Origin of the sequence: Desulfitobacterium dichloroeliminans LMG P-21439, assembly GCF_000243135.2 — a bacterium.
Classification (GTDB): domain Bacteria; phylum Bacillota; class Desulfitobacteriia; order Desulfitobacteriales; family Desulfitobacteriaceae; genus Desulfitobacterium; species Desulfitobacterium dichloroeliminans.
Genome location: NC_019903.1, coordinates 3,327,201 through 3,442,543, shown reverse-complemented (window position 1 = coordinate 3,442,543; position 115,343 = coordinate 3,327,201). Strand labels below are relative to the sequence as shown.

At 44.7% G+C, this 115,343-nt stretch carries 95 protein-coding genes, 1 other RNA gene, 3 pseudogenes, 2 riboswitches and 1 other annotated feature (2 of these 102 cut by a window edge); of the genes and pseudogenes, 83 read left to right on the top strand and 16 right to left on the bottom strand.

The features are described from left to right. The 3 genes from DESDI_RS16265 to DESDI_RS16255 all read left to right on the top strand — a co-directional run. On the top strand, positions 1-939 hold the 3' portion of the coding sequence (locus DESDI_RS16265) for a prenyltransferase/squalene oxidase repeat-containing protein (protein WP_015263706.1). Its footprint begins 657 nt before the window's first position; 939 of the gene's 1,596 nt are visible here — the last part of the coding sequence; the start codon falls outside the window, past its left edge; the stop codon is at positions 937-939. Between the two features lie 150 nt (positions 940-1,089). Next, positions 1,090-2,574 carry a glycerol kinase GlpK gene (gene glpK, locus DESDI_RS16260; RefSeq protein ID WP_015263705.1) on the top strand — a complete coding sequence of 495 codons (1,485 nt, stop codon included), beginning with the start codon at positions 1,090-1,092 and terminating at the stop codon, positions 2,572-2,574. A gap of 66 nt (positions 2,575-2,640) precedes the next feature. After that, positions 2,641-4,218 (top strand): hypothetical protein, encoded by a 1,578-nt coding sequence (locus DESDI_RS16255; protein WP_015263704.1) that lies wholly within the window; start codon positions 2,641-2,643, stop codon positions 4,216-4,218. Positions 4,219-4,345: 127 nt separating this feature from the next. On the opposite strand, the gene DESDI_RS16250 is transcribed toward DESDI_RS16255, so the two are convergent. From DESDI_RS16250 to DESDI_RS16235, 4 genes are read right to left on the bottom strand one after another with little or no spacing between them, the layout of a single operon-like run. Then, positions 4,346-5,686: an efflux RND transporter periplasmic adaptor subunit gene (locus tag DESDI_RS16250; protein ID WP_015263703.1), complete on the bottom strand. Its 1,341-nt coding sequence runs from the start codon at positions 5,684-5,686 to the stop codon at positions 4,346-4,348. A gap of 16 nt (positions 5,687-5,702) precedes the next feature. Beyond that, on the bottom strand, positions 5,703-8,081 hold the full coding sequence (locus tag DESDI_RS16245) for an ABC transporter permease (protein ID WP_015263702.1): 2,379 nt from the start codon (positions 8,079-8,081) through the stop codon (positions 5,703-5,705). After that, the gene (locus DESDI_RS16240; protein WP_015263701.1) at positions 8,075-8,779 is read right to left on the bottom strand and encodes an ABC transporter ATP-binding protein; all 705 of its coding nucleotides are present in this window, start codon (positions 8,777-8,779) and stop codon (positions 8,075-8,077) included. Before DESDI_RS16240 ends, DESDI_RS16245 begins: the two co-directional genes overlap by 7 nt. 42 nt (positions 8,780-8,821) lie before the next feature. Beyond that, a complete protein-coding gene (locus DESDI_RS16235) occupies positions 8,822-9,478 on the bottom strand; it encodes a TetR/AcrR family transcriptional regulator (protein WP_015263700.1) in 657 nt (218 codons plus the stop codon). A gap of 238 nt (positions 9,479-9,716) precedes the next feature. Between DESDI_RS16235 and DESDI_RS16230 the strand changes: the two genes are divergently transcribed. Beyond that, positions 9,717-10,055, top strand: coding sequence for a hypothetical protein (locus tag DESDI_RS16230; protein ID WP_015263699.1), 339 nt, complete (start codon positions 9,717-9,719; stop codon positions 10,053-10,055). A gap of 132 nt (positions 10,056-10,187) precedes the next feature. On the opposite strand, the pseudogene DESDI_RS16225 reads toward DESDI_RS16230, so the two are convergent. After that, positions 10,188-10,622, bottom strand: a pseudogene (locus DESDI_RS16225) (cupin domain-containing protein); the annotation flags it as partial. 353 nt (positions 10,623-10,975) lie between these two features. Between DESDI_RS16225 and DESDI_RS16220 the strand changes: the two are divergent. Further along, positions 10,976-11,791, top strand: a complete 816-nt coding sequence (locus tag DESDI_RS16220) for an EFR1 family ferrodoxin (RefSeq protein ID WP_015263697.1) — start codon at positions 10,976-10,978, stop codon at positions 11,789-11,791. A gap of 71 nt (positions 11,792-11,862) precedes the next feature. On the opposite strand, the gene guaA is transcribed toward DESDI_RS16220, so the two are convergent. Then, positions 11,863-13,170, bottom strand: coding sequence for a glutamine-hydrolyzing GMP synthase (gene guaA, locus DESDI_RS16215; RefSeq protein WP_015263696.1), 1,308 nt, complete (start codon positions 13,168-13,170; stop codon positions 11,863-11,865). 223 nt (positions 13,171-13,393) lie between these two features. Here guaA and ssrA point away from each other — a divergent pair. The 7 genes and pseudogenes from ssrA to DESDI_RS16190 all read left to right on the top strand — a co-directional run bounded on the left by ssrA (position 13,394) and on the right by DESDI_RS16190 (position 24,596). Beyond that, positions 13,394-13,743, top strand: a transfer-messenger RNA (tmRNA) gene (gene ssrA / locus DESDI_RS17720). A 236-nt stretch (positions 13,744-13,979) separates the two neighbouring features. Next, positions 13,980-14,510: pseudogene (locus DESDI_RS18505) on the top strand (recombinase family protein); the annotation flags it as partial. Further along, positions 14,496-15,179, top strand: coding sequence for a recombinase zinc ribbon domain-containing protein (locus tag DESDI_RS18500; protein WP_345787249.1), 684 nt, complete (start codon positions 14,496-14,498; stop codon positions 15,177-15,179). The pseudogene DESDI_RS18505 and the gene DESDI_RS18500, both read left to right, overlap by 15 nt. Before the next feature lie 594 nt (positions 15,180-15,773). Then, on the top strand, positions 15,774-19,826 hold the full coding sequence (locus DESDI_RS16205) for an ATP-binding protein (protein WP_156801148.1): 4,053 nt from the start codon (positions 15,774-15,776) through the stop codon (positions 19,824-19,826). 868 nt (positions 19,827-20,694) lie between these two features. Continuing rightward, positions 20,695-21,528 carry a DNA adenine methylase gene (locus DESDI_RS16200; RefSeq protein ID WP_015263693.1) on the top strand — a complete coding sequence of 278 codons (834 nt, stop codon included), beginning with the start codon at positions 20,695-20,697 and terminating at the stop codon, positions 21,526-21,528. A 1-nt stretch (position 21,529) separates the two neighbouring features. Continuing rightward, positions 21,530-23,836, top strand: a complete 2,307-nt coding sequence (locus tag DESDI_RS16195) for a DGQHR domain-containing protein (RefSeq protein ID WP_015263692.1) — start codon at positions 21,530-21,532, stop codon at positions 23,834-23,836. A gap of 289 nt (positions 23,837-24,125) precedes the next feature. Next, entirely contained in the window at positions 24,126-24,596 is a 471-nt protein-coding gene (locus DESDI_RS16190; RefSeq protein WP_015263691.1) for a hypothetical protein, read from the top strand. A gap of 534 nt (positions 24,597-25,130) precedes the next feature. Here DESDI_RS16190 and istB read toward each other — a convergent pair. Then, positions 25,131-25,898 carry an IS21-like element helper ATPase IstB gene (gene istB, locus DESDI_RS16185; protein WP_015263689.1) on the bottom strand — a complete coding sequence of 256 codons (768 nt, stop codon included), beginning with the start codon at positions 25,896-25,898 and terminating at the stop codon, positions 25,131-25,133. Next, the gene (locus DESDI_RS16180) at positions 25,873-26,061 is read right to left on the bottom strand and encodes a DUF6506 family protein (RefSeq protein WP_015263688.1); all 189 of its coding nucleotides are present in this window, start codon (positions 26,059-26,061) and stop codon (positions 25,873-25,875) included. The genes istB and DESDI_RS16180 overlap by 26 nt, the downstream gene beginning before the upstream one ends. A gap of 213 nt (positions 26,062-26,274) precedes the next feature. Between DESDI_RS16180 and DESDI_RS16175 the strand changes: the two genes are divergently transcribed. Continuing rightward, a complete protein-coding gene (locus DESDI_RS16175) occupies positions 26,275-26,616 on the top strand; it encodes a zinc ribbon domain-containing protein YjdM (RefSeq protein ID WP_015263687.1) in 342 nt (113 codons plus the stop codon). Positions 26,617-26,703: 87 nt separating this feature from the next. Here DESDI_RS16175 and DESDI_RS16170 read toward each other — a convergent pair whose 3' ends face one another. Then, entirely contained in the window at positions 26,704-27,267 is a 564-nt protein-coding gene (locus tag DESDI_RS16170) for a thymidine kinase (protein ID WP_015263686.1), read from the bottom strand. 298 nt (positions 27,268-27,565) lie between these two features. On the opposite strand from DESDI_RS16170, the gene DESDI_RS16165 reads away from it, so the two are divergent. The 7 genes from DESDI_RS16165 to DESDI_RS16135 all read left to right on the top strand — a co-directional run bounded on the left by DESDI_RS16165 (position 27,566) and on the right by DESDI_RS16135 (position 33,260). After that, a complete protein-coding gene (locus DESDI_RS16165) occupies positions 27,566-27,871 on the top strand; it encodes a zinc-ribbon domain containing protein (RefSeq protein ID WP_015263685.1) in 306 nt (101 codons plus the stop codon). A 161-nt stretch (positions 27,872-28,032) separates the two neighbouring features. Next, positions 28,033-28,458 (top strand): universal stress protein, encoded by a 426-nt coding sequence (locus DESDI_RS16160; protein ID WP_015263684.1) that lies wholly within the window; start codon positions 28,033-28,035, stop codon positions 28,456-28,458. 290 nt (positions 28,459-28,748) lie between these two features. Next, a complete protein-coding gene (locus DESDI_RS16155) occupies positions 28,749-29,552 on the top strand; it encodes a methyltetrahydrofolate cobalamin methyltransferase (protein ID WP_015263683.1) in 804 nt (267 codons plus the stop codon). 30 nt (positions 29,553-29,582) lie between these two features. Then, positions 29,583-30,215 (top strand): cobalamin-dependent protein, encoded by a 633-nt coding sequence (locus DESDI_RS16150; protein WP_015263682.1) that lies wholly within the window; start codon positions 29,583-29,585, stop codon positions 30,213-30,215. A 52-nt stretch (positions 30,216-30,267) separates the two neighbouring features. Beyond that, a complete protein-coding gene (locus tag DESDI_RS16145; protein WP_015263681.1) occupies positions 30,268-31,245 on the top strand; it encodes a uroporphyrinogen decarboxylase family protein in 978 nt (325 codons plus the stop codon). A gap of 70 nt (positions 31,246-31,315) precedes the next feature. Beyond that, positions 31,316-31,864, top strand: coding sequence for a DUF2284 domain-containing protein (locus DESDI_RS16140; RefSeq protein ID WP_015263680.1), 549 nt, complete (start codon positions 31,316-31,318; stop codon positions 31,862-31,864). 205 nt (positions 31,865-32,069) lie between these two features. Continuing rightward, positions 32,070-33,260, top strand: coding sequence for a methyl-accepting chemotaxis protein (locus DESDI_RS16135; RefSeq protein WP_015263679.1), 1,191 nt, complete (start codon positions 32,070-32,072; stop codon positions 33,258-33,260). Positions 33,261-33,401: 141 nt separating this feature from the next. Here the strand turns inward: DESDI_RS16135 and DESDI_RS16130 are convergent, their stop codons facing one another. Then, a complete protein-coding gene (locus DESDI_RS16130; RefSeq protein WP_015263678.1) occupies positions 33,402-34,505 on the bottom strand; it encodes an aminotransferase class V-fold PLP-dependent enzyme in 1,104 nt (367 codons plus the stop codon). A 342-nt stretch (positions 34,506-34,847) separates the two neighbouring features. Between DESDI_RS16130 and selD the strand changes: the two genes are divergently transcribed. The 25 genes from selD (at position 34,848) to DESDI_RS16000 (ending at position 63,552) form a co-directional block, all read left to right on the top strand. Next, entirely contained in the window at positions 34,848-35,870 is a 1,023-nt protein-coding gene (selD, locus tag DESDI_RS16125; protein ID WP_015263677.1) for a selenide, water dikinase SelD, read from the top strand. A 57-nt stretch (positions 35,871-35,927) separates the two neighbouring features. Further along, entirely contained in the window at positions 35,928-36,521 is a 594-nt protein-coding gene (yedF, locus tag DESDI_RS16120) for a sulfurtransferase-like selenium metabolism protein YedF (protein WP_015263676.1), read from the top strand. 10 nt (positions 36,522-36,531) lie between these two features. Then, positions 36,532-36,789 (top strand): putative Se/S carrier protein, encoded by a 258-nt coding sequence (locus DESDI_RS16115; protein WP_015263675.1) that lies wholly within the window; start codon positions 36,532-36,534, stop codon positions 36,787-36,789. 107 nt (positions 36,790-36,896) lie between these two features. Then, complete coding sequence (locus DESDI_RS16110; RefSeq protein ID WP_015263674.1) at positions 36,897-38,678, top strand: aminopeptidase P family protein; 1,782 nt, start codon at positions 36,897-36,899, stop codon at positions 38,676-38,678. 19 nt (positions 38,679-38,697) lie between these two features. Further along, entirely contained in the window at positions 38,698-39,450 is a 753-nt protein-coding gene (locus DESDI_RS16105) for an exodeoxyribonuclease III (RefSeq protein ID WP_015263673.1), read from the top strand. A gap of 173 nt (positions 39,451-39,623) precedes the next feature. Then, positions 39,624-39,730: riboswitch (SAM riboswitch) on the top strand. A gap of 88 nt (positions 39,731-39,818) precedes the next feature. Next, on the top strand, positions 39,819-40,736 hold the full coding sequence (metA, locus tag DESDI_RS16100) for a homoserine O-acetyltransferase MetA (RefSeq protein WP_015263672.1): 918 nt from the start codon (positions 39,819-39,821) through the stop codon (positions 40,734-40,736). A gap of 98 nt (positions 40,737-40,834) precedes the next feature. Beyond that, positions 40,835-41,437, top strand: coding sequence for an HDIG domain-containing metalloprotein (locus tag DESDI_RS16095; RefSeq protein ID WP_015263671.1), 603 nt, complete (start codon positions 40,835-40,837; stop codon positions 41,435-41,437). A gap of 624 nt (positions 41,438-42,061) precedes the next feature. After that, complete coding sequence (gene serC / locus DESDI_RS16090; protein WP_015263670.1) at positions 42,062-43,144, top strand: 3-phosphoserine/phosphohydroxythreonine transaminase; 1,083 nt, start codon at positions 42,062-42,064, stop codon at positions 43,142-43,144. A gap of 86 nt (positions 43,145-43,230) precedes the next feature. Continuing rightward, positions 43,231-44,394 (top strand): phosphoglycerate dehydrogenase, encoded by a 1,164-nt coding sequence (locus tag DESDI_RS16085; protein ID WP_015263669.1) that lies wholly within the window; start codon positions 43,231-43,233, stop codon positions 44,392-44,394. A gap of 149 nt (positions 44,395-44,543) precedes the next feature. Continuing rightward, complete coding sequence (locus tag DESDI_RS16080) at positions 44,544-45,782, top strand: DUF1015 domain-containing protein (RefSeq protein WP_015263668.1); 1,239 nt, start codon at positions 44,544-44,546, stop codon at positions 45,780-45,782. Between the two features lie 220 nt (positions 45,783-46,002). Then, positions 46,003-47,319 carry a PucR family transcriptional regulator gene (locus tag DESDI_RS16075; protein WP_015263667.1) on the top strand — a complete coding sequence of 439 codons (1,317 nt, stop codon included), beginning with the start codon at positions 46,003-46,005 and terminating at the stop codon, positions 47,317-47,319. Further along, positions 47,226-49,265, top strand: a complete 2,040-nt coding sequence (locus DESDI_RS16070) for a molybdopterin-dependent oxidoreductase (RefSeq protein ID WP_015263666.1) — start codon at positions 47,226-47,228, stop codon at positions 49,263-49,265. The genes DESDI_RS16075 and DESDI_RS16070 overlap by 94 nt, the downstream gene beginning before the upstream one ends. Next, positions 49,262-49,816: a 4Fe-4S dicluster domain-containing protein gene (locus tag DESDI_RS16065; protein WP_015263665.1), complete on the top strand. Its 555-nt coding sequence runs from the start codon at positions 49,262-49,264 to the stop codon at positions 49,814-49,816. Before DESDI_RS16070 ends, DESDI_RS16065 begins: the two co-directional genes overlap by 4 nt. A gap of 214 nt (positions 49,817-50,030) precedes the next feature. Beyond that, positions 50,031-50,732, top strand: a complete 702-nt coding sequence (locus DESDI_RS16060) for a TorD/DmsD family molecular chaperone (protein WP_015263664.1) — start codon at positions 50,031-50,033, stop codon at positions 50,730-50,732. A 16-nt stretch (positions 50,733-50,748) separates the two neighbouring features. Then, entirely contained in the window at positions 50,749-53,328 is a 2,580-nt protein-coding gene (locus DESDI_RS16055) for a molybdopterin-dependent oxidoreductase (protein ID WP_015263663.1), read from the top strand. Positions 53,329-53,344: 16 nt separating this feature from the next. Then, positions 53,345-53,887, top strand: a complete 543-nt coding sequence (locus tag DESDI_RS16050; RefSeq protein ID WP_015263662.1) for a DMSO/selenate family reductase complex B subunit — start codon at positions 53,345-53,347, stop codon at positions 53,885-53,887. A gap of 2 nt (positions 53,888-53,889) precedes the next feature. Further along, on the top strand, positions 53,890-54,759 hold the full coding sequence (locus tag DESDI_RS16045; RefSeq protein WP_015263661.1) for a dimethyl sulfoxide reductase anchor subunit family protein: 870 nt from the start codon (positions 53,890-53,892) through the stop codon (positions 54,757-54,759). A gap of 234 nt (positions 54,760-54,993) precedes the next feature. After that, positions 54,994-56,148 (top strand): double-cubane-cluster-containing anaerobic reductase, encoded by a 1,155-nt coding sequence (locus DESDI_RS16040; RefSeq protein WP_015263660.1) that lies wholly within the window; start codon positions 54,994-54,996, stop codon positions 56,146-56,148. Continuing rightward, positions 56,145-56,933 (top strand): acyl-CoA dehydratase activase, encoded by a 789-nt coding sequence (locus DESDI_RS16035; RefSeq protein ID WP_015263659.1) that lies wholly within the window; start codon positions 56,145-56,147, stop codon positions 56,931-56,933. The genes DESDI_RS16040 and DESDI_RS16035 overlap by 4 nt, the downstream gene beginning before the upstream one ends. A 6-nt stretch (positions 56,934-56,939) precedes the next feature. After that, a complete protein-coding gene (locus tag DESDI_RS16030; protein ID WP_015263658.1) occupies positions 56,940-58,070 on the top strand; it encodes an aminotransferase class V-fold PLP-dependent enzyme in 1,131 nt (376 codons plus the stop codon). A 2-nt stretch (positions 58,071-58,072) separates the two neighbouring features. After that, entirely contained in the window at positions 58,073-58,333 is a 261-nt protein-coding gene (locus DESDI_RS16025) for a putative Se/S carrier protein (protein ID WP_015263657.1), read from the top strand. Positions 58,334-58,710: 377 nt separating this feature from the next. Continuing rightward, entirely contained in the window at positions 58,711-59,652 is a 942-nt protein-coding gene (locus tag DESDI_RS16020) for a selenium metabolism-associated LysR family transcriptional regulator (RefSeq protein ID WP_015263656.1), read from the top strand. Between the two features lie 207 nt (positions 59,653-59,859). Next, entirely contained in the window at positions 59,860-60,405 is a 546-nt protein-coding gene (locus DESDI_RS16015; protein WP_015263655.1) for an NADH peroxidase, read from the top strand. A gap of 248 nt (positions 60,406-60,653) precedes the next feature. After that, positions 60,654-61,970 (top strand): NAD(P)-dependent oxidoreductase, encoded by a 1,317-nt coding sequence (locus DESDI_RS16010; RefSeq protein ID WP_015263654.1) that lies wholly within the window; start codon positions 60,654-60,656, stop codon positions 61,968-61,970. Positions 61,971-62,316: 346 nt separating this feature from the next. Then, the gene (locus DESDI_RS16000; RefSeq protein WP_015263653.1) at positions 62,317-63,552 is read left to right on the top strand and encodes an LL-diaminopimelate aminotransferase; all 1,236 of its coding nucleotides are present in this window, start codon (positions 62,317-62,319) and stop codon (positions 63,550-63,552) included. 87 nt (positions 63,553-63,639) lie between these two features. Here DESDI_RS16000 and DESDI_RS15995 read toward each other — a convergent pair whose 3' ends face one another. Continuing rightward, positions 63,640-64,662 (bottom strand): substrate-binding domain-containing protein, encoded by a 1,023-nt coding sequence (locus DESDI_RS15995; protein ID WP_015263652.1) that lies wholly within the window; start codon positions 64,660-64,662, stop codon positions 63,640-63,642. Between the two features lie 337 nt (positions 64,663-64,999). Between DESDI_RS15995 and modA the strand changes: the two genes are divergently transcribed. The 29 genes from modA (at position 65,000) to hcp (ending at position 96,791) form a co-directional block, all read left to right on the top strand. Next, a complete protein-coding gene (gene modA / locus DESDI_RS15990) occupies positions 65,000-65,821 on the top strand; it encodes a molybdate ABC transporter substrate-binding protein (RefSeq protein WP_015263651.1) in 822 nt (273 codons plus the stop codon). A gap of 78 nt (positions 65,822-65,899) precedes the next feature. Then, positions 65,900-66,589: a molybdate ABC transporter permease subunit gene (gene modB, locus DESDI_RS15985; protein WP_015263650.1), complete on the top strand. Its 690-nt coding sequence runs from the start codon at positions 65,900-65,902 to the stop codon at positions 66,587-66,589. Continuing rightward, positions 66,589-67,254 (top strand): ATP-binding cassette domain-containing protein, encoded by a 666-nt coding sequence (locus tag DESDI_RS15980; protein WP_015263649.1) that lies wholly within the window; start codon positions 66,589-66,591, stop codon positions 67,252-67,254. Before modB ends, DESDI_RS15980 begins: the two co-directional genes overlap by 1 nt. A gap of 117 nt (positions 67,255-67,371) precedes the next feature. After that, positions 67,372-68,139 carry an ABC transporter ATP-binding protein gene (locus DESDI_RS15975; protein WP_015263648.1) on the top strand — a complete coding sequence of 256 codons (768 nt, stop codon included), beginning with the start codon at positions 67,372-67,374 and terminating at the stop codon, positions 68,137-68,139. Next, positions 68,132-68,935: an ABC transporter permease gene (locus DESDI_RS15970; RefSeq protein ID WP_015263647.1), complete on the top strand. Its 804-nt coding sequence runs from the start codon at positions 68,132-68,134 to the stop codon at positions 68,933-68,935. The genes DESDI_RS15975 and DESDI_RS15970 overlap by 8 nt, the downstream gene beginning before the upstream one ends. An 82-nt stretch (positions 68,936-69,017) precedes the next feature. Next, positions 69,018-70,031 carry an ABC transporter substrate-binding protein gene (locus DESDI_RS15965; protein WP_015263646.1) on the top strand — a complete coding sequence of 338 codons (1,014 nt, stop codon included), beginning with the start codon at positions 69,018-69,020 and terminating at the stop codon, positions 70,029-70,031. A 121-nt stretch (positions 70,032-70,152) separates the two neighbouring features. After that, positions 70,153-70,572 carry a GGDEF domain-containing protein gene (locus tag DESDI_RS15960; protein WP_015263645.1) on the top strand — a complete coding sequence of 140 codons (420 nt, stop codon included), beginning with the start codon at positions 70,153-70,155 and terminating at the stop codon, positions 70,570-70,572. Positions 70,573-70,773: 201 nt separating this feature from the next. Then, complete coding sequence (locus DESDI_RS15955; RefSeq protein ID WP_015263644.1) at positions 70,774-72,240, top strand: ISLre2 family transposase; 1,467 nt, start codon at positions 70,774-70,776, stop codon at positions 72,238-72,240. Positions 72,241-72,541: 301 nt separating this feature from the next. Continuing rightward, positions 72,542-72,793, top strand: a binding site (T-box leader). Between the two features lie 132 nt (positions 72,794-72,925). Beyond that, positions 72,926-73,924, top strand: a complete 999-nt coding sequence (locus DESDI_RS15945; RefSeq protein ID WP_015263643.1) for an ABC transporter substrate-binding protein — start codon at positions 72,926-72,928, stop codon at positions 73,922-73,924. Between the two features lie 408 nt (positions 73,925-74,332). Beyond that, a complete protein-coding gene (locus DESDI_RS15940; RefSeq protein WP_015263642.1) occupies positions 74,333-75,244 on the top strand; it encodes an ABC transporter permease in 912 nt (303 codons plus the stop codon). 18 nt (positions 75,245-75,262) lie between these two features. Then, the gene (locus DESDI_RS15935) at positions 75,263-76,057 is read left to right on the top strand and encodes an ABC transporter ATP-binding protein (protein ID WP_015263641.1); all 795 of its coding nucleotides are present in this window, start codon (positions 75,263-75,265) and stop codon (positions 76,055-76,057) included. Between the two features lie 166 nt (positions 76,058-76,223). Continuing rightward, positions 76,224-77,021, top strand: a complete 798-nt coding sequence (locus DESDI_RS15930; protein WP_015263640.1) for an amino acid ABC transporter substrate-binding protein — start codon at positions 76,224-76,226, stop codon at positions 77,019-77,021. Positions 77,022-77,133: 112 nt separating this feature from the next. After that, positions 77,134-77,793, top strand: coding sequence for an amino acid ABC transporter permease (locus DESDI_RS15925; RefSeq protein ID WP_015263639.1), 660 nt, complete (start codon positions 77,134-77,136; stop codon positions 77,791-77,793). Positions 77,794-77,812: 19 nt separating this feature from the next. After that, positions 77,813-78,577 (top strand): amino acid ABC transporter ATP-binding protein, encoded by a 765-nt coding sequence (locus DESDI_RS15920; protein ID WP_041219550.1) that lies wholly within the window; start codon positions 77,813-77,815, stop codon positions 78,575-78,577. A 397-nt stretch (positions 78,578-78,974) separates the two neighbouring features. Then, the gene (locus DESDI_RS15915; RefSeq protein WP_015263637.1) at positions 78,975-79,721 is read left to right on the top strand and encodes a GGDEF domain-containing protein; all 747 of its coding nucleotides are present in this window, start codon (positions 78,975-78,977) and stop codon (positions 79,719-79,721) included. A gap of 344 nt (positions 79,722-80,065) precedes the next feature. Continuing rightward, positions 80,066-82,054 carry a methyl-accepting chemotaxis protein gene (locus DESDI_RS15910; RefSeq protein WP_015263636.1) on the top strand — a complete coding sequence of 663 codons (1,989 nt, stop codon included), beginning with the start codon at positions 80,066-80,068 and terminating at the stop codon, positions 82,052-82,054. A gap of 303 nt (positions 82,055-82,357) precedes the next feature. Then, positions 82,358-83,002 (top strand): TetR/AcrR family transcriptional regulator, encoded by a 645-nt coding sequence (locus DESDI_RS15905; RefSeq protein ID WP_015263635.1) that lies wholly within the window; start codon positions 82,358-82,360, stop codon positions 83,000-83,002. Position 83,003: 1 nt separating this feature from the next. Further along, positions 83,004-85,358, top strand: coding sequence for a PAS domain S-box protein (locus tag DESDI_RS15900; protein WP_242825414.1), 2,355 nt, complete (start codon positions 83,004-83,006; stop codon positions 85,356-85,358). Beyond that, complete coding sequence (locus DESDI_RS15895; RefSeq protein WP_015263633.1) at positions 85,333-85,728, top strand: response regulator; 396 nt, start codon at positions 85,333-85,335, stop codon at positions 85,726-85,728. Before DESDI_RS15900 ends, DESDI_RS15895 begins: the two co-directional genes overlap by 26 nt. Before the next feature lie 111 nt (positions 85,729-85,839). Then, a riboswitch (purine riboswitch) is annotated at positions 85,840-85,941 on the top strand. A gap of 148 nt (positions 85,942-86,089) precedes the next feature. After that, positions 86,090-87,436 (top strand): nucleobase:cation symporter-2 family protein, encoded by a 1,347-nt coding sequence (locus tag DESDI_RS15890; RefSeq protein WP_015263632.1) that lies wholly within the window; start codon positions 86,090-86,092, stop codon positions 87,434-87,436. A gap of 336 nt (positions 87,437-87,772) precedes the next feature. Beyond that, positions 87,773-88,558 carry a selenium cofactor biosynthesis protein YqeC gene (yqeC, locus tag DESDI_RS15885; protein ID WP_015263631.1) on the top strand — a complete coding sequence of 262 codons (786 nt, stop codon included), beginning with the start codon at positions 87,773-87,775 and terminating at the stop codon, positions 88,556-88,558. Beyond that, positions 88,540-89,184, top strand: coding sequence for a nucleotidyltransferase family protein (locus tag DESDI_RS15880; protein ID WP_015263630.1), 645 nt, complete (start codon positions 88,540-88,542; stop codon positions 89,182-89,184). Before yqeC ends, DESDI_RS15880 begins: the two co-directional genes overlap by 19 nt. A gap of 72 nt (positions 89,185-89,256) precedes the next feature. Further along, positions 89,257-90,066: an XdhC family protein gene (locus tag DESDI_RS15875; RefSeq protein WP_015263629.1), complete on the top strand. Its 810-nt coding sequence runs from the start codon at positions 89,257-89,259 to the stop codon at positions 90,064-90,066. Then, on the top strand, positions 90,030-90,344 hold the full coding sequence (locus tag DESDI_RS15870; RefSeq protein ID WP_015263628.1) for an XdhC family protein: 315 nt from the start codon (positions 90,030-90,032) through the stop codon (positions 90,342-90,344). The genes DESDI_RS15875 and DESDI_RS15870 overlap by 37 nt, the downstream gene beginning before the upstream one ends. Before the next feature lie 106 nt (positions 90,345-90,450). Then, a complete protein-coding gene (gene yqeB, locus DESDI_RS15865) occupies positions 90,451-91,302 on the top strand; it encodes a selenium-dependent molybdenum cofactor biosynthesis protein YqeB (RefSeq protein WP_015263627.1) in 852 nt (283 codons plus the stop codon). A gap of 1 nt (position 91,303) precedes the next feature. Further along, on the top strand, positions 91,304-92,143 hold the full coding sequence (locus DESDI_RS15860; RefSeq protein WP_015263626.1) for an FAD binding domain-containing protein: 840 nt from the start codon (positions 91,304-91,306) through the stop codon (positions 92,141-92,143). Next, positions 92,128-92,577: a (2Fe-2S)-binding protein gene (locus DESDI_RS15855; RefSeq protein ID WP_015263625.1), complete on the top strand. Its 450-nt coding sequence runs from the start codon at positions 92,128-92,130 to the stop codon at positions 92,575-92,577. Before DESDI_RS15860 ends, DESDI_RS15855 begins: the two co-directional genes overlap by 16 nt. Continuing rightward, on the top strand, positions 92,578-94,854 hold the full coding sequence (locus DESDI_RS15850; protein ID WP_015263624.1) for a xanthine dehydrogenase family protein molybdopterin-binding subunit: 2,277 nt from the start codon (positions 92,578-92,580) through the stop codon (positions 94,852-94,854). It abuts the gene before it with no gap. A 287-nt stretch (positions 94,855-95,141) separates the two neighbouring features. Next, positions 95,142-96,791 (top strand): hydroxylamine reductase, encoded by a 1,650-nt coding sequence (gene hcp / locus DESDI_RS15845; protein WP_015263623.1) that lies wholly within the window; start codon positions 95,142-95,144, stop codon positions 96,789-96,791. 87 nt (positions 96,792-96,878) lie between these two features. Here the strand turns inward: hcp and DESDI_RS18495 are convergent. Beyond that, positions 96,879-97,663 (bottom strand): annotated as a pseudogene (locus DESDI_RS18495) (enoyl-CoA hydratase/isomerase family protein). A gap of 28 nt (positions 97,664-97,691) precedes the next feature. Beyond that, the gene (locus tag DESDI_RS15835) at positions 97,692-99,713 is read right to left on the bottom strand and encodes an oxidoreductase (RefSeq protein WP_015263621.1); all 2,022 of its coding nucleotides are present in this window, start codon (positions 99,711-99,713) and stop codon (positions 97,692-97,694) included. Positions 99,714-99,925: 212 nt separating this feature from the next. Between DESDI_RS15835 and DESDI_RS15830 the strand changes: the two genes are divergently transcribed. The 5 genes from DESDI_RS15830 (at position 99,926) to DESDI_RS15810 (ending at position 106,293) form a co-directional block, all read left to right on the top strand. After that, positions 99,926-100,708 carry an electron transfer flavoprotein subunit beta/FixA family protein gene (locus tag DESDI_RS15830; protein WP_041220043.1) on the top strand — a complete coding sequence of 261 codons (783 nt, stop codon included), beginning with the start codon at positions 99,926-99,928 and terminating at the stop codon, positions 100,706-100,708. Positions 100,709-100,758: 50 nt separating this feature from the next. Further along, positions 100,759-101,745, top strand: a complete 987-nt coding sequence (locus DESDI_RS15825) for an electron transfer flavoprotein subunit alpha/FixB family protein (protein WP_015263619.1) — start codon at positions 100,759-100,761, stop codon at positions 101,743-101,745. Positions 101,746-101,814: 69 nt separating this feature from the next. Continuing rightward, complete coding sequence (gene fadR, locus DESDI_RS15820) at positions 101,815-102,435, top strand: fatty acid metabolism transcriptional regulator FadR (RefSeq protein ID WP_015263618.1); 621 nt, start codon at positions 101,815-101,817, stop codon at positions 102,433-102,435. A gap of 302 nt (positions 102,436-102,737) precedes the next feature. Next, positions 102,738-105,125, top strand: coding sequence for a 3-hydroxyacyl-CoA dehydrogenase/enoyl-CoA hydratase family protein (locus tag DESDI_RS15815; protein WP_015263617.1), 2,388 nt, complete (start codon positions 102,738-102,740; stop codon positions 105,123-105,125). A gap of 13 nt (positions 105,126-105,138) precedes the next feature. Next, positions 105,139-106,293 (top strand): thiolase family protein, encoded by a 1,155-nt coding sequence (locus tag DESDI_RS15810; RefSeq protein WP_015263616.1) that lies wholly within the window; start codon positions 105,139-105,141, stop codon positions 106,291-106,293. A gap of 24 nt (positions 106,294-106,317) precedes the next feature. Here DESDI_RS15810 and DESDI_RS17975 read toward each other — a convergent pair whose 3' ends face one another. Continuing rightward, positions 106,318-106,467, bottom strand: a complete 150-nt coding sequence (locus tag DESDI_RS17975; protein WP_156801147.1) for a hypothetical protein — start codon at positions 106,465-106,467, stop codon at positions 106,318-106,320. Between the two features lie 554 nt (positions 106,468-107,021). Between DESDI_RS17975 and DESDI_RS15805 the strand changes: the two genes are divergently transcribed. From DESDI_RS15805 to DESDI_RS15795, 3 genes are all read left to right on the top strand, one after another. Beyond that, positions 107,022-108,797 (top strand): acyl-CoA dehydrogenase family protein, encoded by a 1,776-nt coding sequence (locus DESDI_RS15805; RefSeq protein ID WP_015263615.1) that lies wholly within the window; start codon positions 107,022-107,024, stop codon positions 108,795-108,797. Positions 108,798-108,979: 182 nt separating this feature from the next. Next, positions 108,980-110,320, top strand: a complete 1,341-nt coding sequence (locus DESDI_RS15800; RefSeq protein WP_015263614.1) for an acetyl-CoA hydrolase/transferase family protein — start codon at positions 108,980-108,982, stop codon at positions 110,318-110,320. Positions 110,321-110,371: 51 nt separating this feature from the next. Continuing rightward, on the top strand, positions 110,372-112,432 hold the full coding sequence (locus tag DESDI_RS15795; RefSeq protein WP_015263613.1) for a heterodisulfide reductase-related iron-sulfur binding cluster: 2,061 nt from the start codon (positions 110,372-110,374) through the stop codon (positions 112,430-112,432). A gap of 38 nt (positions 112,433-112,470) precedes the next feature. Here DESDI_RS15795 and DESDI_RS18140 read toward each other — a convergent pair whose 3' ends face one another. Then, positions 112,471-112,647: a hypothetical protein gene (locus tag DESDI_RS18140; RefSeq protein ID WP_015263612.1), complete on the bottom strand. Its 177-nt coding sequence runs from the start codon at positions 112,645-112,647 to the stop codon at positions 112,471-112,473. Positions 112,648-112,943: 296 nt separating this feature from the next. Between DESDI_RS18140 and DESDI_RS15790 the strand changes: the two genes are divergently transcribed. Then, the gene (locus tag DESDI_RS15790) at positions 112,944-113,807 is read left to right on the top strand and encodes an MBL fold metallo-hydrolase (RefSeq protein WP_242825413.1); all 864 of its coding nucleotides are present in this window, start codon (positions 112,944-112,946) and stop codon (positions 113,805-113,807) included. On the opposite strand, the gene DESDI_RS15785 is transcribed toward DESDI_RS15790, so the two are convergent. Then, positions 113,791-115,343, bottom strand: the 3' portion of a protein-coding gene (locus tag DESDI_RS15785) for an efflux RND transporter permease subunit (protein WP_015263610.1). 1,513 nt of this gene lie beyond the right edge of the window; 1,553 of the gene's 3,066 nt are visible here — the last part of the coding sequence; its start codon lies off the right edge, out of view — the gene reads right to left on this strand; it ends in the stop codon at positions 113,791-113,793. The genes DESDI_RS15790 and DESDI_RS15785 overlap by 17 nt on opposite strands.

The following is a 115,343-nucleotide window of genomic DNA, read 5'->3' as shown; positions in this document are numbered from 1 at the left end:
GAGCCCTGTCAAAAAGCTGGTCGCTGGCTTTTGCGTAAGCAGTATGCCAACGGAGGATGGCCTGCCTTTGATCAACTTAAGAACTGGGCCATGGGCTGGGCTATCGGCATCACCGCAGAAACAGCAGAAAGTTTAGAAGAAAATCCCTGGTTAGAACGAGGCGTTGCTTGGCTAAAGAAGGCCCAGAATACAGATGGAAGCTATGGCAGCACCCCTCCCTATACTCATCCAGATTTGGACGACACGGCAGTAGCCTTAATCGGCCTCCATCAAGTAGGGGTAGAAAACCCTTCAGGAATTCAGTTGCTTAAAAAGATGCAAAATGCTGATGGCAGCTGGAGCACCTTTCCTAGCTTTCAAGGGACACCACCTCAGATTACCTCAGATTTTCCTGTGTATATTCCAAGCGCCGATGTAACGATTCATGCTTTAGAGGCTTTATGGCAACGAGCAAGATCTCAAGAGGGAGCCATTTACCGCGGGCTTAGTTGGTTATTATCTCAGCAGGACGTAAAAGGAGCCTTTCCCTCCTCTTGGTATGAAGGGCCAGTCTACTGTACAGCCCAGGCACTCGAACTTTTTGATAAGTGGAAATTTAACTGGCAACAACTCTATCTGACACGGGATATTTGGGGGGCGAGGCAAAAGGCCATCAACTTTATCCTACAATCCCAAGGAGAAGATGGTGGTTGGGGTTCTGCTGCGGAGACAGGGTTAGCTTTGTCCGGCCTCTTGCGCTATGGAAGGGCGGTTCCCAAGGAAGTCCTTGATAAAGGAATCCTCAATCTAATCAACTCTCAAAATCTTATGGGTTCTTTTAAACCTTCATATAAGGCGATCTATGCTAAAGGATGGGACTATGAAGAGCCTATCACCGCTGTACTGACAGCCATACGTGCCTTAAGTCGATATGAACAATTGTTTGCAAAAGTGAAATAGTGAGTCAAGGGGACAGGTCCCTGATTCACCCAAGTAAGGAGGGCTTTGCCCTCCTTACTTGGGCTAAGGAGAGAATGCTCTTTTAAAACACCGCTGCTCATGATATAAAGGAAGAAGAAACTGGAAAACTACCGGCTGTGAGGCGAGAAAATGAAAAAATACATATTGGCTTTAGACCAAGGAACAACCAGTTGCCGAGCTATTCTTTTCGATAGGGAAAGTCATATTGTGGGAGTGGCGCAAAAAGAATTTACCCAGATTTACCCCCAGCCCGGTTGGGTGGAACATGATCCAGAAGAGATTTGGAGTACACAGTATGGTGTCATAGCAGAGCTCTTAGCTCGCTACCACGTAAAGCTTGAAGAGATCTCATGCATTGGAATTACCAATCAACGGGAAACCACTGTAGTTTGGGATAAGTACACGGGAAAGCCTATCGCCAACGCTATTGTTTGGCAGTGTCGAAGAACAGCCCCCCTCTGTGATGAACTAAAAGAAAAAGGGCTGGAACCCCTGTTCAAGGAAAAGACGGGCTTAGTTCTTGATGCGTATTTCTCGGGAACGAAAATACGCTGGATTCTTGATCATGTACCTGGGGCTCAGGAAAAGGCCGAAAAGGGTGACTTGCTCTTTGGCACTATGGATACCTGGTTGGTGTGGAATTTAACCAAGGGTCAGATTCATGTTACTGACTATTCGAATGCATCTCGAACTTTACTCTATAATATAAAGTCTCTAGAGTGGGATGAGGAGCTTCTTCGCTTGTTAAGGATTCCCTTAGCCATGCTTCCGGAAGTAAAGCCCTCCAGTTATATCTATGGCAAAACAGCGGCCGAGGGGTTTTTCGGTTATGAGCTTCCTCTCGCCGGAATCGCCGGGGACCAGCAAGCTGCCTTATTTGGCCAAGCCTGTTTTGAGCCGGGTATGGCGAAAAATACTTATGGTACCGGCTGCTTTATGCTTCTGAATACAGGAGAAGAGGTCTGTGAGTCTCGGCATGGTCTCGTGAGTACCATTGCCTGGGGGATGGATGGAAAAGTTGTTTATGCCTTGGAGGGCAGTGTTTTCATCGCCGGTGCTGTGATTCAGTGGCTGCGGGATGAATTAAAGCTCATCGAAACCGCTGCGGATTCTGAGTATTTTGCAGGAAAAGTTTCCGATAACGGGGGAGTCTATGTAGTGCCTGCTTTTACTGGACTCGGTGCTCCCTACTGGGATATGGATGCTCGGGGGGCGATTGTTGGCCTTACGCGTGGTAGTAATAAAAACCATATTATACGGGCAGCCCTTGAATCCATGGCCTACCAGACGAAGGATATTTTAAAAGCTATGGAAGCTGACTCTGGGTTACTCCTTCAACTTCTAAAGGTCGATGGGGGAGCAGTAAGCAATAATCTCCTCATGCAGTTTCAAGCAGACCTATTGGGTGTAGAAGTAGAGCGTCCTCAGTGTATTGAAACTACAGCATTAGGAGCCGCCTATCTTGCTGGTTTGGCTACGGGTTTTTGGAGTGATCTAGAGGAGTTGAAAGGAAAGTCAAGACATGACCGTTCCTTTGAACCCCGCATGAGCGAAGAGCTTAAAGAGAAATATTATCAAGGCTGGAAAAAGGCCGTCAGACGGGTCATGGATTGAACGACACTATAAAAAGAAACGGATAGGGCTTTTGGGTTCTGGTCCAAAGTAAAGGAGGAAACCTTTATGCAGAGGAGTCGCGAAAAATCTATGATAGTAAAAGACGTTCTTTTGCTTCTTATGGCATGTATCTTAACCCTCTCTTTAGCTGCTTGCGGTCAACAACAGCCTAGTGGAAACGAGCAGAAAGGCGATAAAAATCCGGTAGAAGAGGACAAGATTTATGAAGGGAAAATCCAAGAGACTAAAGACTATCTCCTGAACTACGGAATAATTCCCCTTGAACCGGTGACTCAAGCCGCTGCGGGTGATGAAAGAACGATTACTTGGGATAATCTAGCGAATAGACCTGAAATCCAACTCCTTGACGCGTTCCTTAACGATTCGCTGCAGAAAGCTTCTGAAAAAATAGGTTATGGCTCGGTTGCGCTAAGGGTCGTTACTTTTAATATTGAAAACCAGCAAGTTGCGGAAGTTTATTTCCACGAGGATAAGATTGTGGGGGGAGTAACCTACCCTGCACAGGAAATCGCCCAAGAGAAAAGAAACTATCGAAATTTAGAGGGTAAGACTCTGGCCCAAATACGCCAGATTGATTATCCCTTATGGCAGCCTGGTCAGACTCAACCCAGCGAGCCGTCGCTTTTTTACCTCCAAACTGAACAGGCCCAAAAAGATGGATTTGAGAATGCCATCCAAATCTTGAACTTGGGTCAAGGGAAAAACCTGATTGTTTTTAGAAACGACCTAGAAATCCGTGCCTATGTTCACGACTTGATTACAGGTTCCGATTTTTATACGGGGATTTCCACTAAGGAAGAGTATCTACCGATACGGGTTAAGCTACTTGAAGAGAATCGAATGGCCGTAATGCTTCAAGAGGAAATACTGATTGTCAACCGGGAAGACTTTAAGACCATCAAAGAAATGCCCTACCCAGAGCAAGAATTGACTCCAAATGACATAGATATTACTCCGGATGGGAAGACCATCGTCCTTGCCGGCAAGAAGGGCATCACCGTCTATGATGGCAATTTCGAAAACGGCAAGCTCATTGTTCCTTCCCAGATCGGATCAGATCCTCATGGAATGGATACACAAGCGCCACGTGGTCCAGTATTTTCACCGGATTCTAGTCACATCTTATATAGGATGTTTGGCTATGAGTGGTTAGTAGGGACGGGGACCATAGAGGTGTCCGGTTCTGATCATCGCTTTTTTCTAGCGGATCAAGAAGAGACCAACTATATCAAATGGTTTGATAATACCCATATTTACAGTAATGGCCCCTCTTATGCAGAGTATGACAACCCAGTCATAAGGAATATCCAGACTGCTCAAGAAACCTATCTCGTGAAGGATGCTCCTAAAGACAAGTACATAAGGTACTTCAAAGGGGACGACCGTAAATTATATGCCTTGGAAACAGTTTTGGATGAAAGCTATAACCTAAAAACAGCTAGGCTTAGCTATTATGATCTAGAAAAGGGGACCTGGCACTCGCTGATGGAGAACAACGCTCTTCGCCACTTAGACTGGTATCTTTCAGCTTATGATGCCCAAGAAGATGTTTTTGTCTTTACTCTAAGTAATCATCCGCTATCAGCAAAAGCGACTCTCTTGGCAGGACTAAAAGCAGAATAACTTTTATGATAGATAGCCTGTTGTAGAAAAAAGAAAAAAGCCCGCGGTGTCCCTTCATTAGGAAGAGACTCTGCGGGCGATTTACATAAAGAGGATGATTTTTCAGCTCCTAGTGTGGCTTGATACCTTATAAGGACTTAATTTTCTTTCCTTCCTTAAGGCCAGGTAAGTCATTTTCTAATAGAAGTTGATCACCGGCGATGAGCCCTTCCAGTATAATGACTTCTCGGTTGTTTTCCATACCTTTAACTACGGGCTGAATGTGGGCTACTCCTGCACGAACTACCCAAACCGCCTCTTCCTCACCGTAAGGAAAAAGGACTGTTTTGGGGACTACGATTTGAGCAGACTCTTGATGGGTTGTGAAATTTACATCCAGAGTACTGCCGATAATTAGAGGTGTGTCACTGTGCAGAAGGATGCTCGCCTTTACCCGATTCTCCTTAAGTCCTAAGGGAGAAATGCGTTCTACCGCCGAAGGCTCGATGCTTTCGATCTGTCCCGTCAAGATCAGATCCTCTAGGCTACTATCCTGTATGGTTTCCACAGTGTCTCCCGGCTTGATCGCAGAAGCCTCGCTAGCTAAAACATAGCTCTCTACCTTATAAGAAGAGTTTTGGAAAAGATTCAGCAAAAGCTGCCCAGAGGTAACCCATTCTCCCTGCTTCAGGTTCAAGTCCTTAATCAAGCCATCGGCGGGAGCCGTCACTTGGGCAAGGACAATTTGATTTTCGATCTGGGCGATTTGGGCATCAAGGGCTTCTATTTGACCGCCGTAAAACTGTTCGGTGCCTTGTTGAGGCTGGTGCTGTTCATAGATTAATTCCAAGGCGGTCTTCTGTTGCGTCAGGAAATTCTGGGCCCTTTCCGCTTGCCGCTGGGCGTCTTCATATTGAACAAGGGAAAGAGCTCCAGCTTCATAAAGAGACTTGCTACGGGTAAGATTTTCTTGCTGAGCCAAATGGTCTTTTTCTGCTTGGGTAATCAGAAGATTTTGCTGCTGAATCAAGGCCGGATACGGATTGCTATGGGCTTGGAGGCGTTGTCCTTCCACGCTTTTACGCTGCGCTTTTAAAGCATCCAGCTGATAACGTATATCCTGGGTATTCAGCTCTAGAAGAACCTGCCCTTTCCTTACCTGATCCCCGTTCTGAACCGAGATTAGAGCGACCTTGGCATTCACTGCATTATACAGAGGCCATTCCTTGGCAGCTAAAACTTGTCCCTCCTCCGTAAAACCCTTGATAAATTCTTGGGGCTGAAGGGTCATAACTGCTCCTTCAAGTGGCTTCAAACGCGAAACCACCACAGCGGAAAGAATAAGAAGGGCAATGATTCCATAGATGAGCATCTTCTTTTGCTTCGTTTTCTTGGAACTTGCTTTCGTTGTTCCCTTATCAGCTTTTTTCTTAAAAGGAAAAGAGGGAAACGGTAGTTTTTTTAAGAGGGACGGGCGTTCAACTGACATTGGGATACCTCCTTTTTTACTCCTTCGTCGCTAAAACCTCTACAAAAGGTAACTTTTTAATTTTATTATACGTACGGGTCTGGGCAATCCATACGGAGATAGCAGTACCCATCACCGCCCCGAGGAGAGCCGAAGGAGGGATCTCCGTGGGTATGGAGTAGAGATCGGTGCTCATGGATTGGGCCATAGCTTCTAAAAGACCAAAGGAAAGGGGGATGCCCAAGAGTACGCCAAACAGAGTTAACAACCATTGTTCGGAGGTTATCACTTGGAGGGCCTCTTTGGCAGTCAAACCAAGCACTCGTAAAGAAGCCAGCTCCCTTTGCCGTTCGGAGAGTGAGATAATGCTGGAATTATAGATTAGTGCGAAACCAGCAAAACCAGCAATGACGGCCAGAAAATAGATGGTAAAGCCATAGGAACCCATCAACTCTTCGATTTTGGCAGCGCTTTCTTGGGAGGATTCAATGTTGCCTACTCGCTCGGCATCCCGGTACCTGCTTTTAAGAGCGGAAACCTCCTGAGCATCCATCTGTATGAGCATGGAGGTAGCGATATCTCCTTGTTGCAGAAGATCTGCCAGTGCACCGATCTCCATAAAGGCGTTGAGACCGACGTATTGGGGAATCACCCCACGCACGATCAGTTGTTCTTTTTGATCGCTATTGATCTGGCGGCGCAGTGGGCTTTCGACCTGGATTGCATCCCCGACCTGCACTTGGAGGAGCCGCGCTAAGCGTTCCGAGAGCAGGATCCCGTCTTGAGGGATCGGGACTTTTTCCCCCTTCTGATTGAGCACATTATACAAAGTCGAATCTTGGTTAATGCCAAGCACTGCCACTTCTTTTTTATACCATTGATTTTGCAGGGTGGCGGGAATCTCCAAGAGAGGTTCGAGGTGGGTGACTCCGGGCTCATGAGCTAGTGCATATTGTAGGGAGCGGGAAGACTCGGGCCTGTTGAGGGAAACCTTGACATCATAGGTTTGAACCTGTTGGAATTGAAACGTCGTTAGTTTATCAATCATGTTATCCATGGACCAAGAAACTGCCATCAGGCTAAATATCACCGCCATACCGACTACGGTAAAAATACTTCGCATGGGGGAGCGGAAAACATTGCGAATCCCCATCTGACTCTGGGAAGTTAGATTGTTCCATAACCAAGTGAATCTTTCTATGGGAGTTTTGCCTGAATCCCTGGGAGCGGCTGGGCGCATGGCTTCGGCAGGTTCTAAGCGAAGGATATCCAAGCTGCTCTTTAGACCGCTGAGAAGGCTAAAGACGAGGGAAAGAGCTAATCCTAGAAAAAGATATTTCCACGAGAAATGACTTTCTAGACCCGGTAAGGCAAAAAACTCTTCGTAGAGTGTGATGAGTGGAAAGGAAAGAGCGATGCCGGCTAATCCGCCCAAGAGTCCTCCAACCCCCCCGATAAAAAGTGGATAGGATAAGTAGTGGAGGATGATCTCACGATTCGTAAAGCCGAAGGCCTTTAAGTTGCCGATGTTCATTCTTTGTTGCTCGATGAGTCGTCTCAGCATGGTGTAGAGAATGATACTGGCCACCGCCAGAAAGACTAAAGGCAAGGCTTTAGCCGTACTGCGCAAGGAGCTTAACTCGCTTTCCAGTATAGCGTGGCTAGTCTGGTCTTTGCGAGGAAAGATACTTTGCAACCCATAAGGCTTCAGTGATTTCTCCAACAGCAACTTACTATCCTCGAAGCTTGCCCCCGGTTCTAAGGTAAAGGCAATATCATTAACCTGTCCGGCCTCTTTGACTATAGCACTCAGTGAGCTTTGGGGGACATAGGCAATACCAAAGGTTGCGGGGTCAGGGTAGAGTTCTTGAGCGGAACGCATGGCATAGATAAACTCCGGGCTCTGGGCAGTTCCGACCACGGTAAAGCTGGAACGCTTCCCTTCAAGAATCAAGGTTAAGGTGTCACCTAAGGCTAGGGAATTGGCGGCGATAAACTTAGGATCGACGAGGATTTCCATTTTTCCTTCTTCCGGCCATTGACCACTAAAGAGCTGAGCCTGGTTCAGATCCGGACCATTCGTAAAATTCATGGAGACCAGACGTAAATAACGATTGCCTTCCGTCTCTTCGCTAAAAAGCCTAGCATCCTTGACAATCCGACCTTCAACCCTGTCGATCCCCTCTAGATTCGCCAGATTCGTTACTTTGCCCTCTGGGTAACCATTGACCTTTATAAAACCATCGGCGAAGTGGGTTTCGGCATAGAAATGGTTCTGGGCTCGCTCAAGATTCTCTACAGCGATAGACATCGAGGTATAGGTGAGTAAGCCGATCATAATAACAACGATGCAGGCAAGATAAACCCCTAGGTTCGCTTTAATTTCCCGAATAAGCTTTTTGCGCAGCACTACCATTGCAACTCCTCCGGTGGCAGGGGGTGGTCATTGACATGGATACTGTCAAGTCTGCCATCCTTAAGATAGAATACCCGGTGAGCCATTTTTGAGATCTCAGAATTATGGGTAATAATAAGAATAGTTTTATGGTATTCTTGATTGAGTCTAAGCAAGGCTTTTAGGACTTGGATCCCCGTCTCGATGTCGAGGGCCCCAGTCGGCTCATCACAAAGGAGCAAAGCAGGGTTTTTGACGATAGCCCTGGCAATAGCCACCCGTTGCTGCTGTCCACCGGAAAGTTGGGATGGGAAATGTTCCGACCAGGCCACCAAACCCACATCCCGCAATACCTCTTCCACAGTCAGAGGATCTTCGGCAATTTCAGCGGCAAGCTTCACATTTTCCGCAGCTGTTAGGTTGGGCATAAGATTATAATGTTGAAAAACAAAGCCAACTGCATTGCGACGATAAAGGGTTAATCCCTTATCATTCATCTCATGGAGAGGCTGATCTTGGTAGTACAGCTCACCGGAAGTAGGAGGGGTCATGCCACCAATGATATTGAGAAGGGTTGTTTTACCTGATCCGCTCTGCCCAAGGATAACAATGAATTCTCCGGCCATGATTTGAAAATTAAGCCCTTTCAGGACTTCTAGCTCGATCTCCCCGGTTTGGTAAACCTTACGGATTTCTTTACCTTCCAGCAGTACTGCCATAAAGCTTCCTCCTCAATGATGCTGATTCAAAACAATCATCCACTACTCATTGCTAATGACTCGCTTTTCTAAACCATGAGCTAAAAGGTAGAGCATCTTATCGATCAGATCTTGGTAACGGCTATCTTCTAAAATCGATCCTTGGCTGTTTAGGCTAAGGGAAAGATAGGCATCAGTAAAAGCTATGTTTAAGGCTTGCATCATTAGCAGGGCAGCCGTGAAATCCATAGCTGGGTCAAGCTGTCCCAGCTCATAGCCTTTACGCAGCATTTCGCCATAAATATTAAGGGATTTGGAATTTTGCTCAGCCAGCACTTCCTCCCGCAGCTGTAGATTGATATCCTTGATAAATCGATCGCCCAGAGCTAAAAGCTCAGGATGTTCTTGGGCAAACTCGATGCCCACCACAAAAAGTTTGCGCAGGGTCTTGAAAAAGTCGAAGGAATCACCATGCAGTTCAGGAATCTTATCCTCAAAATACCGAAGTTTTTTTTCTATCGCCAGTTTAAAAATATACTTATACAAATCCTTAAGGTTTTTAAAGTATTGATAAAAGCTACCACGTGGAATCCCCGCCTGTTCAATAATCCGAGCGATGCTCACTTGAGCAAAAGGATATGCCGAAAACTCACGGATGGCAGCCTCAGTGATCCGCTCCCTTTTCTCTTCAGGGAGGTTGAAGAAGGTCTGATTAGGCAAGATTAGACCTCTCCTTTCCTTCTGAATTCATAGCCTATATCCAATCCTTATACTTTGTATGACGTATGGTTTAAAATATGACACTCTTGTCACCTCAATAATATGACAGGTGTGTCACATGGTCAAGCATTAAATTTTTTTGTTCTTTGTTACTTTAATAACTCATGCTATAATTGAGAAAAGATGGAATATATATAAGTAATTTAATAAGATAACATAGAAAGCGAGTGGATTAAGCATGGATAACCTAAAAAGCAATCTAAATAAAGCAATGGATACAGCCAAGGGAACTATCAATGAGACTGTCCGCAAAGCTGAAGAATTTCTCGAAAGTGATAAGGTTAAATCAAAAGTAAATGAAGTAAGAGATTTAGTAGAAGATAAAGCGGAAGGTATCGCCGCCCGAACTGATGGGATTAAGGATTCCCTGGAAAACAAGCTGGAAAATATCGCGGACCGTGCAGAGGAATGGAAAGATGTTGCCGAAGCGAAAGCTGAGAAAATTGCTGATAGAATCGAAGATAAAGCAGAAGAATATAAAGATAAGATAGAGGGTTTATTCCGTAAAAATCAATAGTCCTCTCATAGCCTCATCCAAGCAAAAAAGATCACTGCAGAAGCTTCTGCAGTGATCTTTTTTGCTTGGAAAGAACGTTGTTCTAGTGGTAAGTTAATTAGTTAATAGTTAGTTGGTTGGGTGGTTAGTTAGTTAGTACGTGTGATGCTCATCAGCATCCCTTTTTGTTGTATGAACAGTGCCGTGCGGATGTTGAGGTGGTGCATAAATAGAGTACAATTTAAGAGGTACACGACCCGTATTGATCACATTGTGCCATTTACCCGCCGGTATAACTATAGCATAATCGTCGCCCACTCTTTGCTGGTAATAAAGTCTATCTGCACTGTCTCCCATCATAACAAGGCCTTGACCTTGTTCGATGCGAAGAAATTGATCAACAGCAGGATGAATTTCCAAGCCTATGCTATCCCCCACATTGATACTCATCAAGGTAAGCTGCAGGTGAGATCCGGTCCACAAGGCAGTGCGGAACGTGTTATTTTGCAACGTGGCTTGTTCAATATTCACAACAAATGGATGTGGTCCGCAGTCCCTTGAAGGAGGAAAAAGAGGGCCGTTGGGGTTATAACCATTATACATTTAACTCAACCCTTTCAGAAATCATAATTGATTGATGTACCGATATACCAATATAACAATGAAGCAATTCTTTTTAAGCGTCATAATCATGCCTTTAAGTGTTTGCCGCAAACTCCATATAGCATTGTATTCTGTCACATCGCCCTGAGTGTATGTCTAGACCCTTTTCCTGTTTATTGATGAACGATACATTTAACAATGGCATTATTAAGACCAGCAGTTGAGGGCATATAAGAATGTGTTAATTATTTTCGGAATATTTAATAAAAGGTCCAATAGAGGACCAGATAAGTAGTATAATGTGGTTATAGATAAAGGAGATAATGAGGGGGATGGGGATGAAAAAAAGAATTACGGCAATGTTTTTCAGCGGAACCGGCACCACCCGAAAAATTGTCAGGGGAATTGCTGAAGAGCTGGCGAAGCTGGACGGGGAGATTTCGCTTAATGAAAAGGATTTTACCTTCCCCGAAGCGAGAAAACAGGCAGTTTCCTACACTAAAGACGATCTCGTCATCGTGGGGGTTCCGGTTATCGCTGGGAGGGTACCTAACGTCTTGTTAAAATATCTGAATACGGTGACCGGCCAGGGAGCCTTGGGAATTTCGGTGGTTGTCTACGGCAATAGAAACTATGATGATGCTTTGATCGAGCTTAAGGATATCATGGAGGCTAACGACTTTGTTGTGATTTCTGCAGGAGCCTTTGTCGGCGAACATTCCTTCTCTAAGGAACTCGCCCAAGGCCGTCCTGATGACAAGGATATGGCTGTGGTTAGCGAATTTGCCCGCCAGATCTATAGCAAAATGAATGCTGAACTATCCTTCGTAGATCTCCAGGTAAAAGGGATGAAGCCCTACCGCCCTTATTATGTAGCAAAGGACAAAGAGGGCAATCCCTTTGATTTTCGTAAAATTACCCCACAAACCAGCAGCTCCTGTATCGACTGCAAGCTTTGCGCCCAACTGTGTCCGATGGGATCCATCGACCTTGAGGATGTCTCCCGCATAACCGGACCCTGTATCAAATGCTGCGCATGTGTGAAGAAGTGCCCGGTAGAGGCTAAGTATTTTGATGATGCGGGTTATCTAAACCATAAGCATGAGTTGGAAGCAGCCTGTACTCTCCGCAGGGAACCGGAGCTGTTTAGTTAAGAGATCATTGAAAAAACAGGAGCGGATCACACCCACCTCTGGGGTATGGCCGCTCCTGTTTGATTCCCTTATTACTCCCACTCGATGGTGGCGCAAGGTTTCGGACTTAAATCATAGCAAACTCGATTAATATAGGGAACTTCTTTTAAAATGCGATCCGTAATTTTTAGAAGAATAGGCCAGTCAATCGGTTCGATGCTGGCAGTCATGGCATCAATGGTATTGATGGCTCGAATAATAACAGGATATTCATAACTTCGCGCATGATCCTTGACACCCACTGACTTAAAGTCGGGAACGATAGTAAAGTATTGCCAGACCTTTTTGTCTAAACCGGCAATCTCAAATTCTTCTCTTAAAATCGCATCGGATTCTCTTACTGCCTCTAGACGTATTTTATTGATAGCACCGAGACAACGTACGCCGAGGCCAGGTCCAGGGAAAGGTTGCCTATAGACCATGGTTGCGGGCAGGCCCAGCTCAATACCGCAGGCTCTGACTTCATCCTTAAAGAGATGATATAAAGGCTCTACTAAGGAAAACTGAAGATCATCAGGTAATCCACCGACATTATGATGGGATTTTACAACGCTGGCGGTTTTTGTACCACTTTCTACTATATCCGGATAAATGGTACCTTGAGCAAGGAATTCAATGCCTTCCAACTTCCGTGCTTCCTCTTCAAAGACGCGAATAAATTCAGCACCAATGATTTTGCGTTTTTCCTCCGGATCGGCAACGCCTGCTAACTTGTTCAAGAAGCGTTCGCTAGCATCAACATAGACGAGGTTGGCATCCATTTGATTCTTAAATACTTCAAGGACACCTTCTGATTCACCCTTGCGCATCAGCCCGTGGTTGACGTGCACGCACACTAACTTTTTGCCAATAGCTTTAAGTAGCAAAGCGGCCACCACTGAGCTATCTACGCCACCGGATAAGGCGAGTAAAACCTTTTTGTCACCCACCTGTCTTTTTATTAGCTCTACTTGATCTTCTATGAAGTTTTTCATATTCCAATTGGGTACTGCTTCGCAGGTATTAAAGACAAAGGAACGCAAAACTTTACTTATTTCTTGGTCATTTTCCGGCCAATTTGCGATGATGTGTTCGCCTTCTGCCGGCTCATGATTAACCACCATAATAGGTAAACCAGATTTATAGATTCTATGATCAACGTCGATCTTTACCCCATCGATGTGATTATTGGTCCCTCCATTAATAATAATACCTTTAATGTTTGGCAGTCGGGAAAGTTGCTCCAGTGTAATATCGTGTGGGTGAATCTCACTATATACACCAAGATCACGAATCCCCCTAGCAATAGCGGAATTATTTCGGCTACCTAGATCTAATAATATAATCATATCCTGCTTCATTTCAGCCTCCAAAGTTTATTTAGAGTTTTTTAATAAGGGGACTGTTCACCTGTTTTGCCAACAGTAGAACTCTTCAAAATCATCCTAACACAGGAGTGGACAATGGTCTATAATTTACAATGGAATTAATATCAATAAAGCCTAATTAAAAACTAGAATTTGAAAGATGTACCGCTTTATTTTATATTAAAAACTGATATACTATGTATGTAACATTAAACAAGGGGGCGTTTTAGACTCGCTCGGGGAAGCGGTGGCAAGAGTTGCGCGTCGAGATTCCACCTGGTCTCGTTAAACGGTGGACCTTAATAGTTAACAACAATAATTACGCTCTAGCAGCCTAAGTGCTCTAGCATCCTGCCTTCAAGGCCTACGATGAAGGGTCAGGGTGTCAAATTAGTAGGACTGCTCTAATGACAATTCTCGGAGTCATTAGCTAAGATTATCGAGATAGCCTTGGAAGGATCCTGCCTTCTGGAGACCAAGAGGCGAAGTTTAAAGAGAAGGATACACGCGTAGACGCTTTTGTGGCAGCTCTTCGATACAGGGGTGCAATTCCCCTCGCCTCCACCAAATAAAAACTCAACAATTGATACAATTAAGGAGCCCAGCAATGCTGGGCTTTTCGGCATTTTTAGGAGAGAGAAGGCATCGTTTGAGAGGTGCTTTTTGGGTTTTAGCACCCTTTTCGTTAAAAGATGCACCCCCTTGAGGGCGAATTCTACCTTTCGTTAAAAAGTATAGGCATCGTTAAAAGGTATAAAGTAGCTTCAAAAAACTCCCATACGACGGCTTAGAAAAAAGGTGTTAGGGTATATTTTGAAAAGGAAAACATTTATACCTTAGACAGTAAGGGTGAACTGCTGATCACCATTATGTCGAGCTTAGCCCAGGAAGAGAGTCGCAGTATTTCTGAAAATATTACTTGGGGACAAAGGAAACGATTTTCTGATGGTAAGGTCAGCTTGCCCTACCGACAATTCCTAGGTTATGAAAAGGGGGAGGATGGGCTACCCAGAATTGTGGAGTCGGAGGCTGTGACGGTCCGATTGATTTATAAGCTATTTCTTGAAGGGAAAACCCCATCAGGAATTGCTAAACACCTCACGGAAAGTGATATTCCCACGCCATCAGGGAGAGCAAAATGGCCGGTTAGTACGGTAGAAAGTATCCTCACCAACGAAAAGTATAAGGGCGACGCGGTGCTTCAAAAAACTTTCACTGTTGACTTCCTTACCAAGAAGAAGAAGGTTAATGAAGGGGAGATTCCTCAGTATTATGTGGAAAATAGTCACCCGGCAATTATCCAGCCAGATGCATTTGATATGGTTCAGTTTGAGATGAAACGCCGAAAAGAAGGTGGTAAGTGCCACAGCGGAGCTAACTGCTTCTCAAGCAAAATCATCTGCGGTGATTGCGGCAATTTTTATGGCTCCAAGGTGTGGCATTCCACGAGCAAATACCGTCGCACCATCTGGCGATGCAACCACAAATTTAAAGGCTCTGATAAATGTAAAACACCGCATATTGATGAAGCTAATTTAAAGCAATTATTCCTGAGTGCCTTTAACCAACTGATAACAAACAAAGAGGAGATTGGGGAAAATTGTAAAATGCTGAAGAAGGTACTGACCGATACTGCTGCTTTAGAAGCTGAAGCCGTGGAACTGCAACGGGAGATTGAAGTGGTTACCGGGTTAATTCGGCAGTGTGTGGAGGAAAACGCTCAGAGAGGTCAAGACCAAGTCGAATACCTGCAAAGGTATAAGGAGCTGGTGGCACGCTATGAGAAAGTCAGAGGTAGGCTTGAGAAGAACGAAGAATTGAGCTGTGCCCGTAAGGTAAAAAGGGAGCAGTTGGATGCCTTTCTTGATATGGTGCTACGGCAGGATTCTATTTTGACAGAATTTGATGAAGGACTTTGGTATGCGGTGATTGAGAAAGTAACAGTAGATGCTTCTGGAGGTATTAAGTATACCTTCCGGGATGGGACAGTGATAACAGCATAAGATAGTGAACGAAATTAACCCACAGGGTGGCAAAAATGCTGCTCTGTGGGTTTTCTTTTGTTACACATGGTAATCATAACTGGCTGACGTAGGTCAGAAGTATATGTCTAGCAAAACTAAGTTTTGCTTGGGTGGGGGTTCTTATCAGCAAAACCATATAAATCCCTTGCTGAAGCGCTCGTTTAGAGTGATAAAAGTCACTTACATAAACACAGCCTGAGGAAGAGCGAAGAATTAAGCCGTGCCCTAAGGTAAAAAGAGAGCAGATGGACCCCTTTCTTGATAAAAAGCTATGGAAAGATTAGATTTACTAGACTTTGATGAAAGACTTTGGTATGGTGCAGTCGATTTGTTATCATACAATCCGGGTCGATGTCATTTTAGGTGGAAGGACGGGACGGAGTAGCGTGCAAGGTATAATTAAGACAAAAGGTCGATAGTGAAGTGGTAAGGTAGAAGTCCTACTAGGTGTCTTAATCTTAATATAGGTAGAATTATCCATCAGTATGTGGTATCTTTATTTTAATAGCTAGTGCAAAATCTTATAAAGAAAAGGGGTACTGCATGGGGAGATCGACTTTGAACAGCAACTACATGGATAAAAATAAAATCGTATTCTATTATAACCAAAGTGTAGAATTATTTAATGCTTACAGCAGAAGAGATTCAGAAGATGCTTCCTACAAGACATTATCTCTTCTCAACCAAGCAGGTACCTCATTGTATCAAGTTTTCGAAGCTGCATTGAAACGCTACCTTGTGTTAATTAATAAGGAAGCTTATAATAACGGGCAGATAAATTGGTCAGAGTTTCAAAACAATAAGAAGAGCATCGAAAACATGCAAAGACCTGATCTAATTGAGATGCTAGGTAAACAAGATCCCCATTTACATAATATTTCTATTGATTATGAGATTATAAATAGAAACGCTTTTAGCATAACTAATAGACATAAACACGAACTTAGTAACACTCAAGAAAACTCATTTCGCTTGGTACTTCCAGAAGTGAAAAGGTTTATTCTTGCGTATGTCGATCCTGACGCACAACTTGAATTGGATTCTTCAGAAGGGTCTGCTTTTTCTATGGAAGTCAATAATCTATTTGAGGAAACGGATTTTTTTCAGGGAAATGGGCGTTGGAATTATGTGCTTGTTACTGATGCGTTATCAGATTTGACAGATTCGCAAAAAAGGGCAATTACACATATTAAGTGGGCCCAAGTTTTGGACTTTGATAGAGCCTCTGAACAAAATGGGCTGGCGGCGGCTTATCATCACGAACATAAGCTTCAAGCATTAAAGTTTGATCCACATAATCCTGAACGGACGGAATTCAATTGTTTTAGCCCTACCCCATATTGGTTTTATCTTAATGGTTTGGTGGATTTGCCCGCGACAGTGGTTGGTGAAGAGGATTTTCGGAAATGGGGGCAAAGGTATGGCTCTAAGTTGTATCTAGCCTTTCAAAGATATCATGCGGTTTTTGAGAAGCCAATCAAGGTGGTTATTCTTAGTTCTTCGATTAGAAAAGTAAAGAAGGTCATAGAGGCGTTAGATCAAGTGTATGAAGAAAACGTTCAATTTTTAATACTTTCTTCACCAGCCAGCTATTCTGAGTTTGGGGAGCCATATGTCATTAAGCCACTTCAGCTTTCTGCAGCCGAACTTGCCAACAGCATTTTAGCAAATTCAAGTATTTTTAAAATTCTAAACTCGACTTATTCGTGCATGATGCCTGCTAAAAACGGCACGCTGGTATCGGTTGTCCCTGGTCTGTTCAACCATTTTGACCTTGTACATAACGACGTGGCTGAAAACAATGGGGATTTTGAAGGCGATGAATATTCCGAGCTATTCTATCAAGGTAGGGTCCCCCTAAGTTGGTACGGCGCAAAATTTGGTTTTGCAATTTCCCGAAATGAAACCGCCACAAAATTGAAGAAGCTTATATATGGATTAGATGACTCGTACGGTATTTTCCATGTCATACATGAACCAGGAATTGGTGGAAGCACTTTTGCGAGGACTATGGCATATAGTATGCGTCTTGACTATCCCATCTGCATGCTGAAGCAATATACAAAAGAAACTACGGCTAAACAGGTGAATAACTTATATAATTTGCTAAGAACGACAATTATTGTAGTTATTGATTCTAGTATGCTTACGCAGGATCAAGTTAACGCATTTGCTAATGAATTAAAACCACTGGCCTTTCCTTTTGTAATAGTTTATATACGTAGAAGAAGATCCAATGATAGAAATGCCTATCAAAGCGTTTTTTTAAGTAGCCTCAACGATTATGAGTGCTTGGAAATGAAAAAACGATTAGAACCTTTTGCCTCGCAGGAAACGTTAGCCATAATCGACGATATATGCCATTCGCCCTCGAGAATATCAGAAAGATCTCCGTTTTTTATGGCACTTTATACCTTCGAAGAAAATTTTGTAGGTATTAAACCTTATATTCGCACGTTCTTGAAAAGTATGAATAATGAACAGAAAAAGATACTAATTTATCTATCGATAGCAGACAAATATGCTAATCGCCCTATAAACGAATCCTTTTTTCCGAGACATCTGATAACTTTTGATGAAGAGGAAGATAAGGATACTTTCTTTAAAAAAGACAGCCCATTCAACGACTTATTGATACTCAAGTCAACCGACAGTAGCAGAAGTTATTGCCTTAGACATCCATTATTTGCGGACGAAATCATTGAACAAACTGTTTATGAGGGACCCGACGGCAGTGTTTTGCATCAAGCAGCTAAGGCGAATAATTTAATACGCTATCTTATCGAGTTTATTCAAATTTCGAAGACTAATTCAGTAGTGGATTATGACACAACGCTTGATGTAATGAAAAATCTTTTTATTTTAAAGGATAAAACAGAGATTATTCAAGATAAGTTTTCCCCGTTAATTTCTATTGTTAAAAGTATGATGCCGAGCACTCAAGATGGAGAGAATGGGGTAGGGATAATATTTAAAACTCTTGTTGACACATATCCTGATGAACCCCATTTTGTTGCTCACCTTGCTCGTTTTTATACACTGGTCGAGAAAAATTATCTAGAGGGAATTCGTCTTGCTAAAGATGCCATTAGTCTTTCAGAAAGCCTTAATTGTACAGATCCTTTGCTATATCATATTTGCGGCGTGAATATAAGCAGACAAATCAAGGACGAGTATAAACGAAAAATATTTGAGTGCCACGAATATGACGAAACTAAGAATGCACAAATATGGGTAGAGCGAATTAAAAATGCGGCAAATGAAGCGCTCGATATGTTCAAAACGACGCGCTTATTAAATAATCAGGTCCCAGGATACGTTTCAGCTATTGACCTATGCATTGACATTGTTGATATTGGGAAGTCAATCTCTAAAGATGATGATTCTGTCGAATTCATTCGGAACAATCAGGGCGAATGGTATATGTGGTACCTTGATGAAGCGTTATCTCTTATGGATGCATTGAGATCTGTCGAGGATGATAGCGATTTTTCTCGTAGCACACTACAGGCGAAATTAGATAACCTAGTAGGAGAACTGGATAAAACCGTATTAATGTGGGAGAAATTTTTACAACAAGCAAAAACTTCGGAAATTACCCAAGTAAGGCGTTTTTTAGCACGTGCTAAACAATCTCAATTGCGAAAAAGAGGTTACGATGTGGCATCATCAAAGGATATTGATGATATTATGGCACTGATGGTAGAAAACATCAGAGAAGATCCAAATAATGCCGCCAATATACGTATTTGGTTTGATACTGTAAGGTATTGCTCGTCAAAGGATCCAGAATTACTGTTAGATGAAGCTATTAGCAATCTTTCTGTGTGGAAAGCGACGACGGGTAGTGTTGAAGCCTACTATTATTATTTTATTTTAATCTGTATTAAAGCAATTGAGGGGGCATCTCGTGCTGAGGCAGACATTCCCTTTCTGCAAACCGAATTAAAACAAAAGGCTGAACACCGCTACAATAACAGACAAGTATTCGAATGGCTAGGAGAGGGAAAAGGGTTGGGACGTTTGCGGAAGTATTCAGCTAAGCAGATTCGTGAGGACAATGCAGTTAACCTTGAAAGACTAACTGGGAGGATTATAAACTACAAGAATCCCGGGAATGCAACATTGAGTTCTCACAACATGGAGGTGTTTTTCAATCCTTCTAGAGCAAAACAACGCTTTGATTCTGAGGACATCGGCAAATTAGTTTCTTTTGGAGTGGGCTTTAGCTATGATGGATTACGTGCTTATGATCAAAGTGTTGTTGAAAGTGGTTATAATGTTGAATCTGAAACAACGAATAGTCCTGTAGAACTTCAAGTTGGGATGCGCGTAAAATGCCGGGTTATTCGTAATGTTGATTTCTATACCCAAGTTAAGCTTGTGGATTATCATAATCAAGATGGTAGCATTCATGTTAATGAATTGGGAGATGATTATTCAGCGGAGAATCGGCCTGTTGAAGGTGCAATTTTGTTTGCAACAGTGAAGGAGCAAAGAGAAACTGGTTCCAGGCAACAGAAGTTTCGGCGTTTATCCTTGGTAGCAGATGAGCAAGAAAATGTTGAAAATATGCCCGCTTGGAAACGCAAGTTGCTTGAGTATGGGAAGAATCAGCCTGTATAAATCCTTTTCTGGGTTGAACACCACCAACACACGCACCCCTTGGATTTTGCACCCCCTTTAAAGCAGATGCACCCCCCTTCTTAGAGCGGAGATGCATCGTAAAATTGTATCAATAGTTGATTCATTAGACAATCAAACCCTCGAATATTAGGTGGAGATACATAATGAAAGCCTTGAGGTACCATATATTTGCTATGCTCACCTTAGGTGAACTGCACCCATTAGTGTCAGTTCACTATTCCATTATCATGCATGGCTGTGGCTTAGAGAGTAAACACAGAGGCAAAAAAGGTTCTAGCTAGCTGAAAGCATGTAAAAGTAAATTACAAATCGAATTGAGTACGTTTTAATTAGCAGGCTTGGATAACTTAATACATTTTAACGAAGGGGCTTTGCAGTACGCTTGGCTCCTTGAACTTTGTAATGTTCTTAGCTATTTTTGGTGGGTTTAGATTCCTACGGTAATGACCAATTTCCACCAAGAGGATAATACTTATACCACCGCTTATTATAAGCGGTGGTATTTATTTAGGGGTTTCAGCCAGTAGAGCACACGTAGTGTGCGAAACATCCACTCGCTATGTGGCTAGAGGACAAAAGCTCACTTAATTGATTTAGAAAACTTGTGGGGCTGGATAGGTATGTCTCGCCCCCGCCAAACAAACCGACTGGTTTTCCTTAATAAGTTTTATAATAAATAGAAGTATAAATTTGTCATTTTAGCGAATTATTATTCTTTCGTTTTTTGTTTATTAAAAGACTAGATAGCATTATCCTTTTGAATTGGAGGAAAATATAATCTTTTGTAGAAATATATAACATTTGCTATTTCGACATTATTTATCTAATTCAATAAGGAGATATCAAAATGGCTGATTCTAAAAAAATCCAGTCAGGCCCTTTTTTAAGGTGGGCTGGTGGTAAGAAGTGGTTGCTGGAGTATTTAAGACAAATATTAAGCAATAGTGTCTTTAATAATTATCATGAGCCATTTCTTGGTGGTGGGGCATTGTTTTTTTCATACCAACCTAAGAATAAGTCCTTTCTATGCGATATCAATAATGAGCTAATTGAAACATATTTAGCGGTAAAAGAAGATCCTTATTCTGTTATTGATTTGTTGTTAAAATACCAGAACACAGAGCAGTTTTATTATCAATTGCGTGCTAGCGAGCCAGAGAATGCTTTTGAGAAGGCTGCAAGATTTATATTTCTTAATCAGACATCTTATAACGGATTATACAGGGTAAATAAAAAAGGTAAATATAACGTTCCATATGGATTTAGGGAAAAACTTAAAATCAATACAGACAAACTAATTACAGCTAGTTATGCATTACAAAATGCTAATATAGCCGCTGGAGATTTTACTCACTATGTAGATATGATAAAAAGCGGAGATCTGGTTTTTCTAGACCCCCCCTATACAGTATCGCATAATAATAATGGATTTATTGAGTATAACAAAACGCTCTTCTCAATAGATGACCAAAAGCGATTGAGCGACTTTATTGATGTTATAAAAGATAAAAACGCATTTTATATACTAACAAATGCAGCCCATAAAACAGTATTTGAAATCTTTAATAAAGGCGATCAGCTTTTTAAGCTTGAACGGAACAGCCTAATTGGAGGTATCAATTCTAAACGTGGTTTGGTCACAGAGTATATATTTACTAATATAACAGAAGGGGTGCGATAATATGACAGACTGGGGGAAAATTGTCAGTGGAAAAGAGCTTTTGACTGCGAAACAGGAAAGGTGTAAGACTTATATAACAAGAAAAGAACGTCAAATTGCGCTCCCAGAACTCATAGAAGAAGGATGGACTGAATTTAAGTCCTATAAAGATCCAAAATACGTAGGTGTTAAGAAGGATAAACGCTTTGACGAGGTATTTGAAGATAGGGTATGGATGCTTTTTGCGAATCTAGGATTCACAGATATGAACAGAGACCGTTCATTTAAAATGCAATATGACTTTCAAAATCCAGATATCACTCAGCAAATTGATATTTTTGCAGCTGATGAAGAAACGGTAATTATTATAGAATGCAAAGCGTCCGAAACAGTAAAAGATGGAGCGTTTAAAAAGCCTATAGAGGCTTTTTATGGTCAAATGGATGGCTTGCGTAAGGAGGTTCTAAAGGAATTTCCGGGCAGAAAAGTTAAATTCATTTGGGCTACGCACAATTATATAATGAGTAGAGCGGATTTGAACAAGCTTAATGAGTGGAATATTGCTTATTTCAGCAACGCTGTTGTGGATTATTATATCGAACTTGTTAAACATATTGGCACTAGTGCAAGATATCAATTGCTTGGGAACTTGTTTGCAAATCAAGAGATTAAGAATATGGAGAACAAGATTCCAGCCATTCAGGGAAAAATGGGTGGTTATACATATTATTCATTCTCTATTGAACCAGAAAAACTTCTGAAGATTAGTTATGTGCTACATAGGAATGAAGCAAACAAGAATATGATGCCTACATATCAGCGTTTAATAAAGAAAAAAAGGCTAAAAGATATAAAAAACTTCGTGGATAGTGAAGGGTATTTCCCCAATTCGTTAATTATTAGTATCGATACTGGTGGAAAAGATGTGCAATTTGATATCTCACCAACAAGAGTTGAGGGATCATTATCTAAGTTGGGAATATTACATTTGCCCAAAAAGTATCGTTCTGCCTATATTATTGACGGTCAGCATCGTCTATATGGGTATTCAGATTCTCGATACGCATCCACAAATTCAATTCCGGTGGTAGCATTTGTTGACCTTGACCGCAAAGAACAGATAAAGCTCTTCATGGATATTAACGAGAATCAGAAAGCGGTATCTAAATCACTAAGAGTTACATTAAATAGTGATATGTTTTGGGATTCTACTGATTATAATGAGCAGAGGCAAGCTTTAAGATCAAAAATCGCACAGATGCTTGGAGAGGAAGAAACCTCTCCTCTCCTTGGGCGAGTTGCAATAGGTGAAGATGAAAAAGCATCTATAAAATGTATAACTGTGCAAGCTATTCAAGCAGCACTGAAAAAGTGCCAGTTTTTTTCAACCTTTGGTAAAAAGAATATTATTATAAAGGATGGCACATTCGATGTTGGTACAAATCAGGACACTCTAGATATCTTTTATCCTTTTCTTGAAGAGTGTTTGAAGTACGTAAAATCTCTCCTTGAAAATGAGTGGGAAAAAGGAGAAAGCAACAGTGGTATTCTTACAATCAATAGAGGTATCCAAGGTGTTATAAGAGTAATTAATGATATTGTAAATCATTTGGTTGAAGCACATCAAATGTTTCCTAAAATAGACAAAACCTCTAAGCTTGTTGATGAGGTAAGATATTACCTAGACCCACTAGTTGACTTTTTCATAAACCTCAGCATAGAACAGAGGAAGGAACTTAAGAGCGTATTTGGTGGAGGTGCAGATACAAAGTTTTGGCGTACATTTCAAAAAGCAATATCTGATCAGCGAGCAGACTTTAACCCAGAGGGACTTAAAAGATACTGGGAGGATGAGGCTAAAACATATAATGAATCTTCTCGAAAGTATTTAATAGAAATAGAAAAGATAGTAAAAGACATAGTTGCTCATCACCTCGAAAAGGCCCGAGGTGAGAAATGGCTTATAGTTGGTCTGCCTAAATTGGTTTATCTTAAAGCTAAGAAAGAAGCTGATGAACAAACATATGAGAATATTGCTTCTGGTCTAAGTTCTGAAGCAATAAGCATTTGGGATTGCGTAAATCTAAATGATTGTCGGGAGATAGTAATAAACGGGAGAAACTGGTCTGAGATTTTCGACAATATCATCACTCGACCAGAAGAAGTTAAAGTTCATGGCGGTAAAGAAGCCAAAACCGAATGGATTAATCGCCTATTTACTATTAGTAATAAGCTTATAAAAGCAAATTATAGTGTAACAAAAGATGAGTATGATTTTATTAACGGTATCTACAAATGGCTCTTAACTAATAGTCAAGGGGATACCTAATAGCTCAAAGGTGTAATAAGTTAAAAGATATGGATTGTTTGCCTGGGAATTCCGATCTCAATAAAGTAGTAATTTTTGGCGATGACTGCCCTAAGGGAGAGTGACGATGTGTCGAACTATCCTGAAAGTTTGCTTCGCTCGTCCATTTATATTCGTTTGTGCGTATAATCCAAAACATGGGTTCGAAATAGTATAGAAAGTCTCCTTCACTCTATAATTCACACTTTTTTTACTCCATGTCAAGTTGTTAGCTTAAAGTTTATTTCTAACAAAAAAGGGGATATGAAGTATGGATTACTTTGAATTAAACCATGTTAAAGCAAAGGTAAAGTTTAAAGAAGCAATTGAAGAGGTTCTTAATGAGCTAAATAATGTGGTAGATGGAGTGATGTTTGTAAAGGCTAGACCCGGACAGGATGGACATGCAGAAGTATGGATAGACGAAAGAACTTCAAAGTGCTTGGCTTGTGTTGATATACGAGAAATAATTAAATTCGAGGATCTATATTTATTTTTCCATGAGTCAGGTCACGTTATAAATAAGCATTTCAGTGATCCTTTTACTCGAATTACAATCCAACAAGATGAAATCATTAACAGGGAAAAGGAAGCTGATATTTACGCTTTGAAGAAAATGGAGGAATTACTACTTAAGCTCATAGGAAAGAGAAGGGATCATAAAAAAGTTGAAGAGATTATAGAGGTAACTAAATACAGACTTGATTCGGGTTATGAGGATTATTTAATAAAGAAAAAATAAACTTGGTACTAGTAAGATTCGGTATGGTTTTTTTACAGTCATAAACAATAATTCCTATTTGCGCCCTTAGTTGATGAATATTACGGTTCACGAGAGCCGCTATTCCGGAGGTAGTTGAGCCACTTTGAACAGTGGCTCATTCTAGCCCGGATTATTCAGTTGAGGGTTTGGATGGGTACGTTTCGCCTACACCAAATAAACCCACTAGTTTAAAACATAATGAAATCGAAAGTCTTGAGGTGCATAAATAAGTATACCTCAAGGCTTTAAATATTTTTAGAACGCCTAAGTGATAAACCTTAATGAGTATTCTTGCGGCATCTGACCAATAATCCTGTGACATATGGCCAGGGCTCCTATCACATCCGGCCACTGTTCTTGCAACATCCGGCCAAAACCGGCATCTCAATAATTAAATCCTGTACAATGTAGTCACTACGTGTACGGGATAGTAGTGTCAAGCGAAAAGTTGACCACCATGACTGCCAAAAAATTGACCACCCTCCAGGCGGTTAACTTTGGTTAATATTATCGTTAGTTCCCTTTTTTCTTGCTCTGCTTGAACCTATAGGACTCACCAATGAAAGGGATAACATGGGCATGGTGAGTTATCCGGTCAAGTAAAGCTATGGTTAGGGCATTGTCACCAAATACCTCCCCCCAACGGCCAAATTCTAGGTTTGTGGTTATGATCAGGCTACCACTCTCATAGCGTTCAGAGCAGAATTGGAAGAGCAAAGGACTGTCCGCGCCAAGGTTTATGTAGCCTAGTTCATCGAGGATAACAAGGTCAAATTTGTTCCAGGTCTTGAGATAACGAGGTAATCTATACTCACTCTCAGCTTTCAATAGTTCCTGAAGGAGATCGCTCACTTTAACAAATCGCACCCTGTAGCCCTGCTGAATTGCAGAAATACCAATGGCAGTGGCAATATGGGATTTTCCTGTGCCCGATTGTCCTACACATATGACGTTTTCTCGCTCTTGGATGAATTTGCATTCGGACAGGGAAACAATCTTATGTTTGGGGACTTTAGGAATACTAGTAAAGTCAAACCCTTCAATGGTCTTTACCTCTTGAATTCGAGATTGCTTTAAACGTGTGGATAATCGTTTCTGTGCACGAACCTCAACTTCTTTAGCTAAGGCTGCGGCTAAAAAGGAAGTAGGTGTTTGGTTTTGAGCCATGGCATCCCGGGCTAAATCCCTAAAATGGGCCTTAAGGCCAGGAAGTTTAAGCTGCTTACAGTAGATATCGACTACGGCTTCCTTTGCGTCAGCCCGGACAGAGGACAAAGGCATTGATGCCTTCTTGCTCTACTAGACTCTTACATTCAGCGAGAGCCTGATCAATATTCTGGACAAGAACTGTATGAGCGGTATAGGATTCAGTGCCAATCGTGCTTTTATTATGGGTAGGATCAGAATCGGGTACGAGAACGATGAAAGCTTCTTTATACTTCACAATATGTACCTTCAAAATAGTATTTAGTATAAGATTAATTAACTTTACATTAATATAACATGCTCATTATGATACGACAACGTAGTAGAATGAAGGTTCAGATAAATAGTACGGTATTTTTTGGGGATTTGTATCATGGTGCTACCGTGGCTGGCATTTTTGCAATTAGGTTAATTTTCGTTTAGACTGTACCCAAAGAGGAGGCGTGGCTTAATGGTTGATTTTCCAAATTGTCCAAAATGTAACTCGGCTTATACTTACGCAGATGGAAGTGGTTTTGTTTGCCCGGAATGTGCTTATGAGTGGACCTCAGAATCCAGCGCCGAGAGTCTTGAAGATAACAAGAGTGTTAAAGATGCCTATGGCAATGTCTTAAATGACGGTGACACGGTCGCGATAATTAAGGATCTTAAGGTAAAAGGAAGTTCATCATCCATAAAGATCGGTACAAAAGTAAGGAACATACGCTTGATTGATGGGGACCATGATATTGATTGCAAAATCGATGGGTTTGGAGCCATGCAGTTGAAATCTGAATTTGTTAAGAAGGTATAAAATGGGCAGTGCGATAAGCAATACAATAGGAGGCGCCGCAAATTACTTGAAAAAGCTGTTTTGCCACGCCCCTTTTGTGTCTATGGATTACGGCTTTCTAACCAGGCCTTGCTGATGATGTTTACGGCATAAGGATATATATTTCTCATCGGCCCCTAAATCAATTTGGTCTCCCTCTCGTATGATTCCATATTCGTTATAGCGGGCATTATGGGTTGCCTTTCGTCCGCACCAACAGACTGTCTTAATTTCAATGATTTTATCGGCGAGTTCAAACATGCGTCGGCTTCCTTCAAATAAAAATCCTCGGAAATCGGTTCGCAAGCCATAACACATGACTGGAATGTGCAGGGTATCAACGATATCGGCGAGAAATTCAATCTGCTGCTCCTTAGCAAACTGGATTTCATCTATAATAATACAGTCATATTCTTTTAAAGCCTCAAAAGGCATTTCAATCAGTGCTTCTAAGGTGATACAGGGTCCGGCTAAACCACTACGGGATTTTATGAGATCTCCATCCCGTGTTTCAATGACAGGCTTAGCAATCAATGCCTTTTGGCCTTTGTCAATATAATTATGGTACACCAACAAAGCATTGGCAGTTTTGGAACTTCCCATGGCCCCAAAATGGAAATAGAGTTTAGCCACCTTAATCTCTCCTTTAAGTGTCTTTTGTTACCTTAATATTACTAAAAGAAGGCGGGTTTTGCACCTGTCCATATCCATGCTTTCCTATTCCCTATTGTTTCTGTTGGAAAGCCCTCTCATCAATCTGTGCATGGCCTTATTATCTAAAGAAAAGTTTGACAAATTTGTGAATTGAAGTTACAATTAGGTAACTCGTTAATATTGTGGAATTACGAAAAACCTTCCCTGTTGCCTAAAGCTCCAGGAAGACTGAAGACTTCCCCAGGTGGCGGGTAATACGATTTTGGAGGTTTTTTTAATGTTTGAAGACAAAGTTTTATCCTGTAAAGACTGTGGAGTAGATTTCGTTTTCTCCGCTTCCGAGCAAGAATTCTATGCAGAAAAAGGTTTCACCAACGAACCCGGACGTTGCCCATCTTGCCGTGCAGCTAGAAAGCAACAATCTAGAGGTAACGGCGGATATTCTTCACGTCCACAACGTGAAATGTTCCCTGCTGTTTGTGCTAGTTGTGGAAAAGATACCACAGTACCTTTCCAACCTTCTGGTGACAAGCCTGTATATTGCCGTGATTGTTTCCAACCACGCACACGTAACAATTGGTAATTGTTTAACAGAAGCCTTCCTGGAGTTAGTTCCGGGAAGGCTTTTTATATTTAAGGGTAACTTTTGTTTTTTATATTTTGATTAATGAAAATATATGGTATATTCAAACGAGAGCCCAGCTTGACCAAAGACTCTTAGATATAAAAAAAGGGGGTGACAAGTTGCTTAAGAAGATTTTACTCGCTTTCGACGGTTCGGAAAACGCTTTGAAAGCAGCTGACTACGCCATAGCGATGGCAAAAAGCAACAATGGCTCGGTAAAGATTCTTCATGTGCGGGAAACGGTCACATCCTATCCAAGCAGAGTTGTTTTTGATGCAGCCGAAATGGAGAAGGAGCTAAGTTCAGAAGCGGAAGCGATTATCGCTCAAGGAATCGCCAAATTCGCAGATTCCGGTGTTGAGGTTAAAGCCGAGATAAAAACAGGTGACCCGGCAGAGGTCATTTGTGAAGAAGCGGAGAAAATGGGAGCTACTGAAATTATTATTGGAAGTCGTGGCATGAATGCCGTATCTCGGTTCTTTATTGGCAGTGTTAGCCAGAAAGTCCTGACACATGCCCATTGTACCGCTCTAGTCGTAAGGTAATTAGAGTCAGAATTACATATAAGTTACCAATAAAGGCATATTAGAGAAAAGCAGCTTCGTAATTTACTGAGGCTGCTTTTCTCTAACTGGGCTTTGTTGTCAATTATTCTCGAAGGTAAAAGAGGGGCGATAGTAAAATTGTCGAATTATAGAGAAATATAGTTATAAAATACTACTAAATTCGTAAAATTTGAAAAGGGTTATTTGAGTGAGACGGCGAATATATAGGGTGAAGTTGTATAGACAACCAAGCATATGTAGTCAAGAATGAGATTAGGAGGTTGATACGCATGATACTTATAGGCGAGAAAATCAATGGAGCGATTCCATCCGTAGCAAAGGCTATTGCTGCCAAAGATGCGGATTTTATTCGCAATCTAGCCAAAGTGCAGACTGAAGCAGGTGTTGACTATCTTGATGTTTGCGCCTCGGTAGATAACGATATCGAACTTGAAACTATGAAGTGGCTGATCGATCTGGTCCAAGAGGTGTCGGATGTCGCCATTTCCATAGACAGCCCCAACGCTCATATCATCGCCGAAGCCATAAAGTATTGTAACAAGCCGGGATTGATTAATTCCGTGTCCATGGAGGGCAATAAGATTGAATTGATTTTCCCATTAATTGCGGATACGAAATGGGAATGTGTAGCACTACTGAATGATGATACGGGAATTCCTCAAGATGCCGCTAAGCGCTTGGAGGTTTTTGCAGCTATTATGGATAAAGCAAAGCAATACGCTATTGCTCCTGATCGCTTGCATATCGATCCTTTGGTGCAAATGCTCTGTACTTCAGAAGACGGTATCTTAGCTATTATGGAGGTCTTGAAAGAAATCAAGAAACAGTATCCCCAAATCCATATCACTGGGGGAGCTAGCAATATTTCCTTCAATCTCCCTGTGCGGAGATTAGTGAATCAGGCTTTTATCGTCATGGCCATGACTGCAGGAATGGATAGTGCCATTGTTGATCCGACTAAAGAGGATTTAATGGGCATGATTTTTGCGACCGAAGCTCTTCTCGGTCAAGATGAATACTGCATGGAATACATTGGAGCCTATCGGGAAGGTAAATTTGGCGTAAAAAAATAACATAAGGATTAAAAACAAGGAGGAATTAATATGTCAAAAATCGCAGAAGTCAAAGCTATGGTAGAAGCGGGTAAAGCGAAACTCGTACCGGGTCTGGTTCAAGAAGCTCTAGATGAAGGTAATGCAGCTGGAGATATTCTTGAAGGTATGATTGAATCCATGGGCGTCGTAGGAGATAAATTCTCCTCCGGAGAACTGTTCGTGCCGGAAATGCTCATGGCAGCCAAGTCGATGTCGAAGGGTGTGGATGTCCTTAGACCACTTCTCACGGGCGAAAGCGCTAGATCTTTAGGTACATGTGTTATTGGAACTGTCGCCGGAGACCTCCACGATATCGGTAAGAATCTAGTGGCTATGATGTTGGAAAGCGTGGGCTTTACTGTTGTGGATCTCGGTGTGGATGTATCTGCCGAGAAGTTTGTCAATGCCGCCAAAGAAAATGACAATGTTAAACTTGTAGCTTGCTCCGGTCTCTTGACCACCACGATGCCTGCAATGAAGGAAACAGTCAATCTGCTCAAAAGCAGTGGCCTTTCCGGCATCAAGGTAATAGTTGGCGGTGCGCCCGTTAGCCAAGAGATGGCCGAGACAATCGGCGCCGATGGCTTCGCTGCCGATGCAGGTGGAGCCGCTGTAAAAGCGAAAGAATTAGTAAGCGCATAATAGCGTAAATGAATTTATAATCGGGACAAAAAGAATAGGGAGGCGGATTTTCATGTTAACCAAAAAGCAAAACCTATTAGAAACCATTCGCGGCGGCAATCCGGATCGTTTTGTCAATCAGTATGAGTTTATGGACATCATCTTGGAAAACCCAGTTGATTTCATGGCTCCTCCCGGAGGCGAAATCAAGACGGGTTGGGGTATCACCTTTAGATGGCCCGAAGGCCAAATCGGTCAGTTCCCTGTCCATGATGAAGAGCATAAAGTTCTTAAAGATATCACGAAGTGGAGAGAACAAGTTAAGGCTCCCGAGGTTCTAGACACAGATGAGGCATGGGCAGCTGCCGTTGAACACGCCAACAGAATCGACCGCAATGAGCAATTCGTTACCGCCTTTGTTGCGCCTGGCGTTTTTGAAATGTGCCACCACTTGATGAGCATGGAAGATGCTTTGATGGCCTTATATGAAGAGCCGGAATACATGCATGAGCTGATTGACTATCTTACAGAATATGAATTAAAGCTAGCAGAAGTCATTTGCCGTCGTCTCAAACCTGATGCCCTCTTCCACCATGATGATTGGGGCAGCCAAAAGAGCACCTTCATTTCCCCGGCGATGTTTGAAGAATTCTATCTTCCGGCTTACAAGAAAATCTATAGCTATTACAAGCAACATGGGGTTGAACTGCTGGTTCATCACAGCGATTGCTATGCCGCAACCTTCGTACCGTTCATGATTGAAATGGGCGTTGATATTTGGCAAGGGGTCATGACTACTAACAACACTCCTGAGCTTATCAAAAAATATGGCGGGAAGATCAGCTTTATGGGCGATATCGACAGTGGTGTCGTTGACTTCCCTACCTGGACACGGGAAATTGCTGCCAGAGAAGTGGAAAGAGCCTGCACCAATTGTGGGAAGCACTATTTTATCCCCTGCCTAACCCAAGGTCTGGGATTTAGCTCCTTCCCCGGCGTTTATGATTGCGTAAGTGAAGAGATCGATAAACTTAGTAAAAAAGTGTTCTAGAATTAAAATTAACAAAGCCTTCGGAGCTAGCCTTCGGAGGCCCTGTTTTTCTGGGAAGAGGGATGAAAATATGAATCCAGAGATCATGGACTTAATATCCTTCATAAAAGGCCTCGGGGTAGATCATTGCGCACCTATTGACACCCAAGATATTCCCTTTAATGTCGACTTCAGAAAGCAATGTGAGCAAAATGTCTGCGGCAACTATAAGAAAAACTGGATGTGCCCCCCCGCTGTGGGGGATTTTGGAGAACTCCGAGAGAAGGCCCTCCACTATCAACAGGGTATAGTGTTCCAGAAGGTGTTCCAGCTGGAGGATTCCTTCGATTTTGAAGGAATGCAAGCCGGGATGGCTGAGCATACCAAACTATTGCAGGCTGTTATAACTCAGCTTAGGGAAGTAGGTCTTTTTAAAGACTTCCTGCCGCTCAATGTAGGTCCGTGTACTGTCTGTGAACGATGCTCTATGCTGGATGACGAAGAATGTCGCTCCCCGGATGCTGCTATTGCCTCGATCGAGTCCTATGGAATCGATGTAACGACTTTACTAAAGGGATGCGGAATACCTTATAATAACGGTAAGAACACCATGTCTTGCGTAAGTCTCATCTTGATTTAGAGATAAACAGTTTCTGTCCTTTGACCGGGCAGAAACTGTTTATCTTTACAGATGGATGAGTTGGCGAAGTTGTTTATCCTGCAATATCCTTAATGATGACATTAAGAATTCGGATGGTTAAAAATAGAGGAATTGTGCAAAAGATGTCAAATTGTGATAACTATAACATATGTAGGCACTTTCACATAAAGGAGCTATGATCATCATGAATACAACCTTAATGAAAATCTCAACCATCGGAAGCTCCCAAGCGGTCGCTGATGAATTACATCGGGTAGTGTCAATTTATTTTGGGCATAAGGTCGAAATGAAACAGCGGTATTCGATTAAGGAAATGCCCACCGTCTTAAACGACGATCTCTATATCGCTCTTCCCACGAGAGTAGAGGAAGCCTCAAAGTACGTGAAGAGGGAGAAGATTTTTCCTCTGGAACTCATCCCGGAAGAAATGCTTTACATCAGACTTGCTCGAGTTCCCGAAGGCTCCAATGTAGTAATTTTCAATAATAATTCTTCCCAAGGTAAGGTGATAGAGAAATATCTTCTAGAACATGAAGTCAATCATGTTCGATATCAAATAGCACCCTATGCTGAAATGGATGATACCCAGATTAGGGGAATCTTACAAGCTGCCGATTACATCGTTGGGATGCATGGCTTTGTAGGGAATCGGGATATCCTTTGGACCAAATATGGGGGATATTTTGACAGAAATAAGGTCTCTGTCATTGAATTCAATCGAACTATAAAACCCGAAGATATTCTGCACCTAACAGAGAAGGTAGTCGAATTTAACTTTAACCAGATTCTTTTCAATACTCAAAGTATAAGCTTTGACTTAAATGCACATATAGAAGAGGTTACGAGTTCGATGGAGGGTATCGTTGATTTTCTGGCAGAGACGAATGTGGGGATTTTGGAAGCGGACAACCAAGTAAAAAAACAAGTGAATCGTATTGATGAGACCATGGAAATCACGAAAGAACTCAATATAAATGCCCAAAAAATTGAAGAACTTATCGATACCATAAAGATGATATCTGACCAAACCAATTTGCTGGCCCTCAATGCAGCTATTGAGGCGGCTCGTGCCGGAGATGCCGGGAGAGGATTTGCTGTAGTCGCCGACGAAGTTAAAAAGTTAGCTGATAAAAGTAAACAGTCCATTCAATTTATCCAGCAGCAGGTAACGAATATTAAACAGACCAATAACCGCACCGTGCCGTTGCTGAAATTCCTAGCTAGCGAAATTACGCAAATGGATGAGATTATTAACAAGATCCTGGCAAGTTCCACAATCAATCAGACGGAGGCCAAGTCCATTTCTGAGGCGCTTACCCGTGTGACACGAATCAGTGAACAGCTTACCAGTGAGTTTGTTGCCTTTAGCTTTTAGGAAACGAGTTATAAGTTGACAACAGTAGAAATGCGGCCCTTCAGATTAAATCTGAAGGGCCGCATTTCTACTGTATCCTATTCCACTTCTGCGGCCATCATCATGTTTGTATTGATGGCCCAATAGATAATCGGTATTTTCTTACTTCGCTAACTCCCGGACAGCCTCAATAGCGAGCTCGGTCTCTTTCAGGGTGTTAAAATGTGAAAAGGAGAAACGAATTGATCCATCAAGGTCAAATTTCTTGTGAATGAGTGGGGAGCAGTGAGCGCCGGCTCGAACACAGATCCTATAGTTTTCGTAAAGAAGACTGGCTACTTGGGCACAGTCATGACCTTCAATGTTGAGAGAGACAATAGGCACACGGACCGGTGCTTCTAAATCTCCATAGACGGTGACCTTAGGCAAGTTGACCACTGCTTGGGCAAAGGTGCGGGCCAACGCATCTGCCTGCTGATGAATAGCCATGAGACCTGTGGAACGGATGTATCGTACCCCGGCTAGAAGCCCGGCAATCCCATGAACATTTTGTGTGCCGGCCTCTAAGGCATCGGGTAGCTCTTCCGGATGACGGGGGTCGAAGGTATGGTGCCCGCTTCCTCCAACCAACAAGGAGGAGGGTTGAAAACCTTCCCCAAGACAAAGTCCACCCGTACCTTGGGGCCCGTAAAGAGATTTATGGCCGGTGAAGCACAGAGCTGAGATTGTTTTATGCATTCGGACGGGCAAAAGCCCTGCACTTTGCGAGGCATCGACGATAAAACGAACGCCACGATCAGCACATAACTCGCCGATGGCTTCGATATCAAAAACATTTCCGGTCACATTGGAGGCATGGGTCATAACAACTGCTTCTGTATCCGGGCGGAGGGCAGCGGCTATCTGATCCACAGGGATGCGCCCTCTCTCATCACTGGGGACCACAGTATAGTTCCCCTGCCGATAAACAGGTCGTAACACGGAATTGTGATCTGCTGCCGAAGTCACAATATGTCCCTGGATGCTGCCGATGGCGAGGTTTAAAGCAGCAGTGGCATTGGCAGTAAAGATAACCCTCAAGGGGTCTTGAAGACCGAAAAAGTCGGCAAGCTCCATCCTGGCCTCCATTAAGGTGCGCAGAGCATTTAAGGCAGGAGGATGAGCTCCCCTGGAAGCATTGCCTAAAGTATTCATAGCTTGTATAACCGCCTCTTTGACTTCGGCAGGTTTTATTAATGTTGTGGCAGCGTTATCGAGATAAATCATAATTTCCTCCACTATATGAAATGCTAAAATTAGTGGGTAATAGTACCGACAAAGGTAGTCGTTATTTCTAAACAGTAAGAATCACTTGTCTACGGAGTTGAAAAGTGCAACAATTAATACAATTATAGTATAACTTAAGAAAAAGCGTTATGATAGAATCGTTATTCTTTTAGCTACGAAGGAATCCCCAAATAGCTTGTGGAATATTTGTAGAATGAGTACAGAATATCAACGTCATAGCATGTAAATGGCAATAGCATATATAATAGAAAAATAAAGAATAACAACATAAAGAATAGCAAATTTCTTATAGGTCAGTTGTTGAAAGGGGAACCAAAAAAGATGAAATCGTTTTTATCAAGCTGTACTACGGGTGGCTGCGGAGCAAAGATAGGCCCCGGTGAGCTATCGAAAGTTCTATCGGCGTTACCTACCTTTCATAATCCAAATCTCCTAGTGGGGTTTGATGCCTCTGACGATGCTGCAGTTTATCAAATGAGTGAAGATACAGCTATTGTTTCTACGGTGGATTTCTTTACACCCATGGTGGAGGATCCGCGAACTTTTGGCAGGATTGCAGCGGCTAATGCGTTAAGCGACGTTTATGCTATGGGAGGGTCCCCTCTTTTTGCCCTCAATATTGTCTGTTATCCGGAAAGGGAGGAGCTTCAAGCTTTAGGAGAGATTCTAGCAGGTGGAGCAGAAAAACTTCAAGAGGCCGGAGTGGTCCTTTGCGGAGGACATTCCATTTACGATCGAGAGCCGAAATACGGCTTAGCAGTCACCGGGCGTCTCAATCCGCACGAGATATGGAAGAACAATACTCCCCAACCAGGGGATCAACTGATACTCACCAAACCTATAGGAGTTGGCATCATCATGGCTGCCTTGCGGGGGGAAATGGCAGAACCTGAGGCTATCGAAGCTGCCCTTACCTCCATGCAACGACTTAACAAATATGCGGCTGAAAAAATGCATCATTTCCCTGTTCACGCCTGTACGGATATTACCGGGTTTGGCTTGCTTGCCCATGCCCAGGAAATGGCAGGAAAAGAAACATCAGTCGTCCTCTATCCCTCTCAGCTACCTTATATACCCCAAGCCTTTACTTACGCAGAAGGTTTTCTACTAACTGCCGCCGGTCAGCGCAATCGTAATTTTATGGAGGGTGCTGTGGACTTTGGCAAGACATCTTTTCCTTTACAGGAATTAATGCTTGATCCTCAGACTTCCGGTGGTTTACTGTTCAGTGTACCGAAAGCCTGTGGGGGAGATGCCTTAAGTGCTATTAAGGAGGTAGAACCTCAAGCCAGGATCATTGGAGAAGTTTTACCGCGCCACGATTTGCCCATCATCCTCAGGTGAGAAAATCAGCAGACATATCAAGATAAGGGAAAACCCAAGTGATAGGAGGAAATAATAATGGCAACCATTGATGCTTTAGGACAAGTATGCCCTATTCCCGTAATCCGTGCCAAAAAGGCTATCGAAGGATTAGGTGAAGAGGGGGGAGTTATCGAAATACTCGTCGATAACGATATAGCGCGCCAAAACCTTCAAAAGATGGCCTCAGAAATGGGTCTGCAAAGTGAATTCGCTCAAAAAGAAAATGGCGTCATTGAGGTGACGATTGTAGCTGGTGAAGGCTGTGTGCTGGAGAATGACCTCGCAACAGAGGACTCTGGATTAGTCGTCGCCATCGGGCGGGATACTATGGGAGAGGGCAGCGAGGAGCTCGGGCGAATCCTCCTGAAAAGTTTTATTTTTTCTTTGAGAGAACTGACTCCGCCACCCACTCATCTACTTTTCTTTAATTCGGGAGCCCATCTGACCAGTAGTGTCTCGAATAGCTTGGAAGACCTGATGGCTATGGCTGAACAAGGTACCAACATTCAAACTTGCGGTACCTGCACCAACTATTATGGCATCTCCGATAAGCTAGGGGTTGGTGAAATTGCCAATATGTACAGCATCGTGACTATCATGGCCGGAGCGAAGCGGTTGATTAATATTTAGGGGGTATTATGTGCTCTATATCGTAACATTCCCCAACACTCATATGGCTATTTTGGCTGAGAAATCCCTGCAACAAGGAGGTTTCTCAGTGGGTATCATGCCGATACCCTCAAGCATCAAGGCCGGTTGTGGTATTGCTTTAAGGGTAACTGATGCCCAAGCCGCTCAGGGTCATTTGTTAGAAAATGAAATCCATTATGGGGAGATATACCTGGCGATAACCACTGAGAAGGGAACAACCTATCAGCAAATCAATAGTGACTCTTGATAATAACTTGACAATTAATTTATTTTCAATTCAATTACTTGATTAGGTATTAGCTTAACTATGCTCAAGAATAAACCAGAAATAACAATTGAAAATGAGGGAATATAATGATAGTGCAAGAACGTATCGCAAAACTAAGAAAACTTATGCAAGATAATCAGATGGACGCCTATATTGTGCCGAGCGCCGACTCTCATCTCAGTGAATATGTAGCGGAGCATTTCAAATGCCGCCAGTGGATCTCGGGCTTTACCGGTTCCGCAGGCACAGTAGTGGTTACCTTAAAGGATGCAGGTCTTTGGACAGATGGCCGTTATTACATTCAAGCCGAAAAACAACTCCAAAATTCCGGAATCCGTTTGTTCCGTGGGGCAGATCCTCGGGTCCCTAGTTATTCAGAATGGTTAAAGGATCTTTTGCCGGCGGGAGCCTCCGTGGGCTTTGATGGACATGTCTTTTCCGCTAAACAGGTTCAAGATCTGGAAAAGGAATACCAAGGACAAATTTCCTTAAAGTTCAATCGCGATTTAATCGGGGAATTATGGCAGGATCGCCCGACATTACCTACCACAGATGCATTTATCTATGACCTAAAATATGCAGGTCGTTCCCGTGGGGAAAAGCTAGATAACCTTCGTGAACAGATGAAGGATAAGGGCGCCAATGTTCATGTGCTCACCGCTTTAGATGACATCGCCTGGCTTCTAAATATCCGGGGTGATGATGTGCCGAATAACCCAGTGACAATCGCTCATGTCTTAGTCACTCAAGATGCTTGTTATTTATGTATTGATGAAACCAAAGTTTCCAGCACCATGAAAGCAGAGCTGGAGGGGGAAGGGATCCGGATTACAAAGTATACAGCCATTGTTGAGCTCCTGGAAGGGTTGCAAGCTGAAGATTCCGTCCTCTTTGATCCTGAGTCGCTCAACGCTGTCCTTTATCATGCTATCCCTTCCGCAACGAAAAAGGTGGAAGGAACAAATCCTACCACCCTACTCAAAGCAATTAAAAATAAAACTGAACTGAAGAATCTACGGACGAGCTCTATCCAAGATGGAGTTGCCATGGTTAAATTCATCAAATGGCTCAAAACCAACTTGGGTAAAGAAAACATGACCGAGTTTACAGCTGGAGATTACCTAGATAATCTGCGAAGAGAGAACAAAGAATGTGTCGGGCTCAGCTTCGATACTATCGCCGGACACAAGGATCACGGGGCTATGATGCATTATAAAGCCACTCCTGATAGCGCCTATACCTTGAACCAAGAAGGATTTCTTCTCGTGGATTCAGGTGGTCAATACTTGGGCGGGACCACAGATATCACCCGTACCCTTGTTTTAGGACCCCTGACGGAGGAAGAGAAAAGGGATTATACCCTGGTGTTAAAGGGGCATATTGCCTTAGCTGCTGTGAAATTCCTCCATGGCGCCACAGGCTCGAATCTCGATGTTTTGGCCAGACAACCTATCTGGAAATATGGTCTTGATTATAAATGCGGTACTGGTCATGGAGTGGGGATGTTCTTAAATGTCCATGAAGGTCCTCAAAGACTGAGCCAAACGCCCAACACCGTAAAGCTTGAAGAAGGCATGATTTTAACCAATGAACCCGGTATTTACAAGGAAGGAAAATTCGGCATTCGCACCGAGAATATGATGGTGGTCGTTAAGGATGAAGAGACCGAATCTGGTCAATTTATGCGGTTCGAGGCCCTGACCTATTGCCCTATTGACATTGCGGGTGTGGATCAAGAATTGCTTACTGCTGAGGAAAAAATGTGGCTCGCTGACTATAATAAAATGGTTTATGCCAAACTGGAACCGTATTTAAATGATGAAGAAAAGGCTTGGTTAGCTCAAGAGATTGGGACTAAGCAGCACTAATATAGAGGAGAGAAGTGGGATGAAACTAATTTCATGGAATGTCAATGGCATCCGAGCTTGCCTGAACAAGGGCTTCATGGACTTCTTTGAAAAAGAACAGGCGGATATTTTTTGCCTTCAAGAAACAAAGATTCAAGCAGACCAGATTCCTTTTCAGCTGGAGGGGTATCATCAGTACTGGAATTATGCTCAGAAGAAAGGCTACTCAGGTACTGCCGTGTTTACAAAACAGGAGCCCTTGAAGGTCACTTATGGAATAGGCAAAGAAGAGCATGATCAAGAGGGCAGAGTGATTACCCTAGAATTCGAAGGTTTCTATCTGGTCACGGTGTATACGCCCAACTCTCAAAGGGGGCTGGCTCGTCTGGAGTACCGAATGACCTGGGAGGAGGAATTCCTCAGTTTCCTCAAGAATTTGGAGCAGGCGAAGCCTGTCATCTTTTGTGGAGACCTTAATATGGCCCATACGGAGATCGATCTCAAGAACCCCAAAACCAACCGCAAAAACGCTGGTTTCTCTGATGAAGAACGTGCCAAATTTGGCGAGCTTCTGAAGAAGGGTTTTATCGATACTTTCCGTTATTTCTACCCAGATAAGACTGAGGCGTATACCTGGTGGTCCTACATGTTTAATGCGCGGGCCAATAATGCAGGGTGGCGTATTGACTATTTTTGCGTTTCGGAAAGTCTCAAGGACCAACTTAGGGATGCTGTGATTTACTCAGAAATCTTGGGTTCCGATCATTGCCCCGTGGGTTTAGAGATTTTCTAAAAAATGGGATCAGGTCCCATTTTTTAAGCCATACCGTTATGCTCCATGGGGTCGACACCTTGTACTGTTTACTGAAAACTAAGGATATTGTTATATATCAGTTGACATAAACAATGAGATGTAATAATATAATTTCTATAGCGTTGACTGCCTCGAATTAAATACAATCCAAGATCTTATCAAGAGTGGTGGAGGGACTGGCCCAATGAAGCCCAGCAACCGGTATTCCCTAGAATACAGCGGTGCTAATTCCTGCGATGGAGCCATTGATAGATGAGAGAGGAACTGGAAACCCGCACCCTCTTTCTTGTAAAGAGGGTCTTTAGTTATAGGACTTATGTGTTGAAACGCTTGAAGGAGAGAATGACATGCCAATTAATGTGCCCGATGGCCTACCTGCTGCTGAAATACTTACCAAAGAAGATGTTTTTATTATGGAAGAGGGTCGCGCCGAACACCAAGATATTCGCCCTCTGAGTATTGTGATTCTTAACCTCATGCCTAATAAGATTGTCACAGAAACTCAGATTCTTCGCTTGCTGGGGAATTCTCCGTTACAAGTGGATATTACTCTACTCTATCCGGAGACCCACCTAACTAAGAATACACCAGAGGAATATTTGATTAAGTATTATCAGACCTTCGATGGGATTAAGGACAAAAAATTTGACGGGATGATTATTACTGGGGCGCCCATCGAGCAAATGTCTTTTGAAGAAGTAGATTTCTGGCCGGAGCTCCAAAAGATAATGGATTGGAGTAGACACAATGTGTTTTCGACACTATTTATATGCTGGGGAGCGCAGGCTGGGCTTTACCACTTTTTTGGGGTGCCCAAATATCCTTTACAGGGGAAAATGTTCGGGGTATTCCCTCACACCCTCAATCGTCGGGATGTCCGTTTGCTCAGAGGCTTTGACGATCTGTTTTATGTGCCCCATTCCCGGCATACGGAAGTCAGAAAAGAAGATATCTTAAAGATACCCGAGCTGGAAATCCTTTCAGAGTCTGAGGAATCAGGGGTGTATTTAGTTGGGACCAAGGGCGGACGGCAGATTTTTGCAACTGGTCATTCTGAATATGACCCCCACACCTTGAAATCTGAGTATGACCGTGATGTGGCCCAGGGACTAACCATCAATGTCCCTTTTAATTATTATCCTGGAGATGACCCAACCAAGCAGCCCACCGTCAAGTGGCGAGGCCACTCCAATTTACTCTTCGCCAATTGGCTGAACTATTATGTCTACCAAGAAACTCCCTTTAACTTGGACGAAATAAAGTAAAGGAAAAAAAGATAGTATAATCGGGGCAAGGGTCAAAAATTCCCTTATTAAATAAAAAAATTTACTAGGTAAATTAAACAAGAAAGAAGGATGCAAAAATGTCTAACTACGCGCAGGACCGGGAGGCCGCTTGGCAGCTTCTTAATGAATATGTGAAAAGTGAAACCCTATTGCGTCACTCACTGACGGTAGAAGCAGTGATGCGTCATTTTGCTACCCTCTATCTAGAGGATCCGAATATTTGGGGTAATATTGGCCTCCTCCACGATATTGATTATGAGATGTACCCCGATCAACACTGTCGCAAAACGAGAGAAATACTCACCCCCAAAGAATTAAGCGATGAATTCATCCGAGCCATCGAAAGCCATGGCTATGGCCTAGTCCATCATGTGGAACCCCGGGAAAATGTTGAGAAGGTTCTCTTCACCATTGACGAACTGACCGGTCTGATCTCGGCAACAGCCTTGCTTCGCCCCAGCAAAAGTATCCATGATTTAACCACCAAATCCGTAAAAAAGAAATGGAAGCAAAAGAGCTTTGCGGAGAATGTCAATCGGGAAGTCATCGAGGAGGGAGCCAATCGCCTCGGTAAAGATCTCGAGGAGATTATCGAAGAGACCATCAAAGGAATGCGCAACATCGCGGTGGCAATCGGTTTAGAAGGCAATGTAGAGGCAGCACAAGAAGCTGGGAAATAAGTACGCTGGCCCTGGAGCGCCTGAGCACGTGATTCTCCGATAAAGAAACCATCCGGTGAATGGTTTCAGGAGATCACGCCCGAAGGTCGCGGATGTATGTAAGCTACTCCACCCAGACTAGTTTTTTGCAAAAACTTTGCGAAATAAGTCTTGACAGCCGAAGTGTAATAGATTAGAATCATAACAACGTTAATCTATAGTTGAACACGATGAACGGACGTCCTACGCTGATTAGGTGAAGAGAGCTGACGGGTGGTGCAAGTCAGTCTATGAAGCCAGTGGATTCCATCCCGGAGTGGCCAATGATGAATTGTGACGGGTTCCGCCCGATATCGCGGACATAAGTTGGCCGTATACGGCAACATGGGTGGCAACGCGGGAGTAACCTCTCGTCCCTAATTAGGGACGAGAGGTTTTATTTATTTTCCGCAATGCACTACCATAGCTTCTTCTTATTTTGGAAGAAGAAGGTGGTTGAGATAATTCCTATGTATCGTGATCGGCTAGAACTTGGGTGGCACCGCGGAAAACCCGCCCCAATGCTGGGGTGGGTTTTGTTTATTTCTGATTACCCAATATATGTTAACTGTTATAATTATTTATATTTAAGGGGGATATTTCAAAATGAAAAAAGTTTACAATTTTTCCGCAGGCCCTGCTGTTCTGCCCCAAGAGGTGCTTCAAGAAGCAGCCACAGAAATGTTAAATTACCAGGGAACAGGTATGTCCGTTATGGAAATGAGCCATCGTTCTAAGACCATCGAGGGAATGATGCAGGAAGCAGAACAGGATTTGAGGGATCTACTCCAGGTTCCCAATAATTATAAGATCCTCTTTCTTCAAGGGGGAGCATCCCAGCAGTTTGCTATGATCCCCATGAATCTTATGAAAAATCGAGTTGCCGATCATCTCAATACCGGGCAATGGGCCAAGAAAGCCATCGGCGAAGGCAAGCTCTATGGCAAGATCAAGGTTGTCGCTTCTTCTGAAGATCAAAACTATAGCTATATCCCCGATCTTAAAAATCTAGAGTTTTCTGAGGATGCCGATTATGTCTATATCTGCCACAACAATACCATCTTTGGCACCAAGTTCAACGAGCTCCCCGAGGTGGGAGGCAAACCCTTAGTAACCGATATGTCCTCGGATTTTCTATCCGAACCCATCGATGTTACGAAATATGGCCTGATTTTTGCTGGGGCCCAAAAGAACGTAGGACCAGCTGGGGTCGTGATTGTAATTATCCGAGAGGATTTAATCACCGAGGATGTTTTAGCCGGAACCCCCACTATGCTGAAGTACAAAGTGCATGTAGACAATAACTCGGCCTACAACACTCCACCGGTTTATGGTATCTATATTTGCGGCAAAGTGTTCAAGTGGCTCAAAAAGCTCGGCGGACTGGAAGCCATGAAAAAGATCAACGAGGAAAAGGCAGCCATCCTTTACGACTACCTGGATACCAGTACTATGTTTAAGGGCACAGTAGTCAAGAAGGACCGCTCCTTAATGAATGTTCCTTTCGTGACCGGCTCTGAGGAATTGGACGCTAAATTCATCAAGGAAGCGAAGGCCGCAGGCTTAGAAAACCTTAAGGGTTACCGCACAGTCGGAGGAATGAGAGCCAGTATCTATAACGCCATGCCTATCGCAGGAGTCCAAACTCTGGTCGACTTTATGAAAAGATTCGAAGCAGAAAACAAGTAAAGAATGTCCCCTGTGTCGTTCTGAAAAACAAGTGATAATTTATGTAGGGAACGACCCCGTCGTTCCGAAAGAAGAGGAGTGTTCATATGTATAAAATCAATTGCTTAAATAAAATTTCGGAAACCGGCTTAGGCCTTTTTACCGATCATTACGTGAATGTCGATCGTCACGAGGATGCTAATGGAATTATTGTGCGCAGTGCTAAAATGCATGACATGGATCTACCCAACACCATCGAAGCCATTGCGAGGGCAGGGGCTGGAGTCAATAATATTCCCCTAGAGAAATGTGCCGAAAAAGGGATCGTCGTATTTAATACCCCAGGCGCCAACGCTAATGGTGTAAAAGAGATGGTTTTAGCCACCATGATTATGGCGGCCCGTAATCTTATCGGTGGAGTAAACTGGGTAACCTCCTGTCAGGCGGATCCCGATGTGGCCAACCTCGTGGAAAAGAACAAGGCCAAGTTTGTCGGCAGCGAAATCAAGGGCAAGAAGCTGGGGGTCATTGGCCTAGGCGCTGTCGGAATTCTCGTCGCCAATGCTGCTAATAAACTGGAGATGGAAGTCTATGGCTATGATCCCTTTATTTCTGTGGAACATGCTTGGAAGCTCTCTAAGTTTATTAAACCCATCAAATCTGTAGATGATATCTTCAGGGAATGTGATTTTATCACTGTCCATGTTCCTTTATCGGATTCCACGAAGGGTATGTTCAATAAAAACGCCTTCGAACAAATGAAGGATGGAGTTGTCCTCCTGAATTTCTCCCGGGATACTTTGGTTGAAGAGGATATGTTGATAGAAGCCCTCAAGACAGGTAAAGTCGCCAAATATGTTACGGACTTCCCCAATCCCAAGGTCTGCGGGACAGAAGGCGTCATTGCCATCCCTCACCTAGGAGCATCCACAGCAGAATCAGAAGAGAATTGTGCTGTGATGGCCGTAGAGCAAATGATGAACTATCTTGAGAAAGGAAATATCAAAAACTCTGTTAACTATCCTAACTGTGATATGGGGATCTGCAACCAAGCAGCCCGGATTGCCATCAATCACAAAAACATTCCCAATATGTTGGGCCAATTTACCTCAACCTTAGCGAAGGAAAATGTCAACATCTCCGATCTCATGAACAAGAGTAAAGGCGGCTATGCCTACACCCTCATCGATATTGAAAGCCCAGCTAGTCCAGAGATGATTACGAAGCTCAGAGAAATAGAAGGAGTACTTAGAGTTCGCGTCATCGAGTAAGTCATCAACTAAGCAAGTTATTCATTGTCATCGTGAACAAGGTGAAGAATCTTTCTGTAGCAGTAAGATTCTTCACCAGCGCTCAGAATGACAGGTTAATATTCAAGGGGCCAAGGAGTGAACTCCTGTCCCTAGAGGAGGGAAATAATGTGGCAAGGATTAGACCCTTTCAAGCTCTAAGACCAAGGGAAGATGTAGCGAGCAAAGTAGCCGCCCTCCCTTATGATGTTTACAATCGAGAGGAAGCTCTCGAGGAAGTAAAGAAGGAACCGCTCTCCTTTTTGAAGGTGGACAGAGCTGAGACACAATTCCCTGAGGATTTTAATCCTTATGATCCTCAGGTGTATCAGAAAGCCAAAGATATCCTGCAGGCAATGACTGAAGAGGGGATCCTCATCAGAGAAGAAAAACCCTGCTACTATATTTATGAGCTGACCATGAATGGGAGGGCTCAGACTGGGCTAGTAGGGTGTGCAGCTATTGATGATTATCTTAATGATGTTATCAAAAAGCATGAATTAACCCGTGAAGATAAAGAACAGGATCGGATTAATCATGTGGATGTTTGTAATGCACAGACTGGGCCAATCTTTTTGGCTTACCGTTCTCAGGCAAGAATCAATGAAGTGACGGAGAGGGTGAAAAAAGAAAAGCCTCTCTACGATTTCACAGCAGTAGATGGAGTCAAGCATATCGTCTGGATTATCTCAGAGGAGCGGGATATAGAGATTATCGCTACCAGCTTTGCTGGGATCGAAAGCATCTATATTGCGGATGGTCATCATCGGACCGCTTCAGCAGTCAAGGTCGGCCTTAAACGTCGTGCTGAAAATCCCGCCTATACCGGTGAAGAGGAATTTAATTTCTTCCTTTCAGTACTCTTTCCTCATGATCAGCTGATGATTTTAGACTACAATCGAGTGGTCAAAGACCTTAACGGTTTGACTAAGGCTGAGTTTTTAGAAAGGCTTAGCAAGCCCTTTTTGCTGGAAGAGCTAGGGGACACTCCTTATAAGCCCAACGTAAAAGGGAACTTTGGACTGTATTTAGAGGGAACCTGGTATAAACTGACGGCTCGAGAAGAGATCCGGTCGGCGGATCCTGTAGAAGCGCTCGACGTATCTTTCCTGCAAAATCATCTATTAAAGCCGATTCTTCAGATTATAGACATACGAACAGATAAACGCATTGACTTCGTGGGTGGAATCCGAGGATTGAAAGAACTTGAGAAAAGAGCGAACAGTGATATGAAGTGTGCCTTTTCCTTATATCCGACTTCCATCCAAGAGCTTTTTACTATCTCGGATGCAGGTTTATTGATGCCCCCCAAATCCACCTGGTTTGAACCAAAGTTGAGAAGTGGACTATTTATCCACGAACTAGAGTAGAGAACAACCACAAAAGTCCCCTTAGGGTGAGTGATTTAAAACACATATTAAAGATACAAAGTGGTGTATCCTAAAAGGAGAGGCGCAACCGCTCATAGAGTAGTTGTAACCCCTCCTTTTTTCATGATGAACTAAAGGTGTGTATGTTTTGAATCCTGTCCATAGAAAGGTATAATATATGACAATAGACCAAATTACCGGGAAGGAGGAGGATAAGACGATGTATATTGAAGAATCCTTACAGCTGCAAAATAAGCTTCTAACCACACTGGTTACTGGCGGTGGACTTAAAGAACTAGTGGAAAGTCTCTCGAACTTCATTGAAAAAGGGGTAATCATCACTAACCCTTCCTATCGTGTTCTCCATTCCACTTTATCCAATGAAAGCTTGAAGCCAGGGGATAGCTTAGATGTCTTAGCACTTAATCCTCCCGTACCTGGACGAGTTCTGATCCTGGCAGGTGAGGAAGGGCTAGAGGCTCTTGCCCTCGAACTAAGCCATGACTCTAAACGCTTGGGTTTTCTGTTTATTTGCAATCCGGGCACGGATGACGATCATCGGTTAAAAGTCCTTACTCATCAGGCTCGGAACCTCTATGTTATCGAGATGCAAAAGCAAGAAGAACTACTGGAAACCGGTCGTCATTACCAAGATGCTTTTCTCTTCGATCTGTTTTATGGAAATATGGAGGATAATGAAGATATTATCTCAAGAGCAAGACTATGGGGTTGGGATTTTGCCCAGCCCTATGTGGTCACGGTTTTCGAACTAGAGGATTATGAGGCCTATTCCGAAGATCATTATTTGGTATCGAGCCTTTATGATATCATCCAGTCTATCGTTCAACCCTTAGATCGATCAGTTATTCTAATGAAGAAAAACGAAGAAGTTATTTTAGCCCTGCCTATTGAAGAAAAAAAGCGCCGCGATGACAAGGCGTTTATCAATATGATTATTAACCAAGTGTTGGCTCAGGTTGACGAGCGTATTGTATCACGCAGAGTTCGAGTCGGCACAGGGAGGAAATACGATCAGCCCACCGAGTTGTTTCGAAGCTATCAAGAGGCTAAGGTAGCCGTGAAGCTCAGTGTCTTGCTCAAGGGCAAAGGAAATATGACGTATTTCCGTGATCTGGGCGTCGAAAGAATTCTTTACAACCACGACAAGCAGGAACTTCTAGAATTTTATCGGGAGATCTTAGCGGACTTGGAAGCTCAGGATAAGCAAAAAAACGAATTAGTAGAAACCCTAGAAAATTATCTATCTCATCATTGCGACTTAAAAGCCACGGCCACTGCCCTTTTTCTCCATCCTAACTCCCTGCGCTATCGACTAAAGCGCATCGAGGAGATTTTAGACGTTAATCTTGAGGATTTTGACATCATCGTAGCCTTGATTATTGCTTTCAAAATCAAGCATCTGATTGGTTTTAAGGAGAAATTATCAGCGACGATTTACAGATCTTCCAAAATGTCTGCCCTCGCAATTGTTATGAGACCTGTGGGATACTATCCACTGTGGAGAATGGAAAGCTGATAAAAGTTGAGGGGAATCCCATGCACGGTTATACCCAAGGGCGACTTTGCGCCAAAGGGTATGCTTATACCGAATACGTCTATAGTCCACAGCGTTTAAAATATCCCTTGAGACAGTTTCCCAGAGGATCAGGGAACTGGCAACGGATAAGCTGGAGTGAAGCCCTGGAGATGATTGCTTCGAAAATGATCGATCTCCATGATTTATACGGTTCCAATTTAGCTTGTGGTTATAATAAATTTACTGGAAACATTGGGATCCTCCACCAAGCGACAGAAGGCATGTTTAGAGGACTGGGATCCCATACGAAGACCCATGGTGATTTTTGCCTGGCAGCTGGAGAAGATGGTCTTCATTATAATCGTGGCAAAACCCAACTCCGTGATCCTGAGGAGATGGTCAATGCAAAAGCTATTGTTCTATGGGGTGTAAACCCTGCCCGGACGGCCGTTCATCAATGGAATTTCATTAATCGTGCTCGGGATAAAGGGGCGAAACTCTTAGTGATTGACCCCCTATTTACCCCGACGGCAGCTCAAGGAGACATCTATCTTCAGATTCGCCCGGGTACAGATGGACTTCTAGCCATGGCAGTTTTGAAATATCTCCAGGAACAGGGACAGCTGGATCAGGATTATATTGAAGAAAATCTTCATGGTTGGGAGGCTTTTCAAAGCTATCTCAAGGAAGAGGTTTCCCTTGAAGAAGCTAGCCTTGTTACTGGGGTGCCTCTAGAAGGAATTCGGGACCTAGCTGAACTTTATCTACAGTCTCCTTGTGCTACTTGGGTGGGGTATGGCCTACAGCGCTATTCCAACGGCGGACAAACGGTCAGAGGAATTGATGCCTTAGTAGCCTTGACCAAAAACCAGCATCATGAGGGTGGAGGACTCTATTATTCTAACTTCCCGAAGCTATTCCCGGAGACCATAAAGAATTTTACAAGACCGCAAGGGGAAAAGGATATTGTAGAACGAAGTCTTGATATTAATCACTTTGCGCAAGAGGCCTTAGCCTTAAAAGACCCACCCCTTAAACTTCTTTGGATTGCTAGCCATAATCCTCTCAGCCAAGCACAAAATCTGCAACACTGGCAGAAGCTTTTTAAACAGTTAGAGCTTATTGTGGTAGTTGACTTGTTTATGAATGAGACCACGGCAGAAGCGGATCTTGTCTTGCCGGCAGCGACTCCTTTTGAGGAGTATGACCTGCAGAGTAGTTACTGGCACCAATGGATTGCCCTGAACCAAAAGGCCATATCCCCTTATTATGAAGCTCGAAGCGATTTGGAAATTGCCCGTAACCTCACCCAGGTCCTCAATGATCACAGGCCAAACTTCTCTAGCTTTCCTTATCTGCTCACAGCCCTAGATTGGATTAAGGGGGAGTTAACACCGGAAGCACTTAACCAGTTAGAGATCGACAGCTGGGAGGATTTGCTTCAAGGACCGCGCAAACTCAAACTGGATAAAACCACTGACAACAAACAAAGCTACTCAACGGAATCGGGTAAATTCCAACTCATGTCTGGGGATGCCAAGAAAAGCCAATTACCGGCTTTGGTGCGTTTTCAAGAACAGAAGATTACATCCCCTTATCCTTTGCGTTTACTTACCCCTCAGAGTTTACTCAGACTTCATTCTCAATATCGAGTGCTTACCTGGTTGGATATTGGACAAAAGACGACTAGGGTGGAGCTCAACCCTCAGGATGCTGAACAGCGAGAGCTCAAGGAAAAGGATCATGTGATTGTCTTCAATGACCGTGGTTCCTGCTTTAGGAAAGTGAAGATCAATCCCTACCTCCCTACGGGACTTGTGGTGATGACCCAAGGGGATTCGACGAACCAACTATTAGCCGGACAAAGCACAGATATGGGGATTCGTACGGCTGGCGCACGAGGGGCAGCCTTTTACGATTCTTGGGTAGAGGTGAAAAAGAAATGACCCAAATTAGTGCCAAAGGCTTTCTCTTTAACGTGGATCGTTGCATCGGTTGTCATTCCTGTGTACTGGCTTGTAAGAATGAAAACAAAACAGCCAGTGGAGTATCTTGGCGCCGAGTCAGCGAAAATGGAGAGGGGTCAGGATCGTATCTTTCCATTTCCTGCAATCACTGCTCCAGCCCCGAGTGTTTTCGTGTCTGCCCGGAGAATGCCTATGTTAAAAGAAGAGACGGCATCGTTCTGATCGACTCCAACCGCTGTGCAGGCTGTCAGACCTGCGTAGCAGCGTGTCCGTATGATGCTCCGCAATTTGACCCTGTAGCCAATCGAACCAGTAAATGCAATTACTGTATCGATCGGCAAAAACAAGGTCTACATCCCGCCTGTGTGACAGCATGCCCCACAGGTGCCTTGCAAATGTTAGATGTAAGTAATAGCCTAGGTAAAAAGACAGTTTCTACTGTTGAAGGTTTTCCGGACATTCGATTGACGAAGCCCTCCATTCGTTTTTATCCTCCCAAAGAAAAGAAAAGGTATTGGCTCAAGAACTAGAACCGATTGTGCAGCAGCTATTTAAAGTGTAAACACTGAAATAGCTGCTGTTTTTATTTTACTGTCACAAAGTATAGCTTTGGTGCCTGTTTCCTCCACTACAGTTAAAATCATTCTAAATAGAGTCTCCAATATACAAATATACACCTGCATTTTTTGTAACACTGTACAAAAGGGTTTGTGAAATAATGAGTTTGTAAAGGCGGTGTAAAAAATGATTAAAGAAAACTCAATAACACAGATTGAACCTTTACTCGATACGCGAATCTTCCTCTATGATTTTCTAAGAAGGGCTTTTCTCCAAGAACCGAACCCTGAATTTCTTTCTTTTCTCAAGGAGGGTGGTCATTTTGAGAGCTTTCCATTCCAAGAGGATCATGAAGAGATTGCTCAGGGAGTGAACCAACTTCTAGCCTTTATGCAAGAGAAGGACTTAACAAGTTCAGAGGTTCTTGATTCCTTACACGGGGACTATACCCGTATGTTTATCGGTCCAGATCGATTGCCGGCTCCCTTATGGGAATCTGCCTATCTGCACAAGGAGCGGCTGCTTTTTCAAGAGCAAACCCTCCAGGTCAGACGAGACTATCTGAAGTATCATCTTCTACCCAAGCATTTTATGCAGGAAGCAGACGACCATCTTGGCTTGGAACTGGATTTTATGTATCAGCTGACGGTACGCTCAAAGGGTGTTATGGCTGAGGAAAAGCTGGATGAGTTAGAAGAGATTTTTTCAGATCAAAAGGACTTTTTAGAAAACCATCTATTGAAGTGGGTTCCAGAGTTGACCTTAAGAATAAATGAAAGTGCCAAGTTCAGTTTTTATCCTGGAATCGCCAAGATTCTAAAAGGATATCTCGCCTTGGATCTAGAGGCTCTGGGGGAGCTTTTGGATATAACTCGATGTGTTAAATAATTTGGAGGTGAAAAAGGTGGCTAATCTCATTGAAAAAGCAAAAAATTACACCATGAACAGAAGAAAGTTTTTGGGATTGACAGCAACTGTGACAGCTGGAGCAGCAGTTACTTTGACTGGGTGCGGACTGACGTCTGTAGATTCCACCACAGCTTCGGCTCATTTGGCTGGAAAAGAAGGGGAATGGGTACCTGTCGCCTGCTGGCATAACTGTGGAGGTCGTTGCTCAAACAAGGCCTATGTGGTAGAGGGCGTCGTGGTTCGTCAAAAGACAGATGATACTCACCAGGATACACCGGATTATCCTCAGCAAAGAGGATGTAACCGTGGCCGTTCCCAGCGTATGCAAGTCTTTGGTGCTGATCGCCTTAAATATCCCATGAAGCGGAAGAATTGGGAGCCAGGCGGCGGCAAAAAGGAACTGCGTGGTAAAGATGAGTGGGTTCGTATTTCTTGGGATGAGGCCTATGAAATCGTCGCCAGTGAAATTAACCGCATTAAGGATCAATATGGAAACCGCAGTATCTTTGCCTCTAATGCAGGGGACTTCGGTCGAGTGCTCAACTTAGCGGGTGGTTATATCGGTTCTTGGGGAACCAGTTCTTGGGGTTCCTGGCGTTGGGGTCCTGAAAAGTTCGGTATGGCCGAAGGCTTCTTTGAGCAAAGCATCAATGACCGAATGGATCTGCGTAATTCACAGCTGGTCGTGATCGTCGGAGGTAACTCTTCCTGGAGTGCTGCTGGTAATCCAACCTACCATTATCTCCAAGCGAAAAAGGCGGGAGCGGAATTCGTTTTCCTCGATCCCATTTATTCCGATACAGTGGAATTACTGGATGCCGACTGGCTTCCCATTATGCCCACTACAGACCACGCCCTGTTCTTAGGAATGGCCCATACTCTCCTCGTAGAAGATAATCCTACCACGAATCCTCTGATTGACTGGGATTTCTTGAATAAATATACTGTTGGCTTTGACACTGATCATATGCCTGAAGGTGCCGACCCTAAGGAGAACTTCAAGGATTATGTTCTCGGTACCTATGACAATATTCCTAAAACAGCCGAATGGGCGGCAGAACTTTGTGGTATATCAGCTGATAAGATTCGTGAATTGGCTCTAAGGATTGCTAAGACTGAGCGTGTGGCCCTATTAACTGCTTGGGGTCCTGCTCGTACTCATAACTCCGACTCTTGGCCGCACATGTTTATGACCTTTGGAGCTATGACAGGTAACATCGGTAAATCCGGAGCGATGACCGGAGTAAGCTGCCACTATTCTACCGCTAATGGTGGAACTTGGCTGGTTACAGCTGGAGGCAATGGATTACCCCCTGTTCCCAACCCCATTAAAGAAACCATCAACGATAATGAAATGTGGCTGGCTATCCTCGATGGTAAGTATGTCGCTGGAAAAAATGATGTCCGTGATGTCAATATCCAAATGATATACCATGGTCCAGAAGCCCATCTCCAAACTCGTTCTGGACAAACCAAAGGAATCGAAGCCCATCGTCATGTGGAGTTTGTTCTTTCCACCAGTCATTTCTTAACCACGAATAGTAAGTTCGCTGACGTGGTGCTCCCTGTAACTACAGAATGGGAAAAGATCGGTGGATTCGGAGGCTTCTCTAATCGAGAGACCTTGATTTTCTGGCGTCAAATGACAGACCCCCTGTATGAAGCTAAGAGTGATATTCGTATCGCCTATGAATTAGCTGAAAAGATGGGATTGGATGCTAACAAGATTCTACCCATCGACGAAAAGCAAATGTTCTATAACCAAGTATCGGGAGCAAAGGTCGTCGCTGCTGATGGCAAGACCATGGAGCCTTTAGTCACCTTGACTGAGGCAGATATTCAGGAAATCGGCGCGAAGGGAACTCCTCAACAAGGTCGAATATCTTACCAAGAACTGAAGACCAAGGGAATGTACCAAGTTGAGCGTAAACCAGGGGATAACCTAGGATTTATCGCCTATGAGAGCTTTGTTAAGGATCCTGTAGCGAATCCGCTAAAAACAGCCAGCGGCAAGTTAGAGATCCACTGCCAAGCGTTAGTAGACTTCGTTAACGGTAAAGGATTCACTGAAATCCGCCCCATTCCCACCTATAATCCGGCTCAAGAAGGCTATGAAGCAACCTTTAAGGATTTCAAAAATAAAACTAAAGGTGATTTCCCACTCCAAGTCATCAATCCTCACTATTTGAGACGCTCTCACAGTATTTTCGATAACGTTACCTGGCTGAGAGAAGCCTGGCCAAATCCAGTATTCTTGGCTGCTAAGGATGCAGAAGAGAGAGGCATCAAAGAAGGAGATACTGTGCTGATTTCCAGCAAGCATGGAAAGACCCTGCGTCCTGCCCATGTGGTTGAATGGATTGCCCCAGGGGTTGTTGGTTTGCCTCATGGAGCATGGGTGGAGATCGATGAGAAGACCCAAGTGGATAAAGCAGGCTCTGACAATATTCTGACCGGTCCTATTCCTACTGGACAAGGGATTGGTGCTTGGAACTCCACCATCTGCCAAGTGGAAAAATGGGATGGAGAGCCCTTAACAGAAGACGTCAAATGGCCACAACGGATCGTTTTATAGAAAGGAGTGAGTGACCTTGGCACAAAAAGGATTTTACTATGACCAAACCACCTGCATCGGATGCAAAGGCTGTCAAGTAGCCTGTAAAGATAAGAATGATCTAGAAATCGGTGTTCTCTACCGGAAGGTCTATGATGTAGAGACGGGCAAGTACCCGAACCCCCGTCGTCTCCATATCTCCATGAGCTGTAATCATTGTGATGAACCGAAGTGCGTCGCTAACTGCCCTACCGGTGCTCTTGAGAAACGTAAAGAGGATGGCCTCGTTATTCATCACTATGATAAGTGTATCGGCTGCCGCCTTTGCACCTGGTCCTGCCCTTACGGCGCTCCTCAATACAAGGAGGAGGTCGGCAAGATTGGTAAATGCGACATGTGTGCTGACCTATTGGCTAAAGGGGAAAACCCTGCCTGTGTGGATTCTTGTGTTATGAGATGCTTAGATTATGGTGATATTGACGAGCTCCGTCAGAAATATGGTCAGAATGCCGATGCCCCCGCGCTTCCTAGTTCCAATGCAACTATGCCAAATATCGTAATTAAGGTTAAGGAGGCGTAACTATGCACATCTTTGCTGAAGAATGGCCCTTAATGACCTTTACCTTACTCTGTCAGCTAGCTATCGGTATGTTTATCGTCCTTATGCTGGTTAAAGCCAGCGTGGGCAGCCGCGATTCCCAGGTCTCTAAAGCCATCAACGGTGGATTTACTATAGTAGGTCCCCTCACAGTACTCGCGCTACTCTTCTCCGTGTTCCACTTAGGGGACCCCCTAGGAGCTCCACGCTCCATCTTCAACCTCGGATCCTCCTGGCTGAGCCGGGAGATCCTGACGGCCGGTGGATTCCTCGTGCTCTGGTTCGCCTTTTGGTGGTTATCTCGCAAGGGTAAGGAAAGCAATGCTCTAGGATGGATTGCTGTCCTTGCTGGTTTAGCGGCAGTGTTCAGCATGGCAAGTATATACAGTTCCTCCATTCGCCCTGCTTGGGATGATGCGAACACCTATATTGCCTTCTTTGGTGCTACCTTAGCCATGGGTGTGTTAGGTGCGACTGGTGTTATCGTTTACGGATTTAAAGGATCCTCAGGGGATCTCTTAAAAAGCTTAAAGAACATGTCATACCTCGCTGCAGCTGCAATAGTTTTACCACTAGCTTATCTTCCCGTCTTTATCTCTGGTTTAAAGGGAGGGGGAAGTACAGCAGAAGCTTCTGCTCAAATCTTAACCGGAAGCATGGGTGTGCTTGCAGGTCGAGGAATCCTTTCTGTAGTGGGCGCAGTGTTATTGGTAGTAGCCCTCAATAAAGGATCTCAAGGTAAACCTCTTGCTGCGGGTACTGTTTATCTAGCGTTAGCCTTAGTGATCGCTGGAGAACTCCTCGGACGCTATCTCTTCTATGCTATGGGTGTATCTCCGATGATTGGAACCTAAAAAACTAAATCTTTTATTACCCCCTTAAGATGGACTTTTGAGCTGTGAGGCTCGGAAGTCCATCTTTTTTGGGATTTAAATAGAGTTGATAAGAGTCCATACGGGGTATTGATAAGCATTTGATATAGATACCACGACGTCTATCAATAATCCCTATTTGTGTAAAAAAAGTTACCGCCCTATTATAAAGTAGTGAAGAAAAAAATAAATTATTTATTGAAAGGCGGTCCGAAAATGAGTGAGATTCAGCTACCAAGCCAATTTGATAGCTTTGGGGATGCGCGGAAGCAGGGCTTTATTGCGGTCAAGAATTTAAAAGAGCAGGGCAAAAAAGTGGCAGGAGTATTCTGCACCTATGCCCCGTTGGAGCTCATTCTAGCTGCGGGAGCTGTGCCCATCGGACTTTGTGCCTTTAGTGACGAAACTATACCTGAAGCAGAAAAAGTACTGCCTCGGAATCTTTGTCCCTTAGTCAAATCCAGTTATGGCTTTGCCATCACCGATAAATGTCCTTACATGTATTTTTCCGATCTGATGATTGGTGAAACCACTTGTGATGGCAAGAAGAAAATGTACGAGCTTTTAGAGGAAATCAAAAACCTCCATGTTATGCAGCTTCCTCAGACTCAAAATGATGAAGCTTCCAAAGAACTATGGTATAAGGAAGTTCTGCGCCTCAAGGAAAGAATCGAGCAGGATTTCGGAGTGACCATCACCGATGAGAATATCAAAAAGGCAATTAAGATAAAAAATGAGGAACGTAAAGTTTTAAAAGAATTCTATGAGCTCAGCAAAGCTTGCCCACCTCCGATTACGGGTGCGGAGCAGCTTAAAGTCCTCTACGGCTCTCAGTTTAAATTTGACCAGGAGGCCAAGATCCAGGAGATCAGAGACATCATTGATAAAATAAAGGCGGATCAGGCCAATGGAGTCGAGAATGTCTCTGGGTCCGCCAAGAGAATCTTGATTACTGGCTGTCCTCTGGCTGGAGTCACCGAGAAGATCGTCAAAGCTATCGAGGAATCTGGTGGCGTGGTCGTGGCTTATGAAAACTGTATCGGAATCAAGCCTATCGAGCGTCTGGTGGACGAAACTATCGATCCATACCGAGCTATTGCCGACCGGTATCTGCAGATCGGCTGCTCTGTTATGACCCCGAATAATAACCGCCTGGAGCTGCTGTCCCGTCTTGTCAAGGAATTCAAGGTGGATGGGGTTGTGGAAATGACTCTCCAAGCCTGCCATACCTACAATCTGGAGACAACCATAATTAGAAAGCACCTGAAGAAGGAAGATATGCCCTTTATCAGCATGGAGACCGATTACTCTACTTCAGACGTTGCTCAGCTCAAAACCAGGCTAGCTGCGTTTATCGAAATGCTTTCATGAAAAGATTCTTTATCGGTATAGATTCAGGTTCAACAACCTGTAAATCCGTGCTGATGTCCGAGGGCAGGATTATTGATGCTCTGGTCATAAGAACCGGGTGGAATCCCCAGGCTTCTGCAGAGGAAAGCATGGGGATTTTGAAGGGAAGAAATGACCTAGACAGCGCAGAACTCAGTATTGCAGCCACGGGATACGGTCGGGAAGCCATTGATTTTGCGGATCATACGATAACGGAGATTACCTGTCATGCTTTAGGCGGAGTGCATCTGATGCCCGATATTCAAGGAATTATTGATATTGGCGGGCAGGATAGTAAGGTGATCCAGATTCATAAGGGTAAGCCCATTAACTTCCTGATGAACGATAAATGCGCCGCTGGAACAGGACGTTTTTTGAAAATGGCTTGCGATATCCTCGAGGTCCCTATGGATAAAATCGATGATTTTACAGATCGAAACGAGGCAGTTTCTATCAATAGTATGTGCACGGTTTTTGCTGAATCAGAGATCATTGGGCTATTAGCCATGCAAAAGGACCGGGCTCAAATCATGGCCGGGGTTCTGCAGTCCATTGCGCGGAAAATACAGCAACAGGCAGGAAGAATCGAATTTGCAGCAGACAAATCTATCTTGATGACCGGTGGACTGTCTAGATCAGGGTTGATTATCGAGACTATAGCCCAATTTATCGGCTATGAGGTTAAATCCTGTGACTATGCCTTATATGCTGGTGCCATTGGAGCCTGTGTCTTTGCCGCTAAAAAAGAAAATGGATGCGGAGGGTGATGAGCTTTGATTTATTTTGACAACAGCGCGACTACCCTTATAAAGCCGCCAGAGGTTAGTGAAGCAGTAGCATACGCCATCAATCATTTTGGCAATGCTAGCCGTTCGTTTTATGAAGCCGCTATGATGGCAAGTCGGGAAATATATAATACCAGAGCAGAAATAGCAGAGTTAGTCTGCTCGGATAATCCTCTGAATGTAGCCTTTACGTCTTCCTCCACCGAGAGTCTTAATTTAGTGATTGGCGGCCTCGTGAAACCTGATGATGTCGTTCTGACCACCGTGACGGAGCACAATTCGGTGTTAAGGCCTCTATACCTCAAAGGGTGCCAGTTGGACTTTATCGACTGCGATGATCATGGCGTTTTGTTACTTAATGAGTTAGAGAGTCTGATCAAACCTGAAACACGGTACTTAGTTTGTACTCATGGGTCAAATGTCACTGGCAATATTACGGATGTCAAAAGGCTGTATACCCTATGTAAAGAGAATAACATAATCATGATTTTGGATGTTTCCCAGACCTTGGGGTTAATTCCGGTCACAGCGGACATGGCCGATGTTTTATGCTTTACGGGTCACAAAGGGCTATTTGGGCCCCAGGGTACGGGAGGCGTCATTGTCAACGACAGTCTGCCTTTTGATATTGTCAAAACAGGCGGAGCGGGTGTTCACAGCTTCGAGATGTTCCAACAAAATGTCATGCCCGACATTTTTGAGGCCGGTACACTCAATGGCCATGGAATTTACGGGCTGCAGAAAGGTGTTCAGTTTATAAATTATACGGGTATAGAAGAAATCCACAGAAGAGAAAGGCAATTGACTCAGTTATTTCTGGATGGACTAAAGCAAATACAAGACGTAAGACTTTATGGGGAATTTTCCAGTTCTTACAGGCTGCCGGTCGTAGCTTTAAATATTGGAGAGATGCCGGCTTCGGATCTGTCAGGGCTTCTTTGGGAGAAATACGGTATTGCAACACGGGCCGGAAGCCATTGCGCTCCCCTTCTTCACAAAAGGTTCAGAACGGTCGAAACAGGAATCGTCAGGTTCTCATTCTCTTATTTTAATACCGAGGAGGAAATTGAAGAAGGGATAGCAGCGCTTCAAAACATAGCGAGAGCTTGCGGCAATTAAAAATGGAATATGTCATTACATTTAAGAGCACAAACCTGGCTATACAATCGGAGCGCCATCTGCTTGGTGAAAAGCTGCATGTGAAAGTCATGCCCCTTCCGTCGCAGATTAGGGCCGGCTGCGGTATCGCTCTTCGCATACCCTCGGAGGAACTCGGAGCGGCTCTGCAAATTCTATCGGATAAGAGAGTTGAAGAATTTGACCTTTATTCAAGAGCTGAGAAGGATAGAGGATATGTTTACAGTGAAATCTTCGACAGGTAGAGTCGCGAACTCCTTGAGAACTTGGGAAAAGTTCGAGAACATGAACACATAAAATAGAGAGCGTTATATAAGCAGGAACCTAGAGATACGATGGTATCGCTAGATTCCTGCTTTTTAGTTTGTCGCATCGGCTTAGTTATTAGGGCGCGTACAAGATGGGCGTTGGAATCGTCGGGTATTGGTAAACAGCTGAAATGAAATGTATAGATGTACACTAAAAAGGAATTTGTCGATAGTGGATATGATAAAATAAAAAGGGACTTGCGCGGTAGGTGGAGAATGGAAAGCTAGAGATTCGTCATGAAGCTAGATGCTCGTGGGTCAATTGAAGGCATTGCGATTAGAAGTGGAAAATAATCAGAATAAGAGGGGAAATCATGGATTTTCGGCAAATCGAGGTTTTCATTCAAGTTTACCGCTTGCGGAATTTCTCCCGAGCGGGAGAGGCGTTATATCTATCTCAACCTACAATCAGCAACCATATCAGCTGCTTGGAAGATGAGCTGGGAATCAAATTATTTGATCGTTCCAGTCGTCAGATCATCCCTACAGAAACAGCAGAAATTTTCTACAGCTACGCGCTCAAAATGCTGGAGATCAGAGAAAGTGCAATTTTTTCAATAAATAAAAATAAAGAAATCGGAGGAAGGCTGGAAATAGCTACTTCTTCTATCCCAAGCCAATATCTACTACCTAGCCCTATGAAAAGTTTTCAAAAAAAATATCCAGGTGTTAGCTTTATTATCCACAAAAGTGATACCCAGGAAGTCACCAATGCACTTCTGGAAATGAAATATCAAATCGGCATTGTTGGAGCACGCTTAGATGAGAATAATCTAGTTTATCAAAAATTGACCGGAGATAAACTGGTCTTAATAGCTCAAAATGTTGACGGAGAGACTACGAAAGAACAAATAATATCACTTGAAAGCCTGATGGGTATGAAATTTATTGTTCGGGAGCAAGGTTCAGGGACAAGGACGACATTTGAGACGGCACTGAAAGAAAAAGGTATCAACCCCGATCACCTCCCAAAAGTAGCTGAGATGAACACTATGGAGTCCATTAAACAGGCTGTTCGAGAGGGAATGGGTGTGTCTGTCATGTCTTCCCTGAGTGTAAAGGATTATTTAAAATTCGGATGGGTAAAGGCATACGCCGTAGAGGGATTAAAAATGAAAAGAAATTTTTATTTGGCCACGCACAAAAATAGAACCTTGTCACCTTGTGCGGCAGCGTTTCAAAGGCATATTATCCAATTCTATCAGAATAAAGAAACCGTTTTACTCGGCAACAAAAAGACTGACCAATCAATATGAATTTGTAGAAAAGCCTACCAAGACGGTAGGCTTCAGATGGGAAACGTAGTTTCACCGCGCATAAATCTATACCTTAAAATAATATAAGAAAAGCAAAGTAAAAGGTATTGACATTTAGAATAATTCTAATATAATAATAAACATAGAGAGCGACGCAACGTAGCTCACCATTTTAAAAAATGTAATATAAAAGGAGAGAATCGAAAGATGAAAAAGTTTGTATGTGCGGTTTGTGGTTATATTTATGAGGGAAATGAAGCTCCTGATCAATGTCCACAATGTAAAGTAGGTAAAGAAAAGTTCATTGAAAAAACCGAAGGAAATCTTCAATGGGCTGATGAGCATAGAATCGGTATCGCTGAAGGGGTTGATCCTGAAGTTATCGAAGGCCTAAGAGCAAACTTCATGGGTGAATGTACAGAAGTAGGTATGTACTTGGCTATGAGCCGTCAAGCTGACCGCGAAGGCTTCCCTGAAGTTGCAGAAGCTTACAAGCGCATTGCTTTCGAAGAAGCTGAGCATGCAGCGAAATTCGCTGAGCTCTTAGGTGAAGTCGTGGTAGCAGATACCAAGAAAAACCTCGAGATGAGAGTTGAAGCTGAATATGGTGCAACTCAAGGCAAGAAAGATCTCGCAACCTTGGCTAAGAAGCTTAACTTAGACGCTATCCATGATACCGTTCATGAGATGTGCAAAGATGAAGCACGCCACGGCAAGGCTTTCTTAGGACTTCTCAACCGTTACTTTAAATAAGATCTTTTTCCATCACGTACTCCCTGATTTCGTAGGAGACAAGGTAATGACTAGAGCATTTGCCTTGTCTCCCTTTTTTTATCTTTCCTCCTCACGTGAATTTCCAATAATTTACTGACCTCTGCTATGCATGTATACACACTCTAGTCAAGATTTCTATGCTATAATCAGAGTTAAATTTTACTGATGTTTCAATCAGTAAAACACAAAAAGAACAAACTCTATCGAGAGTGTGAGGGGGAATAAAGGTGAGTAACATGATGAAATTTGAGTCTGAGTTTAGTAAAGAAGAAGCTCTCGCTGAGGCTTCGCGTTGTCTTCAGTGCAAAAAGCCTTTATGCCGTCAAGGCTGCCCTGTGTATAATGCTATACCGCAATTTATAAAAGCCTTAAAAGAGGGAGACTATGCCCAAGGTCTTGAGGCAATTTATCGTCATAGCTATTTGCCGGCTGTTTGTGGTCGCGTATGCCCGCAGGAGAAGCAGTGTGAGGCTAGCTGTATCTTAGCTCGTAAAGGAAAAGCCATTCGCATTGGGAAGCTGGAGCAGTTTGTAGCCGATAACGCTAAAGAGGTGGAATTTCCTAAAGTTACTGCGACCATGGGTGCTATTGCCGTCATTGGCTCAGGGCCGGCAGGATTGGCAGCTGCTGTTCAACTTGCCCAGTTGGGATATTCGGTGGCCGTATTTGAGGGTGAAGCTGAGCCTGGCGGAGTTCTTCTTCATGGCATTCCGGAATATCGCTTGCCCAAAGATGTCGTTCGCCGTGATATCGAAAAGATTAAAAATTTGGGTGTAGAATTCAAGCTCAATACTTTAGTTGGGGAACATCTACTCCTAGATGATCTTTTGGCGAGTGGTTATCAAGCTGTTTTTATCGGCACTGGAGCGGGATTGCCTCGTACCTTAGATATTCCAGGGGATGACTTAGAAGGTGTTATATCTGCACTTTATGTCCTTCAAACCACGAATTTGTTTAACCTAGGGCAATTACCGGAAAGCGAACTGCCTATCGAGAAAGGCGAAAGGGTCGTAGTAATCGGCGCAGGTAATGTGGCCATGGATGCTGCTCGTTCTTCCAGTCGCATGGGAGCTGACGTCACTGTTCTTGCCCGCAGAGGCCTCAATAAGATGGCGGCCCGTGATATTGAACGGGATGAGGCCATAGCTGATGGAGTTAAGATTCGCACCTATGCTGCCCCGCAAGAGATTCTTGGGGAGGGCAATGTGACAGGCATAGCCTGTGCTCAAACAATGGTGACTGACGAGGGCAAGGTGGCCATAAAACCCGAAGAAGGCTTTGTCTTACCAGCGGATAAAGTCATTTTTGCCATTGGTCAAAGACCCTATGCCCGGATTGTAACGACTTCAGAAGGCTTTCAGATTGATAAGCAGGGTTTGCTCCTTTGCAATGATCACGGCATGACAACTCGTGAAGGCGTTTTTGCGGCCGGTGATGTGGTCCACGGCCCAGCCACAGTGGTAAAGGCTATGGGTGAGGGAAGGCGTATTGCCATCGAAATGCATGCTTATCTTTTAAGGAAGAGGGTCATGACGGCGAAATAGAGGTTGACCCGTAGGTAAAAGCCAATTCAATAAAATGCTTGAGAAGAGTGCAACCCATTCGATATCAAGCATTTTTCCCCTTTGGCAACAGGGCCAGTTGTCTTTGCCTAAGGATTTGGCTTGAGCCAGGTTATGAAACATTAAAAAAGACGCTAATCAAAGTTGCAAAAGGGTGGAGAGAAATACTATAATTTAAAGCAATACATAATTAACGCAGAGATAGGTAATTTACTTTGTATAGGCAACCAACGTCTTAGTCTTATGATGCAGAATGAAGTGAAGGTCGGCGGAGCAACAAGTGCGGAGGCATACCTTCGGGGTTTACTTTGGAAGGGGGACTAGAATCATGGCACATATTAATGAAAACTACTTAAAACTACCGGGAAGTTATCTTTTTTCAGAAATTGCACGTAGGGTCAATGAATTTAAGAGTCAGAGCCCTGATGCAGATATCATTCGCTTAGGAATCGGCGACGTCACCAAGCCACTAGCTCCGGCCGTCGTGGAAGCGATGAAAAAGGCTGTGGATGAGATGGGTAATGCAGGGACCTTCAGAGGATATGGTCCTGAGCAAGGCTACGATTTCCTTATAGAAAAAATCATCTCCAATGACTATGCTCCACGAGGAATCGAACTCGGTATGGATGAAGTATTCGTCAGCGATGGTGCTAAAAGCGATACAGCTAATTTTCAAGAGATATTTGGCATGGATAATATCATGGCGGTAACGGATCCTGTCTATCCTGTGTATGTGGACAGCAATGTCATGGCCGGACGAACCGGTATGTACGATACGGAGAAAGGGCAGTATGGTAAAATCGTCTATCTTCCTTGTATCGAGGAAAAAGATATGAAACCCGCTCTGCCAACCACTCACGTGGATATGATCTATCTTTGTTTTCCCAACAACCCAACAGGGATGACCTTGACTAAAGAAGAATTGAAGGTCTGGGTAGATTATGCACGAGAGAATAAAGCAATCATTCTCTTCGACTCAGCCTATGAAGCCTTTATTCGTGAGGAAGATGTTCCACGCAGTATTTACGAAGTCGAAGGCGCTCGCCAAGTCGCCGTAGAATTTCGTAGCTTTTCCAAGACTGCAGGCTTTACTGGAACACGTTGTGCCTATACTGTGGTGCCCAAAGATATCCTCGTCTATGATTCCCAAGGCCAAGGGCATAGCCTCAACAAGCTCTGGTTGAGAAGACAGACTACTAAATTCAATGGGGTATCCTATCCCGTCCAAGCCGCCGCCGCCGCAGTGTATTCTGAAGAAGGGAAGAAGCAGATCCGAGCAACCATAGATTACTACATGGAAAATGCCCGCATCATCCGTGAAGGGCTGAAGGAAGCTGGATTTAAAGTCTTTGGCGGCGTCAATGCACCCTATATTTGGATGAAAACTCCCCGCAATATGGGTTCATGGGAATTCTTCGATAAGCTTATGACTGAAGCTCACGTGGTAGGTACCCCAGGCGCAGGCTTTGGGGCCAATGGCGAAGGATACTTCCGCCTTACCGCCTTCGGCACTCGCGAAAATACCGAAAAAGCCATTGAGCGGATTAAGACTCGGATGAAGTAAGATTGAGTTAGCCTTTGTATAGCCCGGTAATATGTTAAAGCCAGTCCTCTTAAGTGTTTAGAGGACTGGCTTTGTTTCGAGCAGAGTCTAAACCTCCCCCATGACCCGCCCCATATCGGAAATATCATATCCGCCGATTCCCGCCACCTCGTTGCGGAAGCTCTCGGACTTTAAAATGCTCAATAAAGCCTGAAAGTGAGGCTTCACAAGATCTTCCTTAAGGATGACCATATCATAACGTTCTTTATGTAAAGGAACAAAATCAAGGGAGCTGACTTGCATAGCGGCCTTCTCAATTCCCAGACCTACATCCGCTTCCCCGCGGGCCACACGGCTGGCCACGGCCATGTGGGACATCTCCTCATCGGCATAACCTTGAACTCTTTGGTGTAGGATATCGGCCAAGCGAAGCTGTTCATCCAGAAGGACCCGTGCCCCGGAGCCCCGTTCGCGGTTGACAAAGCGGATATCCGGTCTGGCCAAATCCTTCCAGGTGAGAATTTTCTTCGGATTGCCTTTGGCGACATAGAATCCTTCCATACGATAGACAATATTCACAACGCTGGCAGGATACCCGGGCAAAAGATAGCGAACATAGGGGAGATTGTACTCGTTTGTATGGCTGTCCCATAAGTGAGTCGTCACTACATTAGCTTGTCCATGGTAAAGAGCTATCAGTCCGTCGAGGCTACCGCTATATTCGCGGAGAAAACTAATATGCGGAAATTGTTTTTGTAAATGGCGAGTTAAAATATCCAAGAGGATATCCTGGCCACAGATGACTAGGCTTTCATCTTGAAGGTCTGAGCGGCGGGCGTTATTAGAGTGTGTCGGTGTTATAGGGAGTCCGTTAGGAGTAGATGCCGTGGATGAAACGGTTCTACCCTGAGGATTACTTGGAGATTGCGCTGAAGTCATTGTAGCTGGCTGTGCTAAATAACCTCCTTTAGATTTACGAATGTAATCGTCCAAATCGGAATTTTGGATGCGAAACTTGCGACCAATCCGATAGGCACTTAGGTCCCCGCGTTTAATCATTTCGTAGACAGTGAACTTCGAAATTTTAAGGATATTCGCGACTTCCTCCGGAGTGTATGTGACATTGGACAAGGGAAGCTCCCCTCTCATTACTGCATTAACATGCAGTAGTATTTACAGATTATTGATAAAAGCCTAAGTAGCATTTAGATGTGTGCAGTTAAGCGAATTTGCTTTGATCAGTTTATTGTCGAACAGTTTATTATTGATATTTATTATAACATACCATATAATGTGGGTGAAGTTCAGTTATGTGCCGTTTAGTTAGTTGGGAATTGCTGCAATTGTCTTTAGCGAGTAGAATATCGGTTAATTCAATTGAGTTTTGTTGTGTTTTGTTTATTTCGAATGTGATTTAAATCGGTTGCTAGGCTCAGTGTTTTTTTGATAACCGTAGGAGGTAAAAAAGATGAAGCGATTCTTCAAAACTATGGTTATAGGTAGTTTGATTTTGCCACTTCTCTTAGTTGGTTGTGGTGCCAGTGGTAGTGGAACCAGCGATTCTAATGGAGCGGCTAATGCCCCTCGAGAAAAACCAACAGAGCTTACTATTTCCGTAGCAGCTAGTTTGAAGGACTCCATGGGAGACCTACAAACTCTCTACGAAGGGAAAAATACTCAGATTAAGCTTATTATTAATTACGCCGGATCCGGTACCCTCCAGAAACAAATTGAGGAAGGCGCACCGGCCGATCTCTTTATTTCAGCTGGCAAATCCCAAGTGGATGCACTGATAGAAAAGAACTTGATGATTAAAGAAAGTGTTGTAAATTTGCTGGGCAATGAATTGGTTCTTGTGGTAGGAGCAGATAATACAGAGGTTAAATCCATCCAAGGCTTAAGTAAAGACAGCGTTGTCCAGATCGGAATTGGCACACCGGAATCTGTTCCGGCCGGAAAATATGCCAAAGAGGCCTTCACTTCTTTGGAGCTTTGGGGTAGCTTGCAACCCAAATTTGTTATGGCCAAAGATGTGAGCCAAGTGTTAAACTACGTCGAGACCGGTAATGCGGAAGCTGGTGTGGTCTACAAATCCGATGCTCAAAGATCAACAAAAGCCAAAGTTGTAGAGTCCTTTCCTGCCGATAGTCATAAGCCCATTATTTATCCTGCAGGAATCGTTTCTGCTACTAAGCATAAAGCAGAAGCCGAAGCATTCTTGACCTATTTGCAAAGCACCGAAGCCCAGGATATATTTTTTAAATATGGATTTAAGATCGCTGGAAAATAGATGAGCATTGAGCATCAGTTATAACAAATAACTCTTGAGATCATGTGTCAACTATCAAATCAATTGAAGGAATAAGAGATGGATTTTGATTTTTCGCCTATAATTTTATCTGTGAAGGTTGCAGCAGCTGCGGTTTTAATCGTAGTCTGCTTTGCTATTCCCATTGCCACGCTCATGGCTAAGCGCCAGTTTACGGGGAAGACCATTGTGGAATCACTGCTGACGCTACCTTTAGTGTTGCCCCCTTCGGTGGTTGGCTTTGTTCTACTTTACATGTTTGGTAAGAATGCCCCCATCGGCAAGCTATTAGCTGAGCTTTTTCAGGTGACAGTCGTTTTCAGCATCTGGGGAGCTGTCATTGCAGCGGCGGTTGTCTCTTTTCCTATGATGTATCAATCTGTGAAAGCGGCCATTGAAAGTGTGGACCCACAGTTGGAAAGGGCTGCCCGGACCCTTGGCGCCGGGGAGTTGAGGGTCTTCCTTACGATTACGATTCCCTTAGCTTGGAACGGTGTAGTGGCGGGCTTTGTTCTGGCTTTTGCCCGCTCCCTCGGCGAATTTGGCGCCACCCTCATGCTAGCCGGAAATATTCCTGGGAAGACCTCGACCATGCCCCTAGCCATTTACTTCGCCAGCGAAAGTGGCAACACGCGGGAAGCTTGGATTCTGGTTTCCATTATGGTGCTGTTCAGTTTTCTGGTTATCTTTGGGCTCAATCATTGGGGCAAAGGAAAAGAGAACGCCAAGTCCGATGGGAGGGTGGGGTAATGGTCAAAGTACAATTGCAAAGAAAGCTTCCTTCCTTTACCCTAGAAGTTGATTTTACAGTAGACAATCATATCCTTGCCATCGTCGGTCCTTCCGGAGCGGGGAAGACCACGGTGCTTCAGTGCTTAGCCGGACTGCAAACCCCTTCTCAGGGTGAAATCATAATTAATGACAAGACCATCTTTTCATCGGAGCGCAACATTAATCTCCCTGTGCGCAAACGGCGAATTGGCTATGTATTTCAGGATTACGCTCTATTTCCCCATATGACCATCGAAAAGAACGTTCTCTACGGAAAACCAAGGCAAACTCTAGCTTCTCACCAGTCCATGGGCGTCACGGAAATACTTGAGATTCTTCAGATTGCTCATCTACGACAACGGTTCCCCCGCCAGATATCTGGGGGAGAAAAGCAACGGGTGGCCTTAGCCCGGGCGTTGATGACAGAACCGGAGCTTTTGCTTCTCGATGAATCCCTCTCCGCCCTGGATCCCGATACCCGAGCCTTGCTGCAGCAAGAACTGCTTAAAGTTCAGCAACAGTGGCAGATTCCCTTCATTATGGTCACCCACGATCCCCGTGAAGCGGAGATCCTCGGCAGCCAGATTTTGCGGATTGACAAGGGAGTCCAGGAGGTTCTTAAACCGTTTTACTTATCTTTTTAATGCATCAATGCCTCTTCTCCATCTTGGAGAAGGGGCATTTTTTATTGTTAAACACTCACCCATCCCCGAAGGCTTCAATACACTATTACAGATATGAAAGGAAAGGGGGAAGGGACATTGAGGAAGGTTGTGGAGTTACATAACCTTGGCATGACATATCAATCCCTCAACGGCGAAATCCCTGCGCTGGAAGATATTAATCTTGATGTTCAAGAAGGGGAATTTGTCAGCATTGTTGGCCCAAGTGGATGTGGCAAATCTACTCTTTTATCTATTATTAGCGGACTGATTCCCCCCACAGAGGGCAGAGTGCTTGTCGATGGGGAGGTCGTCAAGGGAACTTCTCCCAAGATAGGGTACATGCTGCAGAAGGACCATCTCTTTGAATGGCGAACCATCATGCAAAATATCCGGCTTGGGTTAGAAATTCAAAAAAGTCTAACGCCTGAAACAAAAGCTCACACAGAGCACCTCTTAAAGACCTATGGTCTTTCCGAGTTTCGCGACAAATACCCGAGCCAGCTTTCAGGTGGGATGAGGCAGCGGGCAGCCCTCATTCGCACCCTCGTCACCAAACCCCAAATTCTCCTTCTGGATGAAGCCTTCTCCGCTTTAGATTATCAAACGCGTTTAGCCGTCAATGAGGATATTTACACCATTCTCAAGCAGGAAAACAAAACTGCCCTCATCGTCACTCACGATATCTCTGAGGCGATTAGCATGGCAGATCGTGTAGTAGTACTTACCCGTAGACCCGGAACCATCAAAAAAATCTATTCTATTAATCTGAACTGTGAAAAGCGTTCCCCTTTAAAATCACGAGATATACCAGCGTTCCAGACCTACTTTCAAGCGATATGGAAGGAGCTGGATGTCCATGTCTAACATTTCGCCTGAGCATAAAGCCTATCTTCGCAAAGTGCGACAGGAGCGGATTAAGGTCAGGCTAACGCAGGTCTTGATTCTGGTGCTTGCCTTCGGGTTATGGGAACTCTGTGCCCAGCTAAAAATTGTGGATCCCTTTATTACTAGCCAGCCTTCTAGAGTGCTCAAGACCATAATTAATCTCCATCAAGAAGGGGTGCTCATCCACCATATTACGGTCACCTGCATCGAAACCATTGTTGGCTTTTTACTGGGGACCATCCTAGGAACGATAATTGCCATCATCCTCTGGTGGTCAGAATTTATCTCTAAAGTCTCTGAACCCTATCTTGTCATCCTCAATAGCTTACCTAAGATTGCTCTCGGACCGATTTTTATCGTTTGGATTGGAGCAGGTCCGGCGGCCATCATCGTTATGACCCTAGCTATTTCCCTTATCGTTACCATTCTCGAAGTTCTCAATGGCTTTATAGCTATTGACCAAGAGAAGATCAAACTGGTTCAGACCTTCGGGGGAACAAAAACTCAGGTACTCACCAAGGTACTTCTCCCAGCCTCTTACCCAACGATTATCAATGCCTTAAAAATTAACGTGGGACTATCTTGGGTCGGCGTAATTGTCGGGGAGTTTCTCGTCTCCAAGGCTGGGTTGGGCTACCTGATTGTCTATGGCGGTCAGATATTCAAGCTGGATCTGGTCATGACGAGTGTCTTCATCTTAGGAGTTGCTGCAGCACTAATGTATCAGGGGGTGGTGTTATTCGAAAAACTCATGGTTAAGCATCCTGAAGAATAATAGTCCGAAGGAATCTCTAGGTACCTATCCATGTAAGAAGTAGTGACTAAAATCTGGAGAGCATCATTAAGGGAGGGTTTTTATGAAACGCCGAATAGGCTTACTTATGGTGATAGCATTAACGGTAGCCCTAATTCTCACCGGCTGTGGGGATAATAGTAGCAAAGAGAATCAGCTCACCAAAATCAGAGTATCCGAGGTGACCCATTCTATCTTTTATGCACCTCAGTATGTCGCCTTGACCCAAGGCTTCTTCAAAGAAGAGGGACTGGATATCGAACTCACCAACGGTGGGGGAGCGGATAAGGTCATGACCGCTGTCTTAACCGGTCAAGTGGAGATTGGTTTTGCCGGCCCGGAAGCATCTATTTATGTCTATAATGAAGGCAAAGAAGATAACGCCATTGTTTTTGCGCAATTAACCAATGGTGATGGCACTTTCCTCATTGGCCGTGAGCAGGACCCCGATTTCCAGTGGAGTGACTTGCAAGGCAAGACCATCATCGGAGGCAGAAAAGGTGGAATGCCGGAAGTTATCCTCCAATACGTTTTGCGCAATAATGGTTTAACCCCAGGCAAAGATGTTTTTATCGATACCACTATGCAGTTTAATGCCATGCCCGGAGCTTTTCTAGGTGGTCAAGGAGATTATGTTATTCTCTTTGAACCTACAGGTTCAGCCATGGAAAAAGAGGGCAAAGCATATATTGTCGCTTCTCTAGGCAAAGAAAGTGGCGAAGTACCTTACACTGCCTATTTCGCCAAGAAAAGCTATATAGAGAAGAACCCCAATATTATTCAGAAGTTCACGAATGCCGTCTATAAAGGACAGCGTTGGGTAGAATCCCATTCGCCTGAGGAAATTGCCCAGGCTATCAAACCCCATTTTCCCGATGCGGATGCAGAGATTCTCACCACAGTTGTCAAACGCTATAAAGAACAGAACAGCTGGAAAAAGGATCCCGTCCTCTTAGAAAAGGATCTCCAGGTCTTACAGCAAGCCTTACAGGATTCTGGTGAATTAAGCAAGACGGCCCCTTATGCTAAAATAATTACTCCAGTATTTGGGGAGACGGCCTTGAAAAGTGTAAAGTAATTTGTCGTAAAAATAGCGATGAGAGAATTATTTGGAAGAATTCCAATAGTTCTCTCATCTTTTATGCTTATACCAAACTTATTGCGATAATTAGAATTTCTTTGGGTTTTTTTAGTGTAATATGGAGGTCAAGGGAAGCAGCATTGCCATGATTATCGTAGATGTTGATCTCTTTAAGAGAGTGAACGATTGCTATGGACATCTCGCAGGAGACTATGTTCTACAGAAATTTGCCGAGTGTTTAGGAACTATGGTCAGACCCTATGATTTCATTGGTCGCTATGGCGGAGAAGAATTCGCTATTTGCTTACCTGGTACCGATATTGAACAGGCTACAGTTGTAGCAGAACGGATGAGAGAGAATGTCGCAGCCCTCGAGGTAGAATATATGAATTATCGGATTCGAGTCACGGGTAGCTTTGGGGTAACGGTTTACGATCAGGAATCCCCTGAAGACGTAGATATATTGATTGAGAGGGCAGACTCTGCTATGTATGTAGCCAAGAGTCATAAAAATACCGTCTATCAGTGTGTTTCCTAGGCTGATAAAAATTGGGGACAGGTCTCAGTTTTTATCTCTGCTTTCAAAATTTTACATTCTAAAATAAGTGATAACTTAGAGTAAAATTATCGTAGGCAAAAGAGCAAAAAAATAGGGGAAGAGCTAAAAAAACTCTTCCCAAAATCACGAACTTCTTGTAGTTTGTAGTTACCACACAAACAAAATACAGGGGTGCGTGACATGAATAGTTTAACCAAAGAAAAGATAACATTCAAGGATATTGAGAAAGATTTTTATAAAATAGGTTGTGAGGTTGCCAAACTGCTCCTCCAAAATTTTCTGGAAGAAATGGATGCCGAGCTTGCAGAGAGCAGGGATAAAGCAGTTCTAAGGCATAGAGGTAAAAAGTCAACCTCAATAAAGACCCTGATGGGAGAAGTGCCAGTCGATCGAGCAATATATAGGAAAGCCAAAGACGATGGCAGTCAGGAGTATGTTTATCTTTTGGATGAAGCTTTGGGAATGGAAACAATAGGATTTATGTCTCCCAATCTCGTAGAGAAAATCCTGGAATACAGTTGTGAAATGTCCTACCGAGAGGTAGCACAAGCAGTTTCAACCTTAACGAATCAAACCATAAGTCACCAGGGAGTTTGGAACATCGTTCAAGCCGTGGGAGAAAAACAAATTGAAGCAGAAAAGGTACGGGTGGACTCCTTTAAGAAAAACGAATTAAGCGGGAGCAAAGAAGTTCCCATTCTCTTTGAGGAAGCAGATGGCTTGTGGTTATCCATGCAAGGAAAGAGCAGAGAAAAGGGAAGTTCCAGAGGGAGAAAAGAGCTTAAGATCAGCGTCACATATGAAGGCTGGAAGCCAAGATATCCATCATCCAAAGAGTATGAAACCGTGGGTAAAATGGCTTTTGCAGGTTACATGAAAGCTGAAGAGATGAAAGAACTAAGAGATGCGACACTATCTCAGAATTACAATGTCGATGAAATTGTTTATCGGGTCCTAAATGGAGATGGAGCATCTTGGATAAGACGAGATCATGACCAAGAAACGGATAAATTTCAACTCGACCCCTTTCATCTTGCCCAAGCAGTCACCCGAAATGTATCGGACAAAAAGGCCAGAAGAACCCTCCTTAAATGGCTTAAGAAAGGAGAATTTGAAAAGGTATTCGAGAAGCTTGAAGAGCTCAAATATGAAAGCGGCGGAGTAACTAAAGAGGTAGAAAAACTGAGTAGACTAGAAAGCTACATAAGAAATAATATTGACGGGATAGTACCCTATAAGGACAGAGAAGATATTACGTTACCCAAAGCCCCTGAGGGCTTAGAATACAGGAATTTAGGCACGATGGAAAGGCAAGTGAGGGTCTTCGCTTCCCGCATGAAAGGAGCAAAAAGCTGGAGCGAACAAGGAGCAACCCATCTCTCCAAAATAATCGCTTTAAAAATGGGAGAAGGCTTCAAGGAAAAGATAGCAGCCCTAGTGTCAGGAAAGCTCCCGGACCGGTTCGCTGAGCGCTTTGTAGAAACAATAACGAATAGCAAAAGCGGACTGAAGAAGGCTGTTAAGAAGTCAATATACACGCTACATAGAGGAGAACTGCCCTACACAAACTGTTCAGTAACAAACGGAAGAAAAGTCATTCGCAATATGTTCAATCTCAAAACATTTAGCGAGATGATCTACCGGTAAGGTTTAACCAAAAGACCCCAGATCAAGACTTGACATGGGGGCGGTTGATGCTACCCTAAATCAGGGGGATGGGGCCTACCCCAAAGGAATACATCTTGTGAGCCCCATGCCTTGACCCATGGAAGCATCCGCCGTGGGGTCCCATGTCAAGTCTACCCCAGAGTTGGACTGCATTCTGAAAATAAAGGGATTTTATTACGTATCTACACAACTACGAGGAATAGAATTTTTGCCCACGTCTACTTGACACCAACAAGTGATAATTACCTGTTGATTTGGGAAAAATTATGTGTTAAGATATTCTAAACTGTTGACGGGGAAGTAAAACCGCAAGACCAACCTTAAAGAGAGCCGGGATAGGTGGAAGCCTGGTAGGTAACGGAGCGAGTAAATGGACCCCTGAGGGCGGAGTGAAAAGCAATGAGTAGCTTACGACGCACAGCCAGCGTTATTGGGCTAAGGGTGTGATGGCACCCTGCAAGAGAGGATGTATGGGCATCGGTTTTCATACATCAATTAAGGTGGTACCGCAGGTTAAGCGCCTGTCCTTAAGGTTAGACTTAAGGATAGGCGTTTTTTGTTTTGGTACGAACCGTCCCATGCATCGAGGCGGATGGATGGGAATTGCAGGGAAGAACCCTCGAATCTTAATCAAAAAAATTGAAAAAGAGTGGAGGATCTTCAAATGAAAAAGAAATTTGCGGGAATCTTAAGTGGAGTATTAGCACTATCCTTATTCGTCACGGGTTGTGGCTCAAGTAACACGGATCAAGGGAAATCAGCCAATGAAGGCAAGAAAAAGATCGGGATTGTTCAAATCGTCGAACATCCCTCTCTGAATACTATTCGTGAAGCAACGATTGCCGAATTAGCTGCCCAAGGCTTTAAAGATGGCGAAAATATCACCATCGACTATCAAAATGCCCAAGGTGATCAAACCAATCTCAAAACGATTGCCCAAAAGTTTGTTGCCAATAAATACGACCTGATTATTGCAATTGCCACCCCATCGGCTCAAGCGGTAGTCAATGAAACTAAAGATATTCCTATTGTTTTCTCAGCGGCCACAGACCCCGTCGGGTCAGGACTTGTCAGCTCAATGGAAAAACCCGGTGCTAACGTCACAGGCACCTCTGACCGAGTATCCGCCGAAAAGATCATGGAACTAGCTGCGCAAATTACCCCAGGGATAAAAACCGTCGGCGCCCTCTACAATACCAGTGAGACCAACTCCGTGTCCGTTATCGAAAACCTCAGGGAGTATGCGGCTCAGAAGAACATCAAAGTTGAAGTAGCTACGGTTACCAATAGCTCTGAGGTACTACAAGCAGTTAACGCCCTCACCGGAGATGTAGATGCTATCTTCATCCCCATCGATAATGCTGTCGCCAGTGCCATGGCTGCTGTGGCCCAAGCTGCTAATAAAGCAAAAATTCCCGTCTACGTGGGAGCCGATTCCATGGTCAAAGACGGCGGCCTAGCAACCTATGGCATCAACTACACCATCCTCGGTCAAGAAACGGCAAAAATGGCCTCCGAAATCCTCAACGGCAAAAACCCCGGCGATATCCCCGTAAAATCCATGACCGATATGGATATCTATCTTAACCAAAATACAGCAGACGCCATCGGCGTCACCTTCTCCACTGATGTCATCAATAAAGCCGCAGAAGTATTTAAGTAAGAAAGCGGACTAGCAGGATTTCAGGCACGGACCCCATAGTTTGCAGGGTTTGGACAGGGAACCTGTCCCCCTGTCACACTTTCCGTGGCTCATATATTATTGTTACCTTAAAAGAAAACCCAAGGATTTTGCTATACGGAAGAGAGCGACTTCAAAGCGAGCGGCTACTCGTTCTTCGCGAAAAGCCGCAGCGGAGTCGGGTTGGAAACAGGACGTTTCCAACTGACTAGAGAGCCAAACAAGTGCGAAAAGCTCGCTCGCTTTTCGGGATGGCGATTTAGTCAGGTAACCCGACGTAGCGCAGAGCTTGAGCGTTAGAACGGGTGCGCGCAGCTTTCTGAGCGAACGTGTATAGCAAAATCCTGGAGACCCCTAAAAAGCTAAGACGTAAAGGAGCGACCACCACCTATGAATTTCGCCTTTCAAGGCTCTATCGAACTCGGAATTATATATGCAATCATGGCCCTAGGCGTATTCATATCCTTCCGCACCCTGAATATGCCGGATATGTCGGTTGACGGAAGCTTTGTTACCGGCGCTGCGATTTCTGTCGTCATGAGTATGAGTGGCCATCCTTTTTTAGGAGTGCTTCTATCCTTCGTTGTCGGCTGCGGAACCGGCTGTATCGCCGCCTTTCTCCATACGAAATTGAAGATACAGGCTCTTTTGGCGGGGATTCTCGCCATGCTTGCGCTGTATTCCCTTAACCTGAAAATAATGAGCGGACGGGCCAATATTGCTCTTATGAATAAAGCCACCGTGTTCAGCGAATTCGAAAAGCTGGTGGGTGGAGACTATAGTCGACTCATTTTTGCTACTATTACTGTGGCCTTTTGTCTTGTCGTCCTCTTCCTATTCTTGAATACCCGCTTGGGGTTTCTGGTGCGGGCAACAGGAGATAATGACCAGATGGTGAGAGCACTCGGGGTAAACACCGACCTGACCATTTTTGTTGGCCTTGCGATAGCCAATGGTTTTGTGGCTGTTTCGGGAGCCATGATTGCTCAGTATCAATCCTTTGTCGATGTAGCTATGGGCGTTGGTATGGTGGTCATCGGGCTGGCTTCGGTTATCATCGGGGAAGTTGTTTTTGGGGCAAAATCCTTAATGCGGCGGTTGATCGCTGTGATATTAGGGTCGATACTCTATCGTTTAATTATTGCCATTGCCTTCGAGTTGGGCATGCCGGCCACCGATCTAAAGCTCGTCTCTGCTGTAATTGTTGCCTTAGCTATGTCCACTCCCATCCTTAAAAAGCAATTTGCCACCATGAAAAGAAGACACTTTCCCCAGCAAGGTACCAAAAAGAGGTTGCAGTGAAAGGGGTGAACGATTCAAATGCTCAAGCTAAAAGAAGTCAGCAAAACCTTCGGTATCGGCAGTAGCAACGAAAAGCGGGCACTGGATCAGGTGAATCTTGTCCTGCAGCCGGGTGAATTTGTGACGGTCATTGGTGGGAATGGAGCAGGGAAATCCACCCTCTTTAACTGCATCTCAGGCATGTATGAAATAGAAGAAGGGCGGATTCTCCTTGACGACCTAGATATCACCTACTTCCCTGAATACAAGCGTTCCCAATCTATAGGCAGGGTATTTCAAGACCCCCTCAAAGGGACGGCCTTTGATATGACCATTGAACAAAATCTGGCGATTGCCTTAGCCAAAGGTCAACCCATCAGCCTCCGCCCCGGCATCACGAAAAAAGAGCTGGATTTCCTCAGAGAACGGATTGCACTCTTAGATCTAGGTCTAGAGAACCGCATGAAACACAAGGTAGGGCTCTTGTCCGGAGGACAGCGCCAAGCCTTGACACTGCTTATGGCCACCTTAGTAAAGCCCAAAATTCTTCTCCTCGACGAGCATACGGCAGCACTTGACCCGGCCATCGCCAAGAAGGTCATGAGTATAACCCGGCAAATAGTTGATGAAGAAAAGCTATGTACCCTGATGATCACCCACAACATGAAGGCATCTTTAGAGTTCGGTACACGAACCATCATGATGCATGAAGGAAGAATTATCATGGATATTCAAGGTCAGGAACGAAAACAAATGACAGTGGATCGCCTCATCGAGCAGTTCGAATCCCGCAGCGGCACCGCCCTAGACAACGATCGTATGCTGCTCGGGTAGAAATTGCGAAAAAAGTTAAATACTATAAAAAAAAGAGCCTGGGCAAGCTTGACGAAGATAGATGAGTATATCCTGCAATAATGTGCCAGTTCACTCTTTTACCTCTTTAGCGTATTAAAGTAAAATAGCATCATGATTATCCCTAGAGAGAGAAGGAGTTGTTCATATGAAGAAGTTAATTGCCTTGGCAATGACTGTCGTTATGTCAGGATTAGTATTAGTCGGTTGTGGTAGCGCTAGCACCGGAACCCCAAATGGAGAAAAGGCAGCAACCCCACAAAAGATCGTGGTCGGTTTGGATGATACCTTTGCCCCCATGGGCTTTCGCGATGATAAGGGCGAATTAGTCGGCTTTGATGTCGAGATGGCAAAAGAAGCTGCTTCCCGCTTGGATATGGAAGTAGAATTCAAGCCCATTGATTGGAATAGTAAAGAAGTTGAACTCAACAGCAAAAAGATCGATATGATCTGGAACGGTTTAACCATCACCGAGGATAGAAAGAAAAACATCCTCTTTACACAACCTTACATGGCCAATCATCAAATCATCGTCGTTCTCCCCGATTCGGATATTAAAACCAAAGCAGACCTCAGCGGTAAAGTGATCGGGACCCAAGAAGGTAGCTCCAGTCTCGATGCTATCAATTCAGAGCCTGAAGTGGCTAAGACCTTTAAGGAAATCAGAACCTATGCCGATTATGTGGCGGCTCTTAATGAATTAAAAATTGGCCGGGTCGATGCCGTGGTGGCTGATGAAGTCGTATCTCGCTATTACATGAGCAAAAAACCGGGCGAATATGCGGTTATTGAAGATAACTTCGGCGAAGAAGAATATGGTGTTGGACTCCGCAAAGACGATACCGAACTCTTAGGCAAGCTACAAGGCGCCTTAGATGCTATGAAGGCCGAAGGAGTATCTGCTGAAATCGCTAAGAAGTGGTTTGGTGAAGATATCATTAAGTAATTAAGAAACAATCCGTTCTTATAAGATTAGGCTGATGGGTTATCCATTGGCCTTTTCTGTGGTACTATAGGTTTGTCCAAGTTACCCAGAGAATGATTTGAGGAGAGACAAGATGGACTATATTCTACAGATTCTCGGCCCCATGCTTGACGGCACGGTGGTCACCTTGCAAATATTTTTTGTGACCATTATAATGTCCTTGCCCTTAGGATTGATGCTGGCTTTAGGACGTATTTCTCGTTTTAAGCTACTGAACTCAGGAATCAGTATATATATATGGATTTTCCGCGGCACCCCTTTGATGCTTCAGCTCTTATTTGTCTATTTTGGTTTGCCTTTTATTCCTGTGGTCGGGGAAGTACTCGTTCTCACCGATTTTCAAGCGGCTATCTTGGCTTTTGTCTTGAATTATGCAGCCTACTTTGCGGAGATCTTCCGGGCGGGCATTCAGTCCATCGACCGGGGTCAATATGAAGGGGCTAAAGCTTTAGGCATGACCTATAGTCAGCTCATGCGCCGTATTGTTCTTCCTCAAGTGATTAAACGGGTCTTGCCACCTCTAAGCAATGAGACTATTACCCTTGTCAAAGATACCTCATTGATTTATGTCTTAGCCATGAATGATTTGCTACGCACCACGAAGGCTTTAGTGCAGCGGGATTTTACTATGACCCCCTTCATCGTTGCCGGGATATTCTACTTAATTATGACTTTGGTTTTGACTTATGGCTTTCAAAAGCTGGAGAAGCGTTATGCGATCTACGATGATTAGGGATTTGGGGTGATATGGGATGAAAATGATTAGTGCCTTAAATATCGAAAAGAAGTTCGATAAGTTGGAAGTTCTGAAGGGTGTCACTCTGGAAGTGCATAAAGGCGAAGTGGTCGCTATTATCGGTCCCTCTGGTTCGGGGAAAAGCACCTTCCTTCGCTGTCTCAATCGGCTAGAAAACATTGATGGCGGAAGCATTGTCATTGAAGGCGATGAATTAGTGACCACAACTTCTGATGGGAAAGTAATGTACGCCGAAGAAACACAGGCACGCATGATCTGTCGTAAGATGGGGATGGTCTTTCAACAGTTTAATCTGTTCCCGCATCTGACCGTTCTCGATAATGTCATCGAAGCACCCATAACCGTGAAAGGGGTCAAGAAGGAAGAGATTGTCCCGGAAGCTGAGGAACTGCTGTATAAGGTAGGCTTGCAAGATAAGCTGAACAGCTATCCGTCACGACTGTCCGGGGGCCAAAAGCAACGTGTAGCTATTGCCCGTGCCTTAGCCATGAAGCCTGATATCATGCTCTTTGACGAACCCACCTCTGCTCTGGATCCTGAATTAACCGGCGAAGTGCTGAAAGCTATGCGACAGCTTGCAGAAGAGCATATGACCATGATTGTAGTGACCCATGAAATGGGCTTTGCTCGTGAAGTGGCAAATCGCGTTATATTTATGGACAATGGTGAGATTATCGAGCAAGGTGATCCGGAAGAGGTGTTTGGCAATCCTCAACACATGCGTACCCAAGCCTTTTTGAATCATATGAGTTCAAAGTGAGCTTACAAACCAGAGAAAGTAGCAATGACTTGACATTGCTACTTTTTTATTGTTGACCATTAAAATTATTATTTTCTATTTAATAGAGGATTATGGTACTGTATAGCGAATAATAAAATTCAATTGGAAATGTAAATATTTACTAATGATTATTAAATAATTTATACTATTTTATATTTATAACATTTTTATTTTTGTTTTTATTACATGCCGTTTATCATTTATTATGTTGTTATGACTATATTTTGACTGTAATCGTAGAAATATCACTGATAATTATAGTAATTGTCAGTGATATTTATCACTAACATACCTCATGGACTAGTAAAATAGGCACGGGCACTTGTGCAGGAAATTACAATCTATTGAATGATAATCGTCGAAAGGTGTGGATGGAATGGATATAATTAAAAATGGCCTTAAGAAGCTGTTTTTAGCGTATCCAAGTTTAATCCTCGCACTTGCAGGCGTAGGCCTCTGGATTTTTGTCTATTTAATTTATTGGGTTTTGCCTCTGGAACAAGCGCGTTGGGTTTGGTTTTTCGCTGTAGCGGTCCTCATCTATAATGGAATCATATTAGGAAGATTCGTAGAGACCCTTGCGATTAAAGGCTATACAGATGCTCTAACAGGTCTGCCCAATAAAGGCTTCATGTATCTACGCCTTAATATTGATATTGAAAAGTACGCTCGCAGACAAAAAGAATATTCATTAGCCATGATTGATATTGATCGTTTTAAGATAATTAATGACACCTATGGACATCTCGCCGGTGATAAAGTCATCAAAGAAGTAGCCAACATAATAAGTCACAGCGTGAGAGCCAGCGACTCAGTGATTCGCTGGGGTGGTGAGGAGTTTGCAGTATTAATACCGGAGACTAGTGAAGAAGGGGCTGCCAGTCTAGTCGATCGAATCCGCACAGTGATCGAAGCTCATGATTTTGGCCCTGCCGTGGAATCTCACCAAGTGACGATTAGTGCGGGAGTGGTTTCTTTTAAAAACCTTCAAGAAGTCAGACGAAGAGAGAAACATCTTACGAATCCAACAGATCTCATTGTCAATTTTTCGGACAGGGCCTTGTACCAGGCCAAGCAAACACGTAATACGGTCTGTTGTTTTAACCAAGGGATTATAACTTAACCCATAATCATCATAAATCATTATCGAACACAAGTCGGAGGTGAAGAGCCTTCGACTTTTTTTTCTACAGATGTCAAAGATACATGTCGAATATTATCGTAAAAAGAGTTTTAAGCAACTTAAATATTGTATTGACATATTTCTTGTTGTATTTGATAATAAATCAAGAAGAATAAGGAAAGTGAGTAATTACCTACCTTTGTTTTATCAGCAAAATAAATTAATTACTCAGCAGGAGCTTGCAAAAATTTTGTTCAAAGAACATTTTCGCCGAGCTTACTATATATGTTAGTACTCAAAAGGGAAAAGAGGAAAAGAACTAAAAAGAAATGAGGAGTATTAAGTTGAAAAGTATTCGCACACGATTGGTGGTCTATTTCACCATTTTAGTATTGATATCATCAATGGCCTTGGGCGCCGTCTCCGTGCTAACAGCCAGTGATGCACTTACGAAAGAAGCTGAAAAAACTCTCGGCTCACTTGCCAGCGAAGCGGCTAAACTAACGGAAAGCCGGTTGGAAACCCAAAAGATTGCTTTAGAAATGATTGCCTTAAGAAATGATATCGTAAGCATGGACTGGCAAGTCCAGCAGCCCATATTGCAAAGGCAAGTGGATAGAACAAGCTTTTTGGATATCGGTGTGGTGCAGTTGGATGGCTCAGTCAACTATTCAGATGGTTCAACCAGTAATTTAGGTGATCGGGAGTATGTTAAGAAAGCTTTAAATGGAGAATCGAATGTATCGGACGTAATCATCAGTAAAGTGACAAATTCCCTGGTCCTCATGTATGCTGCCCCAATCGAGAAAGATGGTCAAGTGGTAGGAGCTCTGGTGGGGCGCCGAGATGGCGACGCCTTAAGTCTGATCACCGATGACACGGGGTATGGGGAAAATGGCTATGGCTATATGATTAACAGTCAAGGGACTATTGTTGCCCATCCCGACAGAGATAAAGTGTTTAGTCAATTCAACCCCATCGAAGCAGTTAAGGAAGATCAGTCTATGGCATCTGTGGCCGCATTATTTGAAAAATTGCTGGCAGATAAGCAAGGGGTCAGTGATTATTCCATGGACGGGGAAGATTTGTATGCGGGTTATGCACCTATCCCAGGTAGCGAGTGGATCTTTGTCATAACCGCAAATGAAGACGAAGTTTTAGCAGCCATTCCCGCACTGCGCACGAGTATTTTAATCGTGGGAACGATTATTTTGCTCGTGAGCATCGGCCTAGTTCTTATCATAGGAAATTCTATCGCCAAGCCAATTGTTAAGGTTGCAAACCATTCCGAGTACATCGCTGATCTGGATGTTTCCCAAAATGTGCCTGAAGATTTGCTTAAACGGAAAGATGAAATTGGCGACTTAGCCAAAGGATTTCAAGTGGTTACAACAAGCCTTAGAGAGTTTATCAGCGATGTGAAAGCATCCTCTGAGCAAGTAGCCGCTGTCTCAGTGCAGTTGACTTCCGCGACCCAACAAAGCTCTATCGTCGCTGAAGAAGTAGCCAAGGCTGTTGTTGAAATCGCCAGAGGGGCCACGGAACAAGCCAGCAATACGGAAGAAGGCTCGACGAAAGCGGCACACCTTGGTCAAGCTATTGAGAATGACATGTCACATACTAAAGCCTTAAACGGCGCCGCTCAAAAAGTGACTGTTGTTGTCGATGAAGGCCTCAAGGAAATTGAAGAGTTGTCTCGAATTTCTGAAGAAAGTGATGGGGCTACTCAAGAAATCTACACTGTCATCATCAAAACGAATGAGAGTTCTCAGAAGATTGAGCAAGCTAGTAACGTCATCGCTTCTATAGCAGATCAGACCAATCTACTCGCTCTCAATGCAGCTATCGAAGCAGCCAGAGCAGGAGAAGCTGGAAGAGGATTTTCGGTAGTTGCTGAAGAGATTAGAAAGCTTGCCGAGCAATCCTCAACCTCGACCAAGTCCATCGATAGTGTAGTCAAGGAATTGCAGCATAACACCCAAGATGCTGTCAAGACTATGGAGAGAGTATCCACTATTTCGAAGCAACAAGCAGAGAAGGTTATTAGTAGTAAAGATAAGTATCGCTTGATTGCGGAAGCCATGGATGGAGCTATCAAGGCTGTGGAAGAGTTGAATGTATCTGGCGCTGAAATGGAAAAAATGAAAAATGAGATTCTTCTTTCCTTGCAGAATCTCTCGGCAATCGCTGAGGAAAATTCCGCTGCCACAGAGGAAGTTACGGCCTCCATGGAAGAACAGACAGCATCCATTGAAGAAATCGCTGCTTCGGCTGAAGGTATGTCCGATTTAGCTAAAAACCTAAATACGATTATTACGAGATTTAAAGTATAAATACAAGAAGTGAGGGCAAGGTACGGGTAATGTAACCTTGCCCTCAGTTTGATCCGGGTAGGGTAGATATTCTAGTAAAATTACTGGAATCATGACACCAAAGGGTGTATGAAAGCACTGCAAGAGGGAAACGTCTAAAACCGCGAGATTTTAGACGTTTTTCACGCATTATAGGAAAATATGGTATAATCGTGGTAGCGAAACTAAATAATGGACTTTAAGCTGTTGGGTAACCGTGTAAGTCCTAATAGAAGTATGGAAGGATGAGTAAGAAATCATTACTTGCTTGCTTAAGGTGAATATATGAATACAAAAATGATCAACCGCAAAGAGACCTTAGTTATAACCGCGGTAACCATAATCCATGAGAAGGGCTTACAGGGTCTTTCTACACGGGAGGTTGCCCAGCGTGAGGGAGTTTCGGAGGCCGCGATTTTCAAACACTATCATACTAAAAATGCTTTAATTATAGCTGTGCTTGAACATTTTTCGCAGTTTGATGAGGTCCTGGCGGTGGCGGCTTGTCGCAAAGAAATTACTCCCAGAGACAAGATGCTGCATATTATTCAAGGGATTCTAAGTTATTATGAAAACTACCCGGCCATCACTTCGGTGCTGGAATCCTATGGTGCATTAATCCATGAAACAGAGCTTAGGGAAAAGGTATTGGCAGTTTTTTCCGATCGAACAATGGTTATGAAGAACATAATTGATCAAGCAAAGAAAGTGGGCGAGGTCGCCCCTAGCATAGACAGTGAGATGCTTGTCGATATCATCTTAGGTACATTTGATCGAATGATTTTGAAGTGGCGAACCGAAAACTATCGATTTTCCCTTAAAGAAAATACTCTAGCAGCAATTAACTACATCCTAGCTTCGGTGGCCCCTGTTGGTCAAAAGCTCGTCGAATCGTCTAGACCATCTTGTGAAAAAAGTAGTATAGATTGAGGTGAAAAGGGTGCTTAGTGAGGCTGAAGAACGGATTTCTCGGCAATTGTGGGTGGAAGAAAACTGTATGAGGTATCAAGTGTTTTTTGAAAATGCTCAGGATATCATTTTCTTTTTCGACGAAAGCGGCTTGATTTTGGATGCTAATACCTCGGCAATCCAAGCCTATGGGTATACCCGAGAAGAACTATTGGCTCTAACTGTTTTTCAGCTGCGGGTGGAGCCGGTTTTAGCCTGGGAACAGATGTTTAAGGCCCGCACAGAGGGAATTTTTTTTAAGACAGTACATATGCGCAAAGACGGAACCCGTTTTCCCGCAGAAGTAAATTCAAAAAGTGTAATTATAGGGGATAAACGGGTTCTCATCAGCATAATTCGTGATATCTCGGACAGGAAGAATACAGCGGTAGCTCTCCTAGAGAGTGAAGAGAAGTTCCGAGGGATTTTTGATAAAATCTCGGATTGTATCTTTATCCATGAAGTTAAGAAGAATGGCGAGATTGGCCGTGTCAAAGAAATCAATGCCATGGCCATTCAACTTATCGGACTAACAAAGGAAGAGATCATTCATCAGGGCAGAGAAGTTATTGTAGTCAAGAGTCCGGTCAATTTTGCCGATGAACATTCTCAAACCCAATTAGAAGAAAGCTATCTTCCCTTCGAAGGAGCAATTTTGACGGAGAAGGGCTTAGAAATCCCCGTGGAAGTTAAAGCACAATACATGTTACGAAGCGGGCAAAAGATGTTACTTTCTATTGCTAGAGATATTACCGAGCGCAGAGAGATCGAAGTGAAGAGGAAGCAGGTTGAGCAAGAGCTGCATTCGGCTAAAGAAAAGGCGGAAGCAGCCAACCGAGCCAAAAGTGAATTTCTAGCGAATATGAGTCACGAGATTCGCACACCCATTAACGGCATCATTGGCATGATTGATTTAACCCTTTTGACCGCCTTAGATGAGAGCCAGAGAGAGAATCTAAGGGTCGTTAAGAGCTCGGCCTATTCTCTTTTTAAGATCATTAATGACATTCTTGATTTTTCTAAAATTGAGGCGGGAAAATTAGCAATAGATGAGATGTGCTTTAACCTAAAGAAAGTTATCGAAGACACGATCAAGACCCATGCTCCGGAAGCTGAACGGAGGGGACTGGACCTCAATACTATTTTACCAGCCAATATTCCAAACAATCTGATAGGGGATCCCGGTCGGATCAAGCAAGTGCTCAATAACCTGCTGAATAATGCTATCAAATTTACTGAGCAAGGTGAAGTTTCTCTTTCCCTTAAATGCATACAATCGGATAAGGACTTCTGGGAATTCAAATTCACTATCATGGATACTGGAATTGGAATATCTAAAGCGGACCAAGCCAAACTCTTTAAGCAATTTAATCAAGTAGATGGCTCCATTACACGCAAGTACGGAGGAACCGGCTTAGGTTTAGCAATATCTAAGAAACTTGTTGAAATGATGGGGGGGAGGATTTGGCTAGAGAGTCAAAAAGGAAAAGGAAGCTCCTTTTGCTTTATCTTAAGGTTTAAACATTTTGGAAAGCCCTCTCTCATTCCGACTTTGGAGCAAACGAACGAAAATTTAAAGGAACGGGACTTAGGACCCTATCGGATTTTGCTTGCGGAAGATCATCTTGTAAACTCTCTAGTGATTACAGAAATGCTCAAAAAACATGGGCATGATGTGGATGTTGCCATGGATGGGGAAGCAGCCCTAGCTCTTTATCAAAGGAATCCCTATGATGTTATTCTTTTGGATATTCAGTTGCCTAAGCTAGACGGGATGGAGGTTACAAAAAGAATCAGGCACATGGAGGGTGCTAAAAATCATACCCCTATCATTGCCTTGACGGCCTATGCCTTAAAAGCAGACCGAGAGAGATTCCTTAGTTCGGGCATGGATGAGTATATTCCCAAGCCCGTCATGATGGAGGAATTGGTCATGACCCTGAATAAGGTAGTTGCCCAGAACACAGGGCCAGAAAGCCAAAATCTTGAGGTGGATATTTGCATCACCGATGAGGGGGTAAGCACCCAAAAAAGCACTCCATCTTGGTCGCGGTTGAACCGAGACCGAGAGCTTATGGAAATGGCCTTTGATCTAAATAAATTGCAGATTGCCATGACTAGTGGTGATGTGGTGGCGCTAGAACATATTGCCCATCGTATCAAGGAGCGCTGTTCAGTGCTAGATGCTGATCGAATGAAAACTTTGGCCTTCAAAATGGAACTAGCAGCTCGACGGGGGAATCCTGACGAAGCAAAGGATTATGTATGCAGTTTAGAGCTGGAATACAAGTATTTGAGTGGGGGGAAGCGGAATGAAACTACTCGTGGCAGAAGATGATACAGCAAGCAATCTATTTTTGGCCCAATTTCTATCTCAATACGGTGAAGTCGATCGGGTGGTCGATGGTTTAGAAACGTTAGAAGCATATTCTCTGGCCATGCAAGAGAATAAACCTTACGACATTATTTTTCTTGATATCATGATGCCTAAACTGGACGGGGTTAAGGCTTTAAAAGCGATTCGGGATTATGAAGCTAAGAAGAAAGTCAAAGGTAATCAACGTGTTAAAGTCATTTTAACTACGGCCCTAGATGAAACAGACTACACCAAAAGAGCGTTTGACATCGGCTGTGAGGGCTGCCTTGGCAAGCCCATCGACACCCAAGCAATAAATAAACTATTGCTCCAATTGGGGGTCATCCAATGAATTTGAAGTTACCCGAGGGGTGAAGGTAGATATCGAACTTTTTATGATATTTTGCCGATAATGTTCGAAAAAAGCTATTGACCTTCGCAGAAGTCTTAGTTACAATAAGGACTGTACTAATTTCATACTGTTCATATATCCGCAGAGATAGGGTCTGCAAGTTTCTACCAGGCTGCCGTAAATGGCCTGACTATGAGCAAAAACTGTGCCGTACTGCGCATCATTATAGCCAGGCGGAGTGTTTTACTCATTTTTTGAGTTAAACACTCTTCCTGGTTTTTGTTTGCTTTCAGGGTAAGCTAAGTTTTATTAAGCTCAAAATGTAAAGAAAGAACTGCATCAGAAAGAGGAGGAAATTCCTGTGGCCAATCAAGCAAAGCATCCAGTCGACGAAGTATTACCTTTTGGGCAACTTTTCCTTTACGGACTACAGCACGTACTCGCCATGTACGCCGGAGCAGTAGCTGTTCCTTTGATCATCGCGGGGGCAGCAGGATTAACCAAAGAACAAACAGCTTTTCTTATTAATGCGGACTTATTCACTTGTGGTATTGCAACTTTAATCCAAACTATCGGTTTCTGGAAATTCGGCATCCGTATTCCCGTTATTCAAGGGGTTACTTTTGCTGCCGTAACACCTATGGTCATGATTGCTCAGAATCAAGGTATGACAGGAATCTTTGGCGCAGTCATTATTGCTGGATTATTTACCCTCTTAATTGCACCCTTTTTTAGTAAACTGATTCGCTTCTTTCCACCGGTCGTCACGGGAAGTGTCATTACCATTATCGGCATTTCACTCCTACAAGTGGGTGTCAACTGGGCTGCCGGAGGGGTAGGCAACCCGAATTATGGTTCTCTGACCTTTTTAGGAGTAGCAGGTATCGTACTCTTGACCATTCTGCTCGTCAATAAATATTGTACAGGTTTTCTTGCCAATGTGAGTGTACTCATTGGTTTGGTTGTTGGAATGATTGTGGCTGTTCCCTTAGGGCTTGTAAACTTCACTGGGGTAGGCAACGCCGCTTGGATCGGCATCGATACACCTTTTTACTTTGGACTACCCACCTTTGAGTTGGGAGCAATCATTGCCATGATTCTCGTGATGCTCGTCGTAATGGTCGAATCGACCGGGGATTTTCTCGCCATCGGTGAAATTGTCGGTAAAGATATAAGTGAAGATGACTTAACCCGCGGCTTAAGAGCGGACGGCTTATCCACTATGCTCGGTGGAATCTTCAACGCCTTCCCTTATACCGCTTTTGCACAAAACGTGGGTCTGGTAGGACTCACCGGGATCAAAAGCCGTTTCGTGGTCGCTGGCTCCGGTGTGATATTAGTTGTGCTCGGACTGTTCCCTAAAGTGGCTACGGTCGTCGCCTCTGTCCCCAGTGCAGTCCTTGGTGGCGCTGGTATTGCTATGTTTGGTATCGTAGCAGCCAATGGGATCAAGACTTTAAGTAAAGTGGATTTTAGCAATAATCATAATTTGTTTATCGTTGCTATTAGCATTGGCATTGGGCTCATTCCTTTGGTTTCGCCAAACTTTTTCTCCCTCTTCCCAGCTTGGACCCAAACTATCCTCCACAGCGGAATTACCTTAGGCTCCATTACAGCAATTTTGCTTAATGCATTCTTCAATGGACCTACTTCCGGAGCAAAGAAGGAAGAACAGTCCCCCGAAGTTGCGGCGAGTACAGCAAAATAGAAAACCACTGAATTAAAATTACTAAATTGAAATCACTATGTGGGACACCGGACACTGAAAAAATGCCTTAAAACGTGCATTGATGCGTTTATTTATTATGGATATTCCTGCTATGAATAGCAGGAAAGCGTGGGTGGGGAGAAATCTCCACCCATTTCGTGAGAATTATGGAAATATGGGTTGCATCGATAGGGCGATTCTGCCATGATAAAAATGAATACTGGGGTTTGCTTCGATTGAAAAGAACCCCATTATCTATCGCTGAGAAACTTATCCCTAGTGGTTAATGAAAGATAGATACGGTTAATAAATTAGGCGGGTCGAGGTGAAGATAAAATGCTCAGACAAAAAACAGTCACCCTATGGGAGATGACAGGTTATGCTGAGGTGATTGTCTTTATCGGCGCAGGGGGAAAAACCACCGCCTTGCAAGCCTTAGCTCAAGAAATTTACTCCCAAGGGCGACGAGTCATTGGCACAACGACGACCAAGGTTTATCCTATGTCCAGCTCCTTTTGGCAGAGCTGGGAGCATCCTGATGCTCCACCTCCGCAAGACACCGAGACACCTTGCTTTTGGTACAAAAGGAACGGTGAAGAGAATAAATGGCTGGGACCTAGGGTGCAGGTCGTGGATCAAGCTCTGAATGGGCAAACGAAGGACAGTGGGGTTTGGCTCATTGAAGGAGATGGAGCGCGGGGGAGAAAACTAAAATGCTGGAATCAGCATGAGCCTCAGATACCCTTAAGAAGTCAAGTAGCCATCCTTCTAATCTCCGGAGGACTTTGGGGGGGAACACTCACCGAAGAGGAAATCCACCGATCGGAGCTATGTCCCGAACTTCTCGGCGGACTATGGACTATTGAAAATGCTGCAGATTATATCTTAAATTCCCCAGCATTTTATTCTGAGTACCAAGAACTGTCTTGGATTGTGTTGTTTAATATCTTCGAAGACCAAAAATCTGCCCACTCTTCTATCGAAGGAACCGGCCAGGCCTTACTTAAGAAGCTAGAAGGGGAAATGCTAAACCCTCGTCCTAGTCGGACCCGGCCTCGGCACCTTCGCCTAGCGGAGGGAGATGTCAAGAAAGGGAGCCTAACATGTTGCGATTTGTGGTAATGGCTGCCGGAAAGGCCTCGCGTATGGGACAGGATAAGCTGTCTTTGCCCTGGGGAAATACAACCCTTCTTGGCCATGTGCTCTGGACCCTTCAATTGGCAATTCGAGAACATTCTGTAGGAGCCACCCATCAGGAAGAGTGTTGTGAGATTCTTGTGATTGCTCCCCAAACTTGCTCAGCCTATCGCCTTGGGGAAGAGAGCAACTTCTGGATTCAATCGTACGCAGGGCAACCCTTGTCTGAGACAATCCGTTGCGGTTTAAAAGATAACTCCGAGGTCGAGCCCGGTGTTTGCTTTATTCCCGGAGACCAAGTGGGAATGGATGAACAGACCCTAGCTCGGATGATTCGCTTTTTTATTGAAGAAGAACCGGATTTCTTGGTCCCTAAAGCATTAGAAGTCACTGGCTCTCCCGTATTTTTTCACTCGCGTTATATCTCTGAATTAATGAATCTCCAAGGCGAACAGGGCGGAAAGCAGGTCCTGAATCGCTATCGGGAACGCTGGACAACCTTTCCTGTGCTAAAAGACTTTCTTCTCGACATCGATACCATGAACGAATACCTAGAGCATCGCCCTAAGCTAAGTCAGGAAAGCAACTTATTTGTTAAAGAGGATGGCTAGGAAAAATGTTTTACCAAGGCCCGAAGAGGGGGCTAAACTTATCTTTGATGAGAGCCTGAAGGTGGTGTGATAATGAATCCAGACCTAATACAAAAAATGAATACTCTCACCCAAACGAAGGAAAGTGGTGTTCTGGGGACCGTTATCACACGCGGGACAAAGGATTTACCCTGTGGGAGTAAATTTCTAGTCAATAGCAAGGGAGAGCTTCTTGCCGGAGAGCTGCCGGAGGGCTTGCTTTCCTTGCTACATGAACCGATCCAGAAGGTCCTTCGCCAGAGAGAAGCAGAGCGACTGCTCATCGGGAGTGACCCTTCCTTGGAACGAGGCGATTCTCCTCTTGAACTATTTTTAGATCCGATTACCCCTACCCATCGGCTGATCATTCTGGGGGGAGGCCATATCGCCCTACCCTTAGTCCAGATGGGAAAGCTTCTGCATTATGAAGTGACCGTCATCGATGATCGTCCCTCCTTCGCCAATAAGGGACGTTTTCCTGAGGCGGATCAGGTGATTTGTCAAGATTTCCGCAGTGCTCTTCAGGAATTAACCTTCGATAAAAGTACCTATGTCATCGTCGTGACCCGCGGACATCGCTACGATCAAACCTGCCTAGAAGAAGCGCTCAAGCAGCCTCAAGCAGCCTATTTGGGGATGATCGGCAGCCGCCGCAAAGTAGCAACGATTGTGAGCAATCTAAGAGAAAATGGCTATAGTCAAGTGGTCCTCGATCGGGTCTATACCCCGATTGGCTTAGATATAGGTGCACAAACTCCAGAAGAAATAGCAATTAGCATCATGGCCGAGATGATTATGGTCGACCGCTATGGAAGGATGGATGCCACTTGGACCATAAAGTCATTGTCGCAATCAGTCAATTAAAGGGAGAGAAAGCTGTATTAGCCACGATAGTGAGCACGAAAGGTTCCACCCCGAGGAAAGCAGGAGCTCAAGTCCTCTTTTTCCAAGATGGAAGGACTATCGGTACTATTGGTGGGGGTTGCGGGGAAGCTGAGGCCCGTGGTCACGCCTTAAACGCTCTACAAAGGAAAGAACCGCTTCTGATCCAAGTGGACTTAACTCATGAAATTGCTGAACAGGAGGGCATGGTTTGCGGAGGAAAGATGGATATCTTTCTTGAACCACTCATAGGTTCCTGATCGTGTTGATGCATTAGATGAAGCAGATGAAGTGGATGAATTAGATGAAGCATGAAGCATGAAGCAGAATAAGCGTGTTAAGCAATAAAGGAGTTGAGTAAATGATATGATGACTCCTAGAAATGTAGCCGATTCACCCATTGTCCTCATTCGCGGAGCGGGGGAGCAAGCCAGTGGAGTGGGATGGGCTTTGCATAAAGCAGGCTTCCGAGTGGTCATGACCGAGATAGCGCAACCCTTAATGGTACGCTGGCCCGTGTGCTTTGGCACGGCTATCCTCGAAGGATCTTGGGAGGTCGAAGGAATCCAAGGAATTCACCTCGATTCTCCTCTAGAATGTCCGAGGGTCTGGCAACAAGGGAAAATTCCGATCCTTGTTGATCCGGACTTAAAGCACCTTCCGCAGATTCGCCCCGATGTTTTAGTGGATGCTATTATGGCCAAACGCAATCTAGGAACAACGATTGACTGGGCACCGCTAACCATCGGCATGGGACCGGGTTTCTGTGCCGGCAAAGATGTACACAAGGTGCTGGAAACCATGCGCGGTCATAACTTAGGGCGCCTGCTCAATTCCGGTTACGGCGAACCAAATACAGGTATTCCCGAAGCGGTCATGGGTTATACCAAGGAAAGAGTTCTTTATGCACCGGTGGCGGGCATCTTCGAAGCCAAGCGCAGAATTGGGGAAGAGGTCCGAGCGGGAGATATCTTGGGACTGATTCATCAAGGAGAGCAAGCGACCCCGGTTCAAGGGAATCTGAGTGGTGTCGTACGAGGATTACTACGCTCGGGAACCACCATCGTAATGGATGAAAGTAGTGATGTTCGCATCAAAGTCGGGGATATAGATCCCCGTTTTATAGAAGAATACTGTTGGACAGTTTCCGATAAAGCTCGAACCCTAGGAACTTCTGTTTTATTGGGCATTATAGAGTGGATGAATGGGGGCAAATAAAGTGTTAACTATACGAGATATCGCACAACCTGAGACCTTGACAGAAGCGTATCAAATACTTACCAAGCAAAGGACCAACACTGTCCTAGGTGGTTGCGCTTTTTTACGTCTGGGTTCCAAACGAATCGGGATCGGCATTGATTTAGCCAAATTAAATCTCGACCAAATCACGGAAGAAGATGACACCATTAGGCTAGGGGCGATGACGACCCTGCGTCAGATCGAAACCCATCCTTTATTGAAAGAATCTTTCTGTGGAGTTTTGCCCAAGGCCGTGAGCAATATCATCGGCGTTCAGTTCCGCAATGGCGTGACTATCGGCGGCACCGTGTTTTCTAAGTACGGTTTTTCTGATCCAATCACTGCACTTTTAGCCTTGAATGCTGAAGTGGATTTAGTCAAGGTGGGACGCTTGCCCCTAGAGGAATTCCTAGCAAGACCCCGCGAAAAAGACATTTTAACCCATGTGATCATTCCTAAGCAAGCGCAGATCGCCTCTTATCAGAACCTGCGTATTTCAGCCAGTGATTATCCCGTGCTCACCGCGTCTGTAGCTAAAAAAGGAGAAGATTGGCGTATCATCGTCGGCGCACGACCCCAAGTGGCAAAGCTAGCGAGCAAAGCCTCTGCGCAGCTTACTCAAGCCTATGCCCAAGCAAAGCTCGATCTCCTTACGGTTGCAGGAGAGAAAAATGAAGTTCTTGAGGGTATCCTCGATCAAATGAGTCAAGAATTAAGCTTTGGCTCCAATGCCCGCGGATCAGCGACCTACCGCCAAGGGATAGCTAAAGTCTTAGTTAAGCAGGGGATTCAGGAGGTGTTAGCATGGACATTGAAGTAACCCTTAATGGTAAGAAAATAATCCTACAAGGGAAAAAAGACGAGTTTCTCGCCGATACCCTCCGTGCCCATGGCCAGCTAAGCATTCGCAAAGGGTGTAATACCACCTGTTGCGGATTGTGCACGGTCTGGATTGACGGGAAACCTACTCTATCCTGTGCATACCTCACCTTGAGAGCCGAAGGGAAGAATATTACCACTATTGAAGGAGTAAAGGAAGAGGCAGAAGCCTTTGCCAAGGTCTTAGTGGAAGAAGGAGCGGAGCAATGCGGCTTCTGCAGTCCTGGCTTTATTATGACCGTCTTGGCTATGAAGAATGAGCTGTCAAACCCAACCGAGGATGAGATTATCCACTATTTAACCGGTAATCTCTGCCGATGTACCGGCTATATGGGCCAATTGCGTGCCATCAAAAAATACCTGGGGGTGGCCTAAATGAAGATAGTAGGAAAGGGTAGTCCCAAAATCGATGGCATGGCCATCGCCACAGGACGTCCCGTATATACAGAGGATTTAGCACCTAAGGATGCCCTTGTGATTAAGATTCTTCGCAGTCCTTATGCCTTTGCCCGCATCAAATCCATCGATACCAGCCGTGCAGAGGCCCTCGAAGGGGTAGAATGTGTCTTTACCTATCAAGATGTGCCTGGGATTCGTTTTACCTTAGCGGGTCAATCCTATCCGGAACCCTCCCCCTATGATCGCTTGATTTTGGATGAAATCGTTCGTTACGTGGGGGATGAAGTGGCGATTGTGGCTGCCGTCGACGAGAGAACGGCTCTCAACGCCCTGAAGCGCATCAAGGTCCAATATGAAGTCTTGGAACCAGTGTTAGATCCGGAAAAAGCGATCGATCATCCTTCCATCATTCATCCTGAAGACAATTTACACTTGAATTTTGATATCGGCATGACCAAAGAACGCAACATCATCTCCTATCAAAAAGTCGAAGCGGGAGAAGAGATGGAAGAAGCCTTAAGGCAGTGTGACGTGGTAGTTGAGGAAACGGTCTATACTCAAGCCCAATCTCAAGCCATGATGGAAACCTTTCGTGCCTCCAGTTACCTAGATCATGCCAATCGCCTAGTGATTACCTCCTCCACCCAGGTACCCTTTCATATTCGCCGGCAAATAGCTCGGGCGTTTAGCATACCGGCCAGTCGTGTGCGTGTGATAAAGCCCCGGATTGGCGGAGGCTTCGGAGCGAAACAAACCGGTTGCTGCGAAGTGTTTTCGGCGCTTGTCACCCTGAAAACCGGCAAGCCCTCCATCATCGTCTATGATCGTACAGAAGTCTTTAACAGCTCGACCAGTCGTCACGCCATGAAAATGAAGCTGCGTCTGGGTGCGGACAAGGACGGCATGATTCGTGCTTACGATCTGGAGGTTCTTTCCGATGGCGGAGCGTATGGTGAGCACTCCTCCACTACCCTAGGTTGTGTGGGCGAAAAGACCATGTCCCTTTACAACAAGACCAAGGCTGTTCGCTTCACCGGAACCGCGGTCTATACGAATAAGCAGCCAGGTGGAGCTTTTCGTGGTTATGGCGCAACCCAAGGGACCATGGCCTTGGAAACAGCGGTCAATAAGCTGGCCGCCGAGCTTCAGATGGATCCAGCAGAACTTCGTTTGAAGAACGTGATCCAAGAGGGAGAAACCTCTCTCGTCTATAATGGCAAGGTCATCAAGAGTACAACCCTCAAGGATTGCATACGTAAAGGGAAGGAACTTATCGGTTGGGATCAAAAATACCCACGCCAGGTTCTCAGCAATGGGAAAATTCGCGCCGTCGGCATGGCGGTGACTCAACAAGGCTCAGGAATCGCCGGGATCGATACCGCTTCAGCCCAAATACGTTTAAATGACGAGGGAAGCTATAACCTCCTAATAGGTTCTACGGACATGGGGACAGGCAGCGATACCATCCTCAGTCAAATGGCAGCCGAAATTTTGGAGACAACCATGGATCAAATCGCTGTCTATGCCGGAGATACGGATACATCCCCTTATGATCCCGGTTCCTATGCTTCCAGCACCACTTATGTGACCGGCATGGCAGTGGTGCAAGCTGCCGAAGAGTTAAAGGAGAAAATCCTCACCCAGGGTGCCCGGTATATGGATAGGAATTCCGCTGAAGTGGAATTTAACGGGCAAGAAGTGGTCACTTTGGACGGCAAGACAAGCATCACCCTTGAGAAAATTGCTGAGCTCAATGTACTTGGCTCAGGTCGCCATCAGTTGGTGGGTCACGCGACTTATGGCAGCCCCGTCTCGCCACCCCCTTATATGGTAGGGTTTGCGGAGATAGAAGTGGATCCTCTGACGGGCAAAGTGGAACCCATAGATTTTGTCGCCGTCATCGACTGCGGTACGGTCATCAACCCCAAGCTGGCTCGCATCCAAGCCGAAGGGGGCTTAGTCCAAGGTATTGGCATGGCACTCTATGAAGAAGTCCGCTATGACAGCAAGGGAAAAATGCACACGAATGATTTTATGCAATATAAAATCCCCACCCGCAAAGACGTAGGTAATATTCGCGTTCACTTTGTCGAAAGCTACGAACCCACCGGACCCTTCGGAGCCAAATCCATCGGTGAAGTCGTCGCCAACACCCCACCCCCAGCCATCGCCCACGCTGTATTTAATGCAACCGGCTTCAGAGTTGCAGAACTACCCATCACACCCGAAAAAGTATTTCTCGGACAGGGATAGTTACAGCTTTGTAGCAGCTCTGTAGCGTTATAAAAGCAAAGTAATTTAACTAATAAAAAGTACATCTCAAATAGTTTGGGAAACCAGACTTGAGATGTACTTTTATTTCTTTGCACAAAGCTTTGAGTGTGAGTTTTATCACAGTAAGAACTAGCTGAGGTCACAGCATTAGGGTTGTCTTTGCGATAAGATAATTTCAGATGGTGCGCGGACAACAATCTCCGACACCAGAAATTGATCGCCGACAACATAATTAATAAAAAATAGGATAGGGAGGATTTTAAAGAATGAGTATGTTCTGTTTTCAATGTCAAGAGACCGCTAAAGGTACAGGCTGTACAATCAAAGGGGTATGTGGCAAGACTGCTGATGTTTCCAATTTACAAGACCTTCTGATTTATGTCTTAAGGGGAATTGCTATTCACAGTCTGCAAGCTCGTGAATTGGGAATTGTTCGTCAGGACGTAGACAAGTTTGTCATGGAAAGCTTATTCGCTACTATTACCAACGCTAACTTTGATAACGCTAGTTTCGTAGCTCGGGTTCGTGAAGGGCTAGCCCTTAGAGAAAGCTTAAAGCAAGATATTCTCGAAGCAGGCGGCGTGTTGCCTGCAAACCTTCATGATTCAGCTACTTGGACTTCTGATTCTGCAGTAGAATTCGATCAAAAAGCTGCCCAAGTCGGTATTTTAGCCACTGAAAACGAAGATGTTCGTTCCCTCCGTGAATTGATTATCTACGGGCTCAAAGGAATGGCAGCCTATGCTGAACATGCTTTTGCACTCGGATATGATGATAACAGTATCTTTGCCTTCATGATGAAAGGCTTAGCTGCAACCACTGACGACACACTCTCAGCAGATCAATTGGTGGCCCTGGTCCTCGAGACAGGCAAATATGGGGTGGATGTCATGGCTCTTCTCGACAAAGCCAACACCACAACCTACGGTCACCCTGAACTTACCAAAGTCAATATCGGAGTCCGTAACAACCCAGCAATCCTCATCAGTGGTCACGACCTCAAAGACTTAGAAGAGCTCTTGATTCAAACAGAGGGTACCGGGGTGGATGTTTACACTCATGGCGAAATGCTTCCTGCTCACTATTATCCTGCTTTCAAGAAGTATGATCACTTCGTAGGTAACTACGGCAATGCTTGGTGGAAACAAGATAAAGAATTTGATTCCTTCAATGGTGCAATCTTGCTCACTACCAACTGTTTAGTACCTCCTAAGGATTCTTATAAAAACCGTCTCTTCACCACCAGTGTTGTGGGTTACGAAGGAGTAAAACACATTCCTGCACGTGAAGAAGGTAAAACAAAAGACTTCTCTGCAATCGTTGAATTGGCTAAGACACTACCTGCTCCTACAGAAATTGAAACAGGAGAAATCGTCGGTGGATTTGCTCATAATCAAATCTTTGCCGTCGCTGATAAAGTAGTCGAAGCTGTAAAATCCGGAGCCCTCAAGCGTTTCTTCGTTATGGCCGGCTGTGATGGACGGATGAAGAGCCGTGATTACTATACAGAATTTGCTAAAGCTATTCCTAAAGATACCGTAATCCTTACCGCCGGTTGTGCAAAATACAAATACAATAAGCTTGACCTAGGAGATATCGGTGGTATTCCTAGAGTCTTAGACGCTGGACAATGTAACGACTCTTATTCCTTAGCTGTAGTAGCCCTCAAGCTCAAAGAGATCTTTGGTCTTGACGATGTTAATAAGCTTCCTATCTCCTACAATATTGCTTGGCATGAGCAAAAGGCAGTTATTGTACTCCTAGCCCTGCTCTATCTAGGTGTGAAGGATATCCACTTAGGACCCACCTTGCCTGGATTCCTCTCACCTAATGTAGTAAAAGTACTCGTTGAAAACTTCGGTATCGCCGGTATCAATACCGTCGAAGACGACATCAAACTCTTCATGGGTGCCTAATATTCCCTATCGCAACTCTCCCTCATCTCATATACAATCCCGCATTTTAAGCAGGAAGCCAAGGCTTCCTGCTCTTTTTCATTCCATCTATCGCCCGTGAAATTCTGGTTCACGCTTTTCAAGAATTGAGGCTACGGCCTCTTTTTTATCTTCAGTACCCATGCAGAAGATAGAGCCGGCTTCTTCATACATCAGACCCACTTCTAAAGGAGCATCAACGGCTAAGTTAATGGCTTTTTTAGCAAAACGAATAGCATAGGGTGGCATGCGGGCAATTTTCACAGCCATCTTCATGGCTTCAGCCATTAAGTCCTCGGGAGGGGTGACGATATCCACGAGTCCAATGCGAGCTGCCTCTTGAGCATTAATCTTTTCGGCAGTAAAAATGAGACGTTTAGCCTGACTGGGTCCAACAGTCCGTGTCAAGCGCTGAGTTCCGCCCATATCCGGATTAAGGCCGATTCTCACTTCATTGATAGAAAAGCTCGAAGAACTTGAGGCAATGCGAATATCACCACATAAGGCGAGCTCCAGGCCACTTCCACGGTTATCCCATTGATCGCCATGATCACAGGCTTAATAAAACGATCCCAACGTGTGTTTATTCCTTGGTAACGATAGATATCTCGAGAAATAAAGTGAGAGTCAAGCATGGCTAGTAGAGCTAGGTCAGCACCTGCACAGAAAAATTTATCCCCTGCTCCGGTGAAGATGACGACCCGCACATCCTCATCATAGTGCAGCTCTTCTTGGATTTTCTCCATCTCCTGATAAGTTGCCAAGGTCCAGGAGTTCCCCTTGTCCGGTCGGTTTAAGGTGACTATGGCGAGGGCACCTTGTTTCTCGACTATGAAATCAATATATGGACCCATAATGATCTACCCCCCATCTTCTAATGATTTACAGCTTCCGAGCCACATCATAGGCAGATTGGACGGCATCCAGCACTTTAGCTGGCTTAATCACATCGCCGATTGGATATAAGGTCACTTGAGCTGGGAGCTTATCTCGGAGATCCATCAAAAGCTTTTGATTAGCGACCGAGCCAATAGCGGAGACCACCATATCAGCGGGGATCAGACTTTCTCCCTCGGGGCTCTTGACCCTGATGCCATCAGGACCAACGGCTTTGACCATTGTATGGGTCAATACCTTAACCTGGTAACGCTTCAGATCGGCCAGCATCGCCCAGCGGGTGCTCGAGCCCAGGTCACGTCCGACGCCCTTGGTCATTTCCACTAAAGTGACCCGCTTATTTCCTTGGCAAAGAAGCTTAGTCAAAGTCCCTATGCTTTCTGCTTGATTGATGATAAGAAAACGGAGGGTTTCCGCATCCAAGGTCCCTTGGTTAGCCAGGTAAAGAGCGGTTTCCACCCCTACCGAGCCACCGCCGATGATAACGACGTTCTGACCCGTCTCTTTTCCGGCTAGTACATCCCAAGCTTGGGTAATGACTGCATCTTCCATCACGGGGAAGGGAGGATCCATCGGCAGAGCACCGGTGGCAATAGCAATGTCGGTCCAGCCTTCCTTTTCAATGCCCGCCAAAAGGTTCTCCGCAGTGGCTTCTTGGCCCCTACAGATTTTGACACCTTGAGCCTCGCAGACTTGAATCAGATAATCCGTAAAGCGATGGAAGTCCCGACGATCGGGCGGCGCACCGGCGAGATTGATCTGGCCTCCGAGCTGATTGGATTTTTCCCAAACAGTTACATCATGACCCCGTAGACTGGCCACCCGAGCAAATTCTAATCCTGCAGGGCCGGCCCCAACTACAAGGACCTTCTTAGGTGAAGAGGCAGGTTTTTCATTAGGCTCTGTCTCTCGTCCGGCTTCTGCATTCACTAAGCAGGCTACCGGTGTTCCTCGAAAGACATGATCCAAACAACCCTGATTGCATCCCACACAGGGGCGAATGGGTGAGGGATCGAACCCTTGCGCTTTTAATGGTAAAAAGGGATCCGCCAATAGTGGCCTTGCCATCCCAACCAGATCTGCATCCCCAGAAGTAAGAATATCTCGAGCTAACTGAGGTGAGGTTATACGATTAGAGGCTATAACCGGCACAGAAACAGCCTCTTTAATGCCCCGAGCCAAATAGCGGAAGGCTGCTGGGGGGACATTCATGGTAATTTGAGGAACCAAGGTCTCATGCCAGCCTCCCGTCACATTGATAGCGTCCACCCCAGCCTCCTCTAAGGCCTTAGCAAAAAGACGTGCCTCTGTGTTGGTATGTCCACCTGGCACAAAGTCATGACCTGCGATTCGAGCGAGCAAAGGGAAGTCAGGGCCTACGGCTTTTCGAATCGCTGCCACAACTTCTAAAGCAAAGCGCATGCGGTTGGGTAGGTCGCCACCGTATTCATCCGTCCTCTTGTTCGTCAAAGGAGAGAGAAATTCAGAGATTAAATAACCGGTCCCAGCAAGAATCTCCACTCCATCAAAGCCCGCCTGCTGGGTACGGGCAGCAGCTTGGGCGAAACTTTGAATCATTTCTTTAATTTCTTCCCCGGTCAATTCGTGAGGAATCTCTTGCGTTAGTTTAGAAGGTAGGGGTGAGGGGGCGACGGGCTGGTTGCCGGTAAATCGTGAGGAGGCATACCTTCCTGCCTGATAGAGCTGGGTGATGGTCTTTGCTCCTTCACTATGGATGGCTGCCACAAGCTGTTGTAGCCTAGGAAGGTAACAATCGTCATCCAACTGAATCATTCCCATGTTGTTGCCGACTCGATCAATTCCGCATCCACCGACGATAATTAAGCCCACCCCACCTCGGGCCCGCGCGCGATAGAATTCGATGAGCTGATCAGTAACTTCTCCTGTCGGACAGTAATTAAGATGCATGGCTGGCATCACTATGCGGTTTTTTAGCTCCATTGTTCCGATCGTGACCGGAGAGAAAAGCGGATCATCATTAAACATTCTTAGCACCTCCGAAAAATGAATGGTCATTCATTACAGAACAGCATATCATGAAAACAGCACAGGGGGAATAGGTTTTAACAAAGGAAACTGATAATTTACAATTTACAAAATATTTAAAAAAGAGTATTCCGTTTTAACCTCCCATCTGATATGATAGGGGAAACTGAATGAGTATTCATTCAGTAGCAAATAAAGAAAGGGGAATCGAGTTGAACATATTGGTTTGTCTAAAACAAACATTCGACACTGAAGCGAAGATCATGATCAATTCGCAAGGCCAAATCGACTCTACAGGAGTAAATCTCATCATGAATCCCTATGATGAATTTGCAGTGGAAGAGGGAATTCGTCTTAAAGAAAAGTTCGGTGGCGAAGTCACAGTATTGAGCATGGGTGGAGCAAAAGTCAATGAAGTCTTGCGCACAGCTCTAGCTATGGGGGCGGATAAAGCGGTTGCTATTCAAGATGCTGCTTTAGAAGGCAGCGATGAATGGGTTACTGCCGGGGTGCTCGCCAAAGCAGTTCAAGCCATTCCCTTCGATATTATCCTGTCGGGGCGGATTGCTATCGATGATGGATCAAGCCAAGTGCCCACTCGACTTGCTGAGATACTGGGTATTCCATCCGTATCATCCGTCACAGAGCTGAAGATTGAAGACAAAAATGCTACGGTTACCCGCGACATAGATGGAGGCAGTGAGGTCATCCAAGTATCCCTTCCCGCAGTGATTACCGCTCAAAAAGGTTTAAATGAACCACGCTATCCATCGGTAGCAGGGATCATGAAAGCTAAGAAAAAAGAACTTAAAACCCTAACCCTCGCCGATCTTGGACTGTCCGCTACTGAATCGTTAGCTCAAGGGGCTAAGATGAGGGTACTTCAGATTAGTTTGCCTCCAGCCCGTCAAGCGGGCCGCCTAATCCAAGAGGATCCTGCCCAGGCCGCCGCGGAGCTGGTCAATGTCTTAATGAAGGAAGCAAAAGTGATTTGATTATGGAGAAACTAAGGAAACCTAACTAAGGAAAGAGAGGATTGGGAAGGATGCCTAAGGGAATTTTAGTTGTACTTGAGCAGTATAACGGGGAGCTTCGCAAGGTTTCCTTGGAGCTTTTAAGCGAAGGAAGACGTTTGGCCGACGCGTCAGGACTCACCCTCACGGGGGCCTTGCTGGGCCAAGGAGTTAAGGATTTGGCATCTGTCGCAGCTTCACATGGAGCTGATCGAGTGATTGTGGTAGAAGATGTAGCCCTCAAGGATTATACCACCGGTGCTTACACCTCTGTACTCAACCGAATCATCCGCCAAGAAGATCCCGAGGTGGTCTTCATAGGCAATACAGGAATGGGGAGGGATTTAGCCCCACGTCTTGCCCAACGTTTAGGAGTTGGAAGTGCCTCAGATTGTGTTGCAGTCACAGTAGATTCTACATACAAGCTAATTTTTAGACGTCCTATCTATGCCGGTAAAGCTTATGCAGAAGTAGCAACAGAGGCCCGCCCTATTCTAGCCACCATTCGTCCTAATAGCTTCAGCATTTCTGCATCAAGTCCGGATCGTCAAGCAGAAGTGGTTGAGGAGACCGCAACCATCGATGCTAATGATCTTCAAGCCATCGTCAAGGAAGTGGTCCGGCAAGCTTCTAGCCGCCCGGAATTGACTGATGCCAACATTATTGTTTCTGGCGGACGTGCCATGAAGAATGCGGAGAATTTCCAGCTGCTTGAAGAACTTGCTGATACCATAGGAGCCGCTATAGGAGCTTCCCGAGCAGCTGTGGACTCCGGATATCGTGAGTATAAATATCAAGTGGGTCAAACCGGAAAGACTGTAGCCCCAACTCTTTATATTGCTTGCGGTATTTCAGGCGCTATTCAGCACTTAGCCGGGATGGGCTCCTCCAAGGTTATCGTAGCGATTAATAAGGATCCAGAAGCTAATATCTTTACCGTCGCTGATTATGGCATTGTCGGCGACCTTTATGAGATCGTCCCCTTGCTTACGGAAGAGTTCAAAAAGCAACTAGCCTAAGGGAAGTACATTGACAACCTTGAGAAAAGGAGGTCTAATGGATTAAAAACTTGCAAAGGATGACGTATTATGGCTATTTCCCAAGAAGATAAATATGAAAAAATTTTGGATGCAGCAATAGAAGCATTTGCTGAGGTGGGCTATCATTCATGCCAGGTTGCCAAGATAGCTCGGATGGCGGGAGTAGCTGACGGGACGATCTACCTCTACTTTAAGAATAAAGAAGACATCCTGATACGCCTGTTTAAGGAAAGGATGGGGAGGTTTATTGAGCTCATTCGGAGCGAAATGGATTCCTGCCAGGATACACGCAGCCGCCTTAGAGCCATTGTCCATACGCATTTGACCTACATGGAGAATAATCGTGCACTAGCGACTGTATCACAAATCGAATTAAGACAACCCGACACGAGCTTATATACAGCCATTGCGTTCCCGCTGAGAAACTATTTTCGCTTGATTGAAGAAGTGATCGAAGAAGGAATAAAACAAAATGAGATCATTCCTTCATTCAATGTTCACGTAGCACGCCAGATGATTTTCGGCACCATCGATCGAGCGACTACTGATTGGATCTTTGCCCGCTCAGAACGATCCTTAAGCAAGGACACAGATTGCATGCTGGAGCTGTTCTCAGCGGCATTGGGCTTGCCTAAGGAAGAAAATATAAAGAAGAAAAACGAAATATGATCGTAAGAGGTGCAAAGAAGTAAGACAGAAGTAAAGTAAGGATAAAAAGAGCATGTAGAAAGAGCACACAAAAAAGTATGTAGATATAAAAGTACGTAGATATAAAAGTGCCTAGATAAGAAGGAGGATAGATTTGCTGAATGTCCATCGAAAACCCAAGACACAGGGTTTTCTCCGCCCACAAATGACTGAATATTCATAATATAGGTAATAAACAGAAAGGGTTTGTATTTCGAGGCAAGCAAGACTAAATTTAAGAACTACAGAGAAAAGAAGTACCTAGTGAGAGAAGGAGGATGAATATGCCCATATACAAGGTGGCGGTTTTAGGCTCAGGAGTAATGGGAAGCACCATCGCAGCCCATCTCGCCAATGCCGGGATTCCCAGTCTGTTACTAGACATCGTGCCCTCCAGCTTACTGCCCGAAGAAGAGGTGGCAGGACTGACGTTAGAGTCCCCCAAGGTGAGAAACCGTATTTCCGCGGCCAATAAAACCAAGCTGCTTAAAATGAGTCCGGCTCCCCTGTTTGTTCCGGAATTTGCTGATCGCATTGAGGTCGGGAACTTTGACGATGATTTACCCCGCTTGAAGGAAGTGGACTGGGTAATAGAAGTAGTTGTGGAACGCTTAGACATTAAAATTGACCTTTTTAAGAAGGTCGCACAAGCTGTCCGTCCCGGAACTATTGTAACCTCTAACACCTCCGGCATTTCCCTAAAAGCAATGGCGGAGGGACTTCCTGAGGAATTTGCGAAGAACTTTTTTGGAACGCACTTCTTTAACCCCCCGCGCTATATGAAGCTCTTTGAATTGATTCCGGGACCCACCACCGATCCTGCAGTCATTAAGGAAATGGCTGAATTTGCCGAGCGAGTACTGGGCAAAGGGGTCGTCTACGCCAAGGATACCCCCAACTTCATTGCCAACCGCATCGGCGTCTTCGGGTTATCCGCAACCATGAAAGAAATGTTGCGCTCCGGCTTAACCATCGATGAAGTCGATGCCTTAACCGGCCCGGTCATGGGGCGACCGAAGTCCGCCTCCTTCCGCACAGTGGATATGGTGGGTTTGGACACCTTTGTCCATGTAGCCAACAACGTCGGCGATAATGTTCCCGATGAAAAAGAATTTTTCATCATGCCGGAATTCATTCAGACCATGCTTAAGAATGGCTGGCTCGGCGACAAGAGTAAGCAAGGCTTCTATAAGAAGGTAAAAACAACTGAAGGCAAAGAGATCCTAGTTTTAGACCCCCATACCATGGAGTATGTTCCTAAGAAGAAGGTTCAATTTGCTTGCTTGGATAAAGCCAAGAATGCAGGCAGCCTTAAAGAAAAGCTGAGGACCATAGTCAACGGCAAGGATCCTGGAGCAGTTTTTGCATGGCAAGCCTTAAAGGAAGTTCTCCTCTATGCGGCTCGTTTAGCCCCCCAAATTGCCGAGGATATAACAGCCGTCGATGACGGCATGAAGCTGGGCTTCAACTGGGAAATGGGTCCCTTTGAGACTTGGGATGCCTTAGGGGTAAAAGCAACGGCTGAGCGTATCCGTGCTGAAGGGGGCACCTTACCTGAAAGCATAGAAAAACTCCTGGATGAAGGTAAAGATAGTTTTTATCAGAAGACCGAGAGCGTAGATACCCTCTACTATGCTGATGGAGAGTATAAAGAAAAAGTGGCTAGCCCCTATTCCTTCTCCCTCAAACAGGCTCATAAGCAAGGCAAAAAAGTCTTCGGCAACTCCGGTGCCAGCTTAGTTGATATGGGTGACGGAGTGGCTTGTCTGGAATTCCATTCCCCCAATAACTCCATCGGCGGAGATATCATGAACATGATCCACAAGTCTCTAAAGGAAGTGGAAGAAAACTATTTGGGTATGGTAATCGGTAGCCAAGGCAAGAATTTCGCCGTGGGCGCAAATCTCATGCTGATTATGATGGAAGCAGAAGAAGGCAACTGGGATGATTTGAATAGTATGGTTGCGGAATTCCAAAGAGGAACAATGGCCCTTAAGTACGCCAAGAAGCCTGTGGTCGCAGCCCCCTATGGCATGGCCCTCGGCGGTGGCGCTGAGGTTTGCCTTCACTCCCATGCCATCCAACCAGCTGCTGAAACCTATATGGGCCTCGTCGAGCTGGGTGTAGGGCTGATCCCCGGAGGTGGGGGGACTAAAGAAATGGCCCTGCGCGCTATGGAAGGAGTTCTCCCCGGTGTCGTTGTTGCCCCCGACTATTTCTTTGCCAAACGTTTTGAAGTGGTAGCTATGGCTCAAGTGTCCACCAGTGCAGAAATGGCAAGGAAGCTGGGCTTCCTAAGAGATAGCGATCGCTATAGCATGAATGCAGATCATGTCCTCCTTGATGCCAAAGCTCGTGTCATCGATTTAGCAAGAAACTTTCGTCCCAACATCCCCCAGAAGGTCAAGGCAGCAGGGCCCGGAGTCCGCGCTTTCCTGGAGATGGCGCTGTACGGTATGAAGGAAGGGCGTTTCATCTCCGAATATGATGCTCACTTAGGGAAAAAACTCGCTTATGCCATGACCGGTGGCGATGCCCTTGCCGGAACCTTAGTGGATGAGCAATACCTCCTCGATCTAGAAAGAGAAACATTTTTGAGCCTAGCCGGAGAACCCAAGACACTGGATCGCATTCGATATATGCTCACCAAGAACAAGCCATTAAGGAATTAGGAGGTGAAGAATAATGAAAGAAGCCTTAATTATTGAAGCAAAACGTACAGCCATCGGCAAATCCGGCAAGGGTTCCTTAGCCCATATGCGACCCGACGATCTTGGGGCGTTTGTCATCCAAGATGTTTTAAAAAGTGCTCCCAGCTTAAATCCTGCTGATATTGATGATTGTGTCATCGGCTGTTCCTTCCCCGAAGGAGAACAAGGGATGAACATGGCTCGAGTCATGGCCCTGCGCGCAGGCCTCCCCATCGAAGTCTCAGGACTCACTATCAACCGCTTTTGCTCATCAGGACTCCAGGCCATCTCTTTAGCAGCAGACAGAATCCGTTTGGGTGAAGCCGAGGCAATGTTGGCCGGAGGAGCAGAAAGTATGTCTGCAGTGCCCTTGGGTGGTGGCAAACCAGCCCCCAATCCCTACATGATGCAGTATCACCCTGAAGTCTACCTTTCAATGGGACTTACCGCTGAAAACGTAGCTAAAAAATATGAGATCACCCGGGAGCAACAAGATGAGTTTGCAGTAGCTAGTCATCAAAAAGCCCACGCAGCCCAAACCAGTGGACGTTTTGCTGAGGAAATCGTGCCTGTCCTTATTTCCAGCGGTAAAAAAGGAGAAGTATGGTTTAGTAAAGATGAAGGAATCCGCCCCGAGGGCACAGTGGAATCCCTCAGCAAGCTCAAACCCGTTTTTAAAAACGGTGGCAGTGTCACGGCAGGGAACTCCTCTCAAACCAGTGACGGGGCCGCCATAACCCTCCTTATGTCTGAAAGCAAAGTGCAAGAACTCGAACTCAAGCCCCTTGCGCTCTGGCGAGGCTTCGCCGTCGCCGGTGTCGAGCCGGAACTCATGGGCATCGGGCCGATCAAAGCGATCCCCAAAGTTCTCAAGCAAGTGGGCTTAACTCTTGACCAAATCGATCTCTTCGAGCTTAACGAAGCCTTCGCCTCCCAATCCCTCGCCATCATCAAGACTCTTGGCATCGACCCCACCAAAGTCAACCCCAACGGCGGTGCCATCGCCTTCGGGCACCCCCTCGGCTGCACCGGCGCCAAACTCACTGCCGCCCTGCTCCATGAAATGAAGCGTCGCGGACTCAAATACGGCATGGTTACTATGTGTATCGGTGGCGGAATGGGCGCCGCTGGGGTCCTCGAGCTACTGTGATATTAGGTAGCTTTATCCACTCGGTCATTTTTTAGGGGACTCTCCAGGATTTTGCTTGCCGCGTTCACTCTGTAAGCTGCGCGTACCCGTTCTAACGCTCAAGCTTACCGCTCCGTCGGGACGCTGCCCAAATCGCTCCTGCTCAGTGGGCAGTTGGAAACGTCCTGTTTCCAACCCGACTCCGCTGTAAGCTTTTCGCGAAGAACGGGTAACTGCTCGCTTAGAAGCCGTTCTCTGCTGTCAAGCAAAATCCTTGGGCTTTCTATTAAGCTACGCGTAGGGCACAGGGGATAGGTTTCTGTCCCAACCATAAGCAAGGCACAGGCTTCAAAGAATCAAAGCACAGGCCTCAGAGAATTGCATGTTTCTCCCCGGGACACGGGACCTGTCTTCGTCACTAAGTGCAGAATAAGCGTAGCTTTTCGCACAATAGTGGAACGATTTTCACTGTGTATAAGGCAGCTAAGGCTTCTGCTTCGCTTCCCTCACCACAAGCCAAGCTTTCTTTAAGCGGAAGGGCGGTACATCGCATAAGGCTTCTTTGGGATAGCGGAGCCACTGGTTCACATGCAGAAAGCAGCGGGGTTTGGCGTAGCTCCCATAGAAGCGAATGCGATAGCCCTGGAGCTAGTAAGTGAACGGTGTGCGAAAAGCTACCTGACTCCAGTAATAAGCAATGACCCAGACCCCAAAGACCCCAAATCCAGATTGAGAGAGGAGAAATAACGATGGAATTAGAACTAGCCCTCAAAGGCGGCGGCTTCCTACTCGCCGAAATAACTCCCGACCAAGTAGTTACTCCCGAGGAATTAAACGAGGATCATCTCCAGCTCAAGAAAATGACCCGCAGCTTCGTAGAAAATGAAATTGCTCCCAAGATCGAAGCTCTTGAGGAGCAAGAAGACGGACTCATGCGCAGTTTTATGGCCCAAGCGGGTGAGCTAGGACTTCTCGGCTTAGAGGTGCCTGAGGAATTCGGCGGCATGAGCATGGATAAATGCTCTGCTGTGGTGGTCGGTGAAGAAGTTCCTCGCGGAGCTTCCTTCGCCGTAGCCTTCGCAGCTCATACCGGAATTGGTACCCTTCCTATCGTTTACTTTGGCAGCCCGGAGCAAAAGGCTAAATATCTTCCCGGCCTCGCCTCCGGAGAGACCATCGCAGCGTACTGTCTTACTGAGCCCGGTTCCGGTTCGGACGCTCTCGGTGCCAAGGCCACAGCAGTTCTTAATGCTGAAGGTACTCATTATATCCTCAACGGAACCAAGCAATTTATTACCAACGCGGGCTTCGCAGATATTTTCCTTGTCTATGCGAAAGTTGATGGCAAGCTCACCAACTTTATTGTGGAGCGGACCATGCACGGGGTTTCCTTCGGTCCGGAAGAAAAAAAGATGGGCATTAAAGGTTCCTCCACCCGTCAAGTCATCCTTGAAGATGTTCCAGTGCCGGTAGAGAATGTCGTGGGGGAATTAGGTCGCGGGCACGTGGTTGCTTTTAATATCCTGAACGTTGGACGCTTCAAACTGGCTGCCGCGGCCATCGGCAGTGCTCAGTTGGCTTTAGAAATTACCCTTAAATACGCCGAGGAGCGTAAGCAGTTTGGTGTTCCCTTAAGCTCCTTCGGGGCCATTCAAACGAAATTCGCTGAAATTGCCACCCGAACCTACCTCGCCGAGAGTGTGGTCTATCGTACTGCCGGCCTGATGGAAGAAGCATGTAAAGATCTGGATGTGACCGGAGATTGCCGTAAAGAAGCCGGTAAAGCCCTTGAAGAGCATGCTGTTGAGTGCTCCTTAAATAAAGTCATTGCTTCAGAAGTTTTGGACCTGGCTGTGGATGAAGGGGTGCAAGTCCATGGAGGATATGGCTTTATCGCGGAATATCCCATTGAGCGCATGTATCGAGATTCACGCATCAACCGTCTTTTTGAAGGAACCAACGAAATCAACCGCTTACTGGTTCCGGGAACCTTGCTCAAACGGGCTATAAGTGGTGAACTTCCTCTCCTGGCCGCAGCTAAAAATGTCAGCAAAGACCTGATGTCCGCCAGTTTAGGATCAGAGGGAGAGGGATTAGACGCCCTTCTGGATATGACCCAAAAGGCCAAGAAGCTTTGCTTAATGGCCTCTGGAATTGCCGCTCAGAATCTAGGGATGGAACTCAAAGACAATCAATATGTTCTTCTAGGTTTAGCAGAGATGGTTCTCCAAGTTTATGCTATGGAAAGCGGGGTCCTCCGAGCTCTGAAGGTCCAAGGGATGGATGTGACCGATGACCACAAGCTCTTTGTCGAAAAGGCGGCGACCCTAGGGGCCTATAGTGCCATGAACATTATCGAACAACATGCTAAAGAAGTCATTGGCGCCGCTGAACAAGGAGATTCTTTAAGCACCGTTTTGGCGGGGATACGCAAGCTTGTTCGTCGTCCTAATGTGGATATGATTGGGCTTCGTCAAGAGATCGCTAAGCTTGTGGTCGAAAAGGGTAAGTACCCGATACGTTAAGGATATAAGTAAGAGTGTTAAGTACTAAAAGAGTTTTTTAGTTAAAGTATCAAATGAATTAGATAGATATCGAATTCAACTTAAATCTTAACTAACTAATAATAAGATTTTAGATAAATAAAGAGTTCGGGTGGAATAAGGATTCATAGTGGGGAGGATAAAAAATAGGGGGAGGACTTATTATGTCCACATGGGTCAAAGAATACGGTAAGAAATTATGCACTCCGGATCAAGCAGTCGGAGTAGTCAAGAGTGGAGATTGGATCATTTACTCCTATGCTGCTAATACCTTGCCCGTACTCGATATGGCATTAGCCAAGCGGACTCCCGAACTCAAAGATATCCAGCTCTTAGCCGGAGTGAGCATGCGACCTCATGCCATAGTCAAGGCAGATCCTCGCGGTGAGCATTTTACCTGGGACTGTGTGCACTTTAGCGCCATTGACCGCAAATATTATGAAATGGGTCGGGCCTTCTATGTTCCCTTAAGGTATTCGGAAGTACCGCGCTATATCCTGGAAAACCTCAGCCACGTTGACGTTCTTATGGTTCAAGTAAGTCCCATGGATCAGCATGGGAACTTTAACCTGGGACCCACGATTTCCCACTATCGAGCCTCCGCTGATAGAGCCAAGACAGTGATTGTCGAAGTAAACGAAGATATGCCCATTGCCCATGGTGGATATGGCAACTACCTTCATGTTTCCGAAGTCGACTACATCGTCGAAGGTGGCCACACTGGAATGCCACAAATCCCCACAACTCCAATTACCAGTGTCGATCGTCAAATAGCCCAATATGTTCTCGAAGATCTCCGCGACGGGGATTGCATCCAATTAGGAATAGGGGCTATGCCCAATGCGCTGGGTCAAATGATTGCTGAGTCCGACTTAAAAGACCTCGGGGTGCACACCGAGATGTTAGTGGACAGCTATGTAGATATGTGGAATGCCGGTCGCATTTCCTGCCGTAAAAAACAAATTGACCGGGGACGAATGGTCTATACCTTCGCCGGCGGGACTCAAAAGCTCTACGATTTTATCGATAACAATCCACAAGTGGCAGGTTATCCTGTGGACTATACCAACGACCGCTATATTGCCAGCCGTAACGATAATTTAGTCTCGATTAATAATGCTTTAGAAATCGACCTCTCCGGGCAAGTGTGCTCAGAAACCATCGGACCGCGCATGATCAGCGGCGCTGGGGGACAATTGGACTTTGTCGATGCGGCCTATAACTCCAAAGGTGGGCGCAGCTTTATTTGTATGGAATCCACTTTTACTTGTGCAGAAGGAAAACAGCACTCGCGAATCCGTCCTCTCTTGACGGAAGGTGCAGTGGTCACAGATACCCGCCCCATGGTGCAATACGTGGCTACCGAATACGGTAAAGTTAACTTAAAAGGGGCCACCACCTGGCAACGAGCCGAGCGACTCATCAATTTGGCTCACCCCGATTTCCGAGAAGAGCTTATCAAAGAAGCCGAAAAGCTACGGATTTGGAGAAGGTCCAATAAATAATTGGTATGACAAGATAGGATGAAGTTAAGCTGGCAAAGGAGGTAGGGAAGAATGTCCCCTACTCGGGAGATTTATTGGAATATTGAAGGCCATCTCATTATGTATTTTTTTGCAGTAATCATGCTAGTAATCTTTGCTTATGGGATTATTCGACGATACCGTCTTTGGAAGATGGGGCAGCCGGAGAACCGCTGGAAAGATGGCTGGCAAGGGATAAAGAATGTTTTTGTTTATGGCTTTGGCCACAAACGGATTCTGAAAGACATTGCTCCGGGAGTGATGCACCTAGCGGTCCTTGTAGGGTTCATTTTTCTCTTCTTTGCCACAGCCATTATTACCTTGCAAGCAGACTTTGGGATTAATATTTTCCAAGGGGCTTTGTATGTCTTTATTAAGATAACGACGAACCTCTTTGGTCTGCTAGCAATAATCGGGGTTGTCTATCTTTATTACCGACGTTATATCAAACGCCCTGATAAACTGGATAACACACAAGATGATCTCATAGCACTCAGCCTAATTTTCATCATCTTAGTGACTGGCTTCTTTGTTCAAGGATTCCGAATGGCCAGCGAGCACGACCCTTGGGCCATTTATGGATTCGCAGGCTACTGGATGATTGAACCCCTCCAAGTCATGTTTAGCCAAGATCAGCTGCTGGCTATGCACAAGTACACCTGGTGGTTTCACATGCTTATAGCCTTTTCCTTCATCGCCTATCTGCCCTATTCTAAGCTTTTCCACATTGTTTTGGGACCTGTTAATCAATTCCTTCGTAAGGGTGGGCCAGTCGGTGTTCCGGAGCTTATCGATTTTGAAGACGAATCCCAAGAGACCTTCGGCTTAAGTGAATTCAAGCAACTCTCTTGGAAAGCCATCTTCAACTCGGATGTCTGTATTCGCTGCGGACGCTGCCAAGAGAATTGCCCTGCTTATGTCAGTGGGAAACATCTCAATCCCAAGCAAATCATCCAAGATATTAAGGTGAGAGCCGAAGAGGAGTATGAAGTGGCAATGGCTTCAGGTGAAGCTGCGACTACTGTTGATGGGACCGCAGCACTGGAAATAGCACCTGGACGCGCATTGATAGGAGAAGTAATCCAGGAGCAAGATCTTTGGGACTGTACCACCTGCCGATCTTGCGAACAGCAATGTCCTGTTTTTGTGGAGCATGTGGATAAAACCGTGGAGATGAGAAGAAATCTTGTGCTCATGGAATCCCGTTTCCCCAGTGAAGCCCAACTTGCCTTCCGCAACATGGAGAACAATGGCAACCCTTGGGGTATCGGTTGGAACAAACGGGAAGAATTCCTGAAGGGATTGGAGGTCCCGACACTTACAGAGAATCCTGATGCGGAAATTCTCTACTGGCCAGGTTGCTCCGGGGCCTTTGATGCCCGCAACCAAAAGATTTCGGCTGCTTTGGTCAAATTGCTTCGGGCCGCCAATGTAAATTTTGCCATTCTTGGCAATGAGGAAAAATGCTGCGGCGACTCAGCCCGCAAGCTAGGTAATGAATTTCTCTATCAAACCTTGGCTGCTGAGAATATTGAAGTCATGAATGGATATGGGGTAAAAAGGATCATTACCCAATGTCCTCACTGCTTTCAAACTCTCAGCAAGGATTACCCACAATTAGGTGGAAAGTTTGAGGTTGTCCATCATACAACCTATCTCAAAGAGCTTATGGATAGCGGTAGACTTAGGCTTAGTGACGGGGAGAATCTTAATGATGGGGAAAGTAGGGGAGAAGAACTCCAGCTCCGGATGACCTATCATGATTCTTGCTACTTAGGACGCTATAATAAGATCTACAGCGAACCGCGGGAAATCCTCAAGAGAGCTGGCATGAAGGTTATCGAAATGAAAAGGACTAAGGAGAAAAGCTTTTGTTGCGGTGCCGGTGGCGGTCGTATGTGGTTGGAAGAGCATGGGGGAGAGCGCATTAATGAGCTGCGCACGGAGGAAGCTCTGGCTACGGGAGCTGAGATCGTCGGTACGGCCTGCCCCTTCTGTCTAACCATGATTAATGACGGCCTCAATGCCAAGGAAGAAGCCGCTGCCAAGACCAAAGCCTTCGATATAGCGGAAATTCTAGCCCAAAGGATCTAGAAAAAAAGAGACGGTCATGAATTCATGACCGTCTCCTCTTAAAGTCCTTCACACTGATCACATACTATTAGGTAAACTTCGCCACCCTCGCCTGAATAGATGACGGTCCTGTGGCATTCAGAGCAGACCACCTGATAAGAGTTGTCCACTCTTTGTTGATCCTTAAGCTGATTTTCTTTAAGCTGATCTGATTCGTGTATAGCTTCTATAGTCATTGACGAAGGGCCTCCTTAGATAATTTGAATAAATATAGGTTTATAGGCTAATCTTACTACAGGTTGACAACGGGCACAAATAGACAGATAGCTGAAGAAAGATTATGATATAGAGAGTTTGAGGAATTGTAAGTAAGATAGTTAGTAGACAGCTAGTGATATTGTAAGTAAGAGTTAGAGATAGCTGGGAAGCTGGTCTGTCTTAATTATTAAGAGATATTAAGTAGTGAGATTAGAGGGGACAGAAAATGGTATTAAGAGAGATTGCACCTGAAATCTTTTGCCTCGAGGTTTCAGTGAAGTTAAGCATCAACAAGGTAAATCTCTATATTTTCCGCGGTAAGGTTCCGACCATGATTGATACAGGAACGAATGATCCTGAAGTATACCAAGCGATTCAAGAAGCGCTCAAGGAATTAGGCATCCCACGTCTCGAACAAGTACTCCTGACCCATTGGCATGTGGACCATGCGGGGGGAGCGGAAAGCCTAAGAAGAGATGGGGCACGTATTCTCAGCGGTACGCGGGATTATGAAGAATGGGTTAACTTTAGTAGTGGCAAGAGCTTTAAAATCTATGAAGCTTATGCAGATAAGGTCTGGGGAGTACCTCCAGAGCAGTTGGCGATAATCTTAGAATACAATAAAAGACTAACCTTTTTTTCAACCCTGCCGGAGGGAGTCGAAAAGATCGACGTTGGTGCTGTTATCCAGGCCGGTAATTACACCCTTAAAACTATATCTACACCGGGCCATACCGCAGGGCACCTTTCCTACTACGAAGAAGACTTGGGATTGCTCTTTACAGGAGATTCTCTTCTACCTGATGTGGTCCCTTATCCGGGAGCATGGCTGGAGAATGGTGAATTAGTCAGTGGCTTACCTAGTTATCTTCATGCTTTGGAACGGATAGAAGCTCTCGGGGCAAGAGCCTACTTGCCGGCCCATGGCCTGGCTCGGAAATCTCCGGAATCCCGTTGCCAAGAGATTCGCAATCAAATACTCAGGCAGGTCGAAAGTTATGTTCCCGGTGAATCCATTTTTACCAAAGCTCTGAGCTTAAGCAAAGGCAAATTCGACCCCATGACGGCTTTTATCCATATGCATTATGTGTATGGTTGGGAATCCTTAAAACTTAATCTTCCTAGACAGTCAAATTAGCAGAAGGGTCAACAGAGTTACTCTTCTTATTGCCGATGGATGCCAACATTGGCACCACAACCAAGGAAAGTAACGTTGAAAGTGAAAGCCCGGATATTATGGCAATCGCCATCGGCCGAAAGGTTTCCCCGCCAGAAATAGCCAAAGGAATTAAGCCGATAACAGTAGTAACAGAACTATTCATAATCGGTGAGAATCTCCTAGCGGCTGCGGCCTTACAGGCCTCCTGAAGTTCTCTTCCCGCTTCTAGTTCCACATTAATATAATCCATTAGGATGATACCATTCCCGACAACAATCCCCATCAAACTAACAATACCCAAAAAAGCTGTAAAGGATAAATTTTGACCAGTTAAAAATAATCCTAGGATACCGCCTGTGAAGGATACGGGGATAGTGCTCAGGATAATCGCAGCTTGTTTAAAGGAGTTAAACTGCAGCACCAGCACGGTCAGAATGAGAAATAGCGAAAATATCCCTAACACACCTAACTGGGAGAAACTATCTTTGATCAATGCCATTTGTCCGCTATCAAAATCTACCGTGATATCTTCCAGGTTAAGTGCAGTGATTCTTGTCATTAATTGCGTTTCGATATCTTTGGCTTCATACCCTGTAAGCAAATCAGAGTAAACCTCTACACTACGTTCCCGATTATATCGAGTTAGGGTCGGATATTCAGCACGGGTCTCAATCGCGGCAATTGTTTTTAGGGGTACCTTTGCGCCGGTCTTAGTAGATTTTATCATGAGTGATTCTAGTTGTTCCTTAGTTTCAATATTGCTCATGACTCTTATAGGATATTCATTGCTGTTTCGCCTAAGAATCGAGGTAGCATTTCCTTTTAACGCATTGGTAATTTCTTTTTGCACATCATATTTGGTGAGGCCATAACTCCCGGCGAGGTTTTCATTTACATTGACATAAAACTGATATTCTTGGGCGACAAAGGTATCTCCGATATTTATCGTACCCTCGATTTCCTCCATCTCAGCCTCAATCAGGCCGATAACTTGCTCAAGGCGTTCCATATCCCTTGCCGATACACGAACAGAAATAGGATGGGCACTGCTGCTTCCCGCATCAAGCAAATGAGCTGTTACAGTTCCACCGACTACATTGTTATTTAACTCAGCCTGGATAAAGTCTAAAAATTCTCCCTTGGTTGTAAATCGCTTACCTTTTTCTAGATCAAAGGTTACGAGTGTTTGCCCACTGTCATCCGATTTGGAGGCTGGACTTACAGTCATATAAAACTTTGGCAATCCATCACCGATGGCTTCCACAATACTTACAACTTCAGGCTGTTCCATTAAAAGTTCACGTACACTGCTTGATAGCCGATCAAGTTCATTGATGTCTGAAGCATTCTCAGAGGTTACATAGAGGTTGAGAATATTTTTATCGGCCTTCGGAAACAAACTTACTTCTAACTGTCTAACTAATAACAGTGAAAATCCAAAGGCTAAAAAGATGATCAAAACGGTTGCGATTTTTCTTTGTAGGGCTTTTTCTAAAAGCATGGAGAAAAAATGTC

What these genes read in the sequence shown, in the direction of transcription:
- DESDI_RS15925 (WP_015263639.1), top strand. Translation starts at nt 77,134, where the DNA reads ATGGACTATATTCTACAGATTCTCGGCCCCATGCTTGACGGCACGGTG.
- DESDI_RS16175 (WP_015263687.1), top strand. Translation starts at nt 26,275, where the DNA reads ATGGTTGATTTTCCAAATTGTCCAAAATGTAACTCGGCTTATACTTAC.
- yqeC (WP_015263631.1), top strand. Translation starts at nt 87,773, where the DNA reads ATGCTCAGACAAAAAACAGTCACCCTATGGGAGATGACAGGTTATGCT.
- DESDI_RS15920 (WP_041219550.1), top strand. Translation starts at nt 77,813, where the DNA reads ATGAAAATGATTAGTGCCTTAAATATCGAAAAGAAGTTCGATAAGTTG.
- DESDI_RS15895 (WP_015263633.1), top strand. Translation starts at nt 85,333, where the DNA reads ATGAAACTACTCGTGGCAGAAGATGATACAGCAAGCAATCTATTTTTG.
- DESDI_RS16155 (WP_015263683.1), top strand. Translation starts at nt 28,749, where the DNA reads ATGATACTTATAGGCGAGAAAATCAATGGAGCGATTCCATCCGTAGCA.
- DESDI_RS15960 (WP_015263645.1), top strand. Translation starts at nt 70,153, where the DNA reads ATGGAGGTCAAGGGAAGCAGCATTGCCATGATTATCGTAGATGTTGAT.
- DESDI_RS16190 (WP_015263691.1), top strand. Translation starts at nt 24,126, where the DNA reads ATGGATTACTTTGAATTAAACCATGTTAAAGCAAAGGTAAAGTTTAAA.
- modB (WP_015263650.1), top strand. Translation starts at nt 65,900, where the DNA reads ATGGATTTTGATTTTTCGCCTATAATTTTATCTGTGAAGGTTGCAGCA.
- DESDI_RS15795 (WP_015263613.1), top strand. Translation starts at nt 110,372, where the DNA reads ATGTCCCCTACTCGGGAGATTTATTGGAATATTGAAGGCCATCTCATT.
- DESDI_RS15965 (WP_015263646.1), top strand. Translation starts at nt 69,018, where the DNA reads ATGAAACGCCGAATAGGCTTACTTATGGTGATAGCATTAACGGTAGCC.
- DESDI_RS16255 (WP_015263704.1), top strand. Translation starts at nt 2,641, where the DNA reads ATGCAGAGGAGTCGCGAAAAATCTATGATAGTAAAAGACGTTCTTTTG.
- DESDI_RS16130 (WP_015263678.1), bottom strand. Translation starts at nt 34,505, where the DNA reads ATGATTTATCTCGATAACGCTGCCACAACATTAATAAAACCTGCCGAA.
- DESDI_RS16035 (WP_015263659.1), top strand. Translation starts at nt 56,145, where the DNA reads ATGAAAAGATTCTTTATCGGTATAGATTCAGGTTCAACAACCTGTAAA.
- DESDI_RS16145 (WP_015263681.1), top strand. Translation starts at nt 30,268, where the DNA reads ATGTTAACCAAAAAGCAAAACCTATTAGAAACCATTCGCGGCGGCAAT.
- fadR (WP_015263618.1), top strand. Translation starts at nt 101,815, where the DNA reads ATGGCTATTTCCCAAGAAGATAAATATGAAAAAATTTTGGATGCAGCA.
- DESDI_RS16220 (WP_015263697.1), top strand. Translation starts at nt 10,976, where the DNA reads ATGAAAAAAAGAATTACGGCAATGTTTTTCAGCGGAACCGGCACCACC.
- DESDI_RS15810 (WP_015263616.1), top strand. Translation starts at nt 105,139, where the DNA reads ATGAAAGAAGCCTTAATTATTGAAGCAAAACGTACAGCCATCGGCAAA.
- yqeB (WP_015263627.1), top strand. Translation starts at nt 90,451, where the DNA reads ATGATGACTCCTAGAAATGTAGCCGATTCACCCATTGTCCTCATTCGC.
- DESDI_RS16040 (WP_015263660.1), top strand. Translation starts at nt 54,994, where the DNA reads ATGAGTGAGATTCAGCTACCAAGCCAATTTGATAGCTTTGGGGATGCG.
- hcp (WP_015263623.1), top strand. Translation starts at nt 95,142, where the DNA reads ATGAGTATGTTCTGTTTTCAATGTCAAGAGACCGCTAAAGGTACAGGC.
- DESDI_RS15970 (WP_015263647.1), top strand. Translation starts at nt 68,132, where the DNA reads ATGTCTAACATTTCGCCTGAGCATAAAGCCTATCTTCGCAAAGTGCGA.
- DESDI_RS16060 (WP_015263664.1), top strand. Translation starts at nt 50,031, where the DNA reads ATGATTAAAGAAAACTCAATAACACAGATTGAACCTTTACTCGATACG.
- DESDI_RS15880 (WP_015263630.1), top strand. Translation starts at nt 88,540, where the DNA reads ATGTTGCGATTTGTGGTAATGGCTGCCGGAAAGGCCTCGCGTATGGGA.
- DESDI_RS15980 (WP_015263649.1), top strand. Translation starts at nt 66,589, where the DNA reads ATGGTCAAAGTACAATTGCAAAGAAAGCTTCCTTCCTTTACCCTAGAA.
- DESDI_RS16140 (WP_015263680.1), top strand. Translation starts at nt 31,316, where the DNA reads ATGAATCCAGAGATCATGGACTTAATATCCTTCATAAAAGGCCTCGGG.
- yedF (WP_015263676.1), top strand. Translation starts at nt 35,928, where the DNA reads ATGGCAACCATTGATGCTTTAGGACAAGTATGCCCTATTCCCGTAATC.
- DESDI_RS16085 (WP_015263669.1), top strand. Translation starts at nt 43,231, where the DNA reads ATGTATAAAATCAATTGCTTAAATAAAATTTCGGAAACCGGCTTAGGC.
- DESDI_RS15800 (WP_015263614.1), top strand. Translation starts at nt 108,980, where the DNA reads ATGTCCACATGGGTCAAAGAATACGGTAAGAAATTATGCACTCCGGAT.
- DESDI_RS16065 (WP_015263665.1), top strand. Translation starts at nt 49,262, where the DNA reads ATGACCCAAATTAGTGCCAAAGGCTTTCTCTTTAACGTGGATCGTTGC.
- DESDI_RS16110 (WP_015263674.1), top strand. Translation starts at nt 36,897, where the DNA reads ATGATAGTGCAAGAACGTATCGCAAAACTAAGAAAACTTATGCAAGAT.
- DESDI_RS16195 (WP_015263692.1), top strand. Translation starts at nt 21,530, where the DNA reads ATGACAGACTGGGGGAAAATTGTCAGTGGAAAAGAGCTTTTGACTGCG.
- DESDI_RS16240 (WP_015263701.1), bottom strand. Translation starts at nt 8,779, where the DNA reads ATGGCAGTACTGCTGGAAGGTAAAGAAATCCGTAAGGTTTACCAAACC.
- DESDI_RS18500 (WP_345787249.1), top strand. Translation starts at nt 14,496, where the DNA reads ATGGTTCAGTTTGAGATGAAACGCCGAAAAGAAGGTGGTAAGTGCCAC.
- DESDI_RS16075 (WP_015263667.1), top strand. Translation starts at nt 46,003, where the DNA reads ATGTATATTGAAGAATCCTTACAGCTGCAAAATAAGCTTCTAACCACA.
- DESDI_RS16230 (WP_015263699.1), top strand. Translation starts at nt 9,717, where the DNA reads ATGGATAACCTAAAAAGCAATCTAAATAAAGCAATGGATACAGCCAAG.
- DESDI_RS16105 (WP_015263673.1), top strand. Translation starts at nt 38,698, where the DNA reads ATGAAACTAATTTCATGGAATGTCAATGGCATCCGAGCTTGCCTGAAC.
- DESDI_RS16015 (WP_015263655.1), top strand. Translation starts at nt 59,860, where the DNA reads ATGAAAAAGTTTGTATGTGCGGTTTGTGGTTATATTTATGAGGGAAAT.
- DESDI_RS16200 (WP_015263693.1), top strand. Translation starts at nt 20,695, where the DNA reads ATGGCTGATTCTAAAAAAATCCAGTCAGGCCCTTTTTTAAGGTGGGCT.
- DESDI_RS15935 (WP_015263641.1), top strand. Translation starts at nt 75,263, where the DNA reads ATGCTCAAGCTAAAAGAAGTCAGCAAAACCTTCGGTATCGGCAGTAGC.
- istB (WP_015263689.1), bottom strand. Translation starts at nt 25,898, where the DNA reads ATGCCTTTGTCCTCTGTCCGGGCTGACGCAAAGGAAGCCGTAGTCGAT.
- DESDI_RS16135 (WP_015263679.1), top strand. Translation starts at nt 32,070, where the DNA reads ATGAATACAACCTTAATGAAAATCTCAACCATCGGAAGCTCCCAAGCG.
- DESDI_RS16045 (WP_015263661.1), top strand. Translation starts at nt 53,890, where the DNA reads ATGCACATCTTTGCTGAAGAATGGCCCTTAATGACCTTTACCTTACTC.
- DESDI_RS15940 (WP_015263642.1), top strand. Translation starts at nt 74,333, where the DNA reads ATGAATTTCGCCTTTCAAGGCTCTATCGAACTCGGAATTATATATGCA.
- DESDI_RS16150 (WP_015263682.1), top strand. Translation starts at nt 29,583, where the DNA reads ATGTCAAAAATCGCAGAAGTCAAAGCTATGGTAGAAGCGGGTAAAGCG.
- DESDI_RS16245 (WP_015263702.1), bottom strand. Translation starts at nt 8,081, where the DNA reads ATGGTAGTGCTGCGCAAAAAGCTTATTCGGGAAATTAAAGCGAACCTA.
- DESDI_RS15835 (WP_015263621.1), bottom strand. Translation starts at nt 99,713, where the DNA reads ATGTTTAATGATGATCCGCTTTTCTCTCCGGTCACGATCGGAACAATG.
- DESDI_RS15850 (WP_015263624.1), top strand. Translation starts at nt 92,578, where the DNA reads ATGAAGATAGTAGGAAAGGGTAGTCCCAAAATCGATGGCATGGCCATC.
- DESDI_RS15875 (WP_015263629.1), top strand. Translation starts at nt 89,257, where the DNA reads ATGAATCCAGACCTAATACAAAAAATGAATACTCTCACCCAAACGAAG.
- serC (WP_015263670.1), top strand. Translation starts at nt 42,062, where the DNA reads ATGAAAAAAGTTTACAATTTTTCCGCAGGCCCTGCTGTTCTGCCCCAA.
- metA (WP_015263672.1), top strand. Translation starts at nt 39,819, where the DNA reads ATGCCAATTAATGTGCCCGATGGCCTACCTGCTGCTGAAATACTTACC.
- DESDI_RS15955 (WP_015263644.1), top strand. Translation starts at nt 70,774, where the DNA reads ATGAATAGTTTAACCAAAGAAAAGATAACATTCAAGGATATTGAGAAA.
- DESDI_RS15905 (WP_015263635.1), top strand. Translation starts at nt 82,358, where the DNA reads ATGAATACAAAAATGATCAACCGCAAAGAGACCTTAGTTATAACCGCG.
- DESDI_RS16250 (WP_015263703.1), bottom strand. Translation starts at nt 5,686, where the DNA reads ATGTCAGTTGAACGCCCGTCCCTCTTAAAAAAACTACCGTTTCCCTCT.
- DESDI_RS18140 (WP_015263612.1), bottom strand. Translation starts at nt 112,647, where the DNA reads ATGACTATAGAAGCTATACACGAATCAGATCAGCTTAAAGAAAATCAG.
- DESDI_RS15825 (WP_015263619.1), top strand. Translation starts at nt 100,759, where the DNA reads ATGCCTAAGGGAATTTTAGTTGTACTTGAGCAGTATAACGGGGAGCTT.
- DESDI_RS15855 (WP_015263625.1), top strand. Translation starts at nt 92,128, where the DNA reads ATGGACATTGAAGTAACCCTTAATGGTAAGAAAATAATCCTACAAGGG.
- DESDI_RS16165 (WP_015263685.1), top strand. Translation starts at nt 27,566, where the DNA reads ATGTTTGAAGACAAAGTTTTATCCTGTAAAGACTGTGGAGTAGATTTC.
- selD (WP_015263677.1), top strand. Translation starts at nt 34,848, where the DNA reads ATGAAATCGTTTTTATCAAGCTGTACTACGGGTGGCTGCGGAGCAAAG.
- DESDI_RS15815 (WP_015263617.1), top strand. Translation starts at nt 102,738, where the DNA reads ATGCCCATATACAAGGTGGCGGTTTTAGGCTCAGGAGTAATGGGAAGC.
- glpK (WP_015263705.1), top strand. Translation starts at nt 1,090, where the DNA reads ATGAAAAAATACATATTGGCTTTAGACCAAGGAACAACCAGTTGCCGA.
- DESDI_RS16000 (WP_015263653.1), top strand. Translation starts at nt 62,317, where the DNA reads ATGGCACATATTAATGAAAACTACTTAAAACTACCGGGAAGTTATCTT.
- DESDI_RS15915 (WP_015263637.1), top strand. Translation starts at nt 78,975, where the DNA reads ATGGATATAATTAAAAATGGCCTTAAGAAGCTGTTTTTAGCGTATCCA.
- DESDI_RS16025 (WP_015263657.1), top strand. Translation starts at nt 58,073, where the DNA reads ATGGAATATGTCATTACATTTAAGAGCACAAACCTGGCTATACAATCG.
- guaA (WP_015263696.1), bottom strand. Translation starts at nt 13,170, where the DNA reads ATGAAGCAGGATATGATTATATTATTAGATCTAGGTAGCCGAAATAAT.
- modA (WP_015263651.1), top strand. Translation starts at nt 65,000, where the DNA reads ATGAAGCGATTCTTCAAAACTATGGTTATAGGTAGTTTGATTTTGCCA.
- DESDI_RS16095 (WP_015263671.1), top strand. Translation starts at nt 40,835, where the DNA reads ATGTCTAACTACGCGCAGGACCGGGAGGCCGCTTGGCAGCTTCTTAAT.
- DESDI_RS16020 (WP_015263656.1), top strand. Translation starts at nt 58,711, where the DNA reads ATGGATTTTCGGCAAATCGAGGTTTTCATTCAAGTTTACCGCTTGCGG.
- DESDI_RS16205 (WP_156801148.1), top strand. Translation starts at nt 15,774, where the DNA reads ATGGATAAAAATAAAATCGTATTCTATTATAACCAAAGTGTAGAATTA.
- DESDI_RS15805 (WP_015263615.1), top strand. Translation starts at nt 107,022, where the DNA reads ATGGAATTAGAACTAGCCCTCAAAGGCGGCGGCTTCCTACTCGCCGAA.
- DESDI_RS15945 (WP_015263643.1), top strand. Translation starts at nt 72,926, where the DNA reads ATGAAAAAGAAATTTGCGGGAATCTTAAGTGGAGTATTAGCACTATCC.
- DESDI_RS15930 (WP_015263640.1), top strand. Translation starts at nt 76,224, where the DNA reads ATGAAGAAGTTAATTGCCTTGGCAATGACTGTCGTTATGTCAGGATTA.